The 115,343-nt window shown below is 40.9% G+C and carries 112 protein-coding genes and 5 pseudogenes (1 of these 117 only partly in view); 91 read left to right on the forward strand and 26 right to left on the reverse strand.

Going from position 1 to position 115,343, the window contains the following annotated elements; translation table 11 throughout:
- On the forward strand, positions 1-361 hold the 3' portion of the coding sequence (locus ACFOU2_RS23525) for a DNA topoisomerase III (protein WP_377918767.1). It extends 1,826 nt beyond the left edge of the window; the window shows 361 of its 2,187 coding nt (coding positions 1,827-2,187); its start codon lies beyond the left edge, outside the window; it ends in the stop codon at positions 359-361.
- Positions 362-521: 160 nt separating this feature from the next.
- A complete protein-coding gene (locus ACFOU2_RS23530; protein ID WP_377918769.1) occupies positions 522-1,616 on the forward strand; it encodes a PRK06851 family protein in 1,095 nt (364 codons plus the stop codon).
- Positions 1,617-1,674: 58 nt separating this feature from the next.
- Here the strand turns inward: ACFOU2_RS23530 and ACFOU2_RS23535 are convergent.
- A pseudogene (locus ACFOU2_RS23535) lies at positions 1,675-2,458 on the reverse strand (endonuclease/exonuclease/phosphatase family protein).
- A gap of 4 nt (positions 2,459-2,462) precedes the next feature.
- A pseudogene (locus tag ACFOU2_RS23540) lies at positions 2,463-2,822 on the reverse strand (glucose PTS transporter subunit EIIB); the annotation flags it as partial.
- 341 nt (positions 2,823-3,163) lie between these two features.
- Between ACFOU2_RS23540 and ACFOU2_RS23545 the strand changes: the two are divergent.
- Complete coding sequence (locus tag ACFOU2_RS23545) at positions 3,164-4,597, forward strand: S8 family serine peptidase (protein ID WP_377919165.1); 1,434 nt, start codon at positions 3,164-3,166, stop codon at positions 4,595-4,597.
- A 296-nt stretch (positions 4,598-4,893) separates the two neighbouring features.
- Entirely contained in the window at positions 4,894-5,667 is a 774-nt protein-coding gene (locus tag ACFOU2_RS23550) for an SDR family oxidoreductase (RefSeq protein WP_377918770.1), read from the forward strand.
- A 233-nt stretch (positions 5,668-5,900) separates the two neighbouring features.
- Here the strand turns inward: ACFOU2_RS23550 and ACFOU2_RS23555 are convergent, their stop codons facing one another.
- The 4 genes from ACFOU2_RS23555 to ACFOU2_RS23570 all read right to left on the reverse strand — a co-directional run bounded on the left by ACFOU2_RS23555 (position 5,901) and on the right by ACFOU2_RS23570 (position 9,276).
- Positions 5,901-6,332, reverse strand: a complete 432-nt coding sequence (locus ACFOU2_RS23555) for a hypothetical protein (protein ID WP_377918771.1) — start codon at positions 6,330-6,332, stop codon at positions 5,901-5,903.
- 30 nt (positions 6,333-6,362) lie between these two features.
- A complete protein-coding gene (locus ACFOU2_RS23560) occupies positions 6,363-6,893 on the reverse strand; it encodes an NAD(P)H-dependent oxidoreductase (RefSeq protein WP_377918772.1) in 531 nt (176 codons plus the stop codon).
- A 32-nt stretch (positions 6,894-6,925) separates the two neighbouring features.
- Positions 6,926-8,551, reverse strand: a complete 1,626-nt coding sequence (locus ACFOU2_RS23565; protein ID WP_377918773.1) for a DHA2 family efflux MFS transporter permease subunit — start codon at positions 8,549-8,551, stop codon at positions 6,926-6,928.
- 89 nt (positions 8,552-8,640) lie between these two features.
- A complete protein-coding gene (locus ACFOU2_RS23570; RefSeq protein ID WP_377918774.1) occupies positions 8,641-9,276 on the reverse strand; it encodes an HlyD family secretion protein in 636 nt (211 codons plus the stop codon).
- Between the two features lie 241 nt (positions 9,277-9,517).
- On the opposite strand from ACFOU2_RS23570, the gene ACFOU2_RS23575 reads away from it, so the two are divergent.
- The 5 genes from ACFOU2_RS23575 to ACFOU2_RS23595 all read left to right on the forward strand — a co-directional run bounded on the left by ACFOU2_RS23575 (position 9,518) and on the right by ACFOU2_RS23595 (position 13,593).
- The gene (locus tag ACFOU2_RS23575) at positions 9,518-9,988 is read left to right on the forward strand and encodes a MarR family winged helix-turn-helix transcriptional regulator (RefSeq protein WP_377918775.1); all 471 of its coding nucleotides are present in this window, start codon (positions 9,518-9,520) and stop codon (positions 9,986-9,988) included.
- A gap of 519 nt (positions 9,989-10,507) precedes the next feature.
- Entirely contained in the window at positions 10,508-11,830 is a 1,323-nt protein-coding gene (locus ACFOU2_RS23580; RefSeq protein ID WP_377918776.1) for a sensor histidine kinase, read from the forward strand.
- Between the two features lie 129 nt (positions 11,831-11,959).
- Positions 11,960-12,298 carry a carbohydrate ABC transporter permease gene (locus tag ACFOU2_RS23585; protein WP_377918777.1) on the forward strand — a complete coding sequence of 113 codons (339 nt, stop codon included), beginning with the start codon at positions 11,960-11,962 and terminating at the stop codon, positions 12,296-12,298.
- 60 nt (positions 12,299-12,358) lie between these two features.
- Positions 12,359-12,565 (forward strand): hypothetical protein, encoded by a 207-nt coding sequence (locus tag ACFOU2_RS23590; RefSeq protein WP_377918778.1) that lies wholly within the window; start codon positions 12,359-12,361, stop codon positions 12,563-12,565.
- A gap of 161 nt (positions 12,566-12,726) precedes the next feature.
- The gene (locus ACFOU2_RS23595) at positions 12,727-13,593 is read left to right on the forward strand and encodes a Cof-type HAD-IIB family hydrolase (RefSeq protein ID WP_377918779.1); all 867 of its coding nucleotides are present in this window, start codon (positions 12,727-12,729) and stop codon (positions 13,591-13,593) included.
- Between the two features lie 196 nt (positions 13,594-13,789).
- On the opposite strand, the gene pdxK is transcribed toward ACFOU2_RS23595, so the two are convergent.
- Complete coding sequence (pdxK, locus tag ACFOU2_RS23600; protein ID WP_377918780.1) at positions 13,790-14,629, reverse strand: pyridoxine/pyridoxal/pyridoxamine kinase; 840 nt, start codon at positions 14,627-14,629, stop codon at positions 13,790-13,792.
- A gap of 587 nt (positions 14,630-15,216) precedes the next feature.
- Between pdxK and hisC the strand changes: the two genes are divergently transcribed.
- Complete coding sequence (gene hisC, locus ACFOU2_RS23605; protein WP_377918781.1) at positions 15,217-16,320, forward strand: histidinol-phosphate transaminase; 1,104 nt, start codon at positions 15,217-15,219, stop codon at positions 16,318-16,320.
- A gap of 148 nt (positions 16,321-16,468) precedes the next feature.
- Here hisC and alr read toward each other — a convergent pair whose 3' ends face one another.
- From alr to ACFOU2_RS23620, 3 genes are all read right to left on the reverse strand, one after another.
- On the reverse strand, positions 16,469-17,650 hold the full coding sequence (alr, locus tag ACFOU2_RS23610) for an alanine racemase (RefSeq protein ID WP_377918782.1): 1,182 nt from the start codon (positions 17,648-17,650) through the stop codon (positions 16,469-16,471).
- An 86-nt stretch (positions 17,651-17,736) separates the two neighbouring features.
- Positions 17,737-18,870 (reverse strand): alanine dehydrogenase, encoded by a 1,134-nt coding sequence (gene ald / locus ACFOU2_RS23615; RefSeq protein ID WP_377918783.1) that lies wholly within the window; start codon positions 18,868-18,870, stop codon positions 17,737-17,739.
- Between the two features lie 136 nt (positions 18,871-19,006).
- The gene (locus tag ACFOU2_RS23620) at positions 19,007-20,239 is read right to left on the reverse strand and encodes a PucR family transcriptional regulator (protein ID WP_377918784.1); all 1,233 of its coding nucleotides are present in this window, start codon (positions 20,237-20,239) and stop codon (positions 19,007-19,009) included.
- Between the two features lie 486 nt (positions 20,240-20,725).
- Here ACFOU2_RS23620 and alaP point away from each other — a divergent pair, with 486 nt between their 5' ends.
- Positions 20,726-22,126: an alanine permease AlaP gene (gene alaP, locus ACFOU2_RS23625; protein WP_377918785.1), complete on the forward strand. Its 1,401-nt coding sequence runs from the start codon at positions 20,726-20,728 to the stop codon at positions 22,124-22,126.
- A gap of 229 nt (positions 22,127-22,355) precedes the next feature.
- On the opposite strand, the gene ACFOU2_RS23630 is transcribed toward alaP, so the two are convergent.
- Positions 22,356-22,682, reverse strand: coding sequence for a general stress protein (locus tag ACFOU2_RS23630; RefSeq protein ID WP_377918786.1), 327 nt, complete (start codon positions 22,680-22,682; stop codon positions 22,356-22,358).
- 543 nt (positions 22,683-23,225) lie between these two features.
- Between ACFOU2_RS23630 and gndA the strand changes: the two genes are divergently transcribed.
- Positions 23,226-24,638 (forward strand): NADP-dependent phosphogluconate dehydrogenase, encoded by a 1,413-nt coding sequence (gndA, locus tag ACFOU2_RS23635; RefSeq protein ID WP_377918787.1) that lies wholly within the window; start codon positions 23,226-23,228, stop codon positions 24,636-24,638.
- A 142-nt stretch (positions 24,639-24,780) separates the two neighbouring features.
- Here the strand turns inward: gndA and zwf are convergent, their stop codons facing one another.
- On the reverse strand, positions 24,781-26,283 hold the full coding sequence (zwf, locus tag ACFOU2_RS23640) for a glucose-6-phosphate dehydrogenase (protein WP_377918788.1): 1,503 nt from the start codon (positions 26,281-26,283) through the stop codon (positions 24,781-24,783).
- A 466-nt stretch (positions 26,284-26,749) separates the two neighbouring features.
- On the opposite strand from zwf, the gene ACFOU2_RS23645 reads away from it, so the two are divergent.
- The 3 genes from ACFOU2_RS23645 to ACFOU2_RS23655 all read left to right on the forward strand — a co-directional run bounded on the left by ACFOU2_RS23645 (position 26,750) and on the right by ACFOU2_RS23655 (position 28,322).
- A complete protein-coding gene (locus ACFOU2_RS23645) occupies positions 26,750-27,424 on the forward strand; it encodes a uracil-DNA glycosylase (protein ID WP_377918789.1) in 675 nt (224 codons plus the stop codon).
- Positions 27,425-27,613: 189 nt separating this feature from the next.
- Positions 27,614-27,889 carry a YwdI family protein gene (locus tag ACFOU2_RS23650; protein WP_377918790.1) on the forward strand — a complete coding sequence of 92 codons (276 nt, stop codon included), beginning with the start codon at positions 27,614-27,616 and terminating at the stop codon, positions 27,887-27,889.
- 61 nt (positions 27,890-27,950) lie between these two features.
- Positions 27,951-28,322: a DUF423 domain-containing protein gene (locus tag ACFOU2_RS23655; protein ID WP_377918792.1), complete on the forward strand. Its 372-nt coding sequence runs from the start codon at positions 27,951-27,953 to the stop codon at positions 28,320-28,322.
- A gap of 36 nt (positions 28,323-28,358) precedes the next feature.
- Here ACFOU2_RS23655 and gerQ read toward each other — a convergent pair whose 3' ends face one another.
- From gerQ to hemQ, 3 genes and pseudogenes are all read right to left on the reverse strand, one after another.
- Complete coding sequence (gene gerQ, locus ACFOU2_RS23660; RefSeq protein ID WP_377918793.1) at positions 28,359-28,829, reverse strand: spore coat protein GerQ; 471 nt, start codon at positions 28,827-28,829, stop codon at positions 28,359-28,361.
- Between the two features lie 46 nt (positions 28,830-28,875).
- Positions 28,876-28,977 (reverse strand): annotated as a pseudogene (locus ACFOU2_RS23665) (cell wall hydrolase); the annotation flags it as partial.
- 362 nt (positions 28,978-29,339) lie between these two features.
- The gene (gene hemQ, locus ACFOU2_RS23670) at positions 29,340-30,083 is read right to left on the reverse strand and encodes a hydrogen peroxide-dependent heme synthase (RefSeq protein WP_377918794.1); all 744 of its coding nucleotides are present in this window, start codon (positions 30,081-30,083) and stop codon (positions 29,340-29,342) included.
- A 287-nt stretch (positions 30,084-30,370) separates the two neighbouring features.
- On the opposite strand from hemQ, the gene pta reads away from it, so the two are divergent.
- Positions 30,371-31,342 (forward strand): phosphate acetyltransferase, encoded by a 972-nt coding sequence (gene pta / locus ACFOU2_RS23675; RefSeq protein ID WP_377918795.1) that lies wholly within the window; start codon positions 30,371-30,373, stop codon positions 31,340-31,342.
- Between the two features lie 24 nt (positions 31,343-31,366).
- Here pta and ACFOU2_RS23680 read toward each other — a convergent pair whose 3' ends face one another.
- Both ACFOU2_RS23680 and ACFOU2_RS23685 read right to left on the reverse strand, forming a co-directional pair.
- Positions 31,367-32,212, reverse strand: coding sequence for a lipoate--protein ligase family protein (locus ACFOU2_RS23680; protein ID WP_377918796.1), 846 nt, complete (start codon positions 32,210-32,212; stop codon positions 31,367-31,369).
- Between the two features lie 260 nt (positions 32,213-32,472).
- Complete coding sequence (locus ACFOU2_RS23685) at positions 32,473-33,153, reverse strand: RsfA family transcriptional regulator (RefSeq protein WP_377918797.1); 681 nt, start codon at positions 33,151-33,153, stop codon at positions 32,473-32,475.
- A gap of 228 nt (positions 33,154-33,381) precedes the next feature.
- Between ACFOU2_RS23685 and ACFOU2_RS23690 the strand changes: the two genes are divergently transcribed.
- The 3 genes from ACFOU2_RS23690 (at position 33,382) to ACFOU2_RS23700 (ending at position 35,573) form a co-directional block, all read left to right on the forward strand.
- The gene (locus ACFOU2_RS23690) at positions 33,382-33,606 is read left to right on the forward strand and encodes a DUF1450 domain-containing protein (RefSeq protein ID WP_377918798.1); all 225 of its coding nucleotides are present in this window, start codon (positions 33,382-33,384) and stop codon (positions 33,604-33,606) included.
- A gap of 120 nt (positions 33,607-33,726) precedes the next feature.
- Complete coding sequence (locus ACFOU2_RS23695) at positions 33,727-35,031, forward strand: HD domain-containing protein (protein WP_377918799.1); 1,305 nt, start codon at positions 33,727-33,729, stop codon at positions 35,029-35,031.
- 32 nt (positions 35,032-35,063) lie between these two features.
- Positions 35,064-35,573, forward strand: coding sequence for a YwgA family protein (locus ACFOU2_RS23700; RefSeq protein ID WP_377918800.1), 510 nt, complete (start codon positions 35,064-35,066; stop codon positions 35,571-35,573).
- 122 nt (positions 35,574-35,695) lie between these two features.
- Here the strand turns inward: ACFOU2_RS23700 and ACFOU2_RS23705 are convergent, their stop codons facing one another.
- On the reverse strand, positions 35,696-35,881 hold the full coding sequence (locus ACFOU2_RS23705; protein WP_377918801.1) for a 2-hydroxymuconate tautomerase: 186 nt from the start codon (positions 35,879-35,881) through the stop codon (positions 35,696-35,698).
- A 266-nt stretch (positions 35,882-36,147) separates the two neighbouring features.
- On the opposite strand from ACFOU2_RS23705, the gene ACFOU2_RS23710 reads away from it, so the two are divergent.
- Entirely contained in the window at positions 36,148-36,804 is a 657-nt protein-coding gene (locus ACFOU2_RS23710) for a site-2 protease family protein (protein WP_377918802.1), read from the forward strand.
- Between the two features lie 24 nt (positions 36,805-36,828).
- Complete coding sequence (locus ACFOU2_RS23715) at positions 36,829-37,350, forward strand: YwhD family protein (protein WP_377918803.1); 522 nt, start codon at positions 36,829-36,831, stop codon at positions 37,348-37,350.
- Between the two features lie 279 nt (positions 37,351-37,629).
- Here the strand turns inward: ACFOU2_RS23715 and ACFOU2_RS23720 are convergent, their stop codons facing one another.
- Positions 37,630-39,696, reverse strand: a complete 2,067-nt coding sequence (locus tag ACFOU2_RS23720; protein ID WP_377918804.1) for a transglycosylase domain-containing protein — start codon at positions 39,694-39,696, stop codon at positions 37,630-37,632.
- 392 nt (positions 39,697-40,088) lie between these two features.
- Here ACFOU2_RS23720 and speE point away from each other — a divergent pair, with 392 nt between their 5' ends.
- From speE to argS, 4 genes are all read left to right on the forward strand, one after another.
- Positions 40,089-40,916, forward strand: coding sequence for a spermidine synthase (speE, locus tag ACFOU2_RS23725; protein WP_377918805.1), 828 nt, complete (start codon positions 40,089-40,091; stop codon positions 40,914-40,916).
- Positions 40,917-40,966: 50 nt separating this feature from the next.
- Positions 40,967-41,839 (forward strand): agmatinase, encoded by an 873-nt coding sequence (gene speB, locus ACFOU2_RS23730; protein WP_377918806.1) that lies wholly within the window; start codon positions 40,967-40,969, stop codon positions 41,837-41,839.
- 175 nt (positions 41,840-42,014) lie between these two features.
- On the forward strand, positions 42,015-42,446 hold the full coding sequence (locus ACFOU2_RS23735; protein WP_377918807.1) for a DUF1934 domain-containing protein: 432 nt from the start codon (positions 42,015-42,017) through the stop codon (positions 42,444-42,446).
- A 41-nt stretch (positions 42,447-42,487) separates the two neighbouring features.
- Positions 42,488-44,158, forward strand: coding sequence for an arginine--tRNA ligase (argS, locus tag ACFOU2_RS23740; protein WP_377918808.1), 1,671 nt, complete (start codon positions 42,488-42,490; stop codon positions 44,156-44,158).
- A gap of 128 nt (positions 44,159-44,286) precedes the next feature.
- Here the strand turns inward: argS and uvsE are convergent.
- The 4 genes and pseudogenes from uvsE to ACFOU2_RS23760 all read right to left on the reverse strand — a co-directional run.
- Positions 44,287-44,481: pseudogene (gene uvsE / locus ACFOU2_RS23745) on the reverse strand (UV DNA damage repair endonuclease UvsE); the annotation flags it as partial.
- Positions 44,482-44,687: 206 nt separating this feature from the next.
- On the reverse strand, positions 44,688-44,813 hold the full coding sequence (locus tag ACFOU2_RS23750; RefSeq protein ID WP_377918809.1) for a hypothetical protein: 126 nt from the start codon (positions 44,811-44,813) through the stop codon (positions 44,688-44,690).
- 36 nt (positions 44,814-44,849) lie between these two features.
- Positions 44,850-44,933, reverse strand: a pseudogene (locus ACFOU2_RS23755) (hypothetical protein); the annotation flags it as partial.
- Between the two features lie 115 nt (positions 44,934-45,048).
- Positions 45,049-45,369 carry a hypothetical protein gene (locus ACFOU2_RS23760; protein ID WP_377918810.1) on the reverse strand — a complete coding sequence of 107 codons (321 nt, stop codon included), beginning with the start codon at positions 45,367-45,369 and terminating at the stop codon, positions 45,049-45,051.
- A 206-nt stretch (positions 45,370-45,575) separates the two neighbouring features.
- Between ACFOU2_RS23760 and ACFOU2_RS23765 the strand changes: the two genes are divergently transcribed.
- The 9 genes from ACFOU2_RS23765 to ACFOU2_RS23805 all read left to right on the forward strand — a co-directional run bounded on the left by ACFOU2_RS23765 (position 45,576) and on the right by ACFOU2_RS23805 (position 59,413).
- Positions 45,576-47,693 carry a heterodisulfide reductase-related iron-sulfur binding cluster gene (locus tag ACFOU2_RS23765; RefSeq protein WP_377918811.1) on the forward strand — a complete coding sequence of 706 codons (2,118 nt, stop codon included), beginning with the start codon at positions 45,576-45,578 and terminating at the stop codon, positions 47,691-47,693.
- A 124-nt stretch (positions 47,694-47,817) separates the two neighbouring features.
- Positions 47,818-48,999 (forward strand): acetyl-CoA C-acetyltransferase, encoded by a 1,182-nt coding sequence (locus tag ACFOU2_RS23770; protein ID WP_377918812.1) that lies wholly within the window; start codon positions 47,818-47,820, stop codon positions 48,997-48,999.
- Positions 49,000-49,017: 18 nt separating this feature from the next.
- Positions 49,018-49,869: a 3-hydroxybutyryl-CoA dehydrogenase gene (locus tag ACFOU2_RS23775; RefSeq protein WP_377918813.1), complete on the forward strand. Its 852-nt coding sequence runs from the start codon at positions 49,018-49,020 to the stop codon at positions 49,867-49,869.
- Between the two features lie 12 nt (positions 49,870-49,881).
- Entirely contained in the window at positions 49,882-51,012 is a 1,131-nt protein-coding gene (locus ACFOU2_RS23780; protein WP_377918814.1) for an acyl-CoA dehydrogenase, read from the forward strand.
- A 162-nt stretch (positions 51,013-51,174) separates the two neighbouring features.
- Positions 51,175-52,314: an acyl-CoA dehydrogenase gene (locus ACFOU2_RS23785; RefSeq protein ID WP_377918815.1), complete on the forward strand. Its 1,140-nt coding sequence runs from the start codon at positions 51,175-51,177 to the stop codon at positions 52,312-52,314.
- A gap of 17 nt (positions 52,315-52,331) precedes the next feature.
- Complete coding sequence (locus ACFOU2_RS23790; protein WP_377918816.1) at positions 52,332-52,961, forward strand: TetR/AcrR family transcriptional regulator; 630 nt, start codon at positions 52,332-52,334, stop codon at positions 52,959-52,961.
- A 19-nt stretch (positions 52,962-52,980) separates the two neighbouring features.
- A complete protein-coding gene (gene icmF, locus ACFOU2_RS23795) occupies positions 52,981-56,235 on the forward strand; it encodes a fused isobutyryl-CoA mutase/GTPase IcmF (RefSeq protein WP_377918817.1) in 3,255 nt (1,084 codons plus the stop codon).
- Between the two features lie 639 nt (positions 56,236-56,874).
- The gene (gene rpoE / locus ACFOU2_RS23800; protein WP_377918818.1) at positions 56,875-57,447 is read left to right on the forward strand and encodes a DNA-directed RNA polymerase subunit delta; all 573 of its coding nucleotides are present in this window, start codon (positions 56,875-56,877) and stop codon (positions 57,445-57,447) included.
- Between the two features lie 358 nt (positions 57,448-57,805).
- Positions 57,806-59,413 (forward strand): CTP synthase, encoded by a 1,608-nt coding sequence (locus ACFOU2_RS23805; RefSeq protein WP_377918819.1) that lies wholly within the window; start codon positions 57,806-57,808, stop codon positions 59,411-59,413.
- A gap of 93 nt (positions 59,414-59,506) precedes the next feature.
- On the opposite strand, the gene ACFOU2_RS23810 is transcribed toward ACFOU2_RS23805, so the two are convergent.
- Positions 59,507-60,031, reverse strand: a complete 525-nt coding sequence (locus ACFOU2_RS23810) for a DUF2529 domain-containing protein (protein ID WP_377918820.1) — start codon at positions 60,029-60,031, stop codon at positions 59,507-59,509.
- Between the two features lie 441 nt (positions 60,032-60,472).
- Between ACFOU2_RS23810 and ACFOU2_RS23815 the strand changes: the two genes are divergently transcribed.
- The 56 genes from ACFOU2_RS23815 (at position 60,473) to ACFOU2_RS24090 (ending at position 113,258) form a co-directional block, all read left to right on the forward strand.
- Positions 60,473-60,862: a response regulator gene (locus tag ACFOU2_RS23815; protein ID WP_377918821.1), complete on the forward strand. Its 390-nt coding sequence runs from the start codon at positions 60,473-60,475 to the stop codon at positions 60,860-60,862.
- Positions 60,863-61,286: 424 nt separating this feature from the next.
- Positions 61,287-62,144, forward strand: a complete 858-nt coding sequence (locus ACFOU2_RS23820) for a class II fructose-bisphosphate aldolase (protein ID WP_377918822.1) — start codon at positions 61,287-61,289, stop codon at positions 62,142-62,144.
- A 101-nt stretch (positions 62,145-62,245) separates the two neighbouring features.
- On the forward strand, positions 62,246-62,884 hold the full coding sequence (gene fsa, locus ACFOU2_RS23825; protein WP_377918823.1) for a fructose-6-phosphate aldolase: 639 nt from the start codon (positions 62,246-62,248) through the stop codon (positions 62,882-62,884).
- A gap of 223 nt (positions 62,885-63,107) precedes the next feature.
- On the forward strand, positions 63,108-64,394 hold the full coding sequence (locus ACFOU2_RS23830; RefSeq protein ID WP_377918824.1) for a UDP-N-acetylglucosamine 1-carboxyvinyltransferase: 1,287 nt from the start codon (positions 63,108-63,110) through the stop codon (positions 64,392-64,394).
- A gap of 383 nt (positions 64,395-64,777) precedes the next feature.
- On the forward strand, positions 64,778-65,746 hold the full coding sequence (gene glpX / locus ACFOU2_RS23835) for a class II fructose-bisphosphatase (protein WP_377918825.1): 969 nt from the start codon (positions 64,778-64,780) through the stop codon (positions 65,744-65,746).
- Between the two features lie 459 nt (positions 65,747-66,205).
- Positions 66,206-67,480, forward strand: coding sequence for a transcription termination factor Rho (gene rho, locus ACFOU2_RS23840; protein WP_377918826.1), 1,275 nt, complete (start codon positions 66,206-66,208; stop codon positions 67,478-67,480).
- Positions 67,481-67,649: 169 nt separating this feature from the next.
- Entirely contained in the window at positions 67,650-67,850 is a 201-nt protein-coding gene (gene rpmE / locus ACFOU2_RS23845; RefSeq protein WP_377918827.1) for a 50S ribosomal protein L31, read from the forward strand.
- A gap of 317 nt (positions 67,851-68,167) precedes the next feature.
- Positions 68,168-68,785, forward strand: a complete 618-nt coding sequence (locus ACFOU2_RS23850; RefSeq protein ID WP_377918828.1) for a thymidine kinase — start codon at positions 68,168-68,170, stop codon at positions 68,783-68,785.
- Between the two features lie 138 nt (positions 68,786-68,923).
- A complete protein-coding gene (locus ACFOU2_RS23855; protein WP_377918829.1) occupies positions 68,924-69,343 on the forward strand; it encodes a hypothetical protein in 420 nt (139 codons plus the stop codon).
- Between the two features lie 243 nt (positions 69,344-69,586).
- Positions 69,587-70,654: a peptide chain release factor 1 gene (gene prfA, locus ACFOU2_RS23860; protein ID WP_377919166.1), complete on the forward strand. Its 1,068-nt coding sequence runs from the start codon at positions 69,587-69,589 to the stop codon at positions 70,652-70,654.
- Entirely contained in the window at positions 70,654-71,520 is an 867-nt protein-coding gene (gene prmC, locus ACFOU2_RS23865) for a peptide chain release factor N(5)-glutamine methyltransferase (protein ID WP_377918830.1), read from the forward strand. The genes prfA and prmC overlap by 1 nt, the downstream gene beginning before the upstream one ends.
- Positions 71,521-71,973: 453 nt before the next feature.
- Positions 71,974-72,576: a stage II sporulation protein R gene (gene spoIIR / locus ACFOU2_RS23870; RefSeq protein ID WP_377919167.1), complete on the forward strand. Its 603-nt coding sequence runs from the start codon at positions 71,974-71,976 to the stop codon at positions 72,574-72,576.
- Positions 72,577-72,765: 189 nt separating this feature from the next.
- On the forward strand, positions 72,766-73,209 hold the full coding sequence (locus tag ACFOU2_RS23875) for a GNAT family N-acetyltransferase (protein WP_377918831.1): 444 nt from the start codon (positions 72,766-72,768) through the stop codon (positions 73,207-73,209).
- 221 nt (positions 73,210-73,430) lie between these two features.
- Positions 73,431-74,477, forward strand: coding sequence for an L-threonylcarbamoyladenylate synthase (locus tag ACFOU2_RS23880; RefSeq protein ID WP_377918832.1), 1,047 nt, complete (start codon positions 73,431-73,433; stop codon positions 74,475-74,477).
- A 125-nt stretch (positions 74,478-74,602) separates the two neighbouring features.
- The gene (locus ACFOU2_RS23885; RefSeq protein ID WP_377918833.1) at positions 74,603-75,163 is read left to right on the forward strand and encodes a manganese efflux pump MntP; all 561 of its coding nucleotides are present in this window, start codon (positions 74,603-74,605) and stop codon (positions 75,161-75,163) included.
- Positions 75,164-75,408: 245 nt separating this feature from the next.
- A complete protein-coding gene (locus tag ACFOU2_RS23890) occupies positions 75,409-75,843 on the forward strand; it encodes a low molecular weight protein arginine phosphatase (RefSeq protein WP_377918834.1) in 435 nt (144 codons plus the stop codon).
- Positions 75,844-75,892: 49 nt separating this feature from the next.
- Positions 75,893-77,152 (forward strand): methyl-accepting chemotaxis protein, encoded by a 1,260-nt coding sequence (locus ACFOU2_RS23895; protein WP_449237057.1) that lies wholly within the window; start codon positions 75,893-75,895, stop codon positions 77,150-77,152.
- A gap of 81 nt (positions 77,153-77,233) precedes the next feature.
- A complete protein-coding gene (rpiB, locus tag ACFOU2_RS23900) occupies positions 77,234-77,671 on the forward strand; it encodes a ribose 5-phosphate isomerase B (RefSeq protein WP_377918836.1) in 438 nt (145 codons plus the stop codon).
- 49 nt (positions 77,672-77,720) lie between these two features.
- Positions 77,721-78,296 carry a TIGR01440 family protein gene (locus ACFOU2_RS23905; RefSeq protein WP_377918837.1) on the forward strand — a complete coding sequence of 192 codons (576 nt, stop codon included), beginning with the start codon at positions 77,721-77,723 and terminating at the stop codon, positions 78,294-78,296.
- 262 nt (positions 78,297-78,558) lie between these two features.
- Positions 78,559-79,800 (forward strand): serine hydroxymethyltransferase, encoded by a 1,242-nt coding sequence (gene glyA, locus ACFOU2_RS23910; protein WP_377918838.1) that lies wholly within the window; start codon positions 78,559-78,561, stop codon positions 79,798-79,800.
- A gap of 342 nt (positions 79,801-80,142) precedes the next feature.
- Entirely contained in the window at positions 80,143-80,772 is a 630-nt protein-coding gene (gene upp / locus ACFOU2_RS23915; RefSeq protein WP_377918839.1) for a uracil phosphoribosyltransferase, read from the forward strand.
- Positions 80,773-80,795: 23 nt separating this feature from the next.
- Complete coding sequence (wecB, locus tag ACFOU2_RS23920; RefSeq protein ID WP_377918840.1) at positions 80,796-81,947, forward strand: non-hydrolyzing UDP-N-acetylglucosamine 2-epimerase; 1,152 nt, start codon at positions 80,796-80,798, stop codon at positions 81,945-81,947.
- 68 nt (positions 81,948-82,015) lie between these two features.
- Complete coding sequence (locus ACFOU2_RS23925; RefSeq protein ID WP_377918841.1) at positions 82,016-84,226, forward strand: S8 family serine peptidase; 2,211 nt, start codon at positions 82,016-82,018, stop codon at positions 84,224-84,226.
- 309 nt (positions 84,227-84,535) lie between these two features.
- Complete coding sequence (locus tag ACFOU2_RS23930; RefSeq protein WP_377918842.1) at positions 84,536-84,757, forward strand: AtpZ/AtpI family protein; 222 nt, start codon at positions 84,536-84,538, stop codon at positions 84,755-84,757.
- Positions 84,758-84,759: 2 nt separating this feature from the next.
- Positions 84,760-85,128 (forward strand): ATP synthase subunit I, encoded by a 369-nt coding sequence (locus tag ACFOU2_RS23935; RefSeq protein ID WP_377918843.1) that lies wholly within the window; start codon positions 84,760-84,762, stop codon positions 85,126-85,128.
- A 30-nt stretch (positions 85,129-85,158) separates the two neighbouring features.
- Positions 85,159-85,869 (forward strand): F0F1 ATP synthase subunit A, encoded by a 711-nt coding sequence (atpB, locus tag ACFOU2_RS23940; RefSeq protein WP_377918844.1) that lies wholly within the window; start codon positions 85,159-85,161, stop codon positions 85,867-85,869.
- A 64-nt stretch (positions 85,870-85,933) separates the two neighbouring features.
- On the forward strand, positions 85,934-86,146 hold the full coding sequence (gene atpE, locus ACFOU2_RS23945; protein WP_377918845.1) for a F0F1 ATP synthase subunit C: 213 nt from the start codon (positions 85,934-85,936) through the stop codon (positions 86,144-86,146).
- A 175-nt stretch (positions 86,147-86,321) separates the two neighbouring features.
- Positions 86,322-86,840 (forward strand): F0F1 ATP synthase subunit B, encoded by a 519-nt coding sequence (locus ACFOU2_RS23950; protein WP_377919168.1) that lies wholly within the window; start codon positions 86,322-86,324, stop codon positions 86,838-86,840.
- Positions 86,837-87,382, forward strand: coding sequence for a F0F1 ATP synthase subunit delta (locus tag ACFOU2_RS23955; RefSeq protein ID WP_377918846.1), 546 nt, complete (start codon positions 86,837-86,839; stop codon positions 87,380-87,382). Before ACFOU2_RS23950 ends, ACFOU2_RS23955 begins: the two co-directional genes overlap by 4 nt.
- Before the next feature lie 15 nt (positions 87,383-87,397).
- Positions 87,398-88,906: a F0F1 ATP synthase subunit alpha gene (gene atpA, locus ACFOU2_RS23960; RefSeq protein ID WP_377918847.1), complete on the forward strand. Its 1,509-nt coding sequence runs from the start codon at positions 87,398-87,400 to the stop codon at positions 88,904-88,906.
- 120 nt (positions 88,907-89,026) lie between these two features.
- A complete protein-coding gene (locus ACFOU2_RS23965; protein ID WP_377918848.1) occupies positions 89,027-89,884 on the forward strand; it encodes a F0F1 ATP synthase subunit gamma in 858 nt (285 codons plus the stop codon).
- Between the two features lie 51 nt (positions 89,885-89,935).
- A complete protein-coding gene (atpD, locus tag ACFOU2_RS23970) occupies positions 89,936-91,354 on the forward strand; it encodes a F0F1 ATP synthase subunit beta (protein ID WP_377918849.1) in 1,419 nt (472 codons plus the stop codon).
- Between the two features lie 25 nt (positions 91,355-91,379).
- On the forward strand, positions 91,380-91,784 hold the full coding sequence (locus ACFOU2_RS23975; RefSeq protein WP_377918850.1) for a F0F1 ATP synthase subunit epsilon: 405 nt from the start codon (positions 91,380-91,382) through the stop codon (positions 91,782-91,784).
- A 379-nt stretch (positions 91,785-92,163) separates the two neighbouring features.
- Positions 92,164-92,505: an NADH-quinone oxidoreductase subunit A gene (locus ACFOU2_RS23980; RefSeq protein WP_377919170.1), complete on the forward strand. Its 342-nt coding sequence runs from the start codon at positions 92,164-92,166 to the stop codon at positions 92,503-92,505.
- Entirely contained in the window at positions 92,496-93,008 is a 513-nt protein-coding gene (locus ACFOU2_RS23985; protein ID WP_377918851.1) for a NuoB/complex I 20 kDa subunit family protein, read from the forward strand. The genes ACFOU2_RS23980 and ACFOU2_RS23985 overlap by 10 nt, the downstream gene beginning before the upstream one ends.
- Before the next feature lie 3 nt (positions 93,009-93,011).
- Positions 93,012-93,845, forward strand: a complete 834-nt coding sequence (locus tag ACFOU2_RS23990) for an NADH-quinone oxidoreductase subunit C (RefSeq protein WP_377918852.1) — start codon at positions 93,012-93,014, stop codon at positions 93,843-93,845.
- A gap of 3 nt (positions 93,846-93,848) precedes the next feature.
- On the forward strand, positions 93,849-94,949 hold the full coding sequence (locus tag ACFOU2_RS23995; RefSeq protein ID WP_377918853.1) for an NADH-quinone oxidoreductase subunit D: 1,101 nt from the start codon (positions 93,849-93,851) through the stop codon (positions 94,947-94,949).
- Complete coding sequence (gene nuoH / locus ACFOU2_RS24000) at positions 94,949-95,950, forward strand: NADH-quinone oxidoreductase subunit NuoH (protein WP_377918854.1); 1,002 nt, start codon at positions 94,949-94,951, stop codon at positions 95,948-95,950. The genes ACFOU2_RS23995 and nuoH overlap by 1 nt, the downstream gene beginning before the upstream one ends.
- 14 nt (positions 95,951-95,964) lie before the next feature.
- The gene (gene nuoI / locus ACFOU2_RS24005) at positions 95,965-96,384 is read left to right on the forward strand and encodes an NADH-quinone oxidoreductase subunit NuoI (protein WP_377918855.1); all 420 of its coding nucleotides are present in this window, start codon (positions 95,965-95,967) and stop codon (positions 96,382-96,384) included.
- Between the two features lie 2 nt (positions 96,385-96,386).
- Entirely contained in the window at positions 96,387-96,899 is a 513-nt protein-coding gene (locus ACFOU2_RS24010) for an NADH-quinone oxidoreductase subunit J (protein WP_377919171.1), read from the forward strand.
- Positions 96,896-97,210 (forward strand): NADH-quinone oxidoreductase subunit NuoK, encoded by a 315-nt coding sequence (gene nuoK / locus ACFOU2_RS24015; RefSeq protein WP_377918856.1) that lies wholly within the window; start codon positions 96,896-96,898, stop codon positions 97,208-97,210. Before ACFOU2_RS24010 ends, nuoK begins: the two co-directional genes overlap by 4 nt.
- A gap of 65 nt (positions 97,211-97,275) precedes the next feature.
- On the forward strand, positions 97,276-99,144 hold the full coding sequence (nuoL, locus tag ACFOU2_RS24020) for an NADH-quinone oxidoreductase subunit L (protein WP_377918857.1): 1,869 nt from the start codon (positions 97,276-97,278) through the stop codon (positions 99,142-99,144).
- On the forward strand, positions 99,141-100,664 hold the full coding sequence (locus ACFOU2_RS24025) for a complex I subunit 4 family protein (protein ID WP_377918858.1): 1,524 nt from the start codon (positions 99,141-99,143) through the stop codon (positions 100,662-100,664). Before nuoL ends, ACFOU2_RS24025 begins: the two co-directional genes overlap by 4 nt.
- Before the next feature lie 5 nt (positions 100,665-100,669).
- A complete protein-coding gene (nuoN, locus tag ACFOU2_RS24030; protein ID WP_377918859.1) occupies positions 100,670-102,178 on the forward strand; it encodes an NADH-quinone oxidoreductase subunit NuoN in 1,509 nt (502 codons plus the stop codon).
- 118 nt (positions 102,179-102,296) lie between these two features.
- On the forward strand, positions 102,297-102,533 hold the full coding sequence (locus ACFOU2_RS24035) for a DUF1146 family protein (protein ID WP_377918860.1): 237 nt from the start codon (positions 102,297-102,299) through the stop codon (positions 102,531-102,533).
- Positions 102,534-102,708: 175 nt separating this feature from the next.
- Positions 102,709-103,458, forward strand: a complete 750-nt coding sequence (locus ACFOU2_RS24040) for a YwmB family TATA-box binding protein (RefSeq protein ID WP_377918861.1) — start codon at positions 102,709-102,711, stop codon at positions 103,456-103,458.
- A gap of 31 nt (positions 103,459-103,489) precedes the next feature.
- The gene (murA, locus tag ACFOU2_RS24045; protein WP_377918862.1) at positions 103,490-104,797 is read left to right on the forward strand and encodes a UDP-N-acetylglucosamine 1-carboxyvinyltransferase; all 1,308 of its coding nucleotides are present in this window, start codon (positions 103,490-103,492) and stop codon (positions 104,795-104,797) included.
- Between the two features lie 243 nt (positions 104,798-105,040).
- Positions 105,041-106,060 carry a stage II sporulation protein D gene (spoIID, locus tag ACFOU2_RS24050; RefSeq protein WP_377918863.1) on the forward strand — a complete coding sequence of 340 codons (1,020 nt, stop codon included), beginning with the start codon at positions 105,041-105,043 and terminating at the stop codon, positions 106,058-106,060.
- Positions 106,061-106,408: 348 nt separating this feature from the next.
- A complete protein-coding gene (locus ACFOU2_RS24055; RefSeq protein ID WP_377918864.1) occupies positions 106,409-107,404 on the forward strand; it encodes a peptidoglycan DD-metalloendopeptidase family protein in 996 nt (331 codons plus the stop codon).
- Positions 107,405-107,871: 467 nt separating this feature from the next.
- Positions 107,872-108,144: a sporulation transcriptional regulator SpoIIID gene (gene spoIIID, locus ACFOU2_RS24060; protein ID WP_377918865.1), complete on the forward strand. Its 273-nt coding sequence runs from the start codon at positions 107,872-107,874 to the stop codon at positions 108,142-108,144.
- 695 nt (positions 108,145-108,839) lie between these two features.
- Positions 108,840-109,841, forward strand: coding sequence for a rod shape-determining protein (gene mreB / locus ACFOU2_RS24065; protein WP_377918866.1), 1,002 nt, complete (start codon positions 108,840-108,842; stop codon positions 109,839-109,841).
- 63 nt (positions 109,842-109,904) lie between these two features.
- Positions 109,905-110,741 carry a flagellar hook-basal body protein gene (locus ACFOU2_RS24070; RefSeq protein WP_377918867.1) on the forward strand — a complete coding sequence of 279 codons (837 nt, stop codon included), beginning with the start codon at positions 109,905-109,907 and terminating at the stop codon, positions 110,739-110,741.
- Positions 110,742-110,776: 35 nt separating this feature from the next.
- On the forward strand, positions 110,777-111,625 hold the full coding sequence (locus ACFOU2_RS24075; RefSeq protein ID WP_377918868.1) for a flagellar hook-basal body protein: 849 nt from the start codon (positions 110,777-110,779) through the stop codon (positions 111,623-111,625).
- Positions 111,626-111,770: 145 nt separating this feature from the next.
- Entirely contained in the window at positions 111,771-112,205 is a 435-nt protein-coding gene (gene fabZ, locus ACFOU2_RS24080) for a 3-hydroxyacyl-ACP dehydratase FabZ (protein WP_377918869.1), read from the forward strand.
- A 171-nt stretch (positions 112,206-112,376) separates the two neighbouring features.
- Positions 112,377-112,706 (forward strand): hypothetical protein, encoded by a 330-nt coding sequence (locus tag ACFOU2_RS24085; protein WP_377918870.1) that lies wholly within the window; start codon positions 112,377-112,379, stop codon positions 112,704-112,706.
- Between the two features lie 171 nt (positions 112,707-112,877).
- A complete protein-coding gene (locus ACFOU2_RS24090; RefSeq protein ID WP_377918871.1) occupies positions 112,878-113,258 on the forward strand; it encodes a hypothetical protein in 381 nt (126 codons plus the stop codon).
- 66 nt (positions 113,259-113,324) lie between these two features.
- Here ACFOU2_RS24090 and ACFOU2_RS24095 read toward each other — a convergent pair whose 3' ends face one another.
- Both ACFOU2_RS24095 and ACFOU2_RS24100 read right to left on the reverse strand, forming a co-directional pair.
- The gene (locus ACFOU2_RS24095; protein WP_377918872.1) at positions 113,325-113,756 is read right to left on the reverse strand and encodes a helix-turn-helix domain-containing protein; all 432 of its coding nucleotides are present in this window, start codon (positions 113,754-113,756) and stop codon (positions 113,325-113,327) included.
- 617 nt (positions 113,757-114,373) lie between these two features.
- Positions 114,374-114,817 (reverse strand): YwpF-like family protein, encoded by a 444-nt coding sequence (locus tag ACFOU2_RS24100; protein WP_377918873.1) that lies wholly within the window; start codon positions 114,815-114,817, stop codon positions 114,374-114,376.
- A gap of 108 nt (positions 114,818-114,925) precedes the next feature.
- Here ACFOU2_RS24100 and ACFOU2_RS24105 point away from each other — a divergent pair, with 108 nt between their 5' ends.
- Positions 114,926-115,261: a single-stranded DNA-binding protein gene (locus ACFOU2_RS24105; RefSeq protein WP_377918874.1), complete on the forward strand. Its 336-nt coding sequence runs from the start codon at positions 114,926-114,928 to the stop codon at positions 115,259-115,261.
- The last annotated feature ends 82 nt before the right edge of the window (positions 115,262-115,343 follow it).

A 115,343-nucleotide genomic window follows, 5' to 3' on the forward strand; every position in this document is an offset into this window, starting at 1 on the left:
GACAGGAAGCAGATGTCCAGACTGCGGCAAGCTGATGTTAGAAGTGAACGGAAAAAAAGGGAAGATGCTTGTCTGTCAGGACCGTGAATGCGGACACCGCAAAAACATTGCGAAAATCACTAATAGTAGGTGTCCAAATTGCCATAAACGTCTAGAGCTTCGAGGTGAAGGAGAAGGACAAATTTTTGCCTGCAGCTGCGGTCATCGCGAAAAGCTGTCTACATTTAACGAAAGAAAGAAAAAAGAGAAGAACAGCAAAGTTTCCAAAAAAGATATTAATAAATATCTTAAAAATCAAGACAACGGGGAGCCTTTGAATAATCCGTTTGCGGAAGCTCTTGCTAAATTTAAGCTTAAATAAGATTCAAAAAGAGAAGTGCCATTTGTTCAGCACTTCTCTTTTTATTTTTATAGCCTTGAGAAGGCGAGCGCGTTCTAGGCATTCACCTATTCGTTCTTTCTGGCATATGTTAGTCTATATGACCATGTATTTTTATCTCGATGAAAAAGGGGAGTTTGCGATGACTGGAAGAGTAATTAATTATTATGCAGGCGGCAATACAGCACGCGGATTTTACAGCTTGTATGAATCCAATCTTAAAGGTATGGATCGTCTGTTCATTTTAAAAGGGGGGCCGGGGACAGGGAAGTCTTCCTTGATGAAACAAATCGGGGCAGACTGGAACAGCAAAGGATATAATGTTCAATATTTACATTGTTCCTCCGATAATGATTCGATTGATGGGGTTATCATTGAGCAGCTAAAAGTTGCTATTGTAGACGGTACAGCACCTCACGTCATTGAACCAAAAGCTCCCGGTGCGGTGGAGGAGTATGTGAACTTGGGAACAGCATGGGATTCTGGTAAGCTATGCGGCCACAGGGAAAACATTGTTCAATATAATCAAAACATTAGCGATGCTTTCCAATCGGCTTATTCTTGTTTTTCCCAGGCATTAAAAATTCATGATAATTGGGAAAAAATTTATATAGCCAACATGGATTTTTCAAAAGCCAATGCTTTAACTGAACAATTAATGAAACAACTTTTCCAGCATCAAACATTAAACAAAAAAGCTGATGTTCGCCATCGTTTTCTTGGAGCTGCCACTCCAAAAGGAGCTGTCGACTTTGTTCCTAACTTGACGGAGGATGTATCAAACCGCTATTTTATCAAAGGAAGACCGGGATCTGGAAAATCGACGATGTTGAAAAAAATTGCGGCAAATGCAGAAGAACGAGGTTTCGATGTGGAAGTGTATCACTGCGGCTTTGACCCAAAGAGCCTCGATATGGTCATTGTGAGGGAGTTGGGATTTGCCATTTTTGACAGTACAGCACCTCATGAATATTTCCCGGAAAAAAGTTCAGATGAAATTATTGATATGTACGGAACACTCATTAATGCAGGAACAGATGAAAGATATGCAGAGCAGCTTTTAGATGTTTCCGGACGGTACTCTGCCAAAATGAAGGAAGCAATCTCTTATTTAGCTCAAGCAAAATCACTGCATGATGAGCTGGAAGCCATTTATATTGAAGCGATGGATTTCGGAAAAGTAGAAGAAATCAAAGAGGAAATCCAAACGGAAATTGAGCAGCTTTCACAGAAATAGGAGAAAGTTTACCGTTATAAGGAAACAGCGGATATCTACTAGGATATCCGCTGTTTCTTTACTCTATATCAACTTCTACTCCATAATGATCGGAGATAATCGGCTTATTCGTTCCATTAAATATTGCATTGGATGATTTCACTTTTATGGGCTGGTTAACCAAAATGAGATCGATTCGAAGATCTTTCCTATTTTGATCCCAGCCGGCAATTTTCCCTTTAACCGTTACACCGCTGTCTTTTTTATGTGCGAGATGATACGTATCATATAAACCTTTCTTCATGATATAATCGTATCCTTCTCCACGGACAAGGGCATTGTTATTGAAATCACCCATCCAAAAAGTCAGGGATTCTTTCTTTGTCTGGTTCATAAGGGAATCCATTTGATATTGAAAAGGCTCTTCCTCATCTTGCCACCAGCCAAGATGGCAGGAGTAAAACGAAATTGGCAAGCTTTGATAGTTGATTTGAACACCGACGATTTTACGGGTTTTCCAATAGTTTGTATCGTCTTGCTTTGAGATGAAAAAGGAATCGTCTTTAACGATTGGGTGTTTTGTTAAGATGGCTACTCCTTCTTCGTACACTTCATACCCAATATGAGCAAAATCCCAAATCAGTTCATAATCCGTCACGCCAAGTTTTTGTAGCTCTTCCAGCAACACAACTGCAAAGTTATCCTCTTTTAAAAGTCCTGATATGGCAGGGGCATTGATGGATTGACTGACTTCTTGTAAAGCAATGACATCATATGATTTTTCTTTAATTGTTTCTGCTAGACATTTGATTTTGTTCAGCTGATTCTTGCCAGGAATGGCAATTTAATGTTAAAAGCTTCATGACATTACGCTCCTAAACGGTCTTGAATGTCAGACTTCAATACGTCTGCTTTCGGACCGTAAATGGCTTGTACTCCTTTATCTTTTACGATTAATCCTAATGCGCCGTTTTGTTTCCATTGCTGCTCTGAAGCTACCGCACCTATATCTTTTACTGTTACGCGTAGGCGTGTCATACAAGCATCTACGTCTTCAATGTTTTCCTGACCGCCTAATAAACTGATAACGGTTGTAGCAAGAGAACCATCGTTCGTATTTGTGCCTGTTCCGCCTTGTGCTGCTGAAATGTTTTCTTCTTCAATATATTGAAATTTTCCTCCTTATGTATCCGTTTTCTTTATTCGAAAAATAAAAGGTGTAAAATTTTAAACACTATGAATCTACTTGATTGCTTTCTGTGCATATTTAAGTGCAACCGCTTGTATATTTTTTCTAATCAAAGCTGTTTTATAATGCAATAAAAAAATGAAAAGAAAATCTACTTTTTGTATTTGTAAAAAAACTGAATGAATAAGTCTATAGAACTGATTTCTGGATTCTGTATAAGTCAATTGGATGTGTTTTTATAATTATAATTATAATTGTAGGTTTTTAAAGGGATAGGGCCGAATGTTCCTTTCTAAATCTGGATTTTTAGAATAGGGGGATTTATGTGAAAGGAAAATTACGTATGACAGCGATTGCAACAGCGTTAGCATTCAGTACAATGGTAGGGGGAAACTTTTCAGCAAGTGCACAAGCGCAAGGAAAAGAAGCCCAGTCCAAAAATTACCTTGTTGCTTTTAAACAAAATATACCGGCTAACTACGAGTCACTAATCAAAAATGCGGGCGGAACAGTAGTGCGGGCTCTTCCGGAAATCGGAGGATTGGAAGTGAAATCAAGCCAATCATCCTTTCTTGATAATCTAAAAGAAATCTCGTCGATTCAAGCGGCAAATTTAGAAGTCACTCACCATCTTGCCTATAAAGAAAATGATCCAGCTGCGGCAGACGGACAACCCATAACAGACATCCCTCAACCTGAAAATATCAATAGTTACTGGAAGTATCAATGGGATATCCAAAATGTCACCAATACTGGAGAATCTTATAAGCTTGAAACAGGTGGAACTGAGAACTCAAATGGGACCGTGAAGCATAAAGCCGTGGTAGGAGTGATTGACAGTGGAATCGATCCGAATCATCCAGACTTGAAAGCTAACTATTTAGGAGGAGAAAACTTTGTTCCTGCTGGAGTAGATGAAACAGAAAAAGGAGAGGCTTCAGACGTGATCGACCGTGATGGACATGGCACGCATGTGGCTGGTTCCATTGCGGCAAATGGAAAAGTGAAAGGAGTAGGGCCAGACCTCGGTATTCGTTCTTATCGCGTATTTCCTGCAAATGCCGGCGCGCCGACGGCCTGGATTGTGGATGCCATTGTCGCATCAGCCGATGATAAGGTCGATGTGATCAATATGTCCATCGGCGGTTTTGATATCTTGAAGTATTACTATGAAGGAAATCGGTATAGTGATATCGCAGATGTTCTCTTATGGAAGCGTGCCATTCAATATGCCGTAAATAAGAATGTAACAGTGGTGGCAGCAGGCGGGAACGAATCGTTAAATTTAGACGATAAAAAAATGGTAACGGATTACTTAAATCAAGAATACGGTGACCTTGGCTTAACATTTAGAGGCCCTACTGTCGAAGTTCCTGGTCAAATTCCAGGTGTCATTACGGTTTCTTCCTCTAACAAATGGTCGACTGATAAAATTGCCTTCTATTCCAATTATGGAAATCATTTTATTGATGTAGCGGGTCCGGGCGGTGATAATGGCCCTGTATATGCTGAAACTGGAGATTTAAATAAACGTGATTTCCACTATCGTGCATTAAGTACATGGCCAACATATTTAGAGCCGTATTTTACAGCTAATTTGCACAATTATGCTCTGCTTCATGGCACATCCATGGCATCTCCGAAAGTGGCGGGGATTGCAGGGGTTATTAAAGCTGCCCATCCAGAATACACACCTTCTCAGGTAGAAGCTCTTATCCAACAAACAGCCAAAGATTACGGAAAACCTGGACAAGATGCACTGTTTGGGTTTGGAGAAGCCAATATTTATAACGCTTTAACAAGTAAAAAGTAAGACTAAGAGGCGACTTGAAAGGAATAAGGACATACTTTTCAAGTCGCCGCCGGCAGCCCCCTTCATGAGAAGCTAAGGTTAAGGGCTTTAATGACGGGGTCTTTCAGTTATTTATTGTTAGAAACTGATGGTTCAGCCTTTTTTGTTTTAGCTATATAAATATAAGACATGTAAGCAGAAGGAAACTGGAGAACCATTAAAAACTTTCATCTCTTTCTTTCGGTCGCTATAATGAGGATAAGTAGAAGAAAGTGATCTCAATGTCCTCAAAATTGCGGGTAAAGGGTGGAAAATCGTTGAAAGACAATAAAGTGGCTTTTATTACGGGGAGCGCGACAGGGCTAGGAAAACGTACAGCCATTGAGCTCGCCAAAAAGGGATTAAATATTATTCTGAACTATAGGAGTAGTGGAGAAAAGGCAAGAGAGTTGGCATCCCTTTTGGAGGAGGAGTATAAAATCCGTACCCTTGTTTTGCAAGGAGATATATCTGAATATAGTGATTGTGAATCCATGGTTTTCCGTGGTATGGAATACTTTGGCCATATAGATATTTTAATTAATAACGCAGGCCCGTATGTATTTGAACGAAAGCGTATGATGGACTACGATGTAGAACAATGGAATTATATGATTAATGGGAATTTGAACAGCGCATTTTATCTGTGTAAGTTTATCATTCCGGCTATGCGTCAAAAAGAGTGGGGGCGGATTATCAATATAGGATTTGACCGGGCCCAAACGGCGCCGGCCTGGAAGTATCGTTCCGCGTTTGCGGCTGCTAAAACCGGGTTGGTCTCACTGACCAAGACTCTTGCGTTAGAAGAAGCGGATTATGGCATTACAGTTAACATGGTATGTCCCGGTGATATTAGAGGAGAATGGAAAGAAGCGGATATAGCGGATGTCCGCCAAAGGGCAGAAGGGCAAGCATCTTTGCCTCGTATAGGAACAGGGGAGGACATCGCCCGTACCATTGCTTTCTTATGTGAGGAGAATTCCGATTTTATTACCGGTAGTATTATTGAGGTAACAGGCGGAAAAGATGTATTATCAAAAGTAAAAGAGTAAAGGTGAATGTCAACAAAGCAGGCAGGTATTATGCCTGTTTTTTCGTCTGTATAAAGCTAGGAACCGCAGCTAGATAACAAGAAAAGCGGAGCCGCAGCTAAATCAGGGCAGTGATCCCCCACTTAATCTTCTCCGATTACGCTAAGTTTTGAAGTGGGGATCTTACTGCCCGTTGATGTAGGATAAATCGTTTGCTGCAAGGGGATGTAATCATATAATATGACATGTCTTGATCAGTTTTGGTTATCTTGTTTATCCCCCATATGGCGTAAAGCACTCCGGTATTCGCTATCGCGTATAATGGCATCTTCAGCTTTTTTGTCTTTTTCATCTTCTGTTGGGGAGGGATTCCGAAATTGTTGAAGAGCTTGTCGGTAGCCCTGGTCCCCCATTTTATCGGATGAATCTTGTTTTGGCTTTTTAGACGTTGGTACAGTAGTTATTTCACGGGTTATATTTGATGTGCCATCGATGACTTCCGATGTGACTTCACTCTCTGTAGGGGCTGCAGATACATTTGCTTCATATTCTCTTCGTTCTGCTACAGCGGCCTGCGCTGTTTCCGTTCTTTGCTTGTTTGAAGAAGAGAGGGAACGAGTATTAACGATAATTAATCCAAATATGAGAGCCACGGCAATGATAATACATAAGGTAACAATTAACATGATTTCACCTCCGGCTAGTTTTGGACTTTCTTATTGCTCCTGGGTGAGTCTTTTTGTGACTTGAGCTACTCGTTCTCCTAGAGCTCTTCCAAGAGCCAGACCATGTTCGGAAATCGGCTCTGTTCCTTCGACAGGGCAAGTGATACCCGCCCCGTAATAGGAACCGTAGAACGCATTTTCCGGAACGTTGCCTGGGAGGCCGACAATCATCATCCCTTGATGCAGCATAGGAGTAATAAGGTTCAGCATGGTGGATTCTACGCCGCCGTGTGTCGTTGCTGTTGTACAGAAGACAGCACCCACCTTATCAATTAGTTTTCCTTGGGCCCATAGGTATCCAAGTTTATCAATCCATGCTTTTAAACCTGAACTGATGGTGCCGAAATGGCCGGGGCATCCCCAAATGATTGCGTCCATATCAGGCAGGTCATAAACATCAGCTTCGTTAACATGACGAATGTGAACATTTGCTCCTTCTACCTGTTTTGCTCCCTCTGCGATGGAGCGGGCAAGAGTTTCTGTATGGCCGCCTTCACTATCATAGACAATATAGATGTTCATGTTTTTCTTCTCCTCCTGTTAAATTCTCCTTCTTACGCTTCTGGTGCCTGTTTAGGGCCAGGGAGTAAAATAACGCTGTCCTCTTGTCTTGAAGCCTTCGTTTTGATAACCTTCTTATCTTTACGCACATCCCGCAAGAATAAACTTAAAACAACTCCTGAAATCGCAAAGCCCATCGCCCAGAAAAAGGCATCATTGATTCCCATAATAGTCGATTGTAATTTGGTCTGTCCGGCTAACAGGGAAACAGCATATTGTTTTGCTTGTTCCACCGGCAAATTCAAAGTTTGTGCCACAGAGTGAGCAAACGATTCAAAAGAGCTCATGAAAGCAGGGTCATTTGTTCTCATTCCATTTGCCATGGAAGCGTAATGATCTGCAGATCGATTGGTGAAAATAGTGGTAACAAAGCTGGTTCCCAATGAACCGCTGATTTGTCGCAATGTATTGGACATGGCTGTTCCATGGTTATTGAGTTCTCTTGGTAGCTGGTTAATTCCAGCTGTCATAATGGGCATGGAAATCAGGGACATCCCGAAAAAACGCAGCATATTCAAAACTAAGATATGATCATAAGACGTATTCACTGTAAGTTGTGTAAATTCATATGTTGTTACCGCTGTGATGAATAATCCGATCACTGCCAACGGACGCGGTCCCACTTTATCAAACAATATGCCTGATATTGGGGACATGATTAGCATGACGATAGCCCCTGGCAACATTAGAAGTCCAGATTCAAGTGCCGTAAAACCACGCAGATTTTGCAAGTAAATAGGGAGTAAAAACATTCCCGTAAACATCGCAACCGTCACCAAAACGTTGATAATGGTGGATAAAGAAAACATATCATATTTGAACACCCGGAAATCAAGCATAGGGGTTTTGGAACGTAATTGTTGAACAATAAATATTGAAATGAAAATAATTCCAACAATGATATTAACGATTACGATCGGATCGGTCCAACCGCTTGAACCAGCTTCGCTCACCCCGTATAAAAGGGTAGAGAATCCAACAAGGGATGCGAATGTACCGAGTAGGTCAATTTTAATTTTTCTTGGCTCTACAAGATTGCGAAGTTTAAATACCGCAATGATGAATACAATCGATCCGAGGGGAACCATACCATTAAACATGATGCGCCAGTCGTAGTGTTCGATAATCCAACCAGACAGGGTCGGACCAACGGCAGGAGCGAACATCATGGCTAAACCGAAAATTCCCATCCCTTTCCCCCGGCTTTCCGGTGGGAAAATGGTTAAAATAATAGTCATGACCAGCGGGGCAAGAACACCGCCGCCCACAGCTTGAATCAAGCGTCCTGTTAACATTGCGGAAAAGCTTGGAGCTATCCCGCATACAAAGGAGCCCAGGGTAAAACTGAGCATTGCGACTAAAAACAAAACACGGACTCCAAACCGTTCAATTAAGAAAGCTGATAGTGGAACAAGGACACCGTTTACCAGCATATAACCGGTAGACAACCATTGGATGGTGTTAGCATCGACTCCAAATTCCGTCATGAGATGCGGGATGGCAACATTTAACAATGTTTGGTTTAAAATTGCCAAAAATAGGCCCAGCATCAGCACGACCAGCAATGGAATATGCTGTGACATCCCATTTTGTTTTGACGCTGTTGTATGAGAGGTCATTCGTAAAATCTCCTTTCTTCAAACGATATCGTTTGATTAATTTGCAACGATCAATCTATCTATGGCTTTAACAGCATCTAATCGATTCATCAATTTTTATCAATGCTGACTTCTGCATTCATTCCTGGAACAACTTTTTCAGAATAGCCGCTTATAGAGATTTTAACCGGGATTTTTTGTGTAACTTTTGTGTAGTTTCCACTTGTATTTTGCTGTGGAAGAAGCGAGAATACTGAATTTGTGGCATGCCCGATTTCTTCTACTGTGCCTTTGAGTGTTGCGTCAGCATCGCCATCAATGGTTACATCCACATCAGCCCCTACTTCTACGTCATCAAGATCTGTTTCATCAATGTTTGCCGTTACGTATAATTTGTCCATATCCACAATTTGAACTAAGGTTTGCCCCGGCTGTACCATTTGTCCCTCTTTTACACCGTTTTGAATGATAGTTCCATTCATAGGTGCCTTCACGGATACAGAGTTTGTACCATCGGATACATTTCCGACTACTGCATCTTTTGATACTGTATCTCCTTCTTTTTCTGCCCAGTTTGCAACTGTGCCGCCAATAGGTGACATGATCTTTGCGATATCTCCCGTTACATGTGCATCTTCTGTTTTAATGTAATTTGCGTTTTGGTTGTAGTAGTACACACCTCCGATTGCTAAAGCCGCTACTACTAAAATTCCAAAGATGTTAAATAAAATTAAACGTCCTTTCATTCGATATTTCTCCTTTCTTAGTATAAAGATGGTTCGTTCCCGTCCATCAGGTACTTTGCTGGAAGGAATTTTTTAACAAAGAAGTTTGTTGGATATTAACTTTATTATAAAGATACTTTACAATAAAGAAACTTTATCACAAAGATATTAATTGAACAAGGGTTTTATTATTAATTTTTTTGTGGGAAAATGGAATTATAATTTAGTTATCCTAGTTATAAATAAAGAAGGAGTCTAGGGGATGAATGAATTGAACGGAGAATTAAAAAAACAGTTAGAGATCATGCATGAAGTGATGGAAATATTTATTAAATACAATAAAAAGCTCATAAAAGAAAGCAATGAAGAGTCGCCTTATAAGCTCACGCCTACGAAATATTACATGTTAAAGATGATTTATAACGCCGGAACTTGCATGGTGATGGATGTAGCCCGAAAGTTGGATTTATCTTCTGGGGCAACGACGATTATCTTAAAGCAATTGGAAGAAGAGGACTTGATTATTCGTCTAAGAGATAAGGATGATCGACGCGTTGTTTGGCTCCGGTTAACAGACGCCGGGAAAGCGTTTATTGAGAAAAAATTGGAGAAGAGAGATAAATTTTTATTGAATATTTTATCTAAACTGTCTGCAGAGGAAAGAAGTCACTTTTTAGGGTTGCTAGAAAAAATGGCAGGGGAGATTAAAGAAGAAATCGAAAAAAGTTCTTAAAATCTATCCTGCTAAATTCCCTTTAAATACATAGCGATAAAGTGCGTGGTGCAAAATTAAAGGAAAAACACTCCTCCATTCAATCTTTGAGTAGAGGAGGCTTAAAAATGATCTATCAGTTGTAGATTATACAAAACGGCACAGGGCTTCCTTGTCGTTTTTTCTTTTAATCGTTTTTATATAAGCAACGTAATTTTTCAACATGAGTTATTCTGTTTTATTTTATCCAGAACCCTTCCGTTCTTACATCTTGAAAAACTGACATGGCTGCTTTTGGCCATACCGGATTTTCAACGTGGATTCATATACAAATAAATATATAATTAAAGTAACCTAGCAAACAATCTCTTCTAGTGAGATAATATAATATACATATTTTCGACAAATTTTTTGTGAAACGGTCATAGCACTTTTATCCCGTTGTTTTATGATTCAGTAAAGTAAAACCTCGCTCGGTGGGAGGGGCCTACTACCCGTTAAAGCAGGATAAAGTTTTTGATAAAGGAGAATTTTAAAGCTTTGCGAAATCAAAGAAGCAAAAGGTTAAAAATGATAATCGCAGCAGCGGTTCTCATCTTAATTTTTCTCGTAGGTATGAATGTGATTGCTTCATATTGGAGTACAAAAAGGACCATCGAACTATCTATCGCGACTCAAAGTGTACAAATAGCAGAAACAGCGGCCGCTTCCATCAATGTGGAACAGTATAAACGTTTTTTGGCTAATCCGACTAAGAATGAAGATTACTGGAAAATCCGGCGAGCCTTAAATGATATACGAAAAAAAACAGGAGCTTTATACGTTTATACCCTTCAAATTGATGATCCAAATCAATCAAAAGTGTTAATTGCAGGTTTTCCGGATCATATCGATTATGGCATTGGTGAACCCTGCACTGTTCCTGCCGCTCAATTGCAAAGGGCTTTAAAAGGGAAAACCTATTTCACTTCAGTGATTGAAGATCCTCATTACGGGACATATATATCGGCAGGAGCTCCCATTAAGGATGCACAGGGAAAGATTGTTGGTTATTTAGGGGTTGATACAGGGGTTGGGGTGTTAAAGAAAATCGAAGAGAAAGTACTTCAGCATAATGCTGTTACGTTTATATTTAGTGTCCTGTTTGTTCTCATTGTACTTATCTCCTTCTATATGATGCAAAAGTGGTATCAAAAAGAGTTAAAGAGAGAAATAGGGGATGCAGAAGCCACCTATCAAGGAGAAATTCACTCTATTTTCGATTCAGTCCGTTCCTTAAGGCATGATTATCTGAATCACATACAAGTACTGCATGGGTTACTAAAACTGCAAAAGTATGAGATGGCAGTGGACTATATGGATTCACTTATCAAAGAAGCAAAAGTGATTGATATAACCAATATGAAGGTAGATCATCCTGCTTTATTAGTTCTTTTCCAAACCAAAAGGGTACTGGGACAAAGCAACAAAACATCCGTGATGTTTGAAATAGACGATGATTCATTCCAATATATGAAACCTACAGATCTTATTAAAATTTTATCGAATTTAATTGATAATGCAATGGATGCTGCCGTGTATTTGGAAGAGGGAGATAGATGGATAAGGGTTGCCTGCAAGAGAACAAAAAGCGAGTACGTGTTTGAAGTAGAGAATTCGGGCCCAACGATACCAAAGGTGGAGAGAGCGCGAATCTTTCAAAGAGGCTATTCAACTAAACCACAAACATTGGGTAAAGTAAGAGGACAAGGGCTATCAATCGTACAAGAAACCGTGGAGAAGTATGGCGGATCGATTAGTGTGAAATCGAGCCATGGAAGAACTACATTTACAGTATGGATTCCAGTGGAAGAAAAAAATTGATTACTATAGTGAACAAGAAAAAAGACCCATCAGGGTCTTTTTTCTTGTTTTGACCGATTTTTTTATGTCGAAAGAGAGGGTAATAAGTTCTTGGGGTCAACAATTATTTACTAACAACGGAGGTAGGGTATGAAAAAGGGATTGTTAATTGCTTTAATATGCTCATTTTATAATATCACATCCCAAATGAATTTTATCGGGCTAGAAAACTATAAAAGAATGTTCAAAGCAGATGACTTGTTTTGGACATCGCTTTGGAACACTCTTTATTTCGTTTTGTTCTCTGTTCCTCTCACTACATTGGGTGCTATCTTACTGGCTGTATTGCTGAATCAACGTATAAAAGGAATGAAGATATATCGTACTATTTTTTATTTGCCTGCTGTTTTATCGGGTGTAGCTGTTTATTATTTGTGGATACAGCTGTTAAACCCATCTACGGGTCTCGTAAATACTTTTTTGGGATGATTTGGGATAGAAGGACCCGCCTGGTTGTTCGATCCCGAATGAACCAAACCGGCTCTTATTTTGATGAAAATGTGGAGTGTGGGGGGAGGGATGCTCTTGTATCTGGCAAGTCTGCAAGGTGTTTCTCCTCATTTGTATGAAACAGCAGATCTTGAGGGAGCCAACGCGTTCCAAAAATTAATCCATATTACACTGCCGATGATTACCCCTGTTATCTTTTTTGATATTGTGACAAGTACAATCGGGTCTTCATATATCCTTCTATAAGTACAAATAACTTAGATTAACGGATAGCTTTTGCGGTTTCTGTCAAAATATAAATAAATTCACTCTCCTTTTTTTGGAAACAAAGATGGGAAAAGTTTAAACTTGTCTATACAAGATGCTATACTTAAGATAAAGCAAAAAAATAACAGGATGTGTGTAGAATGATAAAGTGTGTTGCGATTGATATGGATGGAACACTAGTAAATTCAAAACATGTTGTAAGTGAAGAAAATGCTCAGGCTATTAAGCTTGCTCAGTCACAAGGGATAGAGGTAGTCATTGCAACAGGTCGTTCTTATCAAGAAGCGAGATATGTACTTGAAGATGCTCATATTCGCTGTCCTATCATTTGTGTAAACGGGGCGGAAGTGCGTTCTGTTGAAGGCAACAAATTATATTCGATTCCTCTTCAGTTAAAAGAAATACATATGTTAACCAACACTTTAAATGAACTGGATATTTACTACGAAGTATACACGGATGAAGGTACGTATTCCCGGGACTATGATAAGGCCATCTCAACGATCATGGATATTTTCATGAGTGCAAACCCCCGTCAAGACTATGAAAAAGCAATAGAAGGAGCAAAAGCTCGCTTTGATAAAGGGATGGTTAAGCTAATCGATAGCTATGAGCCGCTGTTTGAGAATCCAGCAAAGGAAATTTATAAGTTATTAGCATTTTCGTTAGATCAGGAGAGTTTAGCGGTAGCTACAGGACGTCTAAAAAACATTGAAACGGTTGCCGTAAGTTCTTCCGGGGCAGAGAACCTTGAAATTACCCATTACAATGCCCAAAAAGGTATTGCGTTAACAAACTTTGTAGAGCAAAGAGGCATTTCATTGTTTGAAACAATGGCTATCGGAGATAATTACAACGACGTTTCTATGTTTAAGAGAGTAGGAAGAGCTGTAGCCATGGGAAATGCTCCTAAGGATATTCACAAAATATGCCATACCGTCACGGCTACGAACGATGAGAACGGTGTAGCCAAAGCCATCTTAGCAATATTGAGCGAAAACCGCTAACTATGTTAAAGTCTAGTCCCATGGCCTAAAAAGAGAAGAGGCTGTCCCATAAGTCTCGAGTTAATGATAAAAGTTGATCTTTACTGAAAGGACCCGTCACGGAATCCTGTGATTTTGCTGGATTTTCATGACGGGTCCTTTTAGGGGGATGACTCAAAAGGTATGGCCTTTTATACCTTTTGAGTCATCCTCTTTTTTATTTTATGGAAACAGATTCTTTATTTCCTTCTATATAGTTACGGTATGCACCATGATTAGTTGGTCCTACATACTGGTTTAATGGGAAGGAATGGCGAATTGCTTCTGTAATGAATGTTTTGGCGGTTGAAATGGCTTCTTTTACCGGCTTTCCTTTTGCCAATTCAGCTGTAATAGCTGCAGAATAAGTGCAACCCGCACCATGAGTATAGGATGTATCGATTCGATCGGATTCTAAAATGTCAAATGTTTTTCCATCATAAAGAACATCTACAGCTTTTTCATGTTGTAACTTGCCGCCGCCTTTAATAAGAACATATTTAGCACCAAGTTCATGAATTTTGACAGCGGCCTCTTTCATTTGATCAATTGTGCGGATAGCTCCGATGCCGCTCAGTTGGCCTGCTTCAAAAAGGTTTGGTGTAACAACTGTCGCTCTTGGCACAAGGACATCACGAAGACTTTCAGCTGTTTCCGGGTGAAGTACCTCATCTTCTCCTTTACATACCATTACTGGGTCAACGACAACATTTTTCAGGCCATGCTTATCAATTGTCTCAGCGGCTAGTTCAATAATTTCAATTGATCCAAGCATTCCGGTTTTTAGGGCGTGTACCCCTATCCCTTCTACAATCGTTTTAAGTTGTGCTCGTAATGTTTTTATGTCAATAGGAAACACATTATGTGACCAACCGTTATCCGGGTCCATTGCCACAATTGTAGTAAGAGCTGTCATTCCATAAACGCCGCGTTCTTGAAAGGTTTTTAAATCAGCTTGAATGCCGGCACCGCCGCTGCTGTCAGAACCGGCGATTGTTAGAGCTTTATACATAGTCATAAAAATCCCCCTTAGCCGCTACTTTATATTTAAGCAACGATATTTTATTCAATATATATTATTCTATAGGTGAGAGGAGGCATATTCAAACTTTAATATTACTGGTTGCAAAACCAATTGTGAATCTTTCTTTTATTGACAACCTCTTTCTTCTATTTGAATTGTCATGTATTCATTAGATTTTACATAGGAAGGTCGATTTTTAGTTTTGAATCAATCGACTCATCATGAATAAAAATACTATGCTAATAAAATTTAATGTATTAATTATAATACGATTTATTAAATTTTTATTAGATGTTTTGTTTTAATATTCAATAATTATATTGACATAATTAGGGGTGGTATTTATATTTATAGATAAATATTTATTCGAAGTGAAAAAGGTTAGGTAAATAAAAGTGACAGTCGATCCCGCCCGATATATGAGAAAGCCCGGGCTTGAAAAAATGCGTCTGTGACGATTAGAGGATATGGCTAATATGCCTTTTGAGGCCACACCAAACAATGGTGAGTGAAGCTGTTCGCCGAGCAGATGGGATTGGAAATCAAATGATCAAAACATTAACGAAATGAGGAAAAAAGGGATGAATATTCAATCAGTTGTCAGAAACGTATATCCTAATTTAACGCCTTATATATGCCAGCTGGCTGATCTTCCGATAGAGGAATTGAAAGAAGCGCTGCAAAAGGAGACAGTCTATAAACTATCTTTTAATGAAAACCCGCTTGGTCCTTCTCCAAAAGCTTTAAAAGCAATGGGTGAAGCACTGCAATCGTTGAATTTATATCCAAGTTCTAAAGGGGAAAAGCTTCAGGAAGCCATTGCCCAGCGTGAAGGCGTTCAAAGAGACCAAGTGCTTTTATCCAACGGAGCAGATGAGATGATCAACTTAGCCGCTCAAACATTTTTGGAGCCAGGAGATGAAGTCGTTATACCAGCTGTGACCTTCGTTCAATATGAAGCAGCCGCTCACCTGATGGGGGCTGTACCTGTTAAAGTTCCAATGACAGGAAAGCTTGAAATCGATTTAGAAGGCATCATCCAAGCCATTACAACCGAAACGAAGATGATTTGCCTTTGTAACCCGAATAACCCGACAGGTGCCATTATTTCAGACAAACAGATGGGGGCATTCTTAAAGCGTGTCCCGAAGGATGTAGTTGTCATCATTGATGAGGCGTATTATGAATATGCTGATTCATCGGAGTTTTCAACAGCAGTGAAGTATATAAAAAACCATGAGAATGTACTTGTGGTTCGAACGTTTTCTAAAATCTATTCTCTCGCTGCTGCTCGTATTGGCTATGGTATAGGAAATGAAACTTTAGTTGAAGCTATTCATCATGTACGCCCGCCTTTCAATGTGAACGCCATTGCACAGGCAGGGGCTCTAGCAAGTTTGAATGATCAGGAACATGTACAGGTTTCTAAGCAACTCAATGAAAAAGGAAAACAACTCCTTTATGAAACATTTGAACAGCTTGGGTTTGAATACGTAAAAACAAACGGCAACTTCGTTTATGTAGATACAAAGATTGATAGTGATCATCTTTTTCAGGAGTTAGCTAAAAAAGGTGTAATTGTCCGGATATTAAAGGGCTATGGCCTGCCTGCCTCATTGCGTGTATCAGTCGGGGCAGAAGAAGAAGTAAAAGCTTTTATTCAGGCGTTAAATGAGATTTTATAGAGAAAAAGGGACATGGCGATAGGGAATGGTTATATGTTCCATCAGTGGGGGTCTTGCTGCCCGTTAATGCGGGATAAAAAGAGGGAAAGGTCATGCCTTGCCCTCTTTTTATTTGAAACGTTGATCGTTTTATCTTTACGATCACACTCTAAAGTATGAATTGTTCTTTTTGGGGTAAAGGTAATTTTGATAGCTGCTCCTTGATGTAAACACGGGGCACTCTTCTTCCGATTAAACAAACAACCTCATAATTGATGGTTCCCATGAGGGATGCGATGTCATCAACGGATTGGAAGGACGTTTTATTATACCCGAAGATGACTACTTCGTCTCCTGCTGTACTGTTTGGAATATGTGTAACATCAATCATCATCTGATCCATACATACGCGTCCTGTCACCGGAGCAGTTTCACTGCGTGTTAGAACCTTTGCACGGTTGGAGAGAAGGCGTGAAATCCCATCTGCATATCCGATTGGCAGTGTAGCAATGATACTATCCTGTGAAGGAGCAAAGGTGCAGCCATAGCTGATCGGTTGAGATGCAGGTACGGTTTTTAATGCAGCAATTTTCGTTTTTAAGCTCATCGCTTGCTGAAGCTGAATAGCATGTCCTTTTAAAGAGGCATCAGGATATAACCCGTAAAGAGCGATACCCACGCGTACCATATCTAAATGCATATCCGGAAAGTTCATAGTCGCTGCACTGTTACAGCAGTGTCTAATTGGGATATGAATGTTGTTTTCTTCAATGTACTCTACAACCGACATGAATGTTGCAAATTGTTTGCGTGTATAAGAAGGATCTTCGCTGTCAGCGTTAGCAAAATGCGTAAAGATTCCTTCTAGATATAAAAAAGGAGAGTTAATGGCCTTTTGGGCAAGTACCAGCGCTTCCTCATTAGATGTTACACCAATTCTTGACATGCCGCTGTCAATCTTCAAATGAATAGAAGCAACTTTTCTCATGTGTGTTGTTTGATGAATGATCTCATTTAACACATCTTGAGAGAAAACGGTTAAGGCAATGTTTTCTGTAATCGCTTTCTTTACGGAGCGGACAGGTGTGTACCCTAAAACAAGTATAGGGTGAGAGATGCCCGCTTTCCGTAGTTCCAGTGCTTCATCTAATAAGGCGACCGCCAAGTAGTCTGCTCCTGATTCTACCGCTGTTCGAGCAATTTCCACAGCGCCGTGGCCGTATCCGTCTGCCTTTACTACAGCCATTAGTTTCGTTGAATCTTTTACATAGTTTCTAAACTGCTGGACATTATGTTTAACCGCCTCTAGCGAAACTTCCGCCCATGTGTCCCGGTAACTTTGATGAATCATAAAACCATCCCCCTGAATGCATGTATGAAAAACCCCTCAAGAGAGAGTCTTGAGGGGAGGCATATTGTGTGGTCGAACAATAATTATTAGTTTGCAACTAATTCTTTTTCAAAAGCTTTTTCAACTGTTACATAATCATAGCCAAGATCTCTTGCAACTGCCTCATATGTGATTTGGCCGTTTGCGACGTTTACACCCAGTTTTAGTGCTTCATTTTCAGAAATCGCTTTAAGTACCCCTTTGTTCGCGATTTGTAAAGCGTAAGGAACTGTTACGTTTGTTAAAGCGATTGTAGATGTTCTTGGAACTGCACCAGGCATGTTCGCAACAGAGTAGTGAAGAACACCATGTTTTTCGAATGTTGGGTTATCATGAGTTGTTACATGATCGCTTGTTTCAACGATACCGCCTTGGTCGATCGCAACGTCTACGATAACAGAGCCAGGTTTCATTGTTTTTACCATTTCTTCTGTTACAAGCTTAGGAGCTTTTGCACCAGGAATTAGTACCGCACCGATTAAAAGGTCTGCTTCTTTCACCGCTTCTGCGATATTGAATGGGTTTGACATCAATGTTTTGATTTGGTTACCGAAGATGTCATCTAACTGACGTAAACGGTCAGCACTTAAGTCGATGATTGTTACATCAGCGCCTAAGCCGATTGCCATTTTCGCAGCGTTTGTTCCTACAATACCGCCACCGATGATGGTTACTTTACCGCGGTTTACACCAGGTACGCCTGCAAGAAGGATACCTTGACCACCGTTTGTTTTTTGCAGGAATTGTGCACCGATTTGTGCAGCCATGCGACCGGCGACTTCACTCATTGGAGTAAGAAGCGGAAGAGTGCGATTGACCGCCACAGTTTCGTATGCGATTGCGATAACGCCTTTATCTTTAAGAGCTTGAGCTAAAGCCGGCTCAGCAGCTAAGTGTAAGTAAGTGAATAAGATTAATCCTGGACGGAAATAGTTGTATTCACTTTCAAGAGGTTCTTTAACTTTCATAACCATTTCAGATTGAGTCCAAACGTCTGCAGCGCTTTCAAGGATTTCAGCGCCGGCATTAGCGTAATCCTCATTTGTGAAACCGCTTCCAATTCCGGCATCTTTTTCTACTAAAACTTTATGACCAGCGTTTAAGAATGAAACTACCCCCGCTGGAGTAAGAGCAACGCGATTTTCATTATTCTTAATTTCTTTAGGTACACCGATAATCATATCGTGATTTCCTCCCTTAACAACTTGCTTTGTATTACCTTGTGGCTTCAGTATAAAACGTTTTCATCATTTTTTCTTTGTTGATAAAGGAGAAAGATTTCACGAGTTTTTGTTGTTTTTCACAAAACGTTCACAATTACTTGAACTTCTCCAGCTTGAGGTCAATGTAGAGCGTCATTTTTTGATTTGGATCTTTCAGATTGATCTCCCCGATTTCACTAATCCGTTTTAGTCTGTAATTCAATGTATTAGTATGGACATTCAAGGTTTTTGCTGCTTCATTGACGTTGTTATCTTTATTTAAAAAGGCTTCAAGCGTTTCTACGAGATCACTGTTATGTTTATCATCGTATTCGTGAAGTTTCTTTAAGGCATGATTTTCGTATCCATCATTTGTGCGTTTCTCCAAAAGGACATCAATGAACTGGTAAATGCCAAGATTTTGATAACCATGAATTTCATTTACTTCAGAAGGGAATTTTTCCTTCATGGATAAAACGGTCAGTGCTTCACGATATGCTTTCTCTACTTTTTGATAGTCACTGTAGACACTGCTGAATGCTGGTTTGATCGATTTTACTGCAAATCGTTCTTCCATTTTATGAACAAATGTCTGAACAAAATCATTCAATTTATTTAAAGGCTGGTCTATCTGATGGAGAGAAACCAACAAAATAAATTGATGATGATCAATTGTATAAAGGGCAGTCTTCAAACGCTGATTTGTTTGTAAAAGGTATGAAATTTGTTTTTCTTCTTCATTTGTTATATCTTCCTCAAACTGAAGGACGGCGACGGCAAATGAAGAAGGAGGCGTAATTTTCAGTAACCGAAAATTCTCCATGGTTTCTTCATTTGATTGGATGTGACCTGTGAGCAGCTTCCAAAAGAATTCCTGAAATCGTTCTTCTTTTTTATTTTTTCGGGCTTGAAGCTGTAAAAGTTTATTTTTTGCTGCCTCGGCTGCTTGCTTTAATAAAACCAAATCTTGCTCGTTCAAGGACTTATCCACTTCTAAAGCCCAGATAAAGCCTAATACTTCTTCATTCTTCCATATAGAAACCGCTACACGGTCACCTAAACCAATATCATCCATCGTTTTGACACGGACAGGTTCACGGCTTTTTAAGAGAGCGGGGATCACGCCTTCCTTCCAAAGGTTATTAATGACCTTTTCGGGAACACGGCGGCCGATGATAGTAGACACTCTCGCTGGGTCCGTTCTTTCATCATGAGTGCTGTAAGCAATTAGGCGGTGATTTGCATCTTCTATTGTAATAGGGCAATGAAGAACCTCACTCACAACATCAGCGAATTCCTCTAAACTATCAAAGTTCCCCCTAAAAGGATCATTTTTTATATATGCCATATAAAATCCCTCTTTATCTAAATATATTTGATTTATTATTGTTTTTTTGATAATCTAATTAACGTTACGGTTTGAGGATTTGTGTAAATCAACAAAATTATAACGTAATTTTTTAGTATTTCAACAATAAAAGTTCATTCACAAAAATGTTAAAATTATACCGTAAAAGCTTCAAAGATTGCTTTTATTAAATGAAAGCGTTAACATTACGGATGCAATGGAGGTGGAACTGGCCACATTCTAAAAACCATAAGCAAGCAAAAAAATTTCATGGGGATTTTTTAATTTTTCTCCTTTATTCAATAAGTAGTCAATTGCCATTATCCATTTATTTATGATTGAAGGAGAAGAGGTAACAAGAGATATCTGTAATTTTAACAGTATGATTACACCATTATAAACATCAGTAGTTATAATGAAAAGCCTATAAAGCATGGGGGATTAAAGCTTTTAGTAATTATAGGTTAATGATTGGGGGAAGAGATGATGCAAAACAATTCTTCAGGTAAACAGTTGCAGCGCGGCTTAGAACAAAGGCATATTACGCTTATGTCTTTAGGAGCGGCGATTGGGGTTGGGTTATTTCTTGGTTCGGCATCTGCCATTAAATTAGCGGGTCCTGGTATTTTGTTAGCGTATGCATTTAGCGGTATGATCATGTTCTTTATCATGAGAGCGCTTGGTGAGATGGCGATTCAAAAGCCTGTAGCAGGGTCTTTTAGCCAATATGCTCGTGACTATTTGGGACCGCTTGCAGGTTATATAACAGGATGGAATTATTGGTTTTTATGGGTTGTTACTTGTATGGCTGAAATTACAGCGGTAGGAATTTACATGGAATTCTGGTTCCCTGATGTTCCGCGTTGGATTTGGGCGTTAGCGGCATTAGTGATTATGACAGCTGTTAACTTCCTTGCCGTAAAAGCATATGGAGAATTAGAGTTTTGGTTTGCCCTTATTAAAATTGTTACGATTATCTTTATGATTGTTACAGGTATCGGCATGATCGCATTCGGTATCGGTAATGGTGGAATTGCGACAGGCATCAGCAACCTTTGGGAGCACGGAGGTCTTCTTCCAAACGGTATTACCGGAGTATTAATGTCCTTACAAATGGTTATGTTTGCTTTCTTAGGTATTGAGATGATTGGTATCACAGCCGGGGAAGTGAAAAATCCTGAAAAAACATTATCAAAAGCCATTGATACTGTGTTCTGGCGAATTCTCATTTTCTACGTGGGTGCCTTATTCGTGATTATGTCTATCTATCCTTGGACAGAAATTGGCACAAAAGGAAGTCCGTTTGTACTAACATTCGATAAAATTGGAATCCCTGCAGCGGCAGGAATTATTAATTTCGTTGTGTTAACAGCTGCCCTTTCTTCTTGTAACGGCGGTATCTTCAGTACAGCGCGTATGTTATATAACTTGGCAGAACATGGGGAAGCGCCAAAAACATACAGTAAATTAAACAAAAACGGTGTACCTAGTTTTGCGGTTTTAGCGACTGCAGGAGCTCTATTAATTGGAGTAGTCTTGAACTATATAGTCCCTGCTAAAGTATTTACGTGGGTAACAAGTATTTCAACTTTCGGTGCAATTTGGACATGGTGCATGATCTTATTATCACAAATTCGCTATCGCAAAAGCTTAAGCCCTGAGCAAAAACAAGGCTTAAAATATAAAATGCCTTTATATCCTTTTACGTCTTATTTGTCATTAGCGTTCTTAATCGGGGTAGCCGGTTTAATGGCGTACTTCCCAGATACACGAATTGCTTTATTCGTTGGACCGCTTTGGTTAGTGATTCTAGTAGCACTTTATTATGGCAAAGGATTCAATAAAAAAAATAAAGAGCAAAATGCAGCTGCTAAACAAGTGAGTTGATTGAGGAAAGGAACCTCTTAGAAGCGTTGTTAGGGCCAATTAGGGAAATCTAACTCGTTCTGAGAGGTTTTTTATGTCCCATTTTTTGGAATGATTGTTTTTCATATCAATGGTTGGCAGTTATCCGATGGACTGACATCATAAGGATAATCGAAAACTCGTACCTTAAAGGGAAAACATAAATTTTCGTACGTAAAAAGGAGGCGCGTTATGAGCCTCCTTTTTTTCATTATGCTGCTTTTGTTGCCACAATCAATACACGACCGCGGTCTAGTTCCACTTCATATTTTTCAGCCTCAGGTTCAGATAAACCTACCGATTGCATTTTAGAACGAAGCTCGTCCCCTCGAGAACGAAAGACATTTGATAACTTATCAAAGAAACCTTGTTCAGCCATACCGACATTATTTGCATCCAGTGCATCTGTTAAGTCAGTCGAACGGTCTTTGTCATGGGCAAATAAGTAAATATCATCATGTGTAAAACCTTGACGTACAAAATCCTCGATAACCTCTTTTGCTTGTACTCCATTTTCTACTACTTTTACGTTTAACATGTTTATAACCTCCTGGATTTTTTTCTCGTATTAGTTTTTTGTTTAATACAGACACAATCAAGTGAGGTTGTAGCTACAACTTGTATTCTTATTTTATATATAGCCTGTAAAGAAGGGGATGAAACCTCTTTTTTAAAACAATTAATAAATAGTAAGATGAACTACTTTTTGAAGAAGTGTTCTTTTTTATTGGCGAAAAAAGGTGGAAAGATGAAGAATGGAGGGGAGTGGAAAAGTATTATTTAACTCACTTTGCTAAATATTTAAGTTTCAAAAGGTGTTCCAATTTTCGAGCGCTTTCATTTTCACGAGATCTTCTTGATCCCGTGAAAATGACCAGCATCTAACTTGAATGCTCTGATTTAATATGGTATTTTCAAACAGATGAGCCTGCACCATCAAGTGAAACCTCCATCAGGGAAGGATGATTGCCTTGCTGATTAGTAGACCTAATCAGGCTCTCAGAGGCGGTTATCTTTCTTGGATAGTCAAGGCTCCTACCGCCATTAAAGCGGGACCAAATAAAGAAGGGACGATTTGATCATGGCAAAACAACAAATTGGTGTCATTGGTTTAGCCGTTATGGGTAAAAACCTGGCGCTGAATATTGAAAGCAGAGGATATTCTGTATCTGTGTACAACCGTTCTTCTGATAAGACGGAAGAGTTTTTAAAAAATGAAGCAGAAGGTAAAAATTTTGTAGGTACATACAGTATCGAAGAGTTCGTGAACTCCCTGGAAAAACCGCGCAAGATTTTACTGATGGTTAAAGCGGGTGCTCCGACAGATGCTACAATTGAGTCTCTCAAGCCACACTTGGAAAAAGGCGATATTTTAATTGATGGGGGTAATACGTTCTTCCAAGATACGATCAGACGCAATAAAGAGCTGGAAGAGGCAGGTATTCACTTCATTGGTACAGGGGTCTCAGGAGGAGAAGAAGGCGCATTAAAAGGTCCTTCGATTATGCCTGGAGGCCAAAAAGAAGCATATGAACTTGTAGAGCCGATTTTAAAAGCCATTTCTGCTAAAGTAAATGATGAACCTTGCTGCACATACATTGGTCCTAACGGTGCAGGTCACTATGTGAAAATGGTCCATAATGGTATTGAATATGGGGACATGCAATTAATTTCAGAAGCTTATTTTATTATGAAACACGTACTTGGTTTAAGTGCCGGGGAGCTTCACGAAGTATTTGCAGAATGGAATAAAGGTGAATTGGACAGTTACCTTATTGAAATCACAGCTGATATTTTCACGAAGGTTGATGAAGAAACAGGCAAACCGCTTGTAGATGTGATTCTAGATACAGCAGGTCAAAAAGGAACAGGTAAATGGACAAGCCAAAGCGCTTTAGATTTGGGTGTTCCATTGCCAATTATTACGGAATCTGTATTTGCCCGTTTTATTTCAGCGATGAAAGAAGAGCGTGTGAAAGCAAGCAAGCTGTTAACTGGCCCTGAAATAAAAGCTTTTGAAGGCAATAAAGAAGAATTGATTGAAGCGGTACGCAAAGCTTTATATATGAGTAAGATTTGTTCGTATGCCCAGGGATTTGCTCAAATGCGTGCAGCATCTGAGGAATACGATTGGAACCTTCGCTACGGTGATATTGCTATGATTTTCCGCGGCGGTTGCATCATCCGTGCTCAATTCTTACAAAAAATTAAAGAAGCATACGACCGTGATGCAGGGTTGGCGAACTTGTTATTAGATCCATACTTTAAAGATATTGTTGAAAATTATCAATCAGCACTGCGCCAAGTGCTTGCTATAGCGATTGAGCGTGGCATTCCGGTACCGTCTTTCTCTAGTGCCTTAGCTTATTATGACAGCTACCGCACAGAAACATTACCAGCAAATCTTCTACAAGCTCAACGTGATTACTTCGGTGCTCACACGTATCAGCGTGTAGATAAAGAAGGTATCTTCCATACAGAATGGCTTAAATAATGAAAAAGAGGACTTTCTCACAGAAAGTCCTCTTTTTCATTATTTAAGCAAATGGTTTGTTTTCAAATAAATCGTACACGAGATGGTGCAGCGTATGTGCAAAAGCCGGTGCCGCAACATTGTTCATTTTCAGGTGGCTCCCCTATTCAGAACGTGAATGGGTGTCCGCTTCAACAGACCACCAGTGGAGCCCATCTTTAGCTAGTAAGGCATCAGACTCTTTTGGACCCATTGATCCTGATTCATAATTCGGAAAGTTTTCCGCTTTTTTGTTTGTCCAGGCTCTTGAAATGGTATCCACGAACTTCCATGAGAGAGCAACTTCATCCCAATGTGTAAAGTTAGTTGCATCACCGCGCATGCAGTCATATAAAAGGCGTTCATAAGCCTCAGGTGTATTCATTTTATCGTCGCAATTGTTGCAGTAATCTAATTTAATCGGTGTAGAAGTCGTGCTGCCTTCTCCTTTTCTTGCGTTGAGGTGAAGCGTGATCCCTTCCTCAGGCTGAATATGGATAACAAGAAGGTTCGGATGGATCGCTTTATCTTTCTCAACGTAAAGGTTCATTGGCAAGTCTTTAAATTGCACCACGATTTCAGTAGACTTTTTCGTCATACGCTTACCTGTACGAATATAGAAAGGCACACCAGCCCATCTGAAGTTGTCAATCATTAATTTACCGGATACAAACGTTTCAGTGTTAGATTCAGGGTCTACTGAGTTTTCTTCGCGGTAGGCTGGAACTTCTTGCTCATTTACAATTCCTCGTCCATATTGTCCGCGCACAAAATATTCATCTACCTCATCTTCAGACATATTTCGTAAAGCACGAAGGACTTTGACTTTTTCACTTCTGATTTCTTCTGTCTTCAATTTAATGGGCGGTTCCATCGCAAGAAGAGCAACCATTTGAAGCATATGGTTTTGTACCATATCGCGAAGGGCACCAGAAGATTCATAATAACGACCGCGATCTTCTACACCTAATGTCTCACTTGAGGTGATCTGAATATTTGAGATGTATTGATTGTTCCAAAGAGACTCGAAAATCGGGTTTGCAAAGCGAATAACCTCGATGTTTTGAACCATTTCTTTACCTAAATAATGATCGATACGGTAAATTTGATCTTCAGTAAACACGTGACGAATTTGATCATTTAATTCCTTGGCGGATTCATAATCATGCCCAAAAGGCTTTTCGATCACTAATCGGCTCCAGCCTCCTGTAGAGGTTAAACCTTCAGATTTTAAGTTCTCGCCGATCGTGCCAAAGAATTCTGGTGCCATTGCCAGATAAAAAATGCGATTTCCTTCAGTATGGTATTTCCCATCAAGGTCACCGAGTAAACTCTTCAATTCTTGATAGGAAGCAACATTTGTCACATCAAATGGATGGTAATAGAAATGAGAAGAAAATGTTTCTGCACTCACATTTCCTTCCTGTAAATTACCGATGGATTTCTTTACATTGTCTCGGAACTCATCGTTAGTCAAAGGTCTTCTTGCAACTCCAACTACTGCGAAGTCTTCGGACAATTTACCACTGCGATATAGTCTGAAAATAGAAGGGAACAGTTTACGCTTTGCCAAGTCGCCCGTTGCACCAAAAATAACGATGATAGATTTTGGATTATTCGTTGTCATAGCTCTAAGGACCTCACTTTATTGTAAATGCGTTCAATCTTATTATGTATCCTATTCAGTTATAAAATTGTATCTGTTTTGAAGATGTAAAGCAAACATTTAGTAACTTTTTGTGATAGGTAGGTGAAATGGAAGGACCTAGTTTACATTTTTTAATATCGCTTTCATTAAAATATTTATATACTGAAATAATTTATTTTTTGTAAATAGGCTCAAAAGTTGTTCCTCTATTCTTCCAGTAAAGAATAATAAAGAAGAAGGTGATGTTTCACATGAAACAATCATAATCTGACCAGTTCCTGTAACAGGAGGAGTCTGAATGAGGGGAGACGGTGAAGTAAATGGTTCAAAGATTTCCTTTTCTATAAAGAAGATGCAGCTTTATTGGAGAGATTTGTTGATTCATTACAAGAAAATGGGGTAGTCTAGTGGTAAGATATAACGTCAATGTGCAGGTGATATAGAAATGGCTATCCTAAAAAATGACTGGGCCCCCTTGTTGGAAGAACAATTTGAGCAGCCTTACTATAAAAGGCTTCGGGAGTTTTTGGTTCAGGAATATAATACTCAAACGGTTTATCCAGAAAAGAACGATATTTTCAATGCCTTACATTTAACCGGTTATCGTGACACCAAGGTGGTGATTTTGGGACAAGACCCTTATCACGGACCAGGGCAGGCCCATGGTTTGAGCTTTTCGGTCAACCCCGGAGTAAAGGTGCCTCCTTCCCTTGTGAATGTTTATAAAGAGTTATCAAATGATCTGGATTGTTACATTCCCAACAATGGTTACCTTGTGAAGTGGGCTAAGCAAGGAGTTCTTTTACTAAACACGGTTTTAACGGTACGTAGAGGAAAGCCTAATTCTCATAAGGGAATGGGGTGGGAGCAATTTACAGACCGAGTAATTGAGTTATTGGCTGAGCGTCCAGAACCAATGGCATTTTTGCTTTGGGGAAAGCATGCCCAAGAAAAGAAGAAATTAATCCATTCCAATCATCATTACATCATTGAAAGTCCACATCCGAGTCCATTTTCTGCAAATAGAGGCTTTTTTGGAAGCCGGCCTTTTTCAAAAACAAACGATTTCTTAAAAGAGAATGGACAAATTCCCATTGACTGGCAAATTGAAAATATTTGAAGAGAGGGAGATGACTCAAAAGGTAGATTTTTTTTACCTTTTGAGTCATCTCCTTCGTTAAACAATAGAATGCCTATTCAACATTTGTTAGAATAGTAGGGGTGAGGATTGAGCATTGCCTTTGGATATAAACAAAAAATTGAGGCGTTTAAACGTTTAGTGAAATAATGAAAAATTGAGGTGTTCACCATGAATATTTCTATGTTGCAACTTTTAGAAAAAATGAATGAGGAAATGCATCAAGCCATACAAGAGGTTTCAAGCCAAAAGGAACGCCATTTGCGCGATCGGCTGGTTGCAATCAAAACATTGTGTGAGTTAGCTATGGATCAACAAACAGAGAAGGCCGCATTCTCTGCCGTTAGTCTTGCGGAAAATAAACCAGTACTCGCTCCATCACAAACTTTAAGCAAGCCGATGGAGATTTCGGATGGAGCGAATGGGGAAAGCCTGTTTGATTTCTAGGAGAAGATAACATTAAAGTATCTGTATTTTATATGGATAATCAGGAAAAGAGGGGAAGAAGATGAAGGTTTTTTTGATCTTAGGTGCTGTTAATGCAATGTTAGCTGTGGCGCTTGGGGCATTCGGTGCACATGGGTTAGAAGGGAAAATTTCCGCTAAATATTTAGAAGTATGGAAAACAGGGGTTACATATCAAATGTTTCATGCGACGGGTTTATTTGTCGTTGCTTTCTTAGCAAGCCGTTTTCCTGAATCATCGCTTGTTAGTGCTTCTGGATGGTTTATGCTTATTGGGATTATCCTGTTCTCTGGAAGCTTATACATCTTAAGTACATCAGGTATTAAAGTATTAGGTGCGATCACGCCATTTGGAGGGGTAGCCTTTATCGTTGCTTGGATTTTACTTGTTATTGCTGCAATAAAATTGTTATAAAAAACAAAGGAGTGCTGATCAGCACTCCTTTGTTTTTTATCTCGGCGGATAGCTGCTGAGCGGCTGCTGCCCGCCGGTAAAAGGATATGTGTATTCAATTTCTTCATCAAATGTAACGTAATCAAGATAGACCATTAGCAGGATATAACGCCTTCCGGTCTGTGGATCACTCAAAATGATATGATCCCGGCCTGCGGCTTCAACGACTCCTTTAAACACTTTCTGATTATTTCCTTCAAATGTCATATAAACAGTAGCTACTTTCCCTCTGTTCAAACGTAAAATATTTTCAATATAAGACTCCTCTAACGGAAGCTGTCCAGCTGCAGCTTGAGGCGATCCCGCTCCTCCCGTTGGAATCGGAAGGGGAGCGCCTGGTACTTGTGAGGGTTGTTGATAAGCGCCTGGTACTTGTGAGGGCTGCTGATAGGACGGATACCCATATCCATAACCGCCGTAAGGCATTTGCATATAAGGGCTTTGGCCCGTGGTTTTCGGTTTTTTCATACACAAATCCTCCTTTAGGAATAACTACGCTTCACATGCGTGGTTATCAATAAACACTAGGGCAATTCGCTTGAGTCGGTGAGTAAAAGCAGTGAGATTTGTAACGGCCTGCACTATAGTGATTAAACCACCGGACGGGACAGGGACCACCTGTCTAGAAGCTTTACATCTTCTTCGTTATAAGGGACAACACCCGTGTTTTCACTTCGTTTACTCACTAGTTGATAAATATGATGAACAAATGTAGAGTATGCTTTCTTTTTTTGCTTTGGTACCGGTGAGAGGAAGTCCTTTTTCGGCAATCTGAAGTGTTTCGTACCGAAAGGGAGAAAATTTCACCATGGCTTCTATCCAATGCCTCTAAAGAGAACAGAGCTTCTCCTTATCTGGTTTCACTCTCCATTCGTATTGGCCTGCCAAACAGAGGAGAGGCAAAAAAATAGGCGGTTGAGAAAAGGATTCTCAGCCACCTAAAAAAGACGCCGGTATTGAATACCAACGTCTTCTTAATTATACATATAAGAATTGAGCAATACGATCTTGGTTTAAAATGTTCCCTACAAAGAATGTACCAAATTCACCGTAACGAGCGCTGACTTCATCAAAGCGCATTTCGTACACGAGCTTTTTGAATTGAAGGACATCCTCTGCAAAAAGGGTTACGCCCCACTCATAGTCATCGAAGCCTACAGAACCTGTAATGATTTGTTTTACTTTTCCCGCATACTGGCGGCCAATCATTCCATGACTGCGCATTAAGCTGCGGCGTTCCTCCATCGGAAGCATATACCAGTTGTCATTGCCTTGGCGGCGTTTATCCATTGGATAGAAGCAAATGTGCTTCGCCTTTGGGAGAATTGGATAAAGGCGGGCACGAATTTCCGGATTTTCGTAAGGGTCTTGCCCAGCCGGTAAGTAGTTGCTTAGCTCTACAACGGAAACATAAGAGTATGTAGGAATGGTATATTCAGCAAGCTTTGTTTTATTGAATTCTGTTTCAATTTCATTTAACTCTTCCATCGTCGGACGAACAAACATCATCATAAAGTCTGCTTTTTGTCCAACAATTGTGTAAAGAGCTTGACTTCCTTGTTTTTCTTTTTCTGTTTTTTGCCATTTTTCCATTAAACCTAAAAACTCATGAATAGCGGCTTGGCGCTCATCACTCGATACTTGTTTCCATGCAGACCAATCCATGGAACGAAAATCATGAAGGCAATACCAGCCGTCTAATGTTTGAGCAGCTTCTGACATATGCTTTCAACTCCTAATATGACATTATTCTCTAAACTCAATTTTACTATAACATAGTTTGTCCGTTTCACATGAATGAAAAACTCTTGAATTTTGACTAAATCAGAAACAATAACTCATATTAAGTAAGGGAGGAAGGCAGAAATGAAGATAAAACTATCAAAATCTTTAAAAAAAATGAACTTTTTTATAAAACCAAATTCTTTATGTGCATTCCTTTGATTTTAAGAAGAAGTGAAGTATCCTAGTAAAAGAAAATCGTTTTACGTAGTTGAGGAGGATTTACAGTGAGTGATTTGTTTGCAGCGTTGAAAAGTAAAGTAGCTGGTAAAGATGTAAAAATTGTATTTCCAGAAGGACTAGATGAGCGTATTTTAGGCGCAGTAGGCCGCTTAGCAAAAGAGAACATCTTAACACCGATCGTTGTAGGAAATAAAGAAGAAGTAGCGAAAAAGGCAGAACAATTACATGTATCCCTTGAAAATGTGACTGTGTATGACCCGACCCAGTATGAAGAATTTGATGCAATGGTAGCGTCTTTCGTTGAACGTCGTAAAGGGAAAGTATCCGAAGAAGACGCACGCAAAGTACTTTTAGATGAAAACTATTTTGGTACAATGCTTGTACATATGGGTAAAGCAGATGGGCTAGTAAGCGGAGCGGCACATTCGACAGCAGACACGGTTCGTCCGGCTTTACAGATTATTAAAACAAAAGAAGGCGTAAAAAAGACTTCCGGTGTCTTCATTATGGTACGCGGTGAAGAAAAATACGTATTTGCTGACTGTGCCATCAATATTGCACCGGACAGTCAGGATTTAGCTGAAATTGCGATTGAAAGTGCCCGTACAGCTGACATGTTCGATATTGAACCTCGTGTAGCCATGCTCAGCTTCTCTACAAAAGGTTCTGCTAAGTCTCCTGAAACAGAAAAAGTAGCGAATGCAGTCAACATTGCGAAAGAAATGGCCCCAAACTTAACTTTAGATGGCGAGTTTCAATTTGATGCCGCTTTTGTTCCGTCTGTAGCAGAAAAGAAAGCTCCAGGTTCAGTTATTAAAGGAGATGCGAATGTATTCGTATTCCCAAGTCTTGAGGCCGGCAACATTGGCTATAAAATTGCACAGCGTTTAGGCAGCTTTGAAGCCGTGGGTCCTATCCTTCAAGGGTTAAATAAACCAGTAAACGACTTATCTCGCGGTTGCAATGAGGAAGACGTTTATAAATTGGCTTTAATTACAGCAGCTCAAACGTTGTAATAAACATCAAAAAGCCCTTCCCGTCTATAAATGGGAAAGGGCTTTTTCGTTACGGTCATACATGCGCTGTAAATGGTAATCGAATAATTGGAGTTCATGGTTCGATAACGGAATCGGCGCAAGATGTGCCCCGGTCTCTTTTAATGTTTGAAGCAGAGATAACATTAAGGAAGAAACCGTAATGTCCTTGTTTAACAGCTCTGATAAAGAAGCCATCGTATGGGGGACAATAGTCGGGTAGGTAAACTTCGTTGGTACGTTTTTTAATCCTCGTGCGTAAAATTCACGAATAAGGCTCGCACGTTGTGAGCCGCTTCCTGAAGCGCATAAATAAATTTGTACAGCTATGCCGCTTCGAATCCGTCTTTGTGAAATCCCGGCAAATTTTTGACCGTGAATACTCAAATCGTAGCTGCCAGGGCAATAAGAACCGATAATTTCTTTTGCTTCAATGTTTGCTTGGTAAGGAGCCAGGATAAGCTGGATTAACTCATACATTGCGTCATATCCTCGATTAATCTCAATGCCTTTTTCCGCATCTGGAAAAATGAGCGAAATGTTTAAGACTCCTTCATCTAAAACGACAGCAAGGCCCCCTGAGTTTCGGACGATGACTCGATAGCCTCGCTTATTTAAAAAACTTATTCCATCTTGAAGGTGAGGAAGTCTCGTATCTTGAATGCCCAGCACCACCGTATCATGGTGTACCCATGAACGCATTGCTGCTGCCGATTCACCGGATCCGACAGACGTGCAAAGCGTGTCATCGATGGCAAAGGACTGTAGAGCATCAAAACCCGGACCTAAGCTTGTCTGATCTATGATTCGCCATGTTGGCTGCACTAATAAAGAGGAACCGTTGTCTTTCATCATAAAAAACTCCTTCATTCATACTATCAAGCTGTTGGAGGCTTCTACAAGATGACAGCAAAAAGGGAAAAGCGCAAATCCCGTCCCTTTCCGCGTTTTCCTGATTAAACGGTATTATTATAGCACAACCTAACTAAAAAGGGGTTCCCGTATAAGCCTCCGACAAGAGCCCGAAAGGGAAATTGGCGAAGGCTTATGCGTAAATGATGGGGCATGGATGATTTTTATCCATGCCCCATCATTTATGTGGATTTATATAGTTATTCTGCTAACTTTTCCAAATTGCCGTTGCGGTCCATTTTAAATTTAGTGGATGGGCGTTCTTCATCCTCGAGCAACACAAATTTTCTGGCCCGGTTCATGATTTTCATAAGTGTTTCGTAATCTTCTTGAATAGTAGTGGAGTTTTCCTCCAACTGAGCAATCCGTTTTTGCAATTCGGCATTTTGTATCTTTAGCTCATGGTTTTCTTTTAATAAATTACTATTTTCATCCTTTAAAAGGTGAACATCATGTGTTTGCGAACCGATTGAACGCAAGAAAGCAATTACATGGTCAAGTGAGAGGGATGCTGAGCTATTTATCTCTGTCCCTGTTTCTGCCGCCGGCGCAGCAATAGCTGGAGGTGTCAATTCATTGTCAAACTCTTCCAAAGGTGGAACAGGCGGCGTATACAATAATCGTTTTTTCGCATTTTGGCTTTGGCCGAGTGCTCGCATTCTTTGTTTTCGCTGTTTTTTCGCTAATTGAAGAGCTTTTTCATAGGAGTGGCGCACAACTGCATTCCAACGAAATCCACAGGCGGCAGATGTGCGGTTAAGTTTGTCTCCTACCTCTTCAAAAGCATTTAATTGAGTACTTCCTTCACGTACATGACGTAAAACAGTTTCGGCTAACAGCAAATCGTTTTCTTCTGTCCAAGCATCTTGTCTATCCTTCATATTTTCTTTTCACTCCCTAAATCATCATTTTCAAAATAAATAGGATTATTATCATCATGGGCAAAAGAGAAAAAGTTTATACCAAAATCTTAAAAATATGCTTAAAAGTATGATAGAGTTGGAATGTTTTTCTCATCATAATTCAACTTGCAATGAAGAATAATAAAAGGTAAAATACCCTTTAGGCCAAAACAATTGTGCAACGAACTGTGAAAGGATTGTATCAACATGGCAAACGAATTCAGAATTTGTGATGATTGTCAGGCAACTAATATTAAAACGTTGGTGCCTAGACTCAAGAAAATAGATGAATGTGCAGATATCAAAATCGGTTGTCAATCTTACTGCGGACCCGGCCGTAAAAAATCTTTTGCGTTTGTCAATAACCGTCCGGTGTCAGCTCCAACGGAAGATGAGCTAATCGAAAAAATTGAAAAGAAGCTAAACAAATAAAAATCGCCTTTGTGTTCACGTAAAGGTGATTTTTTCGTTCTTGGCTTTGAAACGTAGGAAATTGGGGTATGTATGTCGAATATAGGGCGATAGAACAAAATGAAACAGTGAGGTATGCAAATGGATCCTAACAGCAAATTAAGCGAAGAAAAAGTATTCAAAGATCCTGTTCATCGTTATGTTCATGTTCGCGATAAGATCATTTGGGATTTGATTGGAACAGCGGAATTTCAACGATTGCGAAGAATCCGTCAACTGGGCACTACATACTTAACGTTTCATGGTGCTGAACATAGCCGCTTTAATCACTCACTGGGGGTCTATGAAATCATTCGCCGTATCATTGACGACGTGTTTCATGATCGGGAGCATTGGAATAATGATGAGCGTCTTCTTTGCTTATGTGCTGCATTGCTTCATGATTTAGGGCACGGCCCCTTTTCTCATTCGTTCGAAAAGGTTTTTCATTTAGATCATGAAGATTTCACTCAAGCTATCATAACCGGCCCGACAGAAGTGAATGCGGTCTTGCGCCGTATAGGAGACGATTTTCCCAAAAAAGTAGCTGAAGTCATTGCGAAAACATACGAGAATAAGCTCGTTGTTAGTCTTATATCCAGCCAGATTGATGCAGACCGAATGGATTATTTACAGCGTGATGCCTATTATACAGGCGTTAGCTACGGCCATTTTGATATGGAACGAATCTTGCGTGTCATGAGACCGCAGGAAGATCAAGTTGTGATTAAACAAAGCGGCATGCATGCAGTTGAAGATTATATTATGAGCCGCTATCAAATGTACTGGCAGGTGTATTTCCATCCTGTGACAAGAAGTGCAGAAGTGATTTTAACGAAAATTTTGCATCGGGCAAAACAACTTCATCAAGGACATTATTCCTTTAAACATCAGCCTGCACACTTTTACTCGCTTTTTGAGGATGAATTGGTGTTACAGGATTATTTGCGCCTGGATGAATCTGTTATTCTTTATTACTTCCAGGTATGGCAGGATGAAGAGGATCCGATCTTGTCTGATTTGTGCGGCCGTTTTCTCAATCGTCGATTATTCCAATATATTGAGTTTAATCCGAACTCCCAAATGAAAATGTGGATGGAATTGAATCATTTATTTAAAAAAGCGGGGATCGACCCTGATTATTATTTGGTGGTCGATTCATCAAGCGATTTACCGTATGATTTTTACCGTCCCGGGGAAGAGGAGGAACGCCTGCCGATTCATCTTCTCATGCCAAATGGAGACATTAGGGAGCTTTCAAGGGAATCAGAGATTGTGGAAGCCATTTCGGGGAAAAAAAGAACGGACCATAAGCTTTATTTTCCACAAGACTTGATTGACCGGCTCTCATCAAAACGCAAAGTGAAAGAGCAAATTATACAATTATTGAGCAGCGGGAAAAATTAAACGGTTTACCAGTAATAGGAGTTGAAGGGGCTTTGTTAAAAGAGCATGCTAAAATTATCCATGTGTTGGCAGCGGCGGGAGAAGTTATCGGAAGAAAAAAGCTGCAAAAAATGATTTTTATTGCGAAGAAGCTAAACTTTCCTTTTTATGAGAGATACAATTTTCATTTCTATGGTCCTTATTCTGAGGAACTCACGCTTCGAATTGAAGAGCTTTGCAATTTAGGCTTTTTAAGCGAAGTGAAGGAGAAAAAAGGCGGCTACAGTCAGTATCGTTATACATTAACATCAGAAGGGGAAGACTTCCTCAGTCATTATGAGCTCGACTTCCCCTCATTGCAAGAGTGTATGACAGATATGAATGAAAAGAGTTCAAGGTTTTTAGAATTAGTGTCAACTGTTCTTTATTTTGAAACTCTTGAAAAACAAGAAGTGAAAGAGAAAGTATTTACCTTAAAAAGCAAGCAGCGCTATACGGAGGAAGAAATTGAAGAAGCGTACAGCTACATTGAGCAGCTAAGAGGAAAACTTCCGTTGCAATAAAAAAGGCTGCTTTATGAACTCGCAAAAAAGACAGCCATAATCTTTTGACTGAAATGAACCGTCAAAGAAACTCTTGCTTTTACTAGATTTTTCTTGAAGGTTCATTTTCAGTCTCTTTAGGTTTACTCGTCGCTTAAGCGCTTTCCGGCTACGGCATAATGGTTTTTGGACATTTCTTCGATGAACACCACGATTTTTTCTTTTGGAGCACCTGTCGTTTCAGAAACAGCTTCTGTTACTTTTTCTGCAAGAGCCCGTTTTTGCTCTTCTGTACGACCTTCAAGCATTTTAACCGTTACATAGGGCATGATGATCTCTCCTTTAAGTATGTATTCATGTTTAGTTTACTCTTTTTTCAGCGTAAAGAAAATGTCTCTAAAGAATAAGTTTTAATATGGTGAACATACCGGCTGTTCTTCTCTCATAAGCTAGGTAGCAATATTCTTAAAAGGGTTGCTTCAGGCGTAAAATAAAGCCGTTTCGACAGATGATCTTTGCGGTGTGTTCTTTGCACTTTTTAGGTAACCTTAGTATACTTGTGGTAAATTTGAAATCAAAATAGAGGAGAAAAAGTGTGGAACAATTTTTGGCTTTTTCAATTGAACAACTTCCCTTCGTCATCGTTAGTTTAGTGATCGCTTTTACGATACATGAATTTGCTCATGCCTATGTCGCTTATAAATTTGGGGATCCAACCGCTAAAAATCAAGGGCGCCTTACCCTCTCGCCGCTTGCCCATTTAGATCCCTTCGGAACATTATTACTGATTATCGCAGGGTTTGGCTGGGCGAGGCCGGTTCCGGTTAATCGTTATTTTTTCAAAAACCCCCGTTTAGCAGGAGTCCTTGTTTCAATAGCAGGTCCCTTAAGCAACTTGGTATTAAGTTTTATTGGAGCAGTGATTTGGTACTTTTTAATGCGCTTTAACATGCAAGGGGTTGGCGGAGATTTTTTGTTCGGATTTTTTAATACATTTATTACCTTAAACCTCTTATTGTTTTTATTTAATTTGCTGCCTTTTCCGCCGCTGGATGGATATCGTATTATAGAGGATTTAGCACCGCCGTCTGTTCGGGCGAAAATGACACAATATGAATCCTGGGGGATTTTTATCTTTTTGGTGCTGGTGATTACTCCTTTAGATCAATATGTGATTGATCCGATCTTTAATTCAGGCATCCCATTTTTCATGGGTATCTTTGACTCGATTTTATCAACATTGATTTTATAATCTGAGAGATAGGAGGAAGATTAAATGGAAGAACAAAAGAAGAAAAAAATTGGGTTTAACATTATTAAAAACGACTCTACTGACGGGCATGGCGGATATGGTGTAGGAGCACTTAGTCTGAATAATATTTCTCCCGTTTTTGTTGATCCGGAAGAAGGAGAGGCATTTGTAGATATCGGAGCCATGCACGCTCGCAGTGTGGTGGAAAAAGGAATCAAATTTCTGCCGAATAAAGAAGAAGTACCGAATGGTAAGTTATATTGGCTTGTATGGGTAACGATCGATCGTAAAGAAGAAGGCTCATACTACGCAGGGGTAACGGCTTGTGAAATGACAGTCGACCGTGAGGCACGCCGTGGCTATAAATCGCTTCCTGAGCATGTAAATAAAATGGATAAGTCATTGAAACGCCAGATTATGGTTGATTTTATGGATGAGAAGTCGAAGCAGATTTTACGTGATTTCTTAAAAAACCATAATGAGGAAATGTGGAACCTTTCAGAAGAGAAACTCAAACAAGATTTATCTAGTTCTAACACGCAGTAAAACTTCGCTATACTAAGCGAGGGAGAAAACTGCCCGTAGAAGCCCAATAAGGTCAAACTAACAATCGGAAGATGAAGGAACGAAGACTAAAACCTTGACGTCCTGTACGTCGGAAGTTTCATTATTATTGAGCAAGTAAATACGACATAATTTTGTCAAAAGTGTGACAATTTTATGACTTGCTTGAGCTTTTGTAAGAAAATTATTAAAATTAAAGATAATATGGATGCTTTATAAAACTAGGACATTAGAAAAGCCCGGGTAATTACCCGGGCTTTTCTAATTTAGCCATTTAAATAGTTTATCGTACCATGTTGGATCTTCTGTCTTCTCCGATTTTTCCTTCTTTTTCTCTTCATATAAAAGATGGTCTGTACAATATTCACTAGGCTCTGTCCCTCTTTTATAATAAGTAAGTTTTGAAATTGGACAGCCAGGTGTCGCTAATTTCCCGCTTTGCGGATCAATATAAACAGCGGTCACGCCTTTAGGCGGTTTAAAGGAAGAGGCCGCTTCCTCTTTCAACGCCTCTTCCATAAAGAGTGCCCATATCTTTTTGGCATATCCTCTTTCTTCCACCATATCCATCGTCTTATCACGATCATAACCTGTCCAAACTCCCGTTGTGAGTTCAGGTGAATAGCCAATCATCCAGCTGTCAGTGCTTGTCGTACCAGACTTGCCTGCATATGTTCTGGAAAGGTATTTCAAAATAGGTGTGCCAGTCACGGTCGTGTAGCCGTTTAGTTTTGGATCAAACATCCCTGTCATAAGTTGAGTAGTCAAAAAAGCTGTATCTCTATCCAGAATTCTTTTCCTTTCGCGGGCCGCGTCATAGATGACTTCTCCATCATATGTCTCTACTTTCTTGATAAAAGAAGGTTGTACTTCCCAACCGCCGTTTGCGATGATACTGTAGCCGTTTACCATTTCAATGAGTTTAACAGGGGATGTTCCCAGTGCAAGGGAGGGTACTTTCTTTAGGGGAGTGCTAATTCCCGCTCTTTTTGCTATCTCCACGAGTTTATCTTGACCGAGAAACAAATGGGTTTTCACGGCATACACATTATCCGAAAGAGCAATTGCCTGCTGGAGTGTAATAGAATCATTTGCATAATAGTGATTAAAGTTGCTTGGTGTATAGCTCGATACTCCATCATTCAAGGTAAAGGTCGTATGCTCACTGCGCATAGATGTAGAAGGAGTAAATCCATTTTCAAGCGCTGCATAGTACAAAAATGGCTTTATTGTCGAACCGGGTTGTCGAATCGCTTGAGTAGCACGGTTAAACGGGCTTTGGTCATAGTCACGTCCACCGATTAAAGCCTTGACGAATCCACTTTTTTGATCCATGGCCACAAAAGCGACCTGAAGTTCTGTTTTTGGATTGAATACATCCTCGACAGTTTGTTCGGCAATCGTTTGGAGTCTAGGATCAAGGGACGTATAAATTCGTAAACCGGATGTTTTAATCTTTTGTTCCGTTAAATGCAGTTCCTTCTTTAATTCAGATTTAGCCGCATCGAAGAAATAGGAGGCACCTTTGAGTGTTTCTTTTCTAACAAGTTTCTTGACGGATAGAGGCTGAGAATAGGCTTTATTTGCTTCCCTTTGGGTAAGGATTCCATCCTCCACCATTGATGTTAGAATGACTTGCTGCCGTTTTTTTGCTGCTTCCATGTTGGAACGGGGAGAATAACGGCTGGGCCATTTCGGTATTCCCGCCAATAGGGACGCTTCACTCAATGTCAGCTCTCCCGCTTTCTTTCCAAAATAGTATTCGGCAGCCGCCTCGATTCCGTAAGCGCCATGGCCGTAATAAATTGTATTCAAGTAACCTTCTAATATTTTTCCTTTATCGTAATTCATCTCAAGACGAATGGTATACCATGCTTCATGTAGCTTTCGCGTCCACGTCTTCTCATGCTCCAAAAATAAGTTTCTCGCATATTGCTGGGTAATGGTACTCGCTCCCTGCACTTTCGCTCTGGCCTTTATATCGGCCACAGCCGCTCCGATGATCCGTTTTCCATCGAAGCCATGGTGCTTGTAAAACTGTTTATCCTCAATTGACAGTGTTGCTTTAATTAAATAAGGGGAGATCTTTTCAAGCGGAACCCAATACCGTTTTTCACCGTGATGCATTTCGCCGATAACGGTTCCGTCATTTGCATAAAAAATAGCAGATTGAGGTACAGCTAAAGGAGGAGGCCCTTGCAATTTAGCATATGCTAAAATTCCGGCAGTTAATAAAAGAAGAAAGATTGATAGGAATGTGCCGATAATAAAAATAGCACGAATATATTTCCTCGCTTTACGCAGCTTTTCTGTTAGTATGACTTCCAATTAAACCATCTCCTTCCCCTCTATTTATTAGTATTGAGAGGAACGGAAGATTTTAAACGTCTTCTATATAAATTCACCTAAATAAGCCTTTTTTACTTACTCAAGATGATGAACTTGGAAAAAGCATGAATGGGATAAAGGGCAAGGGCTGAAGAAGATGAATGTGGATTTTATGATAGTAAACGAAAGTTTTTAAAGTATAAAACTACTTATGCGTTGAAAATCCGATACGGCTGCTCTTTGCCATATCAAATTTTCAACGTGGCTCTATATAGCCGAGTTTTCTTTACATTTTTGCTAGATTCCTCTATACTTTTCGTGTTTGTATTAATTGTGTTAGGGTAATCTATGCATGAGCCTAACAAATCTGATGAAGGAAGGAAGAAACAAGCATGGAATTATGGTTCACTGAGAAGCAAACTGAGAACTTCGGTATTACAGCAAAAATCAAACGTACTTTACATACAGAGCAAACGGAATTTCAAAAATTAGACATGGTGGAAACAGAAGAGTTCGGAAACATGCTGATTTTAGATGGTATGGTGATGACCACTCAAAAAGATGAGTGGGTTTATCATGAAATGGTGGCTCACGTTCCGCTATTCACACATCCAAATCCTGAAAACGTGCTGGTTGTCGGCGGTGGTGACGGTGGGGTTATCCGCGAAGTATTAAAGCATCCGAGCGTGAAAAAAGCAACGCTTGTTGAAATCGACGGCAAAGTAATCGAATACTCTAAAAAATATTTACCTGAGATTGCAGGGAAATTAGAAGATCCGCGTGTAGAAGTAAAAGTGGATGATGGATTTATGCATATTGCGAACAGCGAAAACGAGTACGATGTTATCATGGTTGACTCAACAGAGCCTGTAGGTCCAGCTGTTAACTTATTTACAAAAGGTTTCTATGCAGGTATTTCAAAAGCATTAAAAGAAGACGGTATCTTTGTCGCTCAAACGGACAATCCTTGGTTCACTCCGGAATTAATCACAAATGTACAAAGAGACGTAAAAGAGATTTTCCCGATTACGCGTCTTTATATTGCGAACATTCCGACATATCCAAGCGGGATGTGGACGTTTACAATTGGTTCGAAAAAATATGATCCACTTGAAGTGAGTGAAGACCGTTTCCATGATATCGATACAAAATACTATACAAAAGAGCTTCATAAAGCAGCATTTGCTTTACCGAAATTTGTTGCTGATTTGATTAAGTAAGGAATATTTCGTCTCTCCATAGACGAAGTTTTAGATAGGGGGAAATAAGCATGCGTTTTGATGAAGCATATTCAGGCAATGTCTTTATTAAAAGCCATCCGAGCTTTGAAGAAAGTGAAGCGGTGCTTTACGGCATGCCAATGGATTGGACAGTAAGCTATCGTCCAGGCTCCCGTTTCGGCCCTACGCGCATCCGCGAAGTATCCATTGGTTTAGAGGAGTACAGTCCTTATTTAGACCGTGAGCTGGAAGAAGTTAAATATTTCGATGCCGGTGATATTCCTCTTCCGTTCGGCAACCCGCAAAAAAGCTTAGACATGATTGAAGACTTTGTTAATCAATTACTGGAAGAAAATAAGTTCCCTTTAGGAATGGGCGGGGAACACTTGGTTTCTTGGCCTGTTATTAAGGCGATGTATAAAAAGTACCCGGATTTAGCGATTATCCACATGGATGCTCATACAGACTTGCGTGAGCATTATGAAGGAGAGCCTTTATCCCATTCTACACCGATTCGCAAAGCAGCTGACTTAATCGGTCCGCAGAATGTTTTTTCATTCGGTATTCGTTCCGGTATGAAAGAAGAATTCCAATGGGCCAAAGAAGTGGGAATGCATATCTCTAAATTCGAGGTACTAGAGCCGTTAAAGGAAATATTGCCAAAATTAGCGGGGCGTCCTGTGTATGTAACAATTGATATTGACGTACTGGATCCTGCGCACGCACCAGGTACAGGAACAGTGGACGCAGGCGGTATCACGTCAAAAGAGCTTTTGGCTTCCATTCATGCGATTGCCAAATCCAATATCAAAGTAGTAGGTGCCGACTTAGTGGAAGTTGCCCCGATTTACGATCATTCAGAGCAAACGGCCAATACGGCAAGTAAACTCATCCGTGAAATGATTCTGGGCTGGGTGAAATGATAAAACGAGCATATTGGACAAATGAATAGAGCTTTTCCTTGATCGGGAACCGATCAAGGAAGTCCGATAAAACAAGGGGGGGGCTTTTAAAAGCGCCCCCTTGTTTTATCGGATGAGAATCATTATACTATTGAAGTTAAAGAGTATGCTAAAATGGTGAGGAAGTGTCGATTTCGTGAGTATAGCTTCGTCAACAGGAAAGTCCATTCATGTCAAGGTTGTAACCGATATTCGAGATGGACACCGAAAAGAAACGAACTCTTTTCAAGCACAAGGGATGTACTATGAAAAAGAGAATGCGGTATATGTAACGTATAAGGAACAGCAAGACATGGGGGATATCAATACCATTGTCAAAATTGCCGAAGGGGAAGTAATCGTGACACGATCAGGGGCTGTGAAAATGAAACAGCAGTTCCGCAAAAAGGAACGAACCTCTACCCCTTATAAAAGCCAGTACGGACCTTTACATATGGAGACGTTTACCCATAACTTTGAATATAAAAGATTTCAAACAAAAGGCACACTGTTTGTCACATATGATTTATATTTGCAAGGTGAGAAAGCAGGTAAATACGCCTTAACGATTAGTTTTAAAGAGCAATAAAAGTCGTCTAAAAGCAATCATAAAAAGGAGGAAACCATAGAATGAATATCGTTGAACAAGTCAAAGAGCGCTTGAAAGAAGAAATTAAACAAGCTGTGGTAAAAGCGGGTTTAGCGGGGGAAGAGCAAATCCCGGAAGTAATGTTGGAACTGCCGAAAGAAAAAGCGCATGGTGATTACTCTACAAACATGGCGATGCAGCTTGCGCGTGTAGCGAAAAAAGCTCCGCGTATGATTGCAGAGGAGCTTATAGCCAATTTTGATAAAACGAAGGCATCGATCGAGAAAGTGGAAATTGCCGGACCGGGTTTTATCAATTTTTATATGGACAATTCATACTTAACGGACTTAATTCCAACCATTTTAAAAGCAGGCGAAGCTTACGGTGAAACAAACGTAGGGCAAGGGCAAAAAGTTCAAGTCGAGTTTGTATCGGCTAACCCGACAGGAGATCTTCATTTAGGACATGCCCGTGGTGCGGCAGTAGGGGATTCTTTATGCAACATTTTAGATAAAGCGGGCTATGATGTATCACGCGAATATTATATTAACGATGCAGGTAACCAAATTAACAATCTGGCTTTATCTGTGGAAGCCCGTTATATGCAGGCTCTTGGAAAAGAGGTGGCAATGCCGGCTGACGGTTATCATGGGGAAGACATCATCCAAATCGGTAAAAAGCTTGCCGAAGAATATGGTGATAAGTACCTTCAGGCAGATGAAGCAGAACGTTTGGCATTCTTCCGTGAATACGGATTAAAATATGAATTAGCGAAACTTCAACGTGATTTAGAAGAATTCCGCGTAAAATTTGATGTATGGTATTCGGAAACATCTCTTTACCAAAATGGTAAAATCGAAGAGGCGCTCGCTGCGTTAAAAGAGAATGGCCACATTTACGAAGAAGAGGGCGCAACGTGGTTCCGTTCGACTACTTTCGGTGATGATAAAGACCGTGTATTAATCAAAAATGATGGATCTTATACATATTTAACGCCGGATATTGCGTACCATCAGGACAAAATCAAACGCGGCTTTAACAAGCTCATTAACATTTGGGGGGCTGACCATCACGGGTATATCCCGCGTATGAAAGCGGCTATTGAAGCTCTTGGATATGATCGCGATACATTGGAAGTCGAAATCATCCAAATGGTTCAGTTATACCAAAACGGTGAAAAGATGAAAATGAGCAAGCGTACAGGTAAAGCGGTAACGATGCGTGATTTAATTGAAGAAGTAGGCTTAGATGCAACCCGTTACTTCTTTGCAATGCGCAGCGGTGATACCCATCTTGATTTCGATTTAGATTTAGCGGTTTCTCAATCTAACGAAAATCCTGTTTATTATGCGCAATATGCACATGCTCGTATTTGCAGTATCCTGCGCCAGGGAGACGAGATGAATATTAAGCTTGATGAAAACATTAAGTTAGAGAACATTCAAGCGGAAAAAGAATTTGATTTACTGAAAAAGTTGGGGGAATTCCCGCAAGCGGTGGCGGAAGCTGCTCAAAAACGCATCCCGCACCGTATCACGAACTATGTATATGATTTGGCATCGGCGTTCCACAGCTTCTATAATGCTGAAAAAGTATTAGACAGTGAGAACATGGATAAAACGAAAGCCCGTCTTGCATTAGTAAAAGCTGTACAAGTAACTTTGCAAAATGCATTACGCCTAATAGGTGTTTCTGCACCAGAGAAAATGTAACGGTAAAGAAAAAATGACATGGGTAAAAAACACCCATGTCATTTTTCTTAACGCATAGACAGCGGCCACTGTCTATGCAAAAGTACTTTTTGGGTTATTTAAAGACGGCAGGGGAAAAGAATCATGAGAAAAAAAGATAGAAAATCCCAGTTTGCCTCCGGATGAGCGGCAAGAGGAACAATGGAAGAGGAAAAGCGGTAAAGGGGAATTTGTTGGGCGATATTATAGTGGACAGCACGTAAAGTTGTATATGTTAACGTTTTAGCAGGAGAGCATTCCCAAAGTGAAAGGGCATGTGAAACATATCCGAATCGAATTTTCATGTGTATCCTCCTCGTAGAAATTCTTCCCGCTCTAACTGTCAGGAAAACCCTCATGATCTATCCTACATTGACGGGCAGTAAGATCCCTGCTTCAAAACTTAGCGCAATCAGAGAAGTTTAAGTGCAGGATCACTGCCCGTAAAAGCCCGATAAGGTCAACTAACCATCAGTGGGGGAAAGAAAACCCCCGCTGATGGAAGTTTCCCTTATAAGAAATTTTCAATAAGTTTCGCTATCCCTTGCTTGCTGTAATCCAACAATGTGCGATGAACTAAGTCCCGCAGTTCAAGCTCTTCTGATTGTTGTACATCTCTCCAAAACGTTTGTTTCACTTTTTGAAGGAAGGCCTCATCGTAAATAAAACAGTTGATTTCTTCATTTATAAACAAGCTGCGTTTATCAAAGTTGGCGGTTCCAATATCACAAGCCCGATCATCGATGATGATGGCAATTTTCCGATGGTTTCTGCGGTTTAAGGTAAAGAATAAAAAAGGGAATTTAGGTTTATTGCAATACGCAAAATGGACTCCGCTTTTTTTTCAGCCGCTTGATTGTTCGACTTGGTATTTAAAAGCTCCCGGCCCAATCTAACAATAAGCGGACGGCGATCCCTTGTTTGGCCTTTTGTTCTAATTTCTCTAGAAATTCTTTACTGGTTCCATCAGATCTGACAGTATAGAAGAGAATGTGAATTTCGTGGCTGGCTTGTTCAATCTCATGAAATAAGTCTTTGTATAAAGCGGCTCCATTTGAAAAGAGAATGAGCTGTCCACGGCGCAAAGGATAAACGCGTTCTTGTAGCTGCTTTTTGCTGAGCCATTTGCCCAAGGTATAATCAAGAAGAAACAAAATAATGATAACGGCGACAATAAAAATGGCAACAGCCACAAAAACTCCTCCTTTGTATTAGTCTTTCTATTTTCACCTACTCACTTTCATATTATTTTCGAATTTTATTTTTGCAAAAACTATTGACTGAATGCTCATTCATAATTACAATATAAATAGTTTATAAAATCTGAAAAATTATAATTATTAAACAAACAGATGGTTATTTTGTTAAAGAGGGGAAATGAAAGGGGAGAAAATGGGATATGGAGAGTTTGCTTTGGATTAATGCTACTTTATTCATAATTGTAACCGCTTACGCCATCTCTCTGTTTGTGTATTTAGTCCGAACGCGTATCGCCTACATTAAACTTGGAAAGAAGGTTGAATTCGACCGAAAGTTTAAAGAGAGATTTGATAAAATTTGGGTCAACGTATTCGGGCAGAAAAAGCTATTAAAAGATAAAAAAAGCGGAATCATCCACGTCATGTTTTTCTATGGTTTTATTCTCGTCCAATTTGGAGCAATTGATTTTATCATAAAAGGGCTTGCTCCCGGCGCTCATTTACCGTTAGGACTGCTTTATCCAGCCTTTACATTCTTTCAGGAAATTGTCACACTTCTCATCTTAGTTGCTGTCATCTGGGCCTTTTACCGCCGCTACATCGAAAAACTTGTTCGCCTAAAGCGAGGGTTTAAATCAGGACTTGTTTTATTGTTTATCGGAGGACTGATGTTATCCGTTTTGTTTGGAAACGGGATGTCCATGGTGTGGCATCACCACGAACTTTCACCTTCAGAACCTATTGCTTCATCGATTGCTTTTGTTTTCAGCGGATTGAATGAAACCACGGCCATCGTGTTGTTTTATATCGCATGGTGGGTTCACCTGCTGTTCTTGCTCGCTTTCCTCGTATATGTACCGCAGTCTAAGCATGCCCATTTAATTGCAGGACCGGCTAATGTGTTTTTTAACCGTCTTTCCAATCCTGGAAAGCTAACGAAAATTGATTTTGAAGATGAAACCCAGGAAACGTTTGGCGTAGGGAAAATAGAAGACTTTTCCCAATATCAGCTCATTGATTTATATGCCTGTGTGGAGTGCGGGCGATGTACGAATATGTGTCCGGCAACCGGTACAGGGAAGATATTATCGCCAATGGATTTGATCTTGAAGCTGCGTGACCACCTGACAGATAAGGGTGCCGCGGTCACTTCAAAGGCTCCGTGGGTTCCGACCTTTGCCTTCTCCCATACGAGAGGGAATCAGCTGGCCGTCATGGCAGCGGGAAGTGGTATAACAGAGTCAGCTTCCGCCGTTGACTACAATCCGTCGCTGATCGGAGAGGTCATCACGGAAGAGGAAATCTGGGCTTGTACAACATGCCGCAACTGTGAAGATCAATGTCCGGTGATGAACGAGCATGTCGATAAAATTATTGATTTGCGCCGCTATCTCGTGTTGACAGAAGGAAAAATGGACGCAGAAGCCCAGCGTGCGATGACCAACATTGAGCGCCAGGGAAATCCATGGGGATTAAACCGAAAAGAACGGGAGAGCTGGCGAGAAGCACGTGAAGATGTCCATATCCCAACCGTCAAGGAATTAAGCAAAGAAGGAAAAGAGTTTGAGTATCTATTCTGGGTCGGTTCGATGGGCTCCTATGATAATCGCAGTCAAAAAATTGCCTTGTCATTCGCTAAACTTCTAAACGAAGCAGGCGTAGCCTTTGCCATTTTAGGAAACAGGGAAAAGAATTCCGGGGATACACCGCGCCGTCTTGGAAATGAGTTTTTATTCCAGGAGCTTGCAACGAAAAATATCGAAGAGTTCGAGAAAAACGGGGTCACGAAAATTGTGACGATCGATCCTCATGCTTATAACATTTTCAAGAACGAATACCCTGACTTCGGATTAAACGCAGAAGTCTACCATCATACGGAGCTACTGGCGAAGCTGGTGAAAGAAGGAAAGCTGAAACCGGTTCATGAAGTCAATGAGATGATTACGTTCCATGACTCTTGTTACTTAGGAAGATATAACGAAGTCTATGATCCGCCGAGGGAGATTTTGACATCCATTCCGGGTGTCAAGCTGGTCGAGATGGAACGGAATCGTGAAACGGGAATGTGCTGCGGTGCCGGCGGCGGATTGATGTGGATGGAAGAAACGGCGGGAAGCCGCATCAACGTAGCCAGAACAGAGCAGGCGTTAGCTGTCAGTCCAACCGTCATCAGTTCAGGATGTCCATACTGTTTAACGATGCTAAGCGACGGAACGAAGGCGAAAGAAGTGGATGAATCAGTCAACACCTACGATGTAGCTGAATTATTAGAGAAGGCTGTCTTCGGTCCAGAACAAAAGGAGCAACTTGTTCACTAATATATAAGTGGTTTTTTTGAAAATACTGTTATTTTATGAGAATTCGATAAACGCGCTTATAATGCGCGTTTATCTATGTCATGCAGCCGAGCGACTGCTCGTTCAATAAAGGGGAGGAAATGAAATGGGAAAAACAGTGATTTTAAGCGGAGTTCGTACACCATTTGGAAAGCTGGGGGGCATGCTCAGTTCTTTGACAGCGAGCCAACTTGGCGGAATTGTCGTGAAGGAAGCCATTCAAAGAGCCGATGTTCGTCCTGAAGAGATAGAAGAAGTGATTTTAGGCAATGTACTCCAGGGAGGACAGGGGCAAATTCCATCAAGACAAGCTGCCCATTATGCCGGCTTACCGTGGGATGTCAAAACAGAAACAATCAACAAGGTATGTGCATCAGGGCTACGCAGCGTCACATTAGCCGATCAAATCATTCGTGCGGGTGATGAAGAGTTGATAGTAGCTGGCGGAATGGAATCCATGAGCAATGCACCATATCTTCTTCCTAAGGCGCGTTGGGGGCTGCGAATGGGTGATGGGGCGGTCAAAGATCTAATGATTCATGATGGCCTTACATGCAGTTTTACAGGTGTGCAAATGGGAGTGTATGGAAGCCAAATTTCCAAAGAGATGCAAATATCAAGAGAAGAACAAGATGCCTGGGCACTTAGGAGTCATCAGGGTGCTATTGCAGCTCTAGAGGAACAAAAATGGTCAGAAGAGATTGTACCTGTGGAAGTGCCGCAGCGAAAAGGAGGGCCATTAATTGTATCCTGCGATGAAACTCCGAGAAGAGACACGTCAATTGAAAAGCTTTCTTCTTTAAAGCCTGTTTTTGATCAGACGGGTACGATTACAGCAGGCAATGCCCCTGGTGTCAACGATGGAGCGGCAGCACTTGTTCTAATGAGCGAAGATCGTGCAAAACGGGAGGGACGCAAACCGCTAGCAACGATTTTAGGGCATGCCTCTATTGCCATGGAGCCAAGAGATTTTCCGAAAACGCCTGGTTTGGTCATCAATGAATTGTTAAAGAAAACAGGAAAATCAATAGAAGAGATCGACTTATTTGAAATTAATGAGGCTTTTGCGGCTGTCGCTTTAATTAGCAGTAAGCTGGCCTCCATCGATAAAGAAAAAATGAATGTAAACGGGGGGGCTGTCGCGCTTGGCCATCCAATTGGAGCGAGCGGCGCTCGTATTCTTGTCACGCTCATCCATGAGCTGAAACGACGCGGCGGCGGTATCGGAATTGCTTCTATTTGCAGCGGCGGAGGTCAAGGCGACGCCATTATGGTGGAAGTTGACTAAACATAAGGGGGAGAAATGATGGAAGTTCAAACAATTATGGTTGTTGGCGCAGGTCAGATGGGTTCCGGCATCGCACAAGTTTGTGCGATGGCGGGATATGATGTAATTTTACATGATTTAAAAGAGGAGTTTATTGACCGAGGGATGAATATCATTCGAAAAAATTTGCAGCGGCAAATCCAGAAAGGTGTTTTAACGGAAGAATCGATTCAACAAATTTTAAATAGGATAGCAACGTCTACAGATCTGCAAAATGCTCAAAAAGTTGATCTTGTCATTGAAGCAGCAATGGAAAACATGGATGTAAAGACGACCCTTTTTTCTCAACTAGATAAAATTGCTCCAGATCATACGATTCTCGCGACAAATACCTCATCTTTGCCTATCACAGAAATCGCGGCTGCTACAAATCGGCCTGAGAAGATTATTGGGATGCATTTTATGAATCCGGTACCGGTTATGAAGTTAGTCGAGATCATCCGGGGATTGGCAACGGGAGATGAAGTGTATGCGGCCATCCACACCATTACAGAAAAACTAAATAAAATTCCGGTGGAAGTAAATGATTTTCCGGGATTTGTATCCAATCGTATTTTAATGCCGATGATTAACGAAGCTGTTTTCACCCTTTATGAAGGAGTCGCGACAAAAGAAGCTATTGATGAAGTGATGAAGCTTGGCATGAACCATCCGATGGGCCCGCTTACGCTTGCTGATTTTATAGGACTTGATACGTGTCTTTATATTATGGAGACGCTTCATGAAGGATTGGGAGAGGACAAATATCGTCCATGCCCGCTTTTGCGTAAATATGTAAAAGCAGGGTGGTTAGGAAGGAAAACGGGCCGCGGATTTTACGAGTATAAATAAGGAGGTTGCCTCATGACGATTCCCTTCACACAAGAACAGCAAATGCTTCAAAAGATGGTACGGGAATTTGCTAGAAATGAAATCGCTCCTTTTGTGGAACGGATGGAGAATGGAGAGTTTCCGCGTGACATTTTGAAGAAAATGGGAGAACCCGGTTTAATGGGAATTCCCGTTTCAGAGGAATACGGCGGAGCCGGATTGGATTTTATGTCGTACATCATAGCGATTCATGAAATCTCAAAAATCAGCGCTGCGGTGGGAGTTATTTTATCCGTTCATACATCTGTTGGAACAAATCCGATTATATACTTTGGCACAGAGGAACAAAAAAAGAAGTATGTGCCTAAGCTTGCATCAGGGCAATACTTGGGCGCATTTTGTTTAACGGAACCGAATGCCGGATCCGATGCAGCCAACTTAAAAACGAGAGCGGAACAGAAAGAAAATCACTACGTGCTGAACGGTTCAAAGGTATTTATTACAAACGGGGGAGAAGCAGATACGTATATCGTCTTTGCATCAACAGATCCGTCGAAGGGCCGTAAAGGGATTTCTGCTTTTATCGTAGAAAAGGGCACCCCTGGCTTTATCATCGGAAAAGATGAACATAAAATGGGGCTTAACGGCTCAAGGACAACCCAGATTAGCCTGGAAGACTGTCTTGTTCCAAAAGAAAATTTGCTTGGAACAGAAGGAGAAGGTTTTAAAATCGCGATGGCTAACTTGGATGCGGGACGTATTGGCATTGCAGCCCAGTCGCTTGGAATTGCTGAGGCTGCTTTGGAGGAGGCCGTCTCCTATGCCAAAACAAGAATTCAATTCGGCAAGCCTATTGCAGCCCAGCAGGGGATTGCTTTTAAACTCGCGGATATGGCGACAAGTGTCGAGGCGGCTAAACTACTAACCTATCAAGCAGCCTATTTACGCTCACAAAACATTCCTTGCCGCAAACAAGCTTCCATGGCCAAGTTGTTCGCTTCCAGTACAGCAATGAATGCGGCGACAGAAGCAATACAAGTTCTAGGCGGATATGGTTACACAAAAGACTATCCCGCAGAGCGTTATTTCCGCGATGCGAAGGTTTGTGAAATTTATGAAGGTACAAGTGAAATTCAACGCATTGTTATTAGTAAACAACTATAGGAATCCACATAAATCATTTGCCATGGATAAAAACCATCCACGGCAAATGACGAACCTTTGTAGCCTATTCAAGGAGAGAGAACAGAAAAGCTCGAATAGAAGAAGGCTCGATGACAAGAGTTGAAAAATTAAACTGGATATATACACGGGGGGATGGGAACGATGTATTTCAAGTTATCAGAAGAGCATGAAATGATTCGAACAATGGTACGGGATTTTGCTGAAAATGAAGTGGCGCCGACAGCAGCAGAACGTGATGAAAAAGAACGCTTTGACCGTGGAATCTTTGATAAGATGGCGGAACTTGGTTTGACTGGCATTCCATGGCCTGAAGAGTATGGCGGCACAGGCAGTGACTATTTGGCCTACTGTATTGCGGTAGAAGAGTTATCAAGAGTATGTGCTTCAACAGGGGTAACCTTATCTGCCCATACATCATTAGCGGGATGGCCGATTTATAAGTTTGGCACAGAAGAACAAAAGCAAAAGTATTTAAAGCCGATGGCCGAGGGGGAAAATATTGGCGCTTATGGTCTAACAGAGCCAGGTTCCGGATCCGATGCCGGGGGCATGAGAACAATGGCGAAGAAAGATGGAGACGATTACATTTTAAACGGCTCGAAAATTTTTATCACAAATGGTGGAGTAGCTGATTATTATGTGGTGTTTGCTTTAACAGATCCCGAGCAAAAACAAAGGGGAACGAGCGCTTTCATTATCGAAAAAGACATGGCAGGATTTTCAGTTGGGAAAAAAGAAAGTAAACTGGGTATTCGTTCATCGCCGACAACTGAAATTATTTTTGAAGATTGCCGTGTACCGAAAGAAAATCTATTAGGAAAAGAAGGGGACGGCTTTAAAATTGCCATGATGACGTTAGACGGCGGGCGTAACGGCATTGCAGCCCAAGCTGTGGGGATTGCCCAGGGAGCCCTCGATGCAGCAGTAGCTTATGCAAAAGAACGCCACCAATTCGGAAAGCCTTTAACAGCTCAGCAAGGAATTGCTTTTAAGCTTGCTGATATGGCAACAAGCATTGAAGCCGCACGTCTTCTAACCTATCAGGCAGCCTGGTTGGAATCCCAAGGCTTACCGTACGGAAAAGAATCAGCTATGTCCAAGTTATTTGCGGGGGACATTGCAATGAAAGTCACCACAGAAGCGGTCCAAATCTTTGGCGGATATGGTTACACAAAAGATTATCCAGTTGAGCGTTTCATGAGAGATGCGAAAATTACCCAAATCTATGAGGGGACACAAGAGATTCAACGCTTAGTTATTTCGAGATATGTAACGAAATAAATGATAGGGTGAGGGACATGACAAAAAAGCGCCAGGTACTCGCTTCTGTTAAGGATGAAAGGCTGATAGAAAAGCGCCGAGACCAAATGGTTAAGGGCGCTGTCAGCCTATTTAAGCAGAAGGGGTTTCACCGGACGACTACAAGAGAAATTGCAAAAGCGTCAGGCTTTAGTATTGGAACGTTATACGAGTATATTCAAACAAAAGAAGATGTGTTGTATCTCGTTTGTGATAGCATTTATGACCAAGTAAGCAATTACCTTGAACAGTCAATCGAAACAGAAGAGCCTACGATTGGGAGTTTAAAGAGGTTAATCCGGAATTTCTTTAAGGTTGTGGATGAGATGCAAGAAGAGATTCTTGTTATGTATCAAGAAGTTAAATCTTTGCCTAAAGATGCACTTCCATATGTATTGAATAAAGAGCTCGATATGGTGTCGATATTTGAACGGTTGATTGCAGATTGCGTAAGAAACGGCGAGTTGGACCTGACCCCTGAGGAAATACACTTATTGTCTCATCATATCTTTGTACAAGGACAAATGTGGGCGTTTCGCCGTTGGGCGTTGCATCGCTTTTATTCGCTTGAAGAGTATACTGACATGCAAATGAAATTCCTGTTATATAATTTAAGCGAGCAAAAATAAGTAAATCAGGGGGATGAAAATGGAACGTTATTCTTTAAAACATCCTGTTCGATTTGTGACAGCATCAAGTTTATTTGATGGGCATGATGCTTCCATCAATATTATGCGCCGCATTCTCCAGGCAAGCGGAGCGGAAGTGATCCATCTGGGTCACAATCGCTCGGTTGAAGAAATTGTAAACGCTGCCATACAAGAAGATGTACAGGGGATCGCTATCTCCTCCTATCAAGGAGGCCATATCGAGTATTTTAAGTATATGTACGACTTGTTAAAGGAAAAGGGGGCCTCCCATATCCGTGTTTACGGAGGAGGGGGCGGCGTGATTATTCCTAAAGAAATAGAAGAACTTCATGAATACGGAATCGCCCGAATTTTTTCTCCTGAGGATGGCAGAAAGCTGGGCCTTCAAGGAATGATTAATATGATGTTGGAGGAGTGCGATTTCTTAACAATACATGAGCCTGAAAGCGAAGTAGAAAAGCTAAGTCCTTCCAACCATCTATCTATCGCGAAGCTCATCAGCTTTGTCGAAAACACGGCCCATTATGAGGCGGAACATGCAGCGGCGCTGGCAGGAGTGAAAGAAAAGTTAAAATCCTCTTCGACGAAAACGCCGGTTATTGGTATTACAGGAACCGGTGGAGCGGGGAAAAGTTCATTAACCGATGAATTGCTGCGTCGCTTCTTGAATGAAGTCCCTCATCTTCATATTGCTGTCTTATCAGTAGATCCGACGAAACAGAAAACGGGCGGAGCGCTTCTTGGGGACCGCATTCGAATGAATACTGTTTCATCACAGCGTGTGTATATGCGCAGTTTGGCTACCAGAAAGTCAGGTTCTGAGTTGTCAGCGGCCATCAAAGATTCGATTTCGATTGTAAAAGCTGCCGGTTTTGACCTTGTCATTGTAGAAACAAGCGGAATCGGCCAGGCGGATGCCGAAATTAAAGATATTTGTGATGTATCGATTTACGTGATGACAAGTGAGTTCGGTGCGCCATCCCAGCTCGAGAAAATCGAGATGATGGATTATGCAGACTTTGTGGTCATCAACAAGTTTGAGAAAAAAGGTTCAGAGGATGCCAAGCGCCAAGTTCAAAGACAATATCAGCGCAACCATCTGTTGTTTGATCGAGAGCTGGACCAAATGCCGGTGTATGGGACCATTGCGAGTCAATTTAATGACCCGGGTACCAATACATTTTTTGTGAGTTTAGTAGAGTGTATCAATCAAAAGGCAAATGTCAATTGGCAAACAAGCCTGTCGGTCGTAAAAGATGTCGTACGACAAAATCCCATTATCCCTCCTGAACGTCAGCAATATTTAAGAGAAATTGCAGATGCCATTCGGATGTATCATCAACAGGTTGACGAGCAGGTTAAAACGGCTCGAAAGCTTTATCAAGTAGAAGGGGCATTACAAGTAATCCAGGAGTTGCAGCCGAGCCGGGAAGTCCGTGAAACCCTGGAAAAAGCGAAAGAAGAGGTCGAGAACCAACTGAGCAGTCAGTCGGTTCACCATTTACAAACATGGCCTCAATTAAAAGAGATGTACAGCAGTGAGCAGCTTGTCACAAAAGTAAGGGATAAAGAGATTGTGACGAAACTAAAGACAGTTACGTTGTCAGGTTTATCCATCCCGAAAGTCGTGCTTCCTTCATTCGAGGATTATGGAGAAATTCTTCGCTGGATTTACAAAGAAAATGTGCCTGGTTCTTTTCCTTATACTGCCGGGGTGTTTCCGTTTAAGCGAGAAGGGGAGGATCCAAAGCGCCAGTTTGCAGGGGAAGGGACACCGGAACGAACGAATCGCAGGTTTCATTATTTATCAAAAGATGATCAGGCGAAACGTCTCAGCACGGCATTCGATTCTGTTACATTGTATGGAGAGGATCCGGATTACCGCCCGGATATCTTTGGTAAAATTGGGGAGAGCGGCGTCAATGTTTGTACGCTCGATGATATGAAAAAACTGTATGAGGGCTTTGATTTATGCGATCCGTCTACATCTGTCTCCATGACGATTAACGGCCCGGCTCCTATCATTTTAGCAATGTTTATAAATACAGCCATTAGCCAGCAAGTCGAAAAAGAAGAGCAGCGGCTAGGCCGAGCGCTGACGGATGATGAATATGAGCAAGTGAAAGTGAAGGCACTGCGGACGGTGCGCGGCACGGTGCAAGCTGATATTCTGAAGGAAGACCAAGGCCAGAATACATGTATTTTCTCAACTGAGTTTGCTCTAAAAATGATGGGGGACATCCAGCAGTATTTCATTGAACAAGGAGTGAAAAATTATTATTCAGTTTCGATTTCCGGCTACCATATCGCCGAAGCGGGAGCGAATCCGATTTCCCAGCTTGCCTTTACATTAGCGAATGGCTTTACGTATGTGGAGTACTACTTAAGCAGGGGGATGAAAATCGATGATTTCGCACCTAATTTATCTTTTTTCTTCAGTAACGGCTTAGATCCAGAGTATACAGTGATTGGCCGTGTGGCACGCCGTATATGGGCGGTTGTGATGAGGGAGAAATACAAAGCGAATGAACGGAGCCAAAAGCTGAAATATCATGTACAGACTTCAGGACGTTCCCTTCATGCACAGGAAGTGGACTTTAATGATATTCGTACGACCTTGCAAGCTCTTATGGCGTTGCACGATAATTGTAATTCCCTGCATACAAATGCGTATGATGAAGCCATTACAACACCGACGGAAGAATCTGTTCGCCGTGCGATGGCGATCCAATTGATCATTACAAAAGAGCATGGTTTAACGAAAAATGAAAATCCTTTGCAAGGTTCCTTTATTATTGAAGAACTAACCGATTTAGTAGAAGAAGCCGTATTGCAGGAATTTGAGAGAATCAGTGACCGCGGCGGTGTGCTCGGAGCCATGGAAATGCAATATCAGCGAGGGAAGATCCAAGATGAGTCCATGTTATATGAAATGAAAAAACATTCCGGAGAACTGCCGATTATTGGGGTCAATACCTATTTGAATCCTAACCCTCCTGAGGCAGAAGCGATCAACAGCATGGAACTTGCAAGGGCTTCACGGGAGGAAAAGGAATATCAAATCAAGCAGCTCGAGCTCTTTAAGAAAAAGCATGAGAAAGAGGCTTCCCTTGCTATTCAAAGGCTAAAGGAAGCGGCCCGAAACAACGGAAATATTTTTGCCGAATTAATGGAAACAGTCAAAGCAGCGAGTTTAGGACAGATTACACAAGGGCTTTATGAGGTAGGCGGGCAATATCGACGTAATATGTAGGAGGCTATTATTAAGGGTGTCCCAATCGTGCAAAAAACGTACTTGGGACACCCTCCTGCAATGAAGCGTCATCAATAATCCAAGAAAATCAAGGATTTCGGTGACGGTTCATTGCAGAAAAATAGATTATGATTATCCTCTGAAGACGTTTGGGACGGCTCCGCGAAATTAGATGTAAATGTAGTTGTTCAGCATTTTATCGTTCGTTATTATAGGATTTAGAAAGTTTTTTTTTGAAAGATTTAACGGGGTACTAGCATAAATGCATTGAATTTGTTTATAATGAATGGTATGTATTTAAGAGCTTGTCAAATAGTGGATTTGTACAGGAGCCATATATTATCCTTATATAAGGCCGTTTTCCTGTCTTTTTAGGAAGAAAAGATGGACTGGCTTGGTGTCTTCTTTGCTTTCCATCAGGTTTATTTTTCAATTATTTATATGAATCCGACTTGATGTTTTAACAACTGTCACTGCGCTTTTTCCTATTTCACTATTTACGCCTTTTTGTTCTCTCGTTTTGAATGAGTTTACAAAGGTAAATCATTTGTCATGGATGGCTTTTATTCATGTCAAATGATTTATGAGGATTTATATATTGATAATATTTCATAGATAACATGTATACATAGAAAGGGTGTGCTGAATTTGAGTCTTGCACAATACTCAAAAGAGCAATTACAGGAGATGTCCATGCTTGAGCTGGCTTACCTTATCTTTTCTGGTAAATCAGAACGTTCTGCAGTTCCATTCAAAGAATTACTAGATGAAATCACATCTGTTTTAGATTTATCTGAAGATGAAGTGAAAGCAAGAATTGCGCAGTTTTATACAGACTTAAACATTGATGGACGCTTCATCTCGACTGGAGACAACCATTGGGGATTAAGAAGCTGGTACCCATACGATCAAATTGATGAGGAAGTACTTCCAGTAGCGAAACCGAAGAAGAAGAAAGCGAAGAAAGTAGTAGATGAAGACAGCGAGGACTTCGGTGAGCTGGAAGACGAAGACCTTGACTTCAACGATTTAGATGACTATGATGACGATGACGATATTGATGAAGAGTTAGAAGATGAAGACTTTGACAACGTAGACAGCGACGAATTCGATGATGACGTGATTGATGACGATGATTACGATTTGGACGATGAAGAGCTGGAAGATGACGAAGATTACGAAGATACTAGCGATGACGACGAAGAGCTATAATGAAGCTTGACTTTTTTTGTTGAACTATGTAGAATCTTTTTTGGGCTCTTTAAATAGGAACGCAATCTATATTGGATAGAAATTATATTATTGCTCCCATACCTCTTGTTGGTTTGGGAGCAATTTTTATTTTAGCTCCTTAAATAGCTTCGTTCATTTTGTGGAAGATTAACATTATATCCATACCATGTTGATAGGCATCGTTTCAATGAGGTAAATTTATGTGTTCTTACATAGATAACTATGTGTTTGCGATGTGAAATAAGATTGGCAAAAGTTTATGGGGCAACATGCATGAATGACGAAAGTTTAAGTAAAAACTTTTGATAGTACAGTTATCACTTGGAGGGGAAAACAAATGACAAAATATATTTTCGTTACTGGAGGCGTTGTATCATCTTTAGGTAAAGGGATTACAGCTGCTTCACTTGGCAGATTACTGAAAAACCGTGGATTAAATGTAACAATTCAAAAATTTGATCCATACATCAATGTGGATCCGGGAACAATGAGCCCTTATCAGCATGGTGAAGTATTCGTAACAGACGATGGTGCGGAAACAGACTTAGACTTAGGTCACTATGAGCGCTTTATTGACATTAACTTAAATAAATACAGCAATGTCACAACTGGTAAAGTCTATTCGACCGTTTTAAGAAAAGAGCGCCGCGGAGATTACTTGGGCGGCACGGTACAGGTTATTCCTCATATCACAAATGAAATTAAAGATCGTGTATTCCGTGCAGGAAAAGAAACAAACGCAGACGTAGTGATTACGGAAATCGGCGGCACGGTCGGCGACATCGAGTCTTTACCGTTTTTGGAGGCAATTCGCCAAATCAAAAGTGATATTGGTCGCGATCATGTCATGTACATTCACTGTACACTTGTTCCTTACATTAAGGCAGCGGGTGAAATGAAAACAAAACCGACTCAGCACAGTGTAAAAGAACTACGCAGCTTAGGTATTCAACCAAACGTGATTGTGGTTCGTACCGAAATGCCAATTTCAGAAGATATGAAAGAGAAAATTGCTCTATTCTGTGATATCGATTCAAAAGCGGTTATTGAATGTCGTGATGCAGAAACATTATATGAAATCCCTCTGGATTTACAAGAGCAAAAGTTAGACCAAATTACTTGCGAACATTTAAAATTAAACTGCCAAGAACCGGATATGACAGAGTGGAAGGCGTTAGTTGAGAAAGTAAAAGGCCTTTCTAAGACAGTGAAGATTGCGCTTGTTGGTAAATATGTGGAACTTCAAGATGCCTACATTTCAGTGGTTGAATCACTTCGCCATGCCGGTTATGTATTCGATGCGGATGTAAATGTAAAATGGATCAACTCAGAACATGTTACAGAAGCAAATGCAAAAGAGCTATTGTCTGATGTAAACGGCATTTTAGTGCCAGGCGGGTTCGGAGACCGCGGTGTAGAAGGAAAAATTATTGCGACACGATATGCACGTGAAAACAAAGTACCGTTTTTAGGTATTTGCTTAGGCATGCAACTAGCATCTGTAGAGTTTGCGCGTAACGTGTTGGGATTGAAAGATGCTCATTCGGCTGAACTTAACCCTTCAACGACAAACCCGATCATTGATTTATTGCCTGAACAAAAAGACGTAGAAGATTTAGGGGGCACGTTGCGCCTAGGTTTATATCCTTGTAAAATTTCAGAAGGTACTTTAGCTTATGAAGCATACCAGGATGAAGTGGTATATGAGCGTCATCGTCATCGCTATGAGTTTAACAATGAATATCGCCAAGCGATGGAAAAAGAAGGATTTGTATTCTCCGGTACAAGCCCTGATGGAAGACTTGTCGAAATTATTGAATTAAAAGATCATCCATGGTTCTTAGCATCTCAGTTCCATCCGGAATTCAGATCTCGTCCGACTAGACCACAGCCATTGTTTAGAGAGTTCGTTCGAGCATCATTTGAGCTTGCAAAGAAAAACTAATAAAAAACCCCGTTTTATACGGGTTTTTTTATTAGCATACAGGAGGCACTGACCTAAAGCATATTTTTTATGCTTTAGGTCAGCCTCTTATATTTATTCGTATTCTGCAATAATTTCTTTTACAGTCAAATAAAGTCCATAGTAGGCGTAAAGAGCTGTCATGATCGCTGGGAAACCGTAGCGATTTCCTTCTTCATCTGGGATGAGCGGTTTTAACAGTTTTGTATCAATATGAACATCTACGAATTCTTCAAGTGATGGCGAATTCTCTTTGTGTTCAAGGACGGAGATTCCGACAATTGGGATATTTTTTTTCTGAAGTTGCTGGGCTACGGATATCATATGAGGATCACTTGAAAAACGGGAAACAAGCAAGACGCGATCTACATTCTCCACTTCATCAACAGAGGCCATCAGCTTGGCGCCCGGTAACGGTTCTGGTCCCATGGTTGCTTCTAGTCCTACAGCTTGCATCTCATCTGTTCCATAGATATAAATCGTCCCATCGCCTATACTAGCTTGAGCCAAGATTCTGGCGCCATCTTCTATATGAAATTCTTCTTGTTCTTGTATTCGTTTAAAGTACCCGGTCAATTGGGTTGTAAAAATCTTTAACATATCATTCACCTTTCTTATATATAAATCCACATAACTCATTTGACATGGACAAAAACCGTCCATATCAAATGAGTTACGCATAAGCGGTTGACAAGCTCCCTTGCGGGTTCTTGTCAACCGCTTATACTAGAACCTTTGTAAACTCATTCAAGATGAAAAAACAGAAAGATGCAAATAGAAGAAGAACCTCATCTATCGCTTTTTCTCCTGCTTGTGTTCCGCTGTTCTAGCATCTTGGATAAACTGAAAAGGTTCTCGTATAAGCCTTCGACCAGGGCCCGTGAGGGAAATGGGCGAAGGCTTATGCGTAAAGAATTTGACATGAGCGTTTTTGGCTCATGTCAAATTCTTTACGTGAATTATTATAGCGAAAAGAAATGAAAGAGTAAAAAGAAGGGAAATGTATAGGAAAAGTCGAAAGGTATGGATAATATATAAATAATGAAGGTGGGATTACATTTGAAAGAGAAAATATTAATTGTGGATGATCAATTCGGAATTCGAATTCTATTGACAGAAGTATTGCAAAAGGAAGGATATCAGACTTTTCAAGCAGCCAATGGGTTTCAGGCGATTGACATTGCAAAACAAAATGCACCGGACCTTGTGTTGTTAGATATGAAAATTCCCGGGATGGACGGAATTGAAATCTTGAAGAGATTAAAAGAGCATGACCAAAGCATTAAAGTTATCATCATGACAGCATACGGTGAGCTCGACATGATTCAAGAAGCAAAAGACTTAGGGGCATTAACGCATTTTGCGAAGCCATTTGATATTGACGAGATTCGTCAAGCTGTTCGACAATACCTGCCTGTAGGATCTAATTGATCATTGAATACATAGCCAAGATCGCTCAGAAGATGACTTTGAGATACAGAAGCGATAGGTATTTGTTGGGAAAATGGGTTATTGAAAAATTTGACCATAATGATTCTACCAAGACATGTTTTCTAAAATGGGAGAGGGTTTGACGCGTGGCGATAGGATTTTTCTTTATTAATTCGCAAGATCCTCTTCATGTGACGACCCGTGCGGCCTCCTTCTTTCGGCTGGACGGGTTAATTCTTTTTTAGATTATCTGACTAAATATGTTGCTGATTTGCGCGTAAGTTGGTATCCTAAGTACTGTATTAAACTATTCGATAAGCGAATGTTTCAAACGAACGTATGAAACGTTTGGAATTGTACATAATATCCCAATGAAACTTCTCGGATAGTACTGACAATGGTTTATGTTAAGGAGGATTTTAGTATGCCTTTAGTTTCAATGAAAGAAATGCTAAACAAAGCACTACAAGGTAAGTATGCGGTTGGTCAATTTAACATGAACAACTTAGAGTGGACGCAAGCTATTTTAGCGGCTGCTGAAGAGGAAAAATCCCCGGTTATCCTCGGTGTATCTGAAGGTGCAGCTCGTCACATGAGCGGCTTTAACACAGTTGTAAGCATTGTAAAAGGTTTAATGCAAGACATGAACATCACTGTTCCTGTAGCTATTCATTTAGACCATGGCTCAAGCTTTGAAAAATGTAAAGAAGCAATCGATGCTGGCTTCACGTCTGTTATGATTGATGCTTCTCACCACCCGTTTGAAGAAAACGTAGAGACTACGAAAAAAGTAGTGGAATATGCCCATTCAAAAGGCGTATCAGTAGAAGCTGAATTAGGTACAGTAGGTGGACAAGAAGATGATGTAGTAGCAGACGGCGTAATTTACGCTGATCCTAAAGAGTGTGAAGCGCTTGTTAAACAAACAGGTATTGACTGCTTAGCACCAGCTTTAGGTTCTGTACACGGTCCTTACAAAGGTGAGCCAAACTTAGGTTTCAAAGAGATGGAAGAAGTTCGTGACCGTACTGGTGTACCATTAGTGTTGCACGGTGGTACTGGTATCCCAACAAAAGATATCGAAAAAGCGATTTCTTTAGGTACTTCTAAAATCAACGTAAACACGGAAAACCAAATCGCATTCACAAAAGTAGTACGTGAAGTATTAAACAACGACCAAAAAGTTTATGATCCACGTAAATACTTGGGTCCTGGCCGCGAAGCAATCAAGCAAACGGTTATTGGCAAAATGCGCGAATTCGGTTCTTCAAACAAAGCTTAATGATTTGCTGCATGAATGGGACCGCCTTTTTTAGGGCGGTTTCATTTTAGTGATAAACCATCTTAATTATCTCAATATCTTATTAAACGGAGGGAACGGGCATGAAATTTTTCATCGACACTGCTAACATAGACGAAATTAAGGAAGCGTATTCATTGGGAGTTTTAGCTGGCGTAACGACTAATCCAAGCTTAGTTGCAAAGGAAAATATCACATTTGAAGATCGTCTTAAAGAAATTACGAGCATTGTTTCTGGATCAGTCAGTGCGGAAGTAATTGCAACAGATGCTCAAGGCATGATTGAAGAAGGGAAAGAATTAGCTAAAATTGCTCCTAACATTACCATTAAAGTACCGATGACACCTGACGGATTAAAGGCGGTTAAAGAATTTTCGGAATTGGGAATCAAAACGAATGTAACATTGATTTTCTCTGCTAATCAGGCGCTTCTGGCAGCAAGGGCGGGAGCGACTTATGTTTCTCCATTTTTAGGCCGCTTAGACGACTTAGGGCATAACGGTCTGGATTTGATTTCACAAATCGCTGATATTTTTGCTATTCACGACATTGACACGGAAATTATTGCGGCTTCTATTCGCCATCCAATGCATGTAACAGAAGCGGCTTTAAGAGGTGCACATATTGCTACCATTCCTTATAAGGTCCTCATGCAATTGTTTAAACACCCATTAACAGATAAAGGAATCGAACAATTCTTAAAGGATTGGAACAATCGTTAAGAGCTATTAATGAAATGTTTGGATATCTACCTTGGCATTCACCGCGAGCATAAGTGGGGATGCCCCTTTTTCTGTAAAAATAAAGATTTTATACATGAAAAAATTTTTTTCGTGTAAACTATTAGGTAATATGAAAATAACCATTATTTCGGAAAATAAATTGGTAAATATTACCTTATAGTAGAAGTGGAGTCGTTTTATCTTCACTGGAAGGGAGCCTAAAATGGAAAAGTTAAAAATACAAGGTGGATATACATTGGACGGTACGGTGAGAATCAGCGGGGCGAAAAACAGCGCAGTTGCACTCATCCCAGCGACCATTTTAGCGGAATCTCCAGTCACGATTGAGGGGTTACCGGACATTTCAGACGTGCAGATTTTAAGCGATTTGCTCGAAGAGATTGGCGGAAAAGTAACCTATGAAAACAATGAATTAACGGTTAATCCAACGGAAATGGTGTCGATGCCCTTACCGAATGGTAAAGTCAAAAAACTGCGTGCCTCCTATTACTTAATGGGAGCCATGCTCGGACGTTTCAAAAAGGCGGTCATTGGATTGCCGGGAGGATGCCATTTAGGTCCTCGTCCTATCGACCAGCATATTAAGGGGTTTGAGGCATTAGGGGTTCAAGTGACCAATGAACAAGGCGCCATTTATCTTCGTGCGGAAGAGCTTAAAGGAGCCCGCATTTATCTGGACGTGGTAAGCGTAGGGGCGACCATTAATATCATGTTGGCGGCAGTACGTGCCAAAGGGCGTACCATTATTGAAAATGCCGCGAAAGAACCGGAGATTATTGACGTGGCTACATTGCTTACGAATATGGGAGCGCGCATTAAAGGAGCGGGAACGGATGTTATTCGTATCGATGGAGTTGAACAGCTGAGAGGGTGCCGCCATTCCATTATCCCAGATCGCATTGAAGCGGGCACTTATATGATTATGGCTGCAGGAATGGGCAAAGAGGTATTGGTTGATAATGTCATTCCGCAGCATTTGGAATCTTTAATTGCCAAAATGAGGGAAATGGGTGTTCGTGTGGAGACTAATCCTGAGCAAGTTTTAGTAGCGGGTAGACAGCCATTAAAAGCAGTAGATATTAAAACACTAGTTTACCCAGGGTTTCCGACTGACTTGCAGCAGCCTTTCACTTCTTTATTGACAAAAGCCGCGGGTACAAGCGTAGTGACAGATACAATTTATAGTGCCCGTTTTAAACATATTGACGAGTTAAGAAGGATGAATGCGGTAATCAAAGTGGAAGGGCGTTCTGCTATTATAAATGGTCCTGCTCAATTACAAGGAGCTAAAGTGAAGGCATCCGACTTACGAGCTGGAGCCGCTCTTGTCACAGCCGGATTAATGGCAAGAGGAATTACGGAAGTCACAGGATTAGAACACATTGATAGGGGTTACAGCCATCTTGTGGACAAGCTTTCAGGTTTAGGAGCCGTCATCTGGCGAGAAAGAATGACAGAACAAGAAATTGAGCAGTTTCAAAATTCATGAATATATGAATCCACATAAATCATGTAACATGGACAAAAGCGGTCCATGCCACATGATTTACGCATAAGGCTTCGTCCATTTCCCTTACGGGCCCTTGCCGAAGCCTTATACGAGAACCTTTTGAGTCTATTCAGGATGCTCAAACAAAGGAACATAAACAGGATAACAAGCGATAGATGATGTTAAAAAATTAAGTAGGAGTTATATAAAAATCGACATAAATAATTTGACATGAACACAAAGCATCCATGTCGAATTATTTACGTATAAGCCTATCCAGGATGCAAGAACAGAAAAGGCGTGAATAGGATATAAAGAAGAGCGATTTATCTTGAAAATAAATAAGATTTATATAGATTAAAAAGACAACGGGGGAGAGGAATATGGAAAGAAGTTTATCAATGGAACTTGTACGTGTAACAGAAGCCGCAGCTTTAGCGTCTGCACGATGGATGGGGCGAGGTAAAAAAGATGAGGCTGATGAAGCGGCAACGTCTGCTATGAGAGATGTATTTGATACAGTTCCGATGAAGGGGACAGTTGTCATTGGAGAAGGGGAAATGGATGAGGCTCCAATGCTTTATATTGGAGAAAAACTTGGTACAGGTTATGGTCCTAGGGTAGACGTTGCAGTCGACCCGTTAGAGGGAACCAATATCGTCGCTTCAGGAGGCTGGAACGGTTTAGCAGTATTAGCTGTTGCCGACCATGGGAACTTGCTTCATGCACCGGATATGTATATGGAAAAAATTGCTGTGGGACCTGAAGCGGTTGGCCAAATCGATATCAATGCACCGATTATTGATAATTTAAAAGCTGTTGCAAGGGCAAAAAATAAGGACATTGAAGATGTGGTTGCAACTGTATTGAATCGTCCGCGACATGAACACATTATTAAAGAACTAAGAGAAGCGGGAGCCCGTATTAAACTAATCAATGACGGAGACGTGGCAGGTGCGATCAATACGGCGTTCGACCATACGGGTGTTGATATTCTCTTCGGTTCTGGAGGAGCGCCAGAGGGTGTCATTGCAGCTGTTGCATTAAAATGCCTTGGGGGAGAACTGCAAGGTAAGCTGTTGCCGCAAAATGACGAAGAACTGACTCGTTGCCGAACAATGGGTATCCAAGACATCAATCGCGTACTCCGAATGGAAGATTTAGTAAAGGGTGACGATGCTATCTTTGCAGCGACCGGTGTTACAGATGGTGAGTTATTAAAAGGGGTTCAATTTAAAGGATTAATTGGAACGACTCACTCTTTAGTTATGCGTGCTAAGTCTGGCACAGTCCGTTTTATTGACGGCAGACACAGTTTGAAAAAGAAACCGAATCTAGTAATTAAGAATTAAAACAATGAGCACCCAGTGGGGTGCTCATTGTTTTAAAGGTTTTGCCTGACCATGATTGCTCGGTTGGTAATGAAAGAAAGCTATCAAGGAAAAACTTGCTCTTAATAGTTAATGCAGGGATGAATGATAACTTGCATTTTTATAAGAGATAGCGGGCGAGTTTCGTACATACATTCCTTTTAGCTGTCTTTTTAGCGTTTCGCCCGGAAACACTTTTACGAATGCTGTTCCTTCAAAGGCGGACAGCATTCGTAAAAATATGTTGATTAAAAAGAGAGAAAAAGGGTAGAATATAAATTGCTACGTCAATTTAGTATGGACAAACTCTACTCAAATATACTTCCAGATTACCTTCTTTATCTTCAAAAAGTTATTCCATCCGTATCTTTTCTCATATTTGCTGACAATCTTCAATATGGGGGAAAAATAGGAAATTATTGATTAAAGCGTGGTGTTTTAATGAGTTTAACATTATCGAATTTAGAAAATATGAAATTAAAAGAGCTTTACGAATTGGCTCGTGAGTATAAAATTTCTTATTATAGCAAGTTGACGAAAAAAGAACTTATTTTTGCCATTTTAAAAGCTCGAGCAGAGCAAGATGGTTTATTGTTTATGGAAGGTGTATTAGAAATTATTCAATCAGAAGGATTTGGTTTCCTTCGTCCGATTAACTATTCACCTAGTTCGGAAGATATTTATATCTCTGCTTCTCAAATTCGTCGCTTTGATTTGCGAAACGGTGATAAAGTGTCAGGTAAAGTTCGTCCGCCGAAAGAAAATGAGCGTTATTATGGTTTGCTTCATGTAGAAGCAGTTAACGGAGACGATCCGGAATCAGCGAAAGAACGTGTTCACTTCCCGGCGTTAACACCAATTTATCCAAATCGCCAAATGGTGCTGGAAACCGAACCCCGGAATTTTTCGACGAGAATCATTGATTTGATTGCTCCGATTGGTTTCGGACAAAGGGGATTGATTGTAGCTCCCCCAAAAGCGGGGAAAACGATGTTATTGAAAGAGATTGCCAACAGCGTGACAACCAATCATCCTGAAGCAGAGCTCATTGTGCTGCTGATTGATGAGCGTCCCGAGGAAGTAACGGACATTGAACGTTCGGTTGCCGGGGATGTGGTAAGCTCGACCTTCGACGAGGTGCCTGAAAACCATATTAAAGTGGCTGAACTGGTACTTGAGCGGGCGATGCGCCTTGTAGAGCATAAGAAAGATGTTATCATTCTTATGGATAGCATTACTCGCCTTGCCCGTGCTTATAACTTGGTTATCCCGCCAAGCGGTCGTACGTTGTCTGGTGGTATTGACCCGGCAGCATTCCATCGTCCGAAGCGTTTCTTTGGCGCGGCCCGTAATATTGAAGAGGGTGGAAGTTTAACAATTCTTGCGACTGCGCTTATTGATACGGGATCAAGAATGGACGATGTCATTTACGAAGAATTTAAAGGAACGGGTAATATGGAACTTCACTTAGATCGTTCATTAGCGGAAAAACGCATTTTCCCTGCTATCGATATTAGACGTTCCGGAACCCGTAAAGAAGAATTGCTCATTCCAAAAGAGCATCTTGATCATTTGTGGACAATTCGTAAAACATTGTCGGATTCCCCGGATTTTGCAGAAAGATTTTTAAGACGCTTGAGACAGTCTAAATCAAATGCAGAATTCTTCAAAATATTGGAAGATGAGAAAAAAGCGGTCACGGCTGCAAAACGATAATTTGTAAAAACAGGTAGTTGCAAAACTGGTGGACCCTTGCTATAATTTCTTCATGTGTGTGTTTAGTATGTGATGTCGAAACGAAATAGTTGATGCTATTATTTCGTCTATCACGTTGATTTATGTAACTCTGTTTCAGAATGATTCAGGGCGGAAGGAGATGAAAAGCATGAAAACAGGAATTCATCCTAACTACAAAAAAGCCATGGTAAAATGTGCTTGTGGAAATGAATTTGAAAGCGGCTCTGTTAAAGAAGAGATTCGCGTTGAGGTTTGTTCTGATTGCCATCCATTCTACACGGGCCGTCAAAAATTCGCTTCTGCAGATGGTCGCGTAGATAGATTCAACAAAAAATACGGTCTTAAGTAATCAATATGATGTTATAAAACAGGCAAGTGACTCTCAGTTCTTGCCTGTTTTTTACTTGAATAGCACTTTTGATACGGAAAAGTATATATATGAATCCACGTAAATCGTTTCAGTTTATTCCGAGTGAGAAAAACTGGAGAGGCATGAACAGAAGAACAAGAAATCTTGGATGTTAAAAATTGAACTGAATTCATAAAGTTAAGGAAGTTAAATTGATGGATGATGGCTTATGGAAGAGTAATCATCTACATAAATGAAATGAGAGAGTGAGAGCGGTTCACTTCATTGGAATTACACGGAAGGGAGAAATCCGCGCCATGTATGTAGTGAAGCAAAGCGGTTGGATTGAAGTTATTTGCGGCAGTATGTTTTCCGGGAAGTCAGAGGAACTCATTCGCCGGGTTCGTCGAACACAGTTTGCCAAGCAGGACGTGCAAGTATTTAAGCCTGCTATTGATAACCGATATAGTGAAGAAGCGGTCGTATCGCATAATGGTTCTTCGGTGATTGCAAAACCCATTAAGAACTCTGCCCAAATTTTAAAAGAAGTGAAAGAAGAAACGGACGTAGTGGCAATTGATGAGGTTCAATTCTTCGATGAAGGTATTTTGGATGTTGTTCAAATATTAGCAGATAAAGGATACCGTGTGATTGTAGCTGGCCTTGATCAAGACTTCAGAGGAGAGCCTTTTGGTCAAGTTCCTGAGTTAATGGCCATAGCAGAATCGGTTACGAAGCTTCAAGCGGTTTGTGCGGTTTGTGGCTCGCCTGCAAGCCGTACACAGCGGCTGATCAATGGACAACCGGCATCTTATGATGATCCTATCATTTTAGTGGGGGCTTCTGAATCGTATGAGCCAAGATGCCGTCATTGCCACATTGTACCTAACAAGTCAAATCAAACAACGAATGTTGAATTGCCCATAACAAAATAACTGTGTCTCAATTTCTTTGAGGGGGTGTCTCCAAACCACTTGTTTTTGTGGTTTGGAGACACCCCCTTCTTTTTTCCTCAAATTTACTTCACTTGATCTTGCATAAGACGGGGAGTCTAAGTGATAGGAGGTGTCAGTATGAAAAAAGCCATCTTATCACTATTTGTATTAGTAATGAGTGCATGTTCGGGATATAACAGTACAAACGATGCCCGAATTGAGGACGAAAATGGGAGAAAGTTGTTAACAACCCATAGAGATAATAAAGAGGTAGAAGAAGAACTTATCAGCTATGAGGAGTTTACTGACCAAAACCCCAATTTTCCCAATACCACACCCGCCAGAACAACGGATTATGAAAAAATGAGAGAAGTGATTGAGGCGGAGACACCTTACCGCTTAGGAGATTTAAAAGTAAACGGGCGTGATGCTTGGGTCACCATTCATACAGGAAAAGACATGAGTGAATCCGAAAAGAAGCGCGCTCAGGAAATAGCAGCCAAAGAGCTGTTTGAAGGATTACCGCGCTTTCATTTCCATGTAAAAGCTGTTCGTTGATTGGAAAGTAATGAAATAGCTGAACAGAGATAGGGCAGCACTTCTTCCGGGAAGGTTATTGTGCTGCAAGATGGCCTGGGTGTGTCGGTTGAATACAGCCAGGTTTCTTCTTTTAATTTGGCTTTGTTGAGAATAATGTTGTTTGTTATGATCAATGTGGATTTATATACTAATTTGATTTTGACGGCCGTTGTCACCTATACTATAATTAGAATGTTATGGATAAAAAATGAGGTGAATGATGTGTTTGATCGTTTACAAGCGGTAGAAGATCGCTACGAGAAGTTAAATGAACTTCTTAGTGATCCTGAAATCGTAAACAACCCCTCTAAGTTAAGAGAGTATTCAAAAGAACAAGCCGATATTCAAGAAACGGTAGAGGCTTATAGAGAATATAAAGATATCAAAGAACAATTAACAGATGCAAAAGCGATGCTGGATGATAAATTAGATGCCGAGATGCGAGATATGGTCAAAGAGGAAATCTCAGAACTGGAAGAACGTGCAGAAGAATTAGAAGAGCGTCTCAAGATTCTGTTGTTGCCAAAAGACCCGAATGATGACAAAAACGTTATCATGGAAATTCGGGGTGCGGCGGGCGGTGACGAAGCCGCTTTGTTTGCGGGTGATTTATACCGTATGTATTCACGTTATGCAGAATCTCAAGGTTGGAAAACGGAAGTCATGGAGGCGACCACCACAGGTGTAGGCGGCTACAAAGAAATCATTTTCATGATTAACGGTAAGGGTGCCTATTCAAAAATGAAGTTTGAGAACGGTGCTCACCGCGTTCAGCGTGTACCTGAAACCGAATCAGGCGGACGTATCCATACATCAACGGCTACGGTAGCTTGCTTGCCGGAAGCGGAAGAGGTGGAAGTAGAAATCCACGAAAAAGATATCCGTGTCGACACCTTCGCATCCAGCGGCCCGGGTGGACAAAGTGTTAACACAACCATGTCTGCGGTGCGTTTAACTCACCTTCCGACTGGAATTGTGGTATCGTGTCAGGATGAGAAATCGCAAATTAAGAACAAAGAAAAAGCAATGAAAGTATTACGTGCTCGCATTTATGATAAATTCCAGCAAGAAGCACAAGCCGAATACGATCAAAATCGTAAGCAGGCGGTCGGTACAGGAGACCGTTCTGAGCGTATCCGCACTTACAATTTCCCGCAAAACCGTGTAACAGACCACCGCATTGGTCTTACGATTCAAAAACTTGATCAAATCTTGGAAGGTAAGCTTAACGAAGTGATTGAAGCACTCATCTTGGAAGATCAAGCCCGTAAAATGGAGCAAGCTGACTAATGTTGGCCGAGTTTCACAAAGTGTACGAAGCCCTCAAATGGGCTTCTTCTTTTTTAAGAGAAGCGAATCGAGATGAAAATGCGGGAGAATTGTTATTGCGTCATCATTTAAAGATGAGCCGTGCCATGTTGTTCAGCTCTATGCAAGAGCAGCTGGATGAGAAGTTGAAGGAGCAATTTATAAAAGATGTTCAAGCTCATGCGGCAGGGACACCTGTGCAATATATTATCGGATCAGAAGAGTTCTACGGGCGCACCTTTCAAGTAAATGAAGAGGTCCTGATTCCGCGTCCCGAAACAGAAGAATTAGTGGAAGGTGTCATTAAAAGGGCGAGAGAACAGTATGGAGAAAAAAAGTTTGATCTTATAGATGTGGGAACAGGAAGCGGGGCCATTGCCGTTACACTTGCGTTAGAGCTGCCTGAGGCCAATGTCACGGCTATTGATATTGCTGAGCCTTCTTTAGAGGTAGCCCGGAAAAATGCGCGGCTGCTTGGAGCGAATGTTTCATTTTTACAAGGCGACTTATTACAGCCTTTTATCAAGCAAGCGAAGAAAGTAAATGTAGTCGTTTCTAATCCGCCTTATATTCCCGATAAAGAAGTCGAGATTCTTTCTCCTATTGTTCGAGAGCATGAGCCTATCAGGGCATTAGCCGGGGGAGAGGATGGTTTAGATTTTTATCGTCGCTTTATGGAAGAACTCCCGCTTGTTATAAAGGAGAAAGGTTTGATTGCTTTTGAAGTGGGAGCAGGACAAGCTCGTGCTGTTGCATGGATGCTCGAGCAAACATTCCCTCAAGCCCGTGTAGAAGTGATCTATGACATTAACGGAAAAGATCGCATGGTCTTTGCCCAACTAGGTTAATCCACGTAAATCATTTACCACGGATAAAAAAGCTATCCTTGGTAAATGATTTACGCATAAGCGGATGACAATCTCCCTTTCGGGTTCTTGTCATCCGCTTATACGAAGACCTTTGTAAGCCTGCTCAAAGTGAGAGAACAGAAAACCGCAAATAGAAGAAGGCTTATGTGTAAAGGATTGGATATGGGTATTTTTGGCTCATGTCCCATTCTTTATGTGGATTTATATATAGTATGATTTTCACTTTTACTCTTTTGTTGATTAGGAAAATTTTTGAATGTTTTCTATGAAATGGACCTTTTTTTCGCATAATCGATTTTCATCAGCTTAAGGCAAAGGCCCATTTCATTAAATTTCTCCAAAAATATGTTTTTATTTTTGGAGAAATTTAATAGTTTAAGATAATCTTCATCTGTCCATACTGTTTTACTGAGGGGACGGTGGGGAAACATGATGAAAAAATACGTTATTATCTATTTTCTTCTTTTATTAATCGGTGCGAACAGCCACATAATGTATACACAATCTGCTGTAAAGGCAAATGAACCGACGGTTATTCCGGATGAAGCAATTCGCCTGCGAATTTTAGCAAACAGCGACTCGGATGAAGACCAGGCTTTAAAAAGAGAAGTTCGTGATCGCGTAAATGAGGAAATCAACAAATGGGTAAAGGATTTAACATCTATTGAAGAGGCAAGAAAGTTAATAAAAGGCCGTTTACATATTATTAAAGAGATAGCCGAAGAAGTGGTGGAAGAGCATCAAGCTGGACAAAATGTCGAAGTCAAATTCGGAAAAGTGCGGTTTCCAACAAAACTCTACGGACAATTTTTATATCCGGCGGGAGAGTATGAAGCTATTTTGATTACGTTAGGAGAAGGGGAAGGAGCCAACTGGTGGTGCGTATTATTTCCTCCTCTTTGTTTCCTGGATTTTTCAAACGGAGAAGCAGTAAAAGAAAAAGAAGAGCCAAAAAATGAGAAACAACAAGAAGGGAAAGAACAAGTAGAGGTCAAGTTTTTCCTTGTAGAGCTATTCTCAAAACTATTCAATTAAAAAAATCCACATATGTGATGGACCGCTTATATACACACTATTGATTCTACTGGATTTGAGATGGCGGTCCATTACACGGGGAAGGATAGAAAAAGGGGGGAGTTACCCCTTTTTCTATCCTTCCCTGGTTCTATTTCTTATTACTATTCATAGAGTAGATACTAGAAAAGGGATATGAGGTGATAAGGAATGGAGAAAATTGTTCGTCTAGCAACAAAAAATGATGTGGACTCGGTGAAAGCTTTCTTACAAAAGGTTGATATTGAGATAAGTGGGCTAGAGGATTATATTGAATATTTTGTACTTATGGAGGACGATCAGCAAAACTTGCTGGCAACAGTCGGATTTCAACCCATCGATGGAGACGGACTATTAAGATCTTTAGTTGTAACTCCATCTTTAAAAGAAAGAGACATTCTAGTGCTTTTTCAAGCGATTATGACAGTGGCGGAAGAAAAGGGAATGCGGCATCTATATTTAGCTACCAATAAAACAGCATCGATTTCATTTTTTGAGCTGCTGAAATTCCGTGAAATTTTGTACAATCAGTTACCTTCTTGTATAAGAGAAGGTAGCTACATCGAAATAAAAGAAAAAGGACCTTCCTTGCACATTATGGAATATACTCTTTAACTAAGGGGAAATTATATAAAATGAAACTGATCGGGCTCTTAGGGAGAGATAGAGCAGGACAAAAGTAATATCCACATAGTTATCAACATAAAATCAAGATTTATCCACATTTTGTGGATAAATCTTGATTTTTTCCGTGAAATGTTGATTGCTCTTTAATAAAATAGTATCTGTTATAATAAAATAAACAAAATATTGATGATGACATAGGAGTGGAAGAGTTGGAGACAAAAATATGGATTGTGGATAAGTTTATGGGACATGATTTAATTTATCCACAATTAGAAGAGGCAGCACAGTTATTAAAGCAAGGTGAAACAGTCGCTTTTCCCACGGAAACCGTGTACGGTCTAGGTGCAGACGCCACTTCGGATGAGGCTGTGGATAAAATCTTTTTAGCAAAAGGAAGACCAAGTGATAACCCGCTTATTATCCACATTGGAAACAAAAAGAAGGTGGAAGAGATTGCGGTGGATATCCCGACTCCTGCTCGAGTATTAATGAATCGTTTTTGGCCGGGACCCTTAACGTTAGTATTGAAGAAAAAGCCGGGAATATCGGAGAAAGTAACAGCCGGGCTGGAAACGGTGGGCATTCGTATGCCTTCACATCCTGTAGCGTTGGCACTGTTAGAAGCGGTCGATTTACCGATTGCTGCTCCGAGCGCCAATTTATCCGGTAAGCCGAGTCCGACTTTAGCTAAACACGTGTTGGCTGATTTAAATGGTAGAATAAGCGGTATTGTGGATGGAGGGCCCACAGGAGTAGGGGTTGAATCCACTGTATTAGATTGCACGGAGGCGATTCCTGTGATTTTACGGCCAGGCGGTATCACGAAGGAACAGATCGAGGAAGCGATCGGTCCGGTTAATGTGGATAAGGCCCTGTTGGCAAGTGGACAAGCGCCAAAGTCGCCGGGAATGAAATATACTCATTACGCCCCGGATGCGCCTCTTTACATCGTGGAAGGATCGAGGGAGTTTTTGCAGCAAAAAATCGATGATCTAAAAGCCCAAGGCAAGCGGGCTGGTGTATTGACGACATTAGAAAATGAATCGTTTTACCGAGCGGATGTTGTGTTGGTTTGCGGCACTAGACATGATTTATCCACAGTAGCTGCCCATCTTTATGAGGTGCTCCGTTCTTTCAATGAACACCATGTGGATATTATTTTAAGTGAAAGTTTTCCACAAGAAGGCGTTGGCCAGGCTGTGATGAATCGGTTAATGAAAGCGGCAGGTCATCAAGTCATATCCGAAATAGACTAGGCCTACTGCAGAGAGGAGAAGGAAGTGTTGCTTCTTCTCTCTTTTTTATTTCGCAAGGGTGTTCGTTATTCTAAACCTTTTTGTACATGCATATGGTGAATTAGGCACGTCCGAGGAGGGGGAAAATGAACATATCCACAATCGTAGGTGAACTAATTACGTTGCTCATTATGGCGCTGGCTTTAGGAATGGATGCTTTTTCTGTCGGATTAGGGATGGGGCTAATTCGATTGCGCTTGCGCCAAATCCTTTATATAGGAGTCATAATCGGATTTTTTCATATATGGATGCCTCTTGTGGGGATGATAATCGGAAAGGTATTGTCGGATAAACTGGGAACCATCGCTTCTTATGCAGGCGGTGTGTTGTTAATCGTATTGGGAATACAAATGGTCATCTCATCGCTTCGGCATAAGGAAGAAAGTTTTATTAAGCCAGTCGGGTTCGGATTGATTATATTTGCATTAAGTGTAAGCTTAGATAGTTTTTCGGTGGGGTTAAGCTTGGGGATTTTTGGTGCTAGAACGGCATTAACCATTGCAATCTTCGGTTTTGTCAGCATGATATTAACATGGCTGGGATTAATAATGGGCCGAAGGGTACAGGGGTGGCTTGGGAACTATAGCGAAGCCCTGGGGGGGAGCATTTTATTGGCATTTGGCATAAAGTTATTGCTGCCGTTATAATACAAGGTTATTACTTCAATGGCAGTTTTCTTTCATGTTTAGGAGGTTGAAGCAAAAGTATACACCCTATACTTTTGCTTCAGCCTCCTTTTAGATTATAACAAGAAAGGGATGAGGAGAGATGGATGATAAGGGAGTTCTTGCTAACGGATTGGTATAATGAGTATGATAAAAGAAATTTGGAAGAGTGGTTCAGAAATCATTTTCATTAGGGCAGGAACGGGAAGAAAAGGAGGAATATACACATGAAGCGTATTTTATTCGTCTGCACGGGAAACACATGCAGAAGTCCGATGGCAGAGGCTTTGTTGAAGGCCAGAAACATTGAGGGGGTAGAAGTGAAATCAGCAGGGGTATATGCTTTTCCGGGCAGTGAAGCCTCACAGCATGCTAAGACAGCATTAAGGGAAAAAGGAATTGAACATTCACACTCTGCTTCTCTATTAAATCAGGAGTTAATTGATTGGGCTACCCATATTTTAACGATGACAGCAGGTCATAAACAAATAATTATCGAGAATGCCCCCCAAGCCTTCGATAAGACATATACCTTGAAAGAATTTGTCATGGAAACCGATCATGATGTTTCAGACCCCTTTGGAAGTTCTCTTGATGTGTATCGGAAAACATTAAATGAATTGAATGAGCTGGTCGATAAATTAATTGACAGATTAACATAAGAAATATCGGAGGCTAAACCATGGGGAAAAAACTCGATATCAATTTGGATTGAGATTGAAGTTGGTATTATTTATCTCAATCCTGGCCATTATTACGTACACAACTAGTGCTTTCTTTATTTATGTCGTATATCCTTTTGTATCGCACATGATCGGTGAGCAGCTGTTTACCATTATGACTCTTTTATTAGGTATTTTTTGGTCAGGGTTCTTGGCCTACTTAGCAGCGGGTTTTCTGATCAAGCCTCTGCAACAGCTGGAAATCGTAGCGAAAAAAGCGGCAGATGGTATCGTAAATGAAAATGTTGAAGTTTCCAAATCAGACGACGAAATTCGTTCACTTGGATTGGCGTTTAATCAGATGCTGCAGAACTTGAGAGAAATGGTTAAAAATATTGAACAAAATTTCGAGCAGACTAATGAAAAGGTGTTAATGATCTCGACTCATACCAGTGAAGCAGCTTTACAGGCGAATAATATTGCAAGAACAATCGATGAGATTTCAAAAGGGGCTGAGAGTTCTGCTGTGTCCATCCAAGAGACATCAGAGTCTGTTGAACAAGTCATTCTAATGGCAGAAGAAGTTGAGAGTAAAGCGGATTTATCCAAAACACTGTCAGAAGAGATGGTCTTTTCACTCGAAAAAAGCCGCCAGGCAACGAATGATTTAATTGATGGTATGCGTAATTTAATGAATAACAATGAACAGTCCTTAGAAGCGGTTAAACGTTTGGAGAATCATGCAAATCAGGTGGAAAATATTATTCGATTGGTGGGAGATATTGCAGGACAGACGAACTTGCTTGCTTTGAATGCATCGATTGAAGCGGCAAGGGCAGGAGAGCATGGAAAAGGATTTGCTGTTGTAGCGAATGAGGTGCGGAAGCTGGCAGACGAGAGTGCCAAAGCAGTTCAGGGCATTACAGAGCTGATCCAAAACATTCAGAAAGAAGTCCGGAACGTTGTTGGACAAATTGAACATCAAGTAGAGGTCGCAAAAGAAGAAGTGCTTAAAGGTGACAAAACCACAAAGGAAATTGGAGAAATGGCCCAATCGGTTCATGAAGTGGTAGAAGCCGTTGAACAAATTGTTCTATTAGTGAAACGTCAAATGGAAAGTATTCATCATACTTCAATCCAGTCCCAAGAAGTAGCGGCAATTGCTGAAGAAACATCGGCAGGAGCAGAGGACGTCAATGCTTCTATCCAGGAGCAATCCTCATTAATGGATGATGTCAACGATATGGCTAAACAGCTGTCAGAACAAGCGGAACAATTAAAATTAACGATTCAGCGTTTTACGTTATAATAAGGGGGAGGGAAAGAAAACTTTTTTCAGTAGGGGGCTTACCGCCTATTGGAATGGGAGATCAAGAAGGAGGATTCGATCATGAAAGTAGCAATTGCTTCTGATCACGGCGGAGTGAACATTCGGAAGGAAATTATATCATTAATGGATGAGATGGGTATTCACTATGAAGATCTGGGATGTGAATGCAGTACATCCGTAGATTACCCGGATTATGCCATTCCGGTAGCGGAAAAGGTAGCGAACGGAGAAGTGGATCGAGGTATCTTAATTTGCGGAACCGGGATTGGGATGAGCATCGCCGCAAACAAAGTGAAAGGTGTTCGTTGTGCCCTTGTACATGATATGTTTAGTGCACAAGCAACACGTGAGCATAACGACAGCAACATTTTAGCGATGGGTGAACGTGTCATTGGACCGGGCTTGGCGAGGGAAATCGCAAGAATTTGGCTTACAACTGAATTTGCGGGCGGCCGCCATGAGAATCGTGTGAATAAAATTAAACAATATGAAGAATAGATGCAATAAAATGGGCATGTTCACTTTTTTGCAGAGGGGAGTGTAGATAATGACCTCTATTCTTACAACATGGAAGCAGGAACTCCAAACGATATTAGATCAATTTTCCCAACAAGTTCCATTGAATGAACAGCAGACGGTGGTGATTGGCTGCAGTACAAGTGAAGTCATGGGGGAAAAAATCGGAACAGCAGGCACCACAGAAGTAGCCCAAATGATTTTCGAGACATTAAAGGAATTTCAGATTAAACATGGGGTGCAGCTGGCCTTTCAATGTTGTGAACATCTCAATCGTGCGCTTGTAGTTGAGAAGCAGACGGCTTTAAAAAATGGATGGGAGATGGTTTCCGTTGTGCCTGTGCCCAAAGCAGGCGGTTCCATGGCAGCCTTTGCTTATGAACAAATGAACGATCCGGTCGTTGTAGAGTTCATAAAAGCCGATGCCGGCATTGATATTGGTGATACTTTCATTGGCATGCATCTAAAGCATGTAGCGGTACCGGTTCGGTGTGGGGTTAAGCAAGTCGGAAATGCCCATGTTACATTAGCGATGACAAGGCCAAAACTGATTGGCGGAGCACGTGCTGTTTATGAGCGGACAAGGGAGAACCATGCTTGTTCGTAGGTGTATTCCTTTACCAAAAACCACAGGTTACATATAAAGCAGCTATATGATTTTATATCGCATGAATGATGCGAAAAGGGAACGATAAAAAAGCCATTAGAGAGAAATGTTCGTGTTTTTCTAATGGTTTTTGTGTTTTTTTGCAAAAAAAACAGGAGATTTAGGAATAAAACTTCTAAAATCCATAATATCCGTGTTACAATAGAGTGGAATTTTTGATTTTTGGAAAATTAAAAAAGTGTACGTGAGGAGGATTTTTTAGATGGAGAAATTAGCACAACAAGACCCACAGCTTTTTCAAGCCATTCAAGATGAATTAATGAGACAACGTTCAAAAATTGAGTTGATTGCTTCGGAAAACTTTGTCAGTGAAGCGGTAATGGAAGCTCAAGGATCGGTTTTAACCAATAAATATGCCGAGGGATATCCTGGTAAACGTTATTACGGTGGTTGTGAATATGTTGATGTAGCAGAAGATTTAGCGCGTGAACGTGCGAAGCAATTGTTTGGTGCTGAGCATATAAACGTACAGCCCCATTCTGGTGCACAAGCTAATATGGCCGTTTACTTTACAATCTTAAACCAAGGCGACACAGTTTTAGGAATGAACTTATCCCATGGCGGGCATTTAACCCACGGAAGTCCGGTAAACTTTAGCGGTGTCCAATATAATTTCGTCGAGTATGGCGTGGATCCGGATACGCATACGATTAACTATGATGATGTGTTGGAAAAGGCAAGATTACATAAGCCAAAGCTTATTGTAGCAGGTGCCAGTGCATATCCTCGCATCATTGACTTTAAACGTTTCCGTGAAATTGCTGATGAGGTTGGCGCTTACCTGATGGTGGATATGGCACACATTGCCGGTCTTGTTGCAGCAGGACTCCATCCAAACCCAGTACCACATGCGCATTTTGTTACAACAACTACTCACAAAACGTTACGTGGTCCTCGCGGCGGTATGATTTTATGTAAAGAAGAGTTTGCCAAGCAAATCGATAAATCCATCTTCCCTGGCATTCAAGGCGGCCCGCTTATGCATGTGATTGCAGCAAAGGCTGTAGCGTTCGGTGAAGCGTTACAGGACGATTTCAAAACATATGCCCAAAACATTATCGATAATGCCAAACGTTTGGCAGAATCTTTGAAGAAGGAAGGATTCAGCCTTGTTTCTGGCGGTACGGACAATCATTTACTCTTACTTGATTTACGTTCCATGAACTTAACAGGTAAAGTGGCGGAAAAAGCGCTTGATGATATCGGAATTACTGTTAACAAAAACACGATTCCATATGATCCGGAAAGCCCATTTGTAACAAGCGGTATCCGTATCGGTACTGCAGCGGTAACAAGCCGCGGGTTTGGTTTAGAAGATATGGATGAGATTGCCTCTATCATAGCGTTAACGTTGAAAAATGTTGATAATGAAGAAAAGCTGGCAGAAGCCCGTGAACGTGTAGCTGCTTTAACAGGAAAATTCGAGCTATATAAAGCTTTATAATTTATAATAATCAGTTCCAAAAAGTACCCGATTTCGGGTACTTTTTGCGTTAAGAACATTATGATAGTGAAGCAATCTGTTCTCGGTTTGAATTTAAGAATAGCTGTGTCTTCAAAATCTCGCCAGTCGAGGTTTTGTATGTGCAGAAAAAGGATGAATGCCGCAAAATTAACAAATTCCTAACAATTCATGAGAATTGATGAAACGACCTTGAATGAGGTTTGCTTTTTCTGTAAAATAGACACAATGCAAAAATTCCTTCAAATGAAGCGAATTTGTTTAAGTACCATTCTCATGAGGATGGTACTTCGATGTGTAACGGAAGAAAAAGGAGAGATCAAGATGGGAAAAGTATACGTATTTGACCACCCGCTAATTCAACATAAATTAACGTACATACGCGACATCAATACAGGAACGAAAGAGTTCCGTGAACTTGTAGATGAAGTGGCAAGCTTGATGGCATTTGAAATTACACGTGACTTGCCTCTTGAAGAAGTGGAAATCGAAACACCTGTTTGCAAAACACCGTCTAAGGTATTATCGGGTAAAAAGTTAGGGATCGTTCCTATTTTACGCGCAGGATTAGGAATGGTAGACGGAATTTTAAAGTTAATCCCTGCAGCAAAAGTAGGTCACATTGGGTTATATCGTGATCCAGAAACGTTAAAACCGGTTGAATACTATGCGAAGCTTCCAAGCGATATTGAAGAGCGTGACTTCATCGTTGTTGATCCGATGCTTGCAACAGGGGGATCAGCAGTAGAAGCAATCAACTCCCTCAAAAAACGGGGTGCGAAAAACATCAAGTTCATGTGTTTAATTGCGGCACCTGAAGGGGTAGAAGCAATTAAGGAAGCACATTCTGATGTTGATATTTACATTGCTGCATTAGATGAAAAGCTAAACGACCATGGCTACATCGTTCCTGGCTTAGGAGATGCAGGCGATCGTTTATTCGGTACAAAATAAATTCCGCATAAAAGGTGATAAAGATGAACCAGCCAATTAAAGTGATGACCATTTTCGGGACTCGCCCTGAAGCGATCAAGATGGCACCGCTTGTATTAGAACTAAAAAAGCGTTCAGAAGAATTTGAAGCGATTGTAACCGTTACGGCACAGCATCGTGAAATGTTAGATCAAGTTTTGAACATTTTTGATATCAATCCGCACCATGACTTAAATATCATGAAGGATCGTCAAACGTTGATGGACGTGACAACAAGAGGGCTGCAAGGGTTGGATGCCATCATGAAGGAAGTGAAGCCTGATATCGTCCTTGTTCACGGCGATACAACGACTACCTTCATTGCCAGCTTAGCTGCTTTTTATAATCAAATTGTTGTGGGCCATGTAGAAGCTGGATTGCGTACATGGAATAAATACTCTCCTTATCCGGAAGAAATGAATCGTCAATTGACGGGAGTGCTGGCAGATTTACACTTTGCTCCAACTGAAAAGTCGGCGAACAATCTGCTGCGGGAAAACAAACCGGAAGAAGCGATTTTTATTACGGGTAACACGGCAATTGATGCTCTAAAAACGACGGTTCGTGAGGAATACACTCATCCTGTTTTAGACAAAGTGGGCGAAGATCGTTTAATTTTATTAACTGCCCATCGTCGTGAAAATTTAGGCGAACCAATGAGAAACATGTTTCGGGCTGTGAAGCGAATTGTAGAAGAGCACGATGATATTCAGGTTGTATACCCTGTACACTTAAATCCGGTGGTGCGTGAATTGGCGGATGAAGTGTTGGGGCAAGATCCGCGCATTCACTTAATTGAGCCGCTGGATGTCATTGATTTCCATAATTTTGCGTCCAGAGCCCATCTTATTTTAACGGACTCCGGAGGCGTACAAGAGGAAGCGCCATCTCTTGGCGTACCGGTGTTAGTATTGCGGGATACAACAGAACGCCCGGAAGGAATTGAAGCCGGAACGTTAAAGCTGGCAGGAACGGAAGAGGAAAATATTTATCAGCTTGCTAATCAATTATTAACGGATCAGGAAGCTTACGAATCCATGGCTCATGCCTCTAACCCTTATGGTGATGGCTTTGCTTCTAAACGTATCGGTGATGCCATCAGCTTCTACTTTAAACGCAGCGAGAAACGTCCTGAAACATTCAATCCATTAACATAGGGATGTGGTACACCTCTCACATGAAAAGCTTGTCTTTGTGACACGCTTATAGTGAGGGGTGTTTTTTTATGAAAAAAAGCATGATCGTTTTGTTTGCCTTTTTCTTTTTTATATCTAAAACAGACGCTTATACAATTCCTGATCGACCGGCTGTTGATTCCTATTTAGAAAACAAAATCGAAACGAAGATCTTCATAGCCGAAGAAGAGATAGGAGAGAAGACGGTACAATACCTGGAGGATAAATACCCGGGTTTAGATATCCGTACAACTTACAATGAAGTGTTTCACGGTTTTTCGGCAAAAGGGCGGTATGGGTCATTGCAGGCCGTTCAACGTGAACCATTTATCATGAATTCTTATCCTATCTCTTACTATAGATTGTTTGCGGATGAAAGTATTCCCTTCATCGGAGGAGAACGGGTGAGGGGAGTACTCGATCAGAAAGGCCGTCGCCTAACTGGGGACGGAATAAAAATTGGAATCATTGATACAGGTATTGATTATCATCATCCGGATCTTCATAACAATTACCGTGGAGGCTATGACACAATCGAATTGGATGGTGATCCGATGGAAACATTACCAAAAGAAGGAATTCCTACTTCTCATGGCACACATGTGGCTGGAGTTATAGCGGGAAATGGAAGGATGAGAGGAGTGGCCCCTGAAGCAGATCTTTATGTGTATCGAGCTTTAGGTTCAGGGGGATTGGGAACGTCTGAACAAGTCCTTTTGGCTATTGAAAAAGCTGTTGAAGATAAAGTGGATATTCTCAATTTATCCTTGGGAAATGAGGTGAACGGACCGGATTGGCCGACAAGCTTGGCTCTGGATAAAGCAGTGGAAAAAGGTATCATTGCTGTGACATCGAGTGGGAACTCAGGCCCGAAATTGTGGTCGGTAGGTTCTCCTGGAACATCGTCTAAGTCCATTTCCGTCGGTGCCTCGACTCCTCCTACTGTTGTTCCTTATATTAAGATAGGGTTATTACCGGGCAAATATGAAATCACACCGTTTATCGGAGCAAAAAGATGGACGTTAAGAAGGGGATATGAAATCGTGAATGCAGGCATAGGGGAGGAAGAAGAACTCCAACAGGCAAGGGGGGCAGTTGCTTTTGTTCGCCGCGGGGGTCTTTCTTTTCAGGAGAAAGCCAAGAACGCTGAAAAAGCGGGAGCGGTCGCTTTAATTATAGCCAATCATGTATCTGGTACTTTTATCGGTTTATTACAGCAAAATGCGGATATTCCGATTGTCTCCATGAGTAAAGAGACGGGCGATCAAGTGGAAAAAGAAATAATGAAACAATCGGCCACCCTTTATTCTTTTTATAAGAAAAAAGAAGATCTCCTTGCCCCGTTCAGTTCAAGAGGACCTGTAACGGAAACATGGGGAATCAAACCCGATCTTGTGGCCCCGGGAATGAATATTGTGAGCACGACTCCGAAAGGATATGAAGAAATGCATGGAACGAGTATGGCAGCACCTCATATCGCAGGGGCGTGTGCCTTGATTTTACAGGCTCATCCCAGCTGGTCTGCAGAACAAGTGAAAGCGGCTTTAATGAACACTGCTAAACGATTGAAAAAAGAGGATGGAACATACTATGCTCCTTATGAGCAGGGGAGCGGACGAGTGCAAATAATGGAAGCAGTAAATGCTTCGACTCTTATTTATCCGAGTTCGCTGTCGTTTGGGGTGCAAGAGGGGACACACTCTTTTGGGAAACAAACCTTATCATTAACGGTGGAAAATGTATCAAACCGCTCTCAGTCTTATTATTTTGATTTGCCTGATGGAAAAGGAGAAGAATGGCGGCTTCCTTTACCCTTTACGCTGCACCCGAATGAGAAAAGAAAGGTAGACATTCACTTGAGGGTAGATGTTTCCCGGATGAAAAAGGGCATTCATTCTGGTTTCTTAACTGTGAAAACATCAGAGAAAAGCATTTATTTACCCTATATATATATGGTAGGGGAGCCGGGTTATCCGCGTGTGATGGGTTTTCGTTTTTATAAAGGAGATCAATCAGGAGAGTATGTATATGAATTGTTTCTGCCCGGGGGAGCGGATGAAATGGGGATTGCCTTGTATGATCCGATCACTTTGCAGTTTGTTCATTATTTGGATGTGAAAAGGAAAGTATCGCGCGGGCTGGTTAAGGAGCTGGTAAAAACATCGCTTCCAGCAGGAGTGTATAAAGCACTAGTATTCGTTAAAAAAGGTTCCAAAGAAGATGTATTGGAATCCACTATTACTATAGGAAGAAAGGATTAAACTATATAACTTAATACAAAAAATGGATTTAAAGAAATATGGCACTATATTTTCCACTATTTATACTGTGAAATTGTGTACATTTTTTGACAAATTGTGTAGTTTCCTTATAACACATTGACATTGGATAGGTCCTATTGTATGCTAACAAGGGATATATATGGTAAGGTTTTCAATAGAAGAAAGCAACCAAAAAATATCGTATTTTTTCGACAATTTTTCAGCTGTTTTGGCAGTGTTTATTTGTCTTTACCCTGAATAAATATCAATTAAACACTAAAAAATTTTGCCAAAAAGAGAGGCGGTAAAATGAGTCGAAAGCAGCGTCATCCCTTACAAGCAATGACAGCAATGTCAATGATTCTTTCACAGTTAGTGGGTTCTGTTTTACTCGGGCTATTTTTGGGGAGATGGCTTGATCAAAAATTTGGAACCGAACCACTTTTTCTTATTCTTTGCCTTCTACTCGGACTGGGAGCAGGAATTTATGCAATGCTTCGAACAGTTCGCCACTATTTCTCAGGAGAGTAGCCATGCAAGATATCAAACAATTGTTTCCAAGACTTAGATTCTACATATTGTTCATATTGGCTCTGTTTGTGATTGGATGGGGTTTTACTCCATACCACTCTGTTTTTCTGGGGCTTATATTGGGAACATCTTTCAGTTTGTACAATTTATGGATTTTAGCCCGGAAGCAAAACAAGGTCGGACAGGCTATTACAGAAGGAAAGAGAATTAGATCATTTGGTACTTTCACCAGATTTGCTGTCGCGATTTTAGCTGTTATGATTGCTGTGGAATATCCCCGCATCTTTCACTTAACAAGTGTCATTTTGGGATTAATGACATCCTATATTGTCATTATGATAGATTTATTTATCCAACTCATACGCAAATAGAAACTGAACGGGAAGAGAGGTGAATTACTGTTGGAACACGGTGCATTTACATTTACATTTTCAGGGTTAACTTTTAACCTATCTAATGTTTTGATGACATTAATTGCCTCTGCGATCGTTTTCATCATTGCTGTGGCAGCCACTCGTAGCCTTTCTGTCCGTCCTACAGGCCTGCAAAACTTTATGGAATGGGTCATGGATTTCGTAAAGGGTATTATCGGCAGTACAATGGACTGGAAGACAGGCGGCCGATTTCTTACGCTTGGAATGACATTGATTATGTACATTTTTGTATCAAACATGTTAGGCTTGCCGTTTGGAATCGTAATCGATGGCAAATTGCTTTGGAAATCGCCTACTTCAGACCCTGCAATTACTTTAACGTTAGCCGTGATGGTAGTTGTCCTCACCCATTATTATGGGATTAAGCTGAAGGGGGCAGGCGAATATTTTAAAGGGTATTTTCAACCGCTGCCTTTTTTATTCCCATTAAAAATCATTGAGGAATTTGCGAATACATTAACGCTTGGTCTTCGTCTTTACGGGAATATATATGCAGGTGAAATTTTATTAACATTGCTTGCAGGAATTGGGACAAGCGGTGTGTTTGGTGCTGTTCTTGGTGCCGTTCCAATGATCATCTGGCAAGGATTCAGTGTGTTCGTTGGTACAATCCAAGCATTTATCTTTACTATGTTAACGATGGTTTATATGGCTCACAAAGTAAGCCATGACCATTAATTATAAAAAGCAATTTTTAAGGAATTCATAATTTTTTTACCATAAAAAGGGAGGACTTTCTACAATGAATTTAATCGCAGCTGCAATCGCAATTGGCTTGGCGGCACTTGGTGCTGGTATTGGTAACGGTTTAATCGTTTCTCGTACAGTTGAGGGGGTTGCTCGTCAACCAGAAATGCAAGGTAAGCTTCAAACATTAATGTTCATCGGTATCGCATTAGTTGAGGCACTTCCTATCATCGGCGTAGTTATCGCGTTCATCGTAATGGGAAGATAATAAAGGGACTAGTTCCCCCACATAAATGGCGAAGATCGTTTTTAGGCCTTCTTCGCCATTGCTTTATGAACAGACAATAAATGTGTTGTTGAATATAGGTTGAACTTGATTTTTTGAGAGTAGCATGAAGACAGACTCTTGAAGGGAGTGAATTCTTGTGGCATTTAATTCAAATATGTTTGTATTAGGAGAAGCTGCTGGTCATGCGACAGGCGTTAACTTTGGGGATATCATTTTCCAATTGGTAACATTCCTAATCTTAATGGCATTATTACGTAAATATGCTTTCGGTCCACTAATGGGGATTATGAAGCAGCGTGAAGAACATATCGCTGGTGAAATCGCTGCAGCGGAACAGAGCAATCAAGAAGCGAAAAAGCTTTTAGAAGAGCAACGTGGATTATTAAAGCAAACTCGCCAAGAAACACAGGTAATGATTGAGAATGCTAAAAAGGCTGCAGAAGATAAGAAAGAAGAAATCGTTGCAGCAGCTCGTGCAGAAGCTGATCGCATTAAAGAAACAGCTAAGCAAGAAATCGAGCGCGAAAAAGAGCAAGCTGTTGCTGCTTTACGTGAGCAAGTAACATCTCTATCTGTTCTTATTGCTTCTAAAGTAATTGAAAAAGAATTATCTGAGCAAGACCAGGACAGCTTGATTAAAGAGTATATTCAAGAGGTAGGAGAAGCGCGATGAGCAAACATTTAGTAGCGAAGCGCTATGCATTGGCTCTTTTTCAATTAGCACAAGAACAGAATGCAGTAAACGAGTTCGAGGAACAGCTTCTTGTTATAAAAAAAGTATTTGAAGAAAATCGTGAACTATTGGTTGTACTAAAGCATCCAAAAGTTTCATTTGAACAAAAACAAGCATTATTAAAAGAAGCATTCTCTACTTTGCTTCCACAAATCCAAAATACGTTATCTTTGCTTTTAGAACGTCATCGCATAGGTATTGTGATAGAGATGGTGTCGGATTTTGTTGAATTAGCGAACGAGTCTAAAGGTACGGCAGAAGCAACTGTATATTCGGTTCGACCTTTAACAGAAAACGAAGGACAAGCGTTATCTGAGTCGTTTGCGAGAAAAGTAGGAAGACAGTCATTAAAAATTCAAAATATCGTAGATAAGAGCCTAATTGGGGGCGTTAAGCTTCGCATTGGCAATCGCATTTATGATGGTAGCGTAAGCGGCAAGTTAGAGCGTATTCAGCGCCAACTTCTTGCGAACAGATCGTAGATAGGGGTGAAATTGATGAGCATCAAAGCTGAAGAAATTAGTGCACTGATAAAAAAGCAAATCGAAAATTATCAGTCTGAAATTAAAGTGAGCGATGTTGGTACAGTTATTCAAATCGGTGACGGTATCGCACGTGTACACGGCCTTGATAATGTTATGGCCGGAGAGCTTGTAGAATTCTCTAATGGTGTCATGGGTATGGCACAAAATCTTGAAGAAAACAACGTTGGTATCATCATTTTAGGTCCTTATACAGGTATCCGTGAAGGTGACGAAGTACGCCGTACGGGACGTATCATGGAGGTACCGGTAGGGGAAGCATTAATCGGCCGTGTTGTAAACTCTCTAGGCCAACCAGTAGATGGATTAGGTCCAATTGAAACAACAAAAACTCGTCCAATCGAAAGTCCGGCTCCTGGTGTAATGGATCGTAAATCAGTACATGAGCCATTACAAACAGGTATTAAAGCGATTGACGCATTGGTGCCAATCGGACGCGGACAACGTGAGTTAATTATCGGTGACCGCCAAACAGGTAAAACAGCAGTTGCAATCGATGCAATTCTTAACCAAAAAGGCAACGGTATGATTTGTATTTACGTTGCGATCGGTCAAAAAGAATCGACTGTACGTAACGTAGTTGAAACATTGCGTAAGCATGGTGCATTAGAGTACACAATCGTTGTAACAGCTTCTGCATCACAGCCAGCTCCAATGTTATTCTTAGCTCCTTATGCTGGGGTAACAATGGGTGAAGAGTTCATGTACAATGGCAAGCACGTATTGGTTGTATACGATGATTTAACTAAGCAAGCGTCAGCTTACCGTGAGCTTTCACTATTATTACGCCGTCCGCCAGGTCGTGAAGCATATCCTGGTGACGTATTCTACTTGCACTCCCGTCTTTTAGAGCGTGCAGCGAAATTGTCAGATGCAAAAGGTGCAGGTTCTATCACTGCTCTTCCATTCATTGAGACACAAGCAGGTGACGTTTCTGCTTACATTCCTACAAACGTAATCTCAATTACGGATGGACAGATTTTCTTACAATCTGACTTATTCTTCTCAGGTGTCCGTCCTGCGATTAACGCTGGTTTATCGGTATCACGCGTTGGGGGTTCTGCCCAAATCAAAGCGATGAAGAAGGTAGCGGGTACGCTGCGTCTTGACTTAGCTTCTTACCGAGAACTAGAAGCATTCGCTCAGTTCGGTTCTGATTTAGATAAAGCAACTCAAGCAAAACTTGCTCGTGGTGCTCGTACAGTAGAAGTATTAAAGCAAGGTTTAAATAAACCTCTCGCTGTTGAAAAACAAGTAGCAATTCTTTACGCGTTAACTCGCGGATTCTTAGACAACATTCCGGTAGAAGATATTAACCGCTTTGAAGATGAGTTTTTAACATGGTTAGGTAAAAACCGTAAAGAAGTATTAGATCACATCCGCACAACAGGTGATCTTCCTGCTGAAGGAGACATCAACGGTGCAATTGAGGACTTCAAAAAGGTTTTCGTCGTTTCTGAATAAGAAAGTGAAGCTTTAGATCGGAATACATGAGGGGCAGCGGCAGCTTTTGCGCTGTTGCCGTCTCATAATTATTTACTGTAAAACGGCTCGATTTTGTCTATTAAAAGGTGGTGAGAACCTTTGGCATCATTACGTGATATAAAAACTCGTATTAATTCCACAAAGAAAACAAGCCAAATTACAAAAGCGATGGAAATGGTATCAGCAGCGAATTTCAATCGTGCTGAGCAAAATGCAAAATCATTTGTTCCTTATATGGAAAAGATTCAAGATGTAGTGGCTAATGTTGCACTGGGCAGCACTGGTGTTTCGCATCCAATGCTTGTTTCACGTCCAGTGAAGAAAACAGGCTATCTTGTGATTACAGCGGATCGCGGTTTGGCAGGTGCTTTTAACAGTAACGTATTACGTACTGTTTATAATACGATTCAACAACGCCATCGTTCACAAGATGAGTATGCCATTATTGCGATCGGACGTATGGGACGTGATTTCTTCAAGAAGCGTGACATTCCGATAATGTTAGAGATTACAGGTTTAGCGGATCAGCCTTCGTTTGCCGATATCAAAGAAATAGCTTCTAAAACAGTTAGTATGTTTGCAGACGGCACTTTTGATGAGTTGTATATGACTTATAACCATTTCGTCAGTGCCATTCAACAAGAAGTAACGGAGAAAAAGCTCTTGCCTCTAACTGACATTGCTTCAAATAAGAAGTTAACATCATACGAGTTTGAGCCTTCTGAAGAGGAAATTTTAGAAGTCCTGTTACCTCAATATGCGGAAAGCCTCATTTATGGAGCGCTTTTAGATTCAAAAGCAAGTGAGCATGCTGCCCGTATGACAGCAATGAAAAATGCAACGGACAATGCAAAAGAACTTATTCGTTCACTTACGCTTTCATATAACCGAGCTCGTCAGGCAGCGATTACTCAAGAAATTACGGAAATCGTTGCTGGAGCTGCAGCGCTTGAATAATGAACGTGAAAACATAAATGTTTTGTTACTAGCAAGTTAGGAGGGAAAACGATGAAAGGACGCGTTACTCAGATTATGGGTCCAGTTGTAGACGTAAAGTTTGACAGTGGACATCTTCCTGCTATTTATAACGCTTTAAAAATTAAACATGCAGCGCGTGGCGAAAATGAAGTTGATATTGATTTAACTTTAGAAGTTGCCCTTCACTTAGGTGATGATTCAGTTCGTACGATCGCCATGGCTTCTACAGATGGCCTTGTTCGTGGATTGGAAGTTGAAGATACAGGTGCTCCGATTTCCGTACCTGTAGGTGATGTAACATTAGGACGTGTATTCAACGTACTAGGTGAAACAATCGATTTAGATCCTGCAATCTCTGGAGATGCTCGCCGTGATTCTATTCACCGCCAAGCGCCAAAATTCGATCAGCTTTCGACTCAAGTAGAAATTCTTGAAACAGGTATCAAAGTAGTAGACTTACTTGCACCATATATCAAGGGTGGAAAAATCGGTCTATTCGGTGGTGCCGGTGTAGGTAAAACAGTATTAATCCAGGAGCTTATCAACAACATCGCTCAAGAGCACGGCGGTATCTCTGTATTCGCTGGTGTAGGTGAGCGTACTCGTGAAGGAAATGACCTTTACCATGAGATGAGCGACTCCGGCGTTATCAAGAAAACAGCGATGGTATTCGGACAAATGAACGAGCCGCCGGGTGCGCGTATGCGTGTTGCCTTGACAGGTTTAACAATGGCTGAATACTTCCGTGATGAGCAAGGCCAGGACGTATTGTTCTTCATGGATAACATCTTCCGCTTTACACAAGCTGGTTCAGAGGTATCGGCGTTACTTGGCCGTATGCCATCTGCCGTAGGTTACCAGCCGACATTAGCAACGGAAATGGGTCAATTGCAAGAACGTATCACATCAACAAACGTAGGTTCCGTAACATCGATCCAAGCGATTTACGTACCTGCCGATGACTATACAGACCCGGCACCAGCTACAACATTCGCTCACTTGGATGCAACAACAAACCTTGAGCGTAAATTAACGGAGATGGGTATTTACCCTGCGGTAGATCCTCTTGCATCGACTTCTCGTGCACTATCGCCTGAGATCGTTGGTGAAGAGCATTATCAAGTTGCACGCGGCGTACAACAAACATTACAACGCTACAGAGAGCTTCAAGATATTATTGCAATCCTTGGTATGGATGAGCTTTCTGACGAAGATAAGCTTGTCGTACATCGTGCTCGCCGTGTTCAGTTCTTCTTATCTCAAAACTTCCACGTGGCGGAACAATTCACAGGTCAACCAGGTTCATACGTACCGGTTAAAGAAACGGTAAAAGGCTTCAAAGAAATCCTTGATGGCAAGTATGACCACCTTCCTGAAGATGCATTCCGTTTAGTAGGAAGAATTGAAGATGTTATCGAAAATGCGAAACGCATGGGAGTAGAAGCTTAATATAAGGGACATAGGAGGGAATTAAATGAAGACAATTCATGTCAGTGTAGTGACTCCTGATGGCCCAGTTTATGAAGCAGATGTGGAAATGGTAAGTACGAGAGCCCAGAGCGGTGAGCTTGGTATTTTACCAGGACATATTCCGTTGGTAGCTCCACTTGAAATCGGAGCTGTTCGCTTGAAAAAAGGGGGCAGCACTGAGCTGGTAGCTGTTAGCGGCGGCTTCCTTGAAGTAAGGCCAGATAAAGTGACGATTTTAGCACAAGCTGCTGAACAAGCAGAAGAGATTGATGTTCATCGTGCTGAAGAAGCGAAACGACGCGCTGAGCAACGCTTACAAGGCAGACAAGATGATATTGATTTTAAACGTGCTGAACTTGCGCTCAAACGTGCCATCAACCGTATTGAGGTAAGTCAACGTAAATTTTAATCCTAATCAATAACCCCCTTAAGGAGATTCCTTAAGGGGGTTTTATTTATCCCCTCGCTTGTTGCTGAAAGGAACAGGAGATATGCAGAGGCTCACGATTTTTTTGGTTCATAAGGGGCTGACTCAAAAGCCTTCAGGGAATGACAATAATCTATTTTTCCTAATCGCACATAAAAACGAAAGCATTGGCTGAAAGAACTTGGTGAAGATGATTGTTTAATTGAAATAAATGACATATTAGACAAACATAAACAGATACGTTGTCGACACTCTATAGGCGATTTGTTATAATATTACCAATACATTTCTAAATTTTTCGATAATTGTTAAGGAGGGAGGCATATTTGTGGGCAGCCTCAATACATATCTCAACAATTACATGATTGTTTTCATTTTCCTGCTATTAGGCATCTTGTTGCCTGTCGCAGCATTAACAGCCGGAAGATTTCTCAGACCTCATGCACCGAGTGCGGCAAAACAAACAACATACGAAAGTGGAATTGAACCGTTTCATGAAGCAAGAGTCCAATTTAACGTCAGATATTATATATTTGCGTTAATGTTTGTCATCTTTGATGTGGAGACGGTTTTTTTATACCCATGGGCTGTTGCATACGAACAGCTAGGTTTGTTTGCGCTTATTGAGATGATCATCTTTGTTTTTATGCTGTTAATCGGATTAATCTATGCTTGGAAAAAGAAGGTGCTGAAATGGAACTAAACTTAGAGCATATTTCAAAAGAAGAATTAGAAGAGATGAGACGCAATATCTTTTTAACGACCCTTGAGCAATTGAAAGCATGGGCAAGAAGCAATTCTTTATGGCCACTTACTTTCGGGCTTGCATGCTGTGCGATTGAAATGATGGGAGTAGGCTCTTCCCACTATGATTTGGATCGTTTCGGTTCATTCTTCCGCACATCCCCAAGGCAGTCCGACGTTATGATTATATCTGGAACTGTTACCAAAAAGATGGCGCCTATTGTTAAAAGGCTATATGATCAAATGCCTGAGCCGAAATGGGTCATTGCCATGGGGTCATGTGCAACGGCAGGAGGACCATATGTGAAATCCTACGCAGTGGTCAAAGGCGTTGATCAAATTGTCCCTGTCGATGTTTATATTCCTGGTTGTCCACCAAACCCAGCCGCATTAATATATGGAATCAATAAATTAAAAGAAAAAATACGTTATGAAGCCAAAACTGGAAAGAGGGTGATTTAGTCTATGAGTGAAGACAAATCACTGGAGCAATTAAAAAAAGAAGCTGCCGAAAAAGCAAAATTAGAAGCGAAAAGAAAGGTGGAAGAGTTAAAGAAACAGAAAGAGGAAGCGGCAGCTGAAAGTGCATACGATGTGGAACTGGCAAAGAAAAAGGCAGCCGCTGCAGCCAAGGCGAAAGCGCAGGCCCTGGCAAAACAAAAAGCGGCTGATTCATCAGAAAAAAGTGAAGAAGAACTGGCAAAAGAAAAAGCGAAAGCCATTGCAGCGGCGAAAGCCAAAGCAGCGGCAGCAGCAAAGGCAAAGGCAAAAGCTGCCGGTTCGGAAACAACAGCATCACCTCAACAAGAACAACCACCTTCTCTTAATCAACCACTTCTGAATAAATATGTGAAAGTCATCAAAGAGCATTTAGGTGAAGAGATTTTAGAAGCTTACTATATCAATCGTCTTTCTAAGGACGTTCCTACCCTTGTTGCCACACCTACTACCTATTACAGAATAGCCGAATTTCTTAAATATAACGAACAACTGAGCTTTGACTATTTATCGGAACTTCATGGAACAGATTTCCAAACACATTTTGAAGTATATGTACACCTTTATTCTTATAAAAATCATCAACCTGTCGCCTTAAAGGTTAAAATCGATCGTGAACGGCCAGCTCTTGCTTCCATTACAAAGCTATGGGCAGGAGCTGATTGGCCTGAACGTGAGACCTATGATTTACTGGGGATTATATTTGACGGTCATACCAATCTGAAACGGATTATGCTGCCGGATGATTGGGTGGGGTATCCTTTACGAAAAGATTACGAGCCTTACGATGTGGAGGTATAGCACATGATCCGTACAGAAGAAATGCTTTTAAACGTAGGCCCTCAGCATCCCAGCACACATGGTGTACTTCGCCTTGTCATTAAAATAGACGGTGAAATTATTAAAGAAGCGACACCTGTTATCGGCTATCTTCATCGCGGTACAGAGAAATTAGCGGAAAATCTCCAATACACACAAATTATCCCTTACACCGACCGAATGGATTATTTATCGGCCATGACCAATAACTATGTCATTTGCCATGCGGTTGAAACGATGATGGGAATCGAAGTTCCCGATCGGGCAGAGTATTTACGTGTTCTGGCCATGGAACTTGGACGTGTTGCCAGTCATCTTGTCTGGTGGGGAACATATTTATTAGATATCGGTGCCGTTAGTCCTTTCTTGTACGCCTTCCGTGAGCGGGAGATGATTATCAACTTATTAAATGAACTATCAGGAGCTCGTTTAACATTCAACTACATGCGGATTGGCGGAGTTAAGTGGGATGCACCTGAAGGCTGGATTGAAAAAGTACGTGAGTTTGTTCCATATATGAGAGAACAACTGAAGGGCTACCATGACCTTGTGACAGGGAATGAGATCTTCCTTCACCGCGTAAAGGGGGTAGGGGTTTACACGAAGGAAGAGGCCCTCAATTATTCGCTGAGCGGTGCCAACCTTCGCTGCACAGGGGTGAAATGGGATCTTCGGAAAGATGAACCATATTCAATCTATAATCGTTTTGATTTTGATGTTCCCGTACGAGAAAAGGGAGATGCGTTTGCCAGGTACGAATGCAGGATGGCTGAAATTGAAGAGTCATTAAAGATTATCGAGCAAGCAGTGGAACAATTCCCTGAAAATGGAGACATTATGGCAAAAGTGCCGAAGATCATTAAAGCACCCAAAGGGGAGGCGTTTGTCCGAATTGAGTCACCAAGGGGTGAAATTGGCTGCTATATCGCGAGTGAAGGAAAAAAGGAACCTTATCGTCTGAAATTCAGGCGCCCGTCTTTTTACAATCTTCAAATCTTGCCGAGGCTGCTAAAAGGGGAGAACATGGCCAACTTAATTACCATTTTAGGCGCCATTGACATTGTGCTCGGGGAGGTTGATGGTTAATGATCGAAAGCTTGCTTCAATCTTCACCAGGATGGATGAATTTTCTTATTTTCTTTGGGCTTGCGACCGCTTTGCTGATGGTTGTATTAGGATTTGTTACATATGGCATCTTAGCGGAACGGAAAGTCATGGGCTTTATGCAGGGGCGTATCGGACCCAATCAAGTCGGTGGAAGATGGGGACTGCTGCAAACCGTAGCCGATGTATTAAAACTTTTGCTCAAGGAAGACACCATTCCTAAATTGGCAGATCGACCTTTATTCATTTTAGCGCCCGCCATTGCGTTTGCACCTGCCTTTATGGTTTTAGCAACCATTCCGTTTACGGAACACGTACAGTTTGCAGATATTGGGGTAGGGCTGCTTTATTACATAGCCATATCCGGTTTATCGACTGTTGGAGTTGTGACAGGAGCCTGGGCATCCAACAATAAATACGCTTTGCTGGGAGGAATGAGGGCTGCTGCTCAGATGATTTCATATGAAATCCCTCTTGTTATGTCGGTGTTAGGCGTCATTTTGTTAACAGGTAGCCTGAATTTAAACGAGATTGTTCAAGCACAGGAAAAGGTATGGTTCATTTTTTTACAGCCTGTTGCCTTCCTTGTCTTTTTAATCGCTTCTGTTGCTGAACTTAATCGTACACCTTTCGATTTGCCGGAAGCGGAATCTGAGCTCATTGCAGGGTTTCATGTGGAATATTCAGGTTTCCGCTGGGCGTTTTTCATGTTGGCAGAATATGTGTATTTTTTCGCAATGGCTGCCCTTACGACCGTTTTATTTTTAGGAGGGTGGCATCCTGTTCGATTCCTTGATTTTATACCGGGCGCTGTTTGGTTTGCGTTGAAATTCAGTGCGGTTGTCTTCTTGCTTATTTGGTTTCGTATTACATTTCCGCGTTTACGTGCCGATCAGCTCATGGAGTTCGGCTGGAAAGTCCTATTGCCAATTGCGTTAGCCAATATCTTTGTAACAGCTATTGTAAAAGAGCTGTTCTTCTAAAAGGAGTGGGGACATTGTTTGGTTTAGCCAAGGGGCTAGCTTACACATTAAAAAATTTAACGAAGAAAAAAGTGACATATGATTATCCGACCGAGTCTATTCCGCTGCCAGATCGTTTCAGGGGCATTCAAAAATTTTATCCTGAAAAATGTATCGTTTGTAATCAATGTGCCAATATTTGTCCAACAGATTGTATTCAATTGACGGGAAAAAAGCATCCAGATCCGGCGAAAAAAGGGAAGATCATTGATACGTATGACATCAACTTTGAAATTTGTATTTTATGCGATTTATGTACGGAAGTTTGCCCAACTGAGGCAATTGTGATGACCAACAATTTTGAATTGGCGGAATACAGCCGGGATGATTTGTTTAAAAATCTGGAGTGGCTCGATGAAAATGATCAAAATGTGAGAAAGGAGAATAAGGCATGATGCTGTCAGGAGAATTTGTTGCCTTTATCGGTCTCGCATTGGCAGCTATTATCGGAGCCATGTTGATGATTCAGTTAACAAAAGTCGTCCACATGGTCGTAGCGCTTGTGTTCACATTTGTTAGTATTGCCGGTTTATTCGTACTGTTGTCTGCCGAATTTCTCGCTGCCGTCCAAGTCTTAATTTATTCAGGGGCCATCACCATTATTATGCTGTTTGGCATCATGCTGACCAGACACGATGATCAGGAAGAAGACAAAGTGAGCTGGCGAAGAAAAATTCTTATTTTAATTGGGGTTGTTGGATTTGGACTTTTCATGTTTCTAGGAATTCATAACTTATCATTTGGTGACCAGGCAGTGAATTTGCATGAGGAGAATACGAAACAGATTGGAATTGCTTTGTATTCGAAACACATCATTCCGTTTGAATTAACGTCCGTTGTTCTGCTTGTCGCTTTAATTGGGGCTATTATTCTAGCGAAAAAAGATGAAAAGGAGGCAGATGAAAAATGAGCAGTATCCCATTATCTGCTTATCTCATTTTGGCCATCATCTTATTTTGTATCGGATTGTACGGGGCTCTTACAAAACGTAACACCGTAATCGTTCTGATTTCCATTGAACTCATGCTGAATGCTGTGAACCTGAACCTGGTGGCATTCAGTAAATACGGGGTAAATCCGAATATTACAGGTCAAATCTTTTCGCTGTTTACCATCACGGTGGCAGCGGCAGAAGCAGCAGTTGGTTTAGCGATATTGATGGCTCTTTATCGTCGTAAAAAGACCATTAATATCGATGAAATGGATTCAATGAAGCATTAAAAACGATGAAGGCTGTATATATTTGACTATACGGAAAGCATCGGAAAAAGGGGATTGGGAATACGATGATGGAGAATGCTTGGCTCATACCGGTTTTTCCACTTATCTCATTTTTGTTCCTTCTTCTCATTGGTCAGCGTTTGAAGGAAAACAGTGCCTACATCGGGATATTCTTCACCTTTCTTTCATTCATTCTCTCTGTCGTAGTATTGGTGAATCGACTGCAGGGACCGACTTATAAGGCAGAAGGTACATGGCTGCAAATCGGTGATACGATTATAACAGCAGGATTTGAAGTGAACGCATTGAATGCGCTCATGATCGTGATTGTCTCGCTTGTCAGCTTTTTAGTACATGTTTATTCAAAAGGATATATGCATGGGGATGAGCGTTTTTCTGTTTTTTACGCATATCTCGGATTGTTTACATTTGCGATGTTAGGGCTTGTCCTTTCTCCCAACCTGCTTCAGCTTTATGTATTTTGGGAACTTGTAGGTCTTGGGTCATTTCTGTTAATCGGTTTTTATTTTTATAAGGAAGAAGCGTTTGCTGCTGCCAGAAAGGCATTCATTATGACACGTATAGGGGATGTCGGCCTTTTCATTGGTATGATTCTATTATTCTGGCAAGTGGGCAGCTTTGAATATGATGAAATATTTAAGGCTGTTGGAGCCGGCACGATTCCTTTAACCATGATTACCTTAACGAGTATTTTAATTTTTATCGGTGCTATAGGGAAATCAGGTCAGCTTCCGCTTCATACATGGCTGCCGGATGCGATGGAAGGCCCCACTCCTGTATCAGCCTTAATTCACGCTGCAACGATGGTAGCAGCGGGCGTTTATTTAGTAGCGACCATGTTTCCGCTCTTTGCAGCAAGTGAGGCAGCTTTAACCATTGTAGCGACAGTTGGAGCGATTACGGCCATTTTTGCCGCTTCCATTGGTTTGGTCCAAAAGGATATTAAACGGGTATTGGCTTATTCAACTGTCAGCCAGCTTGGTTACATGATGCTGGCACTCGGATCGGCTGGATATGTAGCCGGTGTCTTTCATTTAATGACACATGCTTTCTTTAAAGCTTTATTGTTCTTGGCGGCAGGAAGTGTCATTCATGCAGTACATACTCAAAACATTGAAGAAATGGGAGGCCTGTGGAGGAAGCTTCGCCTAACGGGAATTCTGTTTCTGGCCGGTACCCTGGCGATCAGTGGTGTGCCGTTGTTTTCAGGGTTCTTTAGTAAAGATGAAATCTTAATTGCAGCCTGGGCCCACGGAAATTACGTGTTATTTGCTCTTGCCATAGTTGCTGCTTTATTTACAGCTTTTTATATGTTCCGTCTATTCTTTATGGTGTTTAGTGGTGATTTCCGTGGAGAAGAACAACACATTCATCAATCACCAGCTGTCATGACCATGCCCATGATTATGTTAGCGGTGCTGGCTGTTGGAGCCGGTTATGTTCAAACACCGTGGTTTGGTACATTCCTGGGTGACTGGCTGACGGAAAATCGTCCTGAGTTGGGACATGGACATATTGAGGGACCTTTATGGATCATGGTGTTGGCAACGGTCATATCTTTGATTGGAATTTTGATTGCTTATATGATGTATGGCAAAAAGGCATGGTCAAGAGATTGGTTAAGCGGAGCCCTTCCGATGACTTATTCGGTATTATACCGAAAGTATTATGTAGATGAGTTCTATCGGGGAACCGTTGTAAACGTTGTGAAGATCATTAGCCTTTTCTGCAAATATATCGATGAATTCTTTGTTAAAGGGTTAATCGCGTTGGTTGTATCTGCGGTTCAGTCCATCGGAAAGAATGGAGCTCGTCTTCATAACGGCCAAACCCAGCGTTATGGAACAGTTGCTTTTATTGGATTGGCTGTGCTGATCATTATACTTGCGGTGTCAGGGGGGTATTTAAGTTGAATCATTCCTATCTTTTATCATGGCTTGTTTTCTCCCCGCTTCTTGGCATAATTGCTTTGTTGTTTATTCCAAGAAACAAGGAACATCTCGTTAAACGGGTTGGTTTTTTAGCAACCCTTATTCCCCTTGCATTAGCGATACGGGTATATAGTCAAATTCAATCAGGAAAAGCGTACACAGATTTTGCGCAAGTGCATGATTGGTTTCAATTCGGCCATTTCCCCATGCTTGAAGGGGCGTTTGCTGTTCGCTATGAGTTGGGATTGAGCGGTCTTTCCTTAGCCATGATTTTGTTAACCGCTTTGCTGTCAAGTCTTGCTGCCATTGCATCCATCTACATTAAGCATGAATGGAAAGGATATTTTATGCTGTTTCTTTTACTCGAAGTCGGGATGCTTGGTGTGTTTGCTGCAGAAAACCTTGTGTTATTTTTTATCTTTTTTGAGATCACCCTCATTCCAATGTTTTTCCTCATCGGCAAATGGGGATTTTTTGAAAGGGAAAAAGCGGCATACACGTTTCTTCTTTATAACGGTCTCGGATCGGCTGTGTTATTGATCGTCATTGTGACATTACTTGCAAGAACGGGAACCTCTAACATTGCTCTGCTGACAGAGATATTAAACAGGGGGGCGGGGGACGTCCAGACCATCGCTCCATTATCGGAAAGTGCACGGTTTGGTTTACTTATCGCGCTCTTAGTGGCATTTGGAATTAAACTTCCGATTTTTCCGCTTCATACATGGATGCTCCAAGTCCACGTACAAGCACCTCCTTCCATCGTTATGCTCCATTCAGGCGTTTTGCTGAAAATTGGTGCATTTGGTTTCATTCGGTTTGGCCTTGGGATGTTTCCGCAAGAGTTTCAGAAAATTGCCGGTATTCTAGTAGTACTGGGTATCATTAATTTGCTCTATGGTGCCTTTTTGGCCTTTATCCAACCTGATTTCAAAAAGGTGCTTGCATACTCCAGTGTTTCGCATATGGGAATCGTATTAATCGGACTGGGCTCGTTGAATGAAGCTGGTTTGCAAGGCGCTATTTTTCAGGTTGTATCACATGGCTTTATTTCAGCATTGTTATTCTTCCTTGTGGGCGTCTTTTATGAACGAGTCAATACTTCGACCATTTCTCGTCTTGGGGGGCTTGCTAAAACGATGCCGTTAGCTTCAGGCTTTTTATTGGCAGGGACGATGGCCTCCCTGGGATTGCCGGGCATGTCGGGTTTTATTAGTGAGTTCATGGCTTTTTTAGGGTTATTTAAAGTGATGCCTTTCCTGGCAGCGGTTGGGACACTAGGTATCATTATGACAGCCGTATATTTACTGAGAGCAGTCTTAAACATGACCTTTGGAAAAAGCAATCCAGTATATGAAGGAGCGAAAGATCTTAAAGGCATTGAGGCGCTGCCAGTGGCCATCCTTCTTGGTTTCATTATTCTAATAGGTGTGTACCCGGCCGTTTTAACAGAATTAATTCAAACATCCATTCAGTCCATTGCATTGGGAATCGGGGGGTGATCAGCGTGGACATCGAAACGTTATTAAGCTATGAATGGACACTAATGACACCGGAATTCATCATTTTGGGCATGGCCACCCTATTGTCTCTCCTGGATCTTTTTGCGGGAAAAAAGCTGCAGCACAAAATACTTGGTTATATTGGATTAGCGGGGATTTTAGCGGCGATTGTATCATTGTTCTTCCTAATCGGGGCCCCATCAGCCAATATTTTAGAGGACACATTTCGTTTAGACGCTTTCGCTAAATTATTTAAGCTTCTGCTGCTAGTTGGTTCAGCTCTTGTCATGTTCATGGCTGTTCAATATGGGCCGGAAGAAGGGTTAACTTATCGGGGAGAATTTTATTATTTGCTTTTAACGGCGTTGCTCGGAGCGATGATGATGACCTCAAGCGGTGATCTCATTACGCTCTTTATCGGCCTGGAACTGCTCTCTCTTTCTTCCTATATTCTTGCGGGAATTAGAAAAGAAAATAAAAAATCCAATGAAGCGGCGATGAAGTATGTCATCAATGGGGGTATTTCCACTGCCTTTATCCTATTTGGAGTCAGTTATGTTTATGGATTGACAGGTTCAACGCGCCTATTGGATATCGCGGCCCAATTGAATCAGCTCACAAATCCGCAATATGAATTCTTATTAGCCATCGCTTTCTTTATGATCTTCATTGGCCTATCATTCAAGCTCGCATCGGTTCCATTCCACATGTGGGCTCCTGATGTATATGAAGGTGCTCCGCTGCCCGTCACCGCCTTTTTAAGCGTCATTTCAAAGACAGCAGGCTTTGTTATTTTGCTTCGGATTTTCATTACGGTATTTGCTAACGTCCCGGCAAAAGAAGGGGAGACCTCTCTTTGGCTTGTCATGCAAGACTATATTGCCTTCTTGGCTGCCGCTACAATGATCATCGGAAATGCGATTGCGTTAAAACAACAAAATATAAAAAGGCTGTTTGCATATTCGAGCATTGCGCATGCCGGTTACATACTTGTCGCATTTACCGTACTATCTCCTTTTGTCCTTGATGCCATATGGTTTTATTTGATGGCCTATTTATTGATGAATGTAGGGGCATTTATTGTCATTCAGCTGGTCACGTCCCATACCAAGTCAGAGGATTTGGGAAGTTTTACTGGATTGTACCGTCGTTCTCCATTTTTGGCGATCGCGATGGGGATTTTTCTGCTATCGCTCGCTGGAATTCCGGGAACAGCAGGTTTTATCGGAAAGCTAAATATTTTCATGGGAGCTCTTGTTACAGAACCAGCACACTATATATTAGCGGGTATCATGATTGCTGCGACTGTTGTTTCTTATTATTACTACTTCGGTATCTTTGTCCAAATATTCTTTCGGCCGGCCGGCCAAACGAGTCACATTGGGATATCTCGCACACTAGTCTTGCCTTTAATTATTTGTGTAACGGGAACGGTCTTACTGGGAATTTTCCCAAACATTGCTTATGAGTTTTTCTTTCACTATTTAGGAAACTTTGAAGACTTTTTCTCTTAAGTTCATTTATGTTTTAATAAAAAGAGAGGCGGCAGCCCTCTCTTTTTTGCGTAGAGTGTTGATCATGAAAGCGGGGCCTTGCCGCCGGTTAGAAAGGGATAGAAGGAAGGGTAGCGATATGTTAGCTGGTGTGGGGCAACAAGCGATTATGACGCTCTGTTCTCATTTGTTTTTTATTGTGGTGACTTGGTGGGCATTACAGGGGTTTCAAATTGAGAAATTAATGAAGCCAAACCGAGTCATTCAAGCAAGGCTTCTGCTGATCTTGCTGACAATCACCATCGGCTCGGCCGTGAGTAACTTTTTTCTGGATTATTTATTTTGGTCCCAACGCATTCCGACACTTTTTTCCTAGGTGCGTAATGACGTATAGATGAAGAGGCTGGCTGAACAAGATGGTAAAACTCCTTGTTCAGCCAGCCTCTGTTATGCTCCTTCTTCTTTCACGCTTGTCATATTGTGGCGAGTTTTTTTATGTATGTCCTTATCCATTCCGGAAAAAATGATGGATAAGGAGAGGGAGTGACGGAATGAGTAAAAAAATTAGTGTCTTTTTGGCTATTTTCTTTCTTGCTTTCTTCATTTATTATGGAAATTATGTGACTGTGGCAACAAAGGAAGAACCAGCACTGCCGCAAATAATAAATATATTAAAGGATCAGCCTGTCCAAATAAACGAGTGGTCTTTATATGCTCGTGAAGCTCTTTCGACAATAAAAGACAAAAAAAGCTTTGAAGCCAAATTTCTTGAGCTGAAAGAGACATTTCCAAGTTTCGATTGGGAAATAAAAGGGGAAAGAGAAACGTGGAGAGCGACCGGTACCTCACAGCATCAAGATTCTTCCTTGAAAGAAGAAATTGAATTAGTTTGGACCCTCAAAAATGAGAGAGCTTATACGTATTTGCTATATAGTGTAAAAGGGGATAAGTGGGAAGACAAGCAGGCACATGAATATGTGGAGACTTACGACAAGCATTATCACAAACTTTTCACATTTAATCCCATAATTTTCTCTTGTGTGAAAGGACAATTCAATGATAAGATTGAAAGTGTTTTGTCACTAAAGGTCCGACAACTATTGGATGAGTTTCAGGCTGTACCGACAGAGTCTTTGATAGAAGAGTCATTTGTTTCGGTGTCAGCATATACTGAAATGTGGAAAGAAGCTCTTCCAACCCGACAACATAGAATGAATCTGCAAATAGGATTGCGAGAGACTGGAATGGGCGGTAAGACGACCTTTGTCGTTGGCACACCTATTATCACGTCTGAATATTAATATAGAGAAAATGGACGCGGAGGGGAATACCTTGGAAAAAATCATCGTCCGCGGCGGAAAAAGGTTGAACGGCACTGTAAAAGTTGAAGGTGCAAAAAATGCTGTTTTGCCTATTATCGCTGCAACCTTATTAGCTAGTGATGGAAAAGTTGTTCTAAATGATGTACCTGCTCTCTCCGATGTATTTACGATTGGTGAGGTATTACGTTACCTTAACGCGGAGGTCAAATTTGAGCAAAATCGTGTTATTGTAGATGCATCTCGAGAGTTAAAAACAGATGCACCTTTTGAATATGTTCGAAAAATGCGCGCATCTGTACTCGTTATGGGTTCACTATTAGCTCGCACAGGTAAGGCTCGTGTAGCATTGCCTGGAGGTTGTGCAATTGGTTCACGACCAATCGATCAGCATTTAAAAGGCTTTGAAGCAATGGGTGCAAAAGTAAAAGTAGGAAATGGCTTTATCGATGCGAAGGTAGACGGCAAATTACACGGAGCAAAAATTTACTTAGACTTCCCAAGTGTTGGAGCAACAGAAAACATTATGATGGCAGCAACACTTGCTGAAGGAACAACCATTGTCGAAAACGTAGCAAAAGAGCCGGAAATCGTAGATTTAGCGAACTTCTTAAATGCGATGGGGGCTAAAGTACGTGGTGCTGGTACAGGCACAATCCGTATAGAAGGTGTTTCTAAATTATACGGTGCTACACATCACATTATTCCTGACCGCATTGAAGCTGGGACCTTTATGGTAGCAGCTGCTATCACGGGCGGAAATGTATTGGTAAAAGGTGCAGTAGCAGAGCACTTAAGCTCACTTATTGCTAAAATGAAAGAAATGGGTGTAACTGTGATTGAAGAGGCAGATGGATTGCGTGTCATCGGTCCTGAATCTTTAAAAGCAGTAGATATCAAAACGATGCCTCACCCTGGTTTCCCTACGGATATGCAATCTCAAATGATGTCCTTATTATTAGCAGCGAACGGCACAAGCATGATTACAGAAACGGTTTTTGAAAATCGTTTTATGCATGTAGAAGAGTTTCGCCGTATGAATGCAGACATTAAAATCGAGGGACGTTCTGTTATTATTAATGGTCCAAGCAAACTTCAAGGGGCCGAAGTAGCAGCAACAGATTTACGTGCAGCGGCAGCTCTTATCTTAGCAGGGCTTGTGGCGGATGGATATACTCGTGTAACGGAGCTTAAGCATCTAGACCGCGGCTACGTGAATTTCCATGAAAAGTTGGCGGCATTAGGTGCTGACATTGAACGAGTCAATGACAAAGTCCAACAAACAGAAAACATTCAACAAGTATCAGATATAAACGTATAATAAAAAGGGGCCGATCAATCGGCTCCTTTTTTCGTTCTCTAGTTTCTCTTGGTTTTGACGAAATGGACCGTTTCCCTAAATCTTCGGTTTTATTCTAATTCACATAGAGGCCCATTTCATGAGGTTTTGCCAATGGAAGAACGGTCCCATTGGCAAAACCTCATGTCATAAAAGGTTGTCCACCTCCATATGTATGAATATGAGGATGTTCCTCAAATTGTATAGATGGAGGATCGATTGTTGATGAAACATGTAAAACCAATTGTCGTGCTAGTGTCATCATTATTTGTCATGATCTTATTAATCCCAACATTATTAGTCATTCCGTTTGCAGATAAGACGAGTGGACAATTAGGTGAGGAACTTCGAACAGCCGAAGCAAAAACGGAGGCTCCTTCAGGTCCCACCGTAGAGGTAGCCGTTTACCGAACGAAAACGAAGCAAATTGAGAAAGTTCCGCTCGAAGATTATGTGTTGGGGGTAGTAGCGGCAGAAATGCCGGCAGAATTTGAGCTGGAAGCGCTAAAAGCGCAAAGTTTAGCTGCCCGCACTTATATCGTTAAGCAGTTGCTCAGTAACAGTGATCCATCTGTCCCAAAAGGAGCAAACGTAACAGATACTGTTCTTCATCAAGTTTATTACAATGAAGAAGATTTGAAGAAAGTATGGGGACGTGATTATGAGTGGAAAATAGAAAAAGTGAGAAAAGCCGTTTCTGAAACAAACGGAAAGATTTTGACATATGAAAATACACCGATTACGGCTGCCTTTTTTTCAACAAGTAACGGATATACCGAGAACTCAGAAGCATACTGGCCTAACTCAGTGCCTTATTTGAAAAGTGTAGCAAGCCCATGGGATAAACAATCACCCAAGTATTTCGATCAAATGGTCATAGATGTCCATGATTTTGAGAAGAAGTTAGGGGTTCGGTTATCGGGGAATGGTACATTAGGCAAGGTTGTTGCACGCACTCCCGGGAAGCGTATAGAATTGGTTTCCATTAACGGAAAAGAGCTATCAGGAAAAGAAATAAGAGAAAAGCTTGACTTGCGTTCTACTGATTTTACTTGGGAGAGAAAAGGGAGCCAGATTATCATCACCACAAAAGGGTACGGACACGGTATTGGAATGAGTCAATATGGAGCGAATGGTATGGCGACGGAAGGGAAGAATTATCAGGATATTGTTACTTATTATTATCAGGGTGCTACCGTTTCCTCATATGATCCATTTTTATCAAAACTGACGGCTAAAAAATAGCGGTCATATAAAGGAAACTTCCATCAGTGGAGGTCTTACTGCCTGCTAATGCGGGATAAAAACCACCTTCCTCTAAGGGTTGTAATCGATGAGGAAGGTGGTTTTTTTAGTATTCAAACATGGCTCTTCTAACATACAAGTATCGGTGTCAGCTCTGATCAGTTAGACCCATCCTGTAATTGAAGGCTTTCATTAGTAGGTTGACCTTATTTTTTCCTTTTATGTATAGGCTTTTTTTAAATCGGGTACATAGATTTTTTGGTTTTGTCGAAAAATAATCTAAAAAATTTTTTTCTTTGTGTATATATCCTCGCATTTCTGTTCAGAATGGTTGCTGAGGTGATAATCATGAGAGAGGAAGAAAAGAAACGTATTTCTCAACCAACAGCAATTCAAAAATTTTTCAGAAAGCGCTGGGTATTTCCTGCAATTTATCTTATTAGTGCAGCGCTTATCTTAACAGCTGTTCTTTGGTTCCAAGCTAACGGCGACAAGAATGGAAAAAATGGAACAGATGAATTATCGGAAGGTACAGCATACAACGGAGAAGAACCAGCAGTTGAAGTGAACAAACAATTAGAGCATTTGGAAATGCCGGTACAGGATTCTGAGTCTGTTGTTGTACAAACCAAGTATTACGATGACAAAGCATCAAAAGAGGATCAGGAAGCCGCATTAGTTTTTTATAATAATACGTACCATCCAAACACAGGGATTGACCTTGTGATGAAGGACGGAAAGTCTTTTGATGTAGTAGCGGCAGCCAGCGGTACTGTTACAAAAGCTGAAAAAGATCCAATTCTTGGCTATGTCGTTGAAGTAGATCACCAAGACGGCATTGTGACTCACTATCAATCATTGGCGAATGTGGAAGTTGAAGCTGGTGATACAGTGAAACAAGGTGAAGTGATCGCAAAATCAGGCCAGAGCTTATTTAATAAAGAAGCTAAAACCCACGTACACTTTGAAGTTCGTAAAGACGGCCAACCTTTAAATCCAAATGATTTTATTGGTAAACCTTTAACGGCTATCAAAGAACAAAAAGCAAGTGATTCAACTGAATCAACAGAACCAACTGAATCAACAGAACCAACTGAATCAACAGAACCAACTGAATCAGCAGAACCAACTGAATCAACTTCAACGGAATCAAGCGAGCCAAGTGAATCTACTACAAATACAGAAGAACAAAACAACAAAAACGCATCTGAAAATGCTGAACAACCATCTACAGATAATGAAGACAAAAAATCTGAAGAAGATAGCAAAAATGTAGATCAAGAGAAGAAAGAAGAAGGAACTAAACCTTCGTCTGATGCTTCAGATACGAATACAAACGCATAATCTGTAAATCCGCATAACCAAAAGGACATGGATGCTTTTTATCCATGTCCGTTTAATTATGTCGACTTTTATAAATAACACCAGTGGAGGAAAAATGTCTCCCGGGTGCTATGGTTGTTCGACAAACTGGTGGAAACAAGACAAATTTCTTGAGAAATGGCAAATTCCATTATGGTTTTACAAACAAAAAAATAAAGTTAAAAAAAGTCAGATTTCCATACTTTTTAGGTGAAGAACATAATATTTTTTAAAAAATCTGATAAATTCCTTGTCCGCCTTGAGTTTTGTAGCATATATCTTCACCCAAGCTAATAAAATGTTACAAACCTAACAAAGAGAGTGTATGAGGTGAGGAATCGTGACGGCCTTCGAAGGTTTGATAAAACAATGACAAACACTTCTTCGTTGTGTGGAAAAGCGACTCTCATTTCACGCCTCTCACATCCAATTTGGGGAGGGCGAGTGGTGTGCACGATTACATCAAAGAGAGAACTATCAAGATTGGAAAGTATATCGTAGAGACGAAAAAAACCGTTCGTGTCATTGCGAAGGAATTTGGTGTCTCTAAAAGTACAGTCCATAAAGATTTAACAGAAAGACTCCCGGAAATCAATCCTGAACTAGCAAATGAAGTAAAAGAGATTCTTGATTATCATAAATCCATCAGACATCTTCGCGGAGGGGAAGCGACAAAATTAAAATATAAAAAGGAGGAGTTACAGGAGGAACCAGTCCAGTAAATAAAAAAGTACCGGAACGGACAATGGATTCTAGGATGCGCAATGAAAAAGCCTAGAACCCCTTGTCCGTTTTAATTATATTAAAGAAGCCGGCTCAAAATTCTCTAATTTCATTTTATAACCATTTTAAAATAAATCTGCATGATAAGTTAATTTATGATAAAATATTAAATTAGGTAAAAAAGCATGGAAATCATATCAAGTGAAACTTCCATCAAGGAATGCTTCGATGCACAGCATGTGCTGGCAAAGACTTGTGAAATACATGAACGTACAAACAAAGGCGCCATACTCCTAGTCTTGGTTCCTTGACTGATGGTTAGTTAAACGAAGTAGGTTCTTTGGAGGGGTTCATTCTGCTTAAGGGATGGATAATTTTACCGTCCAATAGAGCAAAATAGTATGGAACTTCCATCAGTGGAGTTGGTCTCCGGTCTCCCTGATGGTTGTTTCTATGGGCGATTATCCTGCTTAGAGAAGCGCGGCGGTTATCCTTGCTCAGAAAATGGAGGATTTTACCGCCCGTTAGAACGGGATTGAGTGAAACTTCCATCAGGGGGAGTTCGTCATCCCCGTGATGGTTAGTGGAACTAATTGAGTTCGTTAGAACGGTTATGCTCACTTAGGGAAGTGAATGTTCTATCGCTCATTAGAACGGGACAAAGACTCGTTTGACGGAAGGAGGATATATGATTATGTTAGCAAAAGACATTGGAATTGACCTTGGTACGGCTAATGTATTAATTCATGTAAAAGGAAAAGGAATCGTATTAAATGAGCCTTCAGTAGTGGCCATTGATCGAAATACTGGGAGAGTATTCGCGGTAGGGGAAGAAGCAAGACGAATGGTAGGGCGTACCCCTGGAAACATTGTCGCGATTCGACCTTTAAAAGACGGAGTGATCGCTGATTTTGATGTTACAGAAGCAATGCTTAAGCATTTTATCAATAAATTGAATGTCAAAGGATTTTTATCTAAACCCCGCATTTTAATTTGCTGCCCAACCAACATTACGTCTGTCGAGCAAAAAGCTATTCGCGAAGCAGCGGAAAAAAGCGGCGGTAAAAAAGTTTATTTAGAAGAAGAGCCTAAAATCGCTGCGATTGGAGCGGGTATGGACATTTTCCAACCGAGCGGGAATATGGTAGTCGATATTGGCGGCGGAACAACAGATGTAGCGGTTTTATCCATGGGGGATATTGTAACGTCGTCTTCGATTAAAACAGCGGGAGATAAATTTGACCACGAAATTCTTAATTATGTGAAACGTGAATACAAACTTTTGATAGGTGAGCGTACAGCGGAAGATATCAAAATAAAAATCGGTACCGTATTCCCAGGGTCGCGTGATGAAGAAATTGATATTCGCGGAAGAGACATGGTCAGTGGATTGCCGCGTACGATTACAATAAAATCCCATGAGGTGGAAGGCGCGCTTCGTGAATCAGTTGCTTCAATTGTCCAAGCTTCTAAAAGCGTTTTAGAACGTACCCCTCCAGAACTTTCAGCGGATATCATTGACCGGGGCGTTATTTTAACCGGTGGCGGGGCTTTATTGCATGGAATCGATCAGCTGTTGGCTGAAGAGTTAAAGGTCCCTGTGTTGATCGCAGAGAACCCGATGGATTGTGTAGCAATCGGAACCGGCATTATGCTAGACAATATGGATAAATTACCACGCCGCCAACTTATTTAGTTTTTTCCACAGATGACGATAAATTAAACGTATAGTTTAGTTCTCTGTAAAGGATGAGGAAAAATGTTCAAAGGTTTTTACACAGCAACAACAGGGATGCTTTCACAGCAACGAAAATCGGATATGTTGACAAACAATATGGCGAATGCAAACACACCCGGATTCAAGGCCGATCAGGCTTCCCTCAGAGCCTTTCCGGAAATGCTTCTCCAGCAGCTCCAAAGCAACGGAGTTCCCGGTAAAGACAAATCCCAGTGGACAGGAAAGAAAGAAGTAGGTTTGCTTAATACGGGGGTATATGTGCAAGAGGTTACCCCTAATTTTGCACAAGGTGATGTGAGGGAAACCGGGCGGCGGACAGATGTCGCTCTAATAAATCGTATAGTCCCTGTTAATGAGGAAGGTGTAAAAGGGACATTTTTCTTTACCGTCAGGGATGAAAACAATTCAATCCGTTATACAAGAAACGGGAACTTCACTCTTGATGGACAAGGATTTTTAACAACAAATGAAGGCTTGTATGTCATGGATCGAAATAATCAACCAATTCAGCTGCAAGGTACCGATTTTCAAATCAATTCTCAAGGTACTGTTATGGAAAATGGCCAATCAGTAGCCCAACTGAATATTGCTATGACGGAAAATGCCAATAGCATGATGAAAGAAGGAAATGGCTTATATCGGACAGATAATGAACTTCCCCTCCCGTCAGCTTTTGGAAATCCGGCTGTTAGCTTTGATATACAGCAAGGATCATTAGAACGCTCAAATGTAGATGTCACTCAAACGATGACAGAATTATTAAGTGCCTATCGCGCTTTTGAGGCAAATCAAAAGATTGTCCAGGCCTATGACCGCAGCATGGAGAAAGCCGCCAATGAGATTGGCCGTTTACGTTAAGAACAGGTTAAACGCTAAAGCAGGGGGAGTTTACATTGAACCGCTCTATGATTAATGCATCCAATACAATGACTCAATTACAGCATCAACTTGATTTAATTAGCCATAATATGTCCAACGTCAATACAACGGGATATAAACGCCAGGAAGCTAATTTCAGTGACATGCTGTATCAGCAGTTTGATAATCAGCTGAATATCGGAAAGGAAAACGGAAGAAACACTCCTTATGGAATCCGCCAGGGAGTAGGTGCTAAATTAGCCCATACGAACATTCAGACAAATCAGGGAGCCTTGAAAAAAACAGAAAGACTTCTGGATGTAGCCCTGACAAAAGAAAACTTTTTCTTTAAAGTATTAGTGAATGAAAATGGCCGGCAAGCTGTACGCTATACGAGAGATGGATCGTTTCATTTGGCATCGATGACCAATAACCGATTCATGCTGACAGATTCACAAGGAAATGCCATTCTGGATCAGAACAATAAACCAATTGTAGTACAAGGCCCCATTCAAAACATCCGAATTGAGCCGAATGGAAACGTTGCGGCTGTATCAGCTAACGGTGATACTCCGAATCAGGTATTTGAGCTTGGGGTCGTTCAGGTGAAAAGACCTCACTTGCTGCAAGGGGCAGGAAATAACTTATTTGGACTTCCAGATTTAAATGCCTTAAATTTAACAATGAAGGATGTTGTACAAGAGGCACGGGGGACACAACGGTCTGATTTAGACATTCAGCAGGGTGTACTGGAAGAATCGAATGTAGACTTAGCCGCAGAAATGTCAGAGTTGCTATTAACACAGAAATCGTATCAGTTTAATGCAAAATCCATTTCTGTTGCCGATCAAATGATGGGGCTCGTCAACGGTCTTCGCTCTTAAAGGGAAGAATAAATAAAATGAAATTTCATCAGAGAGGCACCCTGATGATTAGTTGAATGAATCGAGCTAAGTTATCCCTCTTATGAAAAGCGGGAGTTCTAATGCTCCTTAGAGGGGGATAAAACAAGGAAGGAGAATGGTTATCATGCTTGATATTCAAGAAATTAAAAACATAATTCCACATCGCTATCCTTTTTTATTAGTTGATCGCATTCTAGAAGTGGAAGAAGGGAAATCAGCTGTTGGCATTAAAAATGTATCTGCCAATGAAGAGTTTTTTAATGGTCACTTTCCAGATTATCCGGTGATGCCGGGAGTGCTTATCGTTGAAGCGCTTGCTCAAGTAGGTGCTGTTGCCATGTTGAAAAAAGAGGAAAACCGCGGACGTTTAGCTTTCTTCACAGGAATCGATAACTGCCGTTTCAAAAAGCAAGTGAAACCGGGTGACCAGCTTCGACTAGAAGTGGAAATGGTACGAGTGCGCGGATCGATTGGAAAAGGCAAAGGAACCGCTACTGTTGATGGAGAAATCGTGTGTGAAGCGGAAATCATGTTCGCGCTTGGAGAAAAGCAGGCATAATCCTTAATCTTAATGTTTTAATGAACTGATTTAGTACATAAAAGCTGCTCTTTTGAGTGGCTTTTTTTATTTGTTGAAAGATAATACATAATTCCATATATATGGGGAATGATAAGCAAAGACCAAACAATAGAATGCAGGTCATGCATAATCGTAGAAAGGAGAATGACTATGAATAAAAAATGGTTTCTCATGCTAACAGGTACATTGTTATCTGCCATGTTGATGGTGGGCTGTAACAATAATGATCAGGAGCCGCCTCCGGAAGATGATCGAAATGAGGATCAAGCTCCGGCAGATCAAAATGATACAAATAACAACAATGACAACAATGACACAAACGATCTGAATGGCGATACAGATGCTGAAAATGACATGGCACCTGGTGTCGATGAAAATGACACAATCAACAAAGATGATGAAAAAGATGCGGATCCAGATCCGGAAGACGCAGTAGAAGATCCAAGAGATTTGAATGATGAAGACAACAAAGACGAATGATAGTGAAAGCCGGTTTCTTTAAAAGGAATCGGCTTATTACATGTTGGGTTTAAGAATAAAAAATATCCAAAAATACCCATTGTCGAAAATTTCCTTCAGTGATGACAGTCACTTTAAAGTCTGCTAAAATTATAAATTAGTCAGATAATAGTTTGGGGGTACTTTTCATCGATGTTTAAAAACTTGCCACAAGGTACAAAAATTAGTATCACGCGTTCTATCCATGTCGCATTTGAACAGTACATGAGCAAAATCGAATGGAATGAAGAGAAGTATGATACGGAAGAGTTTATTCGCGAGTGGAGAAGGTACATAGAGAATCACGCATCCTGGTTTGAACGGCTTAGTAATGAAGATAAAGCGGATTCTACGTTTCATGAAGAGTTAGCAGGTAAAATTAATAGCACAATCGAGAAGATTGTCAATGAGGCACCAACGAACGAGCAGATGGAGCGATTGAATGCCCTTTTAGCAGAAAAGGGATTAGACGATGTGACATATTCTTGTAAAGCGGAAGCAAAATATTGGATCGAGAAATTAACGAACGAGTAAAAGCGCAGGCGTCCCCTGCGTTTTTTTGTTATATAGGTCACTAAAATAGCAAATGAAAACAATCTCCTATTTTTCCATGGCTACCGCTTTTTCGAGCAACGCTTGAATAAGAGGCAGCAGTTTCTTTTGAGACTTGGAAGGAAGCTTGGATAATTGCTGTAATTGATTTTCAATCTTCGGATATTCTTTTAAAAAAAGCAGTAAGCTATGCGCGTTGTCATTCAAAGGATTATCGATAAAATCATATGTGCTCTGAATTTCTTGTAAGGTTTCTTGCTTACGCTTTTTTTGTTTTCTCCCGACTAATTGATCCAAGCTAATTTGAAAGAAATCACAAAGGACAATGACATCGCGGAGTGAAGGCTCCTGATGATTTCTCTCCCATTTTGATAATGTAGAACGGGAAATGTTCAAATGTTCAGCCAGTTCTCCTTGAGTTAATCCTGCATTCTCGCGGTAAAATCTCAAATTATAGGCTAGATTTGACAATTCAATCACCATTCTTTCCTGATACATATGTATTTACAAAAATTCGTGTACTTTTCACGTTCCAATCAGGAACACAAATCGTAATGTGAAGAATTAGAACATTTTTATCAGAAAATTCAAATATTATGAATAAAAATACAATATGTTGAAAACAAAAACAGAAGGGAACATTTAGTCGAAAATGGTAAATAATTGTAAGAATGTATAAAAAATGAATAGGATTTTGAGTGAAAAAACGACAAATTTTTTATCTTTATGTAGAACAATCAAGAAATTTGTAGAAGAAAGTACGACATTGGATTTATCAACATCTATAAGTCATCTAACGCAGGTTGAAAAATAGGAAAAATGTATTATGATGAAATAGAATCAACGAGAAAAGGAGGAGAAACCGTAGTGAGATTTTATCTGAAAAGACCTGTTCTTCGGAATGTTGAGGACGATAGTAAACGCTGGAATTATGATCACCTGATTTTAGGGAAACAAATTCAAATCAGCGTCTTTGATCCCCTTCAACAACACAAGACATTCAATAAAAAAATAGAAAGGTCTTGAATACCGTGCTTTCCATCCAATAAGGCGTTGCATTTGGTTTCCCGCATGACTGGATTCATTGCCGTTGTCACTTATTTAATGGATGAACGGGTTTTCCGCTTCTCGTAAAGCCTGCGCTTAAATTCTTGAAGCAAAGCATCCCCGCTTAATCCCTGCTCAATTAAGTCTTCTAAAATCATTTCTGGAGAATGGGCCTTATTACCTGTTAATAACCCTTTGAACAATACGCTGAAATGCTGCTTCATTTTTGTGATGCCAATTATGCTGGCGGAAAAGTTTGCAGGGGCGTTGCTTTTCTTGGAAATGGTTGCTTGTAGTTTTACCTGTTGATGTTGTTTGGAGAGTTCTTCGAAGTAGGAAAGATATGTGTTAGGAAGTAAAGCCTCGATAATCCAATGATTTTCCTCATTTTCTTTATTAATGATCAGCCCATCTATAAGTTCCATTGTTTGATAATTAGTGTCTTTGGAATTTGAAGAAGCGGCTTCTAACGCAACAAGTTTAAAAGTTTTCATCCAATCCCCCCATTTATTCCATGTTTTAAGTGTCCCCATCTATTATAACACAATAATTGTAAATTATTGAGAATAAAAGTCCCCTACGGCATAAGGAGATGAGAAACGATGATGAATCAAACTATTTTAGTTGGGAGATTAACGAAAGACCCCGACTTGCGTTACACCTCGGAGGGTGTTCCTTTTTGTTTTATTACCGTGGCTGTCCCGAGAGATTTTCGAAATCAAAATGGTGAAATCGGCACCGATTTTATTACGGTCACATTATGGAGAAAAAGCGCAGAGAGCGCTGCACAGCGTTGCCAAAAAGGAACTCTGGTTGGAATTAAAGGACGCGTTCAGACGAGAAGTTACGAAAAGGAACAAAATCAAAAAACGTATGTCACAGAGGTGGTGGCAGAACAAATCAAGTTTTTAAGTCATACGGTTTCGGTGAATGTATAAAAGGAACAAAGGCTAAAATCGCGACGTCCTGTCACAACGCCTTTGCTAGTACAATCCTGTACGTCGGAAGACTAAAAACGCG

It is taken from the genome of Bacillus songklensis, from assembly GCF_042649685.1.
Classification (GTDB): domain Bacteria; phylum Bacillota; class Bacilli; order Bacillales; family Bacillaceae_H; genus Bacillus_BA; species Bacillus_BA songklensis.

What these genes read in the sequence shown, in the direction of transcription:
- ACFOU2_RS23530 (WP_377918769.1), top strand. Translation starts at nt 522, where the DNA reads ATGACTGGAAGAGTAATTAATTATTATGCAGGCGGCAATACAGCACGC.
- ACFOU2_RS23545 (WP_377919165.1), top strand. Translation starts at nt 3,164, where the DNA reads ATGGTAGGGGGAAACTTTTCAGCAAGTGCACAAGCGCAAGGAAAAGAA.
- ACFOU2_RS23555 (WP_377918771.1), bottom strand. Translation starts at nt 6,332, where the DNA reads ATGTTAATTGTTACCTTATGTATTATCATTGCCGTGGCTCTCATATTT.
- ACFOU2_RS23560 (WP_377918772.1), bottom strand. Translation starts at nt 6,893, where the DNA reads ATGAACATCTATATTGTCTATGATAGTGAAGGCGGCCATACAGAAACT.
- ACFOU2_RS23565 (WP_377918773.1), bottom strand. Translation starts at nt 8,551, where the DNA reads ATGACCTCTCATACAACAGCGTCAAAACAAAATGGGATGTCACAGCAT.
- ACFOU2_RS23570 (WP_377918774.1), bottom strand. Translation starts at nt 9,276, where the DNA reads ATGAAAGGACGTTTAATTTTATTTAACATCTTTGGAATTTTAGTAGTA.
- ACFOU2_RS23575 (WP_377918775.1), top strand. Translation starts at nt 9,518, where the DNA reads ATGAATGAATTGAACGGAGAATTAAAAAAACAGTTAGAGATCATGCAT.
- ACFOU2_RS23585 (WP_377918777.1), top strand. Translation starts at nt 11,960, where the DNA reads ATGAAAAAGGGATTGTTAATTGCTTTAATATGCTCATTTTATAATATC.
- ACFOU2_RS23595 (WP_377918779.1), top strand. Translation starts at nt 12,727, where the DNA reads ATGATAAAGTGTGTTGCGATTGATATGGATGGAACACTAGTAAATTCA.
- pdxK (WP_377918780.1), bottom strand. Translation starts at nt 14,629, where the DNA reads ATGACTATGTATAAAGCTCTAACAATCGCCGGTTCTGACAGCAGCGGC.
- hisC (WP_377918781.1), top strand. Translation starts at nt 15,217, where the DNA reads ATGAATATTCAATCAGTTGTCAGAAACGTATATCCTAATTTAACGCCT.
- alr (WP_377918782.1), bottom strand. Translation starts at nt 17,650, where the DNA reads ATGATTCATCAAAGTTACCGGGACACATGGGCGGAAGTTTCGCTAGAG.
- ald (WP_377918783.1), bottom strand. Translation starts at nt 18,870, where the DNA reads ATGATTATCGGTGTACCTAAAGAAATTAAGAATAATGAAAATCGCGTT.
- ACFOU2_RS23620 (WP_377918784.1), bottom strand. Translation starts at nt 20,239, where the DNA reads ATGGCATATATAAAAAATGATCCTTTTAGGGGGAACTTTGATAGTTTA.
- alaP (WP_377918785.1), top strand. Translation starts at nt 20,726, where the DNA reads ATGCAAAACAATTCTTCAGGTAAACAGTTGCAGCGCGGCTTAGAACAA.
- ACFOU2_RS23630 (WP_377918786.1), bottom strand. Translation starts at nt 22,682, where the DNA reads ATGTTAAACGTAAAAGTAGTAGAAAATGGAGTACAAGCAAAAGAGGTT.
- gndA (WP_377918787.1), top strand. Translation starts at nt 23,226, where the DNA reads ATGGCAAAACAACAAATTGGTGTCATTGGTTTAGCCGTTATGGGTAAA.
- zwf (WP_377918788.1), bottom strand. Translation starts at nt 26,283, where the DNA reads ATGACAACGAATAATCCAAAATCTATCATCGTTATTTTTGGTGCAACG.
- ACFOU2_RS23645 (WP_377918789.1), top strand. Translation starts at nt 26,750, where the DNA reads ATGGCTATCCTAAAAAATGACTGGGCCCCCTTGTTGGAAGAACAATTT.
- ACFOU2_RS23650 (WP_377918790.1), top strand. Translation starts at nt 27,614, where the DNA reads ATGAATATTTCTATGTTGCAACTTTTAGAAAAAATGAATGAGGAAATG.
- ACFOU2_RS23655 (WP_377918792.1), top strand. Translation starts at nt 27,951, where the DNA reads ATGAAGGTTTTTTTGATCTTAGGTGCTGTTAATGCAATGTTAGCTGTG.
- gerQ (WP_377918793.1), bottom strand. Translation starts at nt 28,829, where the DNA reads ATGAAAAAACCGAAAACCACGGGCCAAAGCCCTTATATGCAAATGCCT.
- hemQ (WP_377918794.1), bottom strand. Translation starts at nt 30,083, where the DNA reads ATGTCAGAAGCTGCTCAAACATTAGACGGCTGGTATTGCCTTCATGAT.
- ACFOU2_RS23680 (WP_377918796.1), bottom strand. Translation starts at nt 32,212, where the DNA reads ATGAAAGACAACGGTTCCTCTTTATTAGTGCAGCCAACATGGCGAATC.
- ACFOU2_RS23685 (WP_377918797.1), bottom strand. Translation starts at nt 33,153, where the DNA reads ATGAAGGATAGACAAGATGCTTGGACAGAAGAAAACGATTTGCTGTTA.
- ACFOU2_RS23690 (WP_377918798.1), top strand. Translation starts at nt 33,382, where the DNA reads ATGGCAAACGAATTCAGAATTTGTGATGATTGTCAGGCAACTAATATT.
- ACFOU2_RS23695 (WP_377918799.1), top strand. Translation starts at nt 33,727, where the DNA reads ATGGATCCTAACAGCAAATTAAGCGAAGAAAAAGTATTCAAAGATCCT.
- ACFOU2_RS23705 (WP_377918801.1), bottom strand. Translation starts at nt 35,881, where the DNA reads ATGCCCTATGTAACGGTTAAAATGCTTGAAGGTCGTACAGAAGAGCAA.
- ACFOU2_RS23715 (WP_377918803.1), top strand. Translation starts at nt 36,829, where the DNA reads ATGGAAGAACAAAAGAAGAAAAAAATTGGGTTTAACATTATTAAAAAC.
- speE (WP_377918805.1), top strand. Translation starts at nt 40,089, where the DNA reads ATGGAATTATGGTTCACTGAGAAGCAAACTGAGAACTTCGGTATTACA.
- speB (WP_377918806.1), top strand. Translation starts at nt 40,967, where the DNA reads ATGCGTTTTGATGAAGCATATTCAGGCAATGTCTTTATTAAAAGCCAT.
- argS (WP_377918808.1), top strand. Translation starts at nt 42,488, where the DNA reads ATGAATATCGTTGAACAAGTCAAAGAGCGCTTGAAAGAAGAAATTAAA.
- ACFOU2_RS23765 (WP_377918811.1), top strand. Translation starts at nt 45,576, where the DNA reads ATGGAGAGTTTGCTTTGGATTAATGCTACTTTATTCATAATTGTAACC.
- ACFOU2_RS23770 (WP_377918812.1), top strand. Translation starts at nt 47,818, where the DNA reads ATGGGAAAAACAGTGATTTTAAGCGGAGTTCGTACACCATTTGGAAAG.
- ACFOU2_RS23775 (WP_377918813.1), top strand. Translation starts at nt 49,018, where the DNA reads ATGGAAGTTCAAACAATTATGGTTGTTGGCGCAGGTCAGATGGGTTCC.
- ACFOU2_RS23780 (WP_377918814.1), top strand. Translation starts at nt 49,882, where the DNA reads ATGACGATTCCCTTCACACAAGAACAGCAAATGCTTCAAAAGATGGTA.
- ACFOU2_RS23785 (WP_377918815.1), top strand. Translation starts at nt 51,175, where the DNA reads ATGTATTTCAAGTTATCAGAAGAGCATGAAATGATTCGAACAATGGTA.
- ACFOU2_RS23790 (WP_377918816.1), top strand. Translation starts at nt 52,332, where the DNA reads ATGACAAAAAAGCGCCAGGTACTCGCTTCTGTTAAGGATGAAAGGCTG.
- icmF (WP_377918817.1), top strand. Translation starts at nt 52,981, where the DNA reads ATGGAACGTTATTCTTTAAAACATCCTGTTCGATTTGTGACAGCATCA.
- ACFOU2_RS23805 (WP_377918819.1), top strand. Translation starts at nt 57,806, where the DNA reads ATGACAAAATATATTTTCGTTACTGGAGGCGTTGTATCATCTTTAGGT.
- ACFOU2_RS23810 (WP_377918820.1), bottom strand. Translation starts at nt 60,031, where the DNA reads ATGTTAAAGATTTTTACAACCCAATTGACCGGGTACTTTAAACGAATA.
- ACFOU2_RS23815 (WP_377918821.1), top strand. Translation starts at nt 60,473, where the DNA reads ATGAAGGTGGGATTACATTTGAAAGAGAAAATATTAATTGTGGATGAT.
- ACFOU2_RS23820 (WP_377918822.1), top strand. Translation starts at nt 61,287, where the DNA reads ATGCCTTTAGTTTCAATGAAAGAAATGCTAAACAAAGCACTACAAGGT.
- fsa (WP_377918823.1), top strand. Translation starts at nt 62,246, where the DNA reads ATGAAATTTTTCATCGACACTGCTAACATAGACGAAATTAAGGAAGCG.
- ACFOU2_RS23830 (WP_377918824.1), top strand. Translation starts at nt 63,108, where the DNA reads ATGGAAAAGTTAAAAATACAAGGTGGATATACATTGGACGGTACGGTG.
- glpX (WP_377918825.1), top strand. Translation starts at nt 64,778, where the DNA reads ATGGAAAGAAGTTTATCAATGGAACTTGTACGTGTAACAGAAGCCGCA.
- rho (WP_377918826.1), top strand. Translation starts at nt 66,206, where the DNA reads ATGAGTTTAACATTATCGAATTTAGAAAATATGAAATTAAAAGAGCTT.
- rpmE (WP_377918827.1), top strand. Translation starts at nt 67,650, where the DNA reads ATGAAAACAGGAATTCATCCTAACTACAAAAAAGCCATGGTAAAATGT.
- ACFOU2_RS23850 (WP_377918828.1), top strand. Translation starts at nt 68,168, where the DNA reads ATGTATGTAGTGAAGCAAAGCGGTTGGATTGAAGTTATTTGCGGCAGT.
- ACFOU2_RS23855 (WP_377918829.1), top strand. Translation starts at nt 68,924, where the DNA reads ATGAAAAAAGCCATCTTATCACTATTTGTATTAGTAATGAGTGCATGT.
- prmC (WP_377918830.1), top strand. Translation starts at nt 70,654, where the DNA reads ATGTTGGCCGAGTTTCACAAAGTGTACGAAGCCCTCAAATGGGCTTCT.
- spoIIR (WP_377919167.1), top strand. Translation starts at nt 71,974, where the DNA reads ATGAAAAAATACGTTATTATCTATTTTCTTCTTTTATTAATCGGTGCG.
- ACFOU2_RS23875 (WP_377918831.1), top strand. Translation starts at nt 72,766, where the DNA reads ATGGAGAAAATTGTTCGTCTAGCAACAAAAAATGATGTGGACTCGGTG.
- ACFOU2_RS23885 (WP_377918833.1), top strand. Translation starts at nt 74,603, where the DNA reads ATGAACATATCCACAATCGTAGGTGAACTAATTACGTTGCTCATTATG.
- ACFOU2_RS23890 (WP_377918834.1), top strand. Translation starts at nt 75,409, where the DNA reads ATGAAGCGTATTTTATTCGTCTGCACGGGAAACACATGCAGAAGTCCG.
- rpiB (WP_377918836.1), top strand. Translation starts at nt 77,234, where the DNA reads ATGAAAGTAGCAATTGCTTCTGATCACGGCGGAGTGAACATTCGGAAG.
- ACFOU2_RS23905 (WP_377918837.1), top strand. Translation starts at nt 77,721, where the DNA reads ATGACCTCTATTCTTACAACATGGAAGCAGGAACTCCAAACGATATTA.
- glyA (WP_377918838.1), top strand. Translation starts at nt 78,559, where the DNA reads ATGGAGAAATTAGCACAACAAGACCCACAGCTTTTTCAAGCCATTCAA.
- upp (WP_377918839.1), top strand. Translation starts at nt 80,143, where the DNA reads ATGGGAAAAGTATACGTATTTGACCACCCGCTAATTCAACATAAATTA.
- wecB (WP_377918840.1), top strand. Translation starts at nt 80,796, where the DNA reads ATGAACCAGCCAATTAAAGTGATGACCATTTTCGGGACTCGCCCTGAA.
- ACFOU2_RS23925 (WP_377918841.1), top strand. Translation starts at nt 82,016, where the DNA reads ATGAAAAAAAGCATGATCGTTTTGTTTGCCTTTTTCTTTTTTATATCT.
- ACFOU2_RS23930 (WP_377918842.1), top strand. Translation starts at nt 84,536, where the DNA reads ATGAGTCGAAAGCAGCGTCATCCCTTACAAGCAATGACAGCAATGTCA.
- ACFOU2_RS23935 (WP_377918843.1), top strand. Translation starts at nt 84,760, where the DNA reads ATGCAAGATATCAAACAATTGTTTCCAAGACTTAGATTCTACATATTG.
- atpE (WP_377918845.1), top strand. Translation starts at nt 85,934, where the DNA reads ATGAATTTAATCGCAGCTGCAATCGCAATTGGCTTGGCGGCACTTGGT.
- ACFOU2_RS23950 (WP_377919168.1), top strand. Translation starts at nt 86,322, where the DNA reads ATGTTTGTATTAGGAGAAGCTGCTGGTCATGCGACAGGCGTTAACTTT.
- ACFOU2_RS23955 (WP_377918846.1), top strand. Translation starts at nt 86,837, where the DNA reads ATGAGCAAACATTTAGTAGCGAAGCGCTATGCATTGGCTCTTTTTCAA.
- atpA (WP_377918847.1), top strand. Translation starts at nt 87,398, where the DNA reads ATGAGCATCAAAGCTGAAGAAATTAGTGCACTGATAAAAAAGCAAATC.
- atpD (WP_377918849.1), top strand. Translation starts at nt 89,936, where the DNA reads ATGAAAGGACGCGTTACTCAGATTATGGGTCCAGTTGTAGACGTAAAG.
- ACFOU2_RS23975 (WP_377918850.1), top strand. Translation starts at nt 91,380, where the DNA reads ATGAAGACAATTCATGTCAGTGTAGTGACTCCTGATGGCCCAGTTTAT.
- ACFOU2_RS23980 (WP_377919170.1), top strand. Translation starts at nt 92,164, where the DNA reads ATGATTGTTTTCATTTTCCTGCTATTAGGCATCTTGTTGCCTGTCGCA.
- ACFOU2_RS23985 (WP_377918851.1), top strand. Translation starts at nt 92,496, where the DNA reads ATGGAACTAAACTTAGAGCATATTTCAAAAGAAGAATTAGAAGAGATG.
- ACFOU2_RS23990 (WP_377918852.1), top strand. Translation starts at nt 93,012, where the DNA reads ATGAGTGAAGACAAATCACTGGAGCAATTAAAAAAAGAAGCTGCCGAA.
- ACFOU2_RS23995 (WP_377918853.1), top strand. Translation starts at nt 93,849, where the DNA reads ATGATCCGTACAGAAGAAATGCTTTTAAACGTAGGCCCTCAGCATCCC.
- nuoH (WP_377918854.1), top strand. Translation starts at nt 94,949, where the DNA reads ATGATCGAAAGCTTGCTTCAATCTTCACCAGGATGGATGAATTTTCTT.
- nuoK (WP_377918856.1), top strand. Translation starts at nt 96,896, where the DNA reads ATGAGCAGTATCCCATTATCTGCTTATCTCATTTTGGCCATCATCTTA.
- nuoL (WP_377918857.1), top strand. Translation starts at nt 97,276, where the DNA reads ATGATGGAGAATGCTTGGCTCATACCGGTTTTTCCACTTATCTCATTT.
- ACFOU2_RS24035 (WP_377918860.1), top strand. Translation starts at nt 102,297, where the DNA reads ATGTTAGCTGGTGTGGGGCAACAAGCGATTATGACGCTCTGTTCTCAT.
- ACFOU2_RS24040 (WP_377918861.1), top strand. Translation starts at nt 102,709, where the DNA reads ATGAGTAAAAAAATTAGTGTCTTTTTGGCTATTTTCTTTCTTGCTTTC.
- spoIID (WP_377918863.1), top strand. Translation starts at nt 105,041, where the DNA reads ATGAAACATGTAAAACCAATTGTCGTGCTAGTGTCATCATTATTTGTC.
- ACFOU2_RS24055 (WP_377918864.1), top strand. Translation starts at nt 106,409, where the DNA reads ATGAGAGAGGAAGAAAAGAAACGTATTTCTCAACCAACAGCAATTCAA.
- mreB (WP_377918866.1), top strand. Translation starts at nt 108,840, where the DNA reads ATGTTAGCAAAAGACATTGGAATTGACCTTGGTACGGCTAATGTATTA.
- ACFOU2_RS24070 (WP_377918867.1), top strand. Translation starts at nt 109,905, where the DNA reads ATGTTCAAAGGTTTTTACACAGCAACAACAGGGATGCTTTCACAGCAA.
- fabZ (WP_377918869.1), top strand. Translation starts at nt 111,771, where the DNA reads ATGCTTGATATTCAAGAAATTAAAAACATAATTCCACATCGCTATCCT.
- ACFOU2_RS24085 (WP_377918870.1), top strand. Translation starts at nt 112,377, where the DNA reads ATGAATAAAAAATGGTTTCTCATGCTAACAGGTACATTGTTATCTGCC.
- ACFOU2_RS24090 (WP_377918871.1), top strand. Translation starts at nt 112,878, where the DNA reads ATGTTTAAAAACTTGCCACAAGGTACAAAAATTAGTATCACGCGTTCT.
- ACFOU2_RS24100 (WP_377918873.1), bottom strand. Translation starts at nt 114,817, where the DNA reads ATGAAAACTTTTAAACTTGTTGCGTTAGAAGCCGCTTCTTCAAATTCC.
- ACFOU2_RS24105 (WP_377918874.1), top strand. Translation starts at nt 114,926, where the DNA reads ATGATGAATCAAACTATTTTAGTTGGGAGATTAACGAAAGACCCCGAC.